The organism is Paraglaciecola psychrophila 170 (genome assembly GCF_000347635.1).
Taxonomy (GTDB): domain Bacteria; phylum Pseudomonadota; class Gammaproteobacteria; order Enterobacterales; family Alteromonadaceae; genus Paraglaciecola; species Paraglaciecola psychrophila.
Window position 1 is genome coordinate 3,633,301 of sequence record NC_020514.1, and the last position, 115,343, is coordinate 3,748,643.

Annotated in this window: 88 protein-coding genes, 7 tRNA genes, 3 rRNA genes and 10 pseudogenes (1 of these 108 running past the window's edge); 29 read left to right on the plus strand and 79 right to left on the minus strand. The window is 40.0% G+C overall.

Annotation, left to right across the window (positions count from 1 at the left end; genetic code table 11):
- Nucleotides 1–53 precede the first annotated feature (53 nt).
- The 4 genes and pseudogenes from C427_RS15900 to guaB all read right to left on the minus strand — a co-directional run bounded on the left by C427_RS15900 (nt 54) and on the right by guaB (nt 4,273).
- Nucleotides 54–607: pseudogene (locus tag C427_RS15900) on the minus strand (YaeQ family protein).
- A 42-nt stretch (nt 608–649) separates the two neighbouring features.
- Nucleotides 650–1,108: a GNAT family N-acetyltransferase gene (locus C427_RS15905; RefSeq protein WP_007637737.1), complete on the minus strand. Its 459-nt coding sequence runs from the start codon at nt 1,106–1,108 to the stop codon at nt 650–652.
- Between the two features lie 42 nt (nt 1,109–1,150).
- A pseudogene (guaA, locus tag C427_RS15910) lies at nt 1,151–2,729 on the minus strand (glutamine-hydrolyzing GMP synthase).
- Nucleotides 2,730–2,803: 74 nt separating this feature from the next.
- A complete protein-coding gene (gene guaB / locus C427_RS15915) occupies nt 2,804–4,273 on the minus strand; it encodes an IMP dehydrogenase (RefSeq protein WP_007637735.1) in 1,470 nt (489 codons plus the stop codon).
- Nucleotides 4,274–4,411: 138 nt separating this feature from the next.
- On the opposite strand from guaB, the gene xseA reads away from it, so the two are divergent.
- Complete coding sequence (xseA, locus tag C427_RS15920) at nt 4,412–5,755, plus strand: exodeoxyribonuclease VII large subunit (protein ID WP_007637734.1); 1,344 nt, start codon at nt 4,412–4,414, stop codon at nt 5,753–5,755.
- A gap of 189 nt (nt 5,756–5,944) precedes the next feature.
- Nucleotides 5,945–6,880 carry a response regulator gene (locus tag C427_RS15925; RefSeq protein WP_007637733.1) on the plus strand — a complete coding sequence of 312 codons (936 nt, stop codon included), beginning with the start codon at nt 5,945–5,947 and terminating at the stop codon, nt 6,878–6,880.
- Between the two features lie 83 nt (nt 6,881–6,963).
- Here C427_RS15925 and der read toward each other — a convergent pair whose 3' ends face one another.
- The 22 genes and pseudogenes from der to C427_RS16045 form a co-directional block, all read right to left on the minus strand.
- Nucleotides 6,964–8,415: a ribosome biogenesis GTPase Der gene (gene der / locus C427_RS15930; RefSeq protein WP_007637731.1), complete on the minus strand. Its 1,452-nt coding sequence runs from the start codon at nt 8,413–8,415 to the stop codon at nt 6,964–6,966.
- A 94-nt stretch (nt 8,416–8,509) separates the two neighbouring features.
- On the minus strand, nt 8,510–9,739 hold the full coding sequence (gene bamB / locus C427_RS15935; protein WP_007637726.1) for an outer membrane protein assembly factor BamB: 1,230 nt from the start codon (nt 9,737–9,739) through the stop codon (nt 8,510–8,512).
- Nucleotides 9,740–9,749: 10 nt separating this feature from the next.
- Nucleotides 9,750–10,379 (minus strand): annotated as a pseudogene (locus C427_RS15940) (YfgM family protein).
- A gap of 70 nt (nt 10,380–10,449) precedes the next feature.
- On the minus strand, nt 10,450–11,730 hold the full coding sequence (gene hisS, locus C427_RS15945; protein WP_081589001.1) for a histidine--tRNA ligase: 1,281 nt from the start codon (nt 11,728–11,730) through the stop codon (nt 10,450–10,452).
- 131 nt (nt 11,731–11,861) lie between these two features.
- Nucleotides 11,862–12,980, minus strand: coding sequence for a flavodoxin-dependent (E)-4-hydroxy-3-methylbut-2-enyl-diphosphate synthase (ispG, locus tag C427_RS15950; RefSeq protein WP_007637721.1), 1,119 nt, complete (start codon nt 12,978–12,980; stop codon nt 11,862–11,864).
- A 31-nt stretch (nt 12,981–13,011) separates the two neighbouring features.
- Nucleotides 13,012–13,950 (minus strand): RodZ domain-containing protein, encoded by a 939-nt coding sequence (locus C427_RS15955; protein ID WP_007637720.1) that lies wholly within the window; start codon nt 13,948–13,950, stop codon nt 13,012–13,014.
- 9 nt (nt 13,951–13,959) lie between these two features.
- Nucleotides 13,960–15,135: a type IV pilus biogenesis/stability protein PilW gene (pilW, locus tag C427_RS15960; protein ID WP_007637719.1), complete on the minus strand. Its 1,176-nt coding sequence runs from the start codon at nt 15,133–15,135 to the stop codon at nt 13,960–13,962.
- Nucleotides 15,136–15,179: 44 nt separating this feature from the next.
- Nucleotides 15,180–16,322 (minus strand): bifunctional tRNA (adenosine(37)-C2)-methyltransferase TrmG/ribosomal RNA large subunit methyltransferase RlmN, encoded by a 1,143-nt coding sequence (locus C427_RS15965; RefSeq protein ID WP_007637718.1) that lies wholly within the window; start codon nt 16,320–16,322, stop codon nt 15,180–15,182.
- A gap of 121 nt (nt 16,323–16,443) precedes the next feature.
- Nucleotides 16,444–16,875: a nucleoside-diphosphate kinase gene (gene ndk / locus C427_RS15970; RefSeq protein ID WP_007637717.1), complete on the minus strand. Its 432-nt coding sequence runs from the start codon at nt 16,873–16,875 to the stop codon at nt 16,444–16,446.
- Nucleotides 16,876–17,343: 468 nt separating this feature from the next.
- Nucleotides 17,344–19,221: a SurA N-terminal domain-containing protein gene (locus C427_RS15980; RefSeq protein WP_007637715.1), complete on the minus strand. Its 1,878-nt coding sequence runs from the start codon at nt 19,219–19,221 to the stop codon at nt 17,344–17,346.
- Nucleotides 19,222–19,465: 244 nt separating this feature from the next.
- A complete protein-coding gene (locus C427_RS15985) occupies nt 19,466–19,738 on the minus strand; it encodes an HU family DNA-binding protein (protein ID WP_034899285.1) in 273 nt (90 codons plus the stop codon).
- Between the two features lie 232 nt (nt 19,739–19,970).
- Complete coding sequence (gene lon / locus C427_RS15990; protein ID WP_007637713.1) at nt 19,971–22,343, minus strand: endopeptidase La; 2,373 nt, start codon at nt 22,341–22,343, stop codon at nt 19,971–19,973.
- 173 nt (nt 22,344–22,516) lie between these two features.
- Nucleotides 22,517–23,794, minus strand: a complete 1,278-nt coding sequence (clpX, locus tag C427_RS15995) for an ATP-dependent protease ATP-binding subunit ClpX (protein WP_007637712.1) — start codon at nt 23,792–23,794, stop codon at nt 22,517–22,519.
- 97 nt (nt 23,795–23,891) lie between these two features.
- On the minus strand, nt 23,892–24,536 hold the full coding sequence (gene clpP / locus C427_RS16000) for an ATP-dependent Clp endopeptidase proteolytic subunit ClpP (protein ID WP_007637711.1): 645 nt from the start codon (nt 24,534–24,536) through the stop codon (nt 23,892–23,894).
- A 90-nt stretch (nt 24,537–24,626) separates the two neighbouring features.
- Nucleotides 24,627–25,937 (minus strand): trigger factor, encoded by a 1,311-nt coding sequence (tig, locus tag C427_RS16005; RefSeq protein ID WP_007637710.1) that lies wholly within the window; start codon nt 25,935–25,937, stop codon nt 24,627–24,629.
- Between the two features lie 1,270 nt (nt 25,938–27,207).
- Nucleotides 27,208–27,284, minus strand: a tRNA-Pro gene (locus C427_RS16015).
- Nucleotides 27,285–27,447: 163 nt separating this feature from the next.
- A tRNA-Leu gene (locus C427_RS16020) sits at nt 27,448–27,532 on the minus strand.
- Nucleotides 27,533–27,535: 3 nt separating this feature from the next.
- A tRNA-His gene (locus C427_RS16025) sits at nt 27,536–27,611 on the minus strand.
- A gap of 85 nt (nt 27,612–27,696) precedes the next feature.
- Nucleotides 27,697–27,773: transfer RNA gene (locus C427_RS16030), tRNA-Arg, on the minus strand.
- Nucleotides 27,774–27,792: 19 nt separating this feature from the next.
- A tRNA-Pro gene (locus C427_RS16035) sits at nt 27,793–27,869 on the minus strand.
- A gap of 167 nt (nt 27,870–28,036) precedes the next feature.
- Nucleotides 28,037–28,252, minus strand: coding sequence for a DUF5062 family protein (locus tag C427_RS16040; protein ID WP_015431071.1), 216 nt, complete (start codon nt 28,250–28,252; stop codon nt 28,037–28,039).
- Nucleotides 28,253–28,314: 62 nt separating this feature from the next.
- Nucleotides 28,315–28,944: a hypothetical protein gene (locus C427_RS16045; RefSeq protein WP_007637705.1), complete on the minus strand. Its 630-nt coding sequence runs from the start codon at nt 28,942–28,944 to the stop codon at nt 28,315–28,317.
- Between the two features lie 164 nt (nt 28,945–29,108).
- Here C427_RS16045 and folD point away from each other — a divergent pair, with 164 nt between their 5' ends.
- Both folD and C427_RS16055 read left to right on the plus strand, forming a co-directional pair.
- Nucleotides 29,109–29,963, plus strand: coding sequence for a bifunctional methylenetetrahydrofolate dehydrogenase/methenyltetrahydrofolate cyclohydrolase FolD (gene folD, locus C427_RS16050; RefSeq protein ID WP_007637704.1), 855 nt, complete (start codon nt 29,109–29,111; stop codon nt 29,961–29,963).
- A gap of 2 nt (nt 29,964–29,965) precedes the next feature.
- Nucleotides 29,966–30,514: a DUF1415 domain-containing protein gene (locus C427_RS16055; protein WP_007637703.1), complete on the plus strand. Its 549-nt coding sequence runs from the start codon at nt 29,966–29,968 to the stop codon at nt 30,512–30,514.
- Nucleotides 30,515–30,543: 29 nt separating this feature from the next.
- Here C427_RS16055 and C427_RS16060 read toward each other — a convergent pair whose 3' ends face one another.
- From C427_RS16060 to C427_RS16075, 4 genes and pseudogenes are all read right to left on the minus strand, one after another.
- Complete coding sequence (locus C427_RS16060) at nt 30,544–31,569, minus strand: DUF4340 domain-containing protein (RefSeq protein WP_007637702.1); 1,026 nt, start codon at nt 31,567–31,569, stop codon at nt 30,544–30,546.
- Nucleotides 31,566–33,446, minus strand: coding sequence for a GldG family protein (locus tag C427_RS16065; protein WP_007637701.1), 1,881 nt, complete (start codon nt 33,444–33,446; stop codon nt 31,566–31,568). The genes C427_RS16060 and C427_RS16065 overlap by 4 nt, the downstream gene beginning before the upstream one ends.
- Nucleotides 33,447–33,448: 2 nt before the next feature.
- Nucleotides 33,449–34,183, minus strand: a complete 735-nt coding sequence (locus C427_RS16070; RefSeq protein WP_007637700.1) for an ABC transporter permease subunit — start codon at nt 34,181–34,183, stop codon at nt 33,449–33,451.
- Nucleotides 34,183–35,096: pseudogene (locus C427_RS16075) on the minus strand (ABC transporter ATP-binding protein). The gene C427_RS16070 and the pseudogene C427_RS16075 overlap by 1 nt, the downstream one beginning before the upstream one ends.
- Nucleotides 35,097–35,290: 194 nt before the next feature.
- Between C427_RS16075 and C427_RS16080 the strand changes: the two are divergent.
- Nucleotides 35,291–35,902 (plus strand): hypothetical protein, encoded by a 612-nt coding sequence (locus tag C427_RS16080; RefSeq protein WP_226991132.1) that lies wholly within the window; start codon nt 35,291–35,293, stop codon nt 35,900–35,902.
- Nucleotides 35,903–35,906: 4 nt separating this feature from the next.
- Here the strand turns inward: C427_RS16080 and C427_RS16085 are convergent, their stop codons facing one another.
- The 10 genes from C427_RS16085 to rpoE form a co-directional block, all read right to left on the minus strand.
- Complete coding sequence (locus tag C427_RS16085) at nt 35,907–36,674, minus strand: TatD family hydrolase (protein WP_007637695.1); 768 nt, start codon at nt 36,672–36,674, stop codon at nt 35,907–35,909.
- 17 nt (nt 36,675–36,691) lie between these two features.
- Entirely contained in the window at nt 36,692–37,333 is a 642-nt protein-coding gene (gene pdxH / locus C427_RS16090; RefSeq protein ID WP_007637694.1) for a pyridoxamine 5'-phosphate oxidase, read from the minus strand.
- A gap of 38 nt (nt 37,334–37,371) precedes the next feature.
- Nucleotides 37,372–38,301 carry a GTPase Era gene (gene era, locus C427_RS16095; RefSeq protein WP_007637693.1) on the minus strand — a complete coding sequence of 310 codons (930 nt, stop codon included), beginning with the start codon at nt 38,299–38,301 and terminating at the stop codon, nt 37,372–37,374.
- Nucleotides 38,291–38,977 (minus strand): ribonuclease III, encoded by a 687-nt coding sequence (gene rnc / locus C427_RS16100; RefSeq protein ID WP_007637691.1) that lies wholly within the window; start codon nt 38,975–38,977, stop codon nt 38,291–38,293. Before rnc ends, era begins: the two co-directional genes overlap by 11 nt.
- On the minus strand, nt 38,978–39,883 hold the full coding sequence (lepB, locus tag C427_RS16105) for a signal peptidase I (RefSeq protein ID WP_007637689.1): 906 nt from the start codon (nt 39,881–39,883) through the stop codon (nt 38,978–38,980). It abuts the gene before it with no gap.
- Nucleotides 39,884–41,680, minus strand: coding sequence for a translation elongation factor 4 (lepA, locus tag C427_RS16110; RefSeq protein WP_007637687.1), 1,797 nt, complete (start codon nt 41,678–41,680; stop codon nt 39,884–39,886).
- Between the two features lie 172 nt (nt 41,681–41,852).
- Nucleotides 41,853–42,341, minus strand: coding sequence for a SoxR reducing system RseC family protein (locus tag C427_RS16115; RefSeq protein WP_007637686.1), 489 nt, complete (start codon nt 42,339–42,341; stop codon nt 41,853–41,855).
- Entirely contained in the window at nt 42,342–43,382 is a 1,041-nt protein-coding gene (locus C427_RS16120) for a MucB/RseB C-terminal domain-containing protein (RefSeq protein ID WP_407636117.1), read from the minus strand.
- A complete protein-coding gene (locus C427_RS16125; protein ID WP_007637683.1) occupies nt 43,339–43,968 on the minus strand; it encodes a sigma-E factor negative regulatory protein in 630 nt (209 codons plus the stop codon). Before C427_RS16125 ends, C427_RS16120 begins: the two co-directional genes overlap by 44 nt.
- Before the next feature lie 43 nt (nt 43,969–44,011).
- On the minus strand, nt 44,012–44,593 hold the full coding sequence (rpoE, locus tag C427_RS16130; RefSeq protein ID WP_007637682.1) for an RNA polymerase sigma factor RpoE: 582 nt from the start codon (nt 44,591–44,593) through the stop codon (nt 44,012–44,014).
- 239 nt (nt 44,594–44,832) lie between these two features.
- Between rpoE and nadB the strand changes: the two genes are divergently transcribed.
- Nucleotides 44,833–46,431: an L-aspartate oxidase gene (gene nadB, locus C427_RS16135; RefSeq protein ID WP_007637681.1), complete on the plus strand. Its 1,599-nt coding sequence runs from the start codon at nt 44,833–44,835 to the stop codon at nt 46,429–46,431.
- A gap of 164 nt (nt 46,432–46,595) precedes the next feature.
- On the opposite strand, the gene C427_RS25065 is transcribed toward nadB, so the two are convergent.
- From C427_RS25065 to C427_RS16145, 4 genes are all read right to left on the minus strand, one after another.
- A complete protein-coding gene (locus C427_RS25065; protein WP_007637679.1) occupies nt 46,596–46,820 on the minus strand; it encodes a MaoC/PaaZ C-terminal domain-containing protein in 225 nt (74 codons plus the stop codon).
- 11 nt (nt 46,821–46,831) lie between these two features.
- The gene (locus C427_RS25980; RefSeq protein WP_148285922.1) at nt 46,832–47,023 is read right to left on the minus strand and encodes a hypothetical protein; all 192 of its coding nucleotides are present in this window, start codon (nt 47,021–47,023) and stop codon (nt 46,832–46,834) included.
- 328 nt (nt 47,024–47,351) lie between these two features.
- Nucleotides 47,352–47,795 carry a protein YgfX gene (locus C427_RS28580; protein WP_322786663.1) on the minus strand — a complete coding sequence of 148 codons (444 nt, stop codon included), beginning with the start codon at nt 47,793–47,795 and terminating at the stop codon, nt 47,352–47,354.
- Nucleotides 47,782–48,033 (minus strand): FAD assembly factor SdhE, encoded by a 252-nt coding sequence (locus C427_RS16145; protein WP_007637677.1) that lies wholly within the window; start codon nt 48,031–48,033, stop codon nt 47,782–47,784. Before C427_RS16145 ends, C427_RS28580 begins: the two co-directional genes overlap by 14 nt.
- Before the next feature lie 160 nt (nt 48,034–48,193).
- Here C427_RS16145 and ygfZ point away from each other — a divergent pair, with 160 nt between their 5' ends.
- Nucleotides 48,194–49,141 carry a tRNA-modifying protein YgfZ gene (ygfZ, locus tag C427_RS16150; protein WP_007637676.1) on the plus strand — a complete coding sequence of 316 codons (948 nt, stop codon included), beginning with the start codon at nt 48,194–48,196 and terminating at the stop codon, nt 49,139–49,141.
- Between the two features lie 26 nt (nt 49,142–49,167).
- The gene (locus C427_RS16155) at nt 49,168–49,653 is read left to right on the plus strand and encodes an FKBP-type peptidyl-prolyl cis-trans isomerase (protein WP_007637674.1); all 486 of its coding nucleotides are present in this window, start codon (nt 49,168–49,170) and stop codon (nt 49,651–49,653) included.
- Between the two features lie 418 nt (nt 49,654–50,071).
- On the opposite strand, the gene rrf is transcribed toward C427_RS16155, so the two are convergent.
- From rrf to pssA, 6 genes are all read right to left on the minus strand, one after another.
- Nucleotides 50,072–50,187: ribosomal RNA gene (gene rrf, locus C427_RS16160) — 5S ribosomal RNA — on the minus strand.
- Nucleotides 50,188–50,370: 183 nt separating this feature from the next.
- A 23S ribosomal RNA gene (locus tag C427_RS16165) occupies nt 50,371–53,247 on the minus strand.
- A gap of 394 nt (nt 53,248–53,641) precedes the next feature.
- Nucleotides 53,642–53,717: transfer RNA gene (locus C427_RS16170), tRNA-Ala, on the minus strand.
- A gap of 34 nt (nt 53,718–53,751) precedes the next feature.
- Nucleotides 53,752–53,828 (minus strand) — tRNA-Ile (locus C427_RS16175).
- 123 nt (nt 53,829–53,951) lie between these two features.
- Nucleotides 53,952–55,487 (minus strand): 16S ribosomal RNA (locus C427_RS16180).
- Together the 16S, 23S and 5S rRNA genes with 2 tRNA genes alongside form the textbook arrangement of a ribosomal RNA operon.
- 525 nt (nt 55,488–56,012) lie before the next feature.
- Complete coding sequence (pssA, locus tag C427_RS16185) at nt 56,013–56,819, minus strand: CDP-diacylglycerol--serine O-phosphatidyltransferase (protein ID WP_007641058.1); 807 nt, start codon at nt 56,817–56,819, stop codon at nt 56,013–56,015.
- A 365-nt stretch (nt 56,820–57,184) separates the two neighbouring features.
- Here pssA and xdp1 point away from each other — a divergent pair, with 365 nt between their 5' ends.
- Together xdp1 and prsT are read left to right on the plus strand one after the other, a co-directional pair.
- A complete protein-coding gene (gene xdp1 / locus C427_RS16190) occupies nt 57,185–58,081 on the plus strand; it encodes an exosortase-dependent surface protein XDP1 (protein ID WP_007641059.1) in 897 nt (298 codons plus the stop codon).
- 94 nt (nt 58,082–58,175) lie between these two features.
- Nucleotides 58,176–60,965 (plus strand): XrtA/PEP-CTERM system TPR-repeat protein PrsT, encoded by a 2,790-nt coding sequence (prsT, locus tag C427_RS16195; RefSeq protein ID WP_007641060.1) that lies wholly within the window; start codon nt 58,176–58,178, stop codon nt 60,963–60,965.
- A gap of 72 nt (nt 60,966–61,037) precedes the next feature.
- Here the strand turns inward: prsT and clpB are convergent, their stop codons facing one another.
- From clpB to rluD, 4 genes and pseudogenes are all read right to left on the minus strand, one after another.
- The gene (gene clpB / locus C427_RS16200) at nt 61,038–63,608 is read right to left on the minus strand and encodes an ATP-dependent chaperone ClpB (RefSeq protein ID WP_007641061.1); all 2,571 of its coding nucleotides are present in this window, start codon (nt 63,606–63,608) and stop codon (nt 61,038–61,040) included.
- A gap of 200 nt (nt 63,609–63,808) precedes the next feature.
- Nucleotides 63,809–63,898, minus strand: a pseudogene (locus C427_RS27665) (peptidoglycan editing factor PgeF); the annotation flags it as partial.
- Nucleotides 63,899–63,992: 94 nt separating this feature from the next.
- A pseudogene (locus tag C427_RS27670) lies at nt 63,993–64,577 on the minus strand (polyphenol oxidase family protein); the annotation flags it as partial.
- A 2-nt stretch (nt 64,578–64,579) separates the two neighbouring features.
- Complete coding sequence (gene rluD, locus C427_RS16210) at nt 64,580–65,563, minus strand: 23S rRNA pseudouridine(1911/1915/1917) synthase RluD (protein WP_007641064.1); 984 nt, start codon at nt 65,561–65,563, stop codon at nt 64,580–64,582.
- Between the two features lie 172 nt (nt 65,564–65,735).
- Here rluD and C427_RS16215 point away from each other — a divergent pair, with 172 nt between their 5' ends.
- A complete protein-coding gene (locus C427_RS16215) occupies nt 65,736–66,509 on the plus strand; it encodes an outer membrane protein assembly factor BamD (protein ID WP_015431073.1) in 774 nt (257 codons plus the stop codon).
- Between the two features lie 60 nt (nt 66,510–66,569).
- Here the strand turns inward: C427_RS16215 and C427_RS16220 are convergent, their stop codons facing one another.
- From C427_RS16220 to C427_RS16230, 3 genes are read right to left on the minus strand one after another with little or no spacing between them, the layout of a single operon-like run.
- Entirely contained in the window at nt 66,570–67,241 is a 672-nt protein-coding gene (locus tag C427_RS16220) for a ChrR family anti-sigma-E factor (protein WP_007642307.1), read from the minus strand.
- A complete protein-coding gene (locus C427_RS16225; RefSeq protein ID WP_007642305.1) occupies nt 67,234–67,848 on the minus strand; it encodes a sigma-70 family RNA polymerase sigma factor in 615 nt (204 codons plus the stop codon). Before C427_RS16225 ends, C427_RS16220 begins: the two co-directional genes overlap by 8 nt.
- 60 nt (nt 67,849–67,908) lie before the next feature.
- Nucleotides 67,909–68,487, minus strand: coding sequence for an LON peptidase substrate-binding domain-containing protein (locus tag C427_RS16230; protein ID WP_081589075.1), 579 nt, complete (start codon nt 68,485–68,487; stop codon nt 67,909–67,911).
- Nucleotides 68,488–68,693: 206 nt separating this feature from the next.
- Between C427_RS16230 and C427_RS16235 the strand changes: the two genes are divergently transcribed.
- From C427_RS16235 to C427_RS16255, 5 genes are all read left to right on the plus strand, one after another.
- On the plus strand, nt 68,694–69,959 hold the full coding sequence (locus C427_RS16235) for an NAD(P)/FAD-dependent oxidoreductase (RefSeq protein ID WP_007642302.1): 1,266 nt from the start codon (nt 68,694–68,696) through the stop codon (nt 69,957–69,959).
- A complete protein-coding gene (locus C427_RS16240; protein ID WP_007642300.1) occupies nt 69,959–70,687 on the plus strand; it encodes a DUF1365 domain-containing protein in 729 nt (242 codons plus the stop codon). The genes C427_RS16235 and C427_RS16240 overlap by 1 nt, the downstream gene beginning before the upstream one ends.
- A 2-nt stretch (nt 70,688–70,689) precedes the next feature.
- Entirely contained in the window at nt 70,690–71,943 is a 1,254-nt protein-coding gene (locus C427_RS16245) for an SAM-dependent methyltransferase (protein ID WP_007642298.1), read from the plus strand.
- Between the two features lie 92 nt (nt 71,944–72,035).
- Nucleotides 72,036–72,485, plus strand: a complete 450-nt coding sequence (locus C427_RS16250; protein WP_007642296.1) for a chalcone isomerase family protein — start codon at nt 72,036–72,038, stop codon at nt 72,483–72,485.
- On the plus strand, nt 72,482–73,033 hold the full coding sequence (locus C427_RS16255) for a DUF3833 domain-containing protein (RefSeq protein ID WP_007642294.1): 552 nt from the start codon (nt 72,482–72,484) through the stop codon (nt 73,031–73,033). The genes C427_RS16250 and C427_RS16255 overlap by 4 nt, the downstream gene beginning before the upstream one ends.
- 1,132 nt (nt 73,034–74,165) lie before the next feature.
- On the opposite strand, the gene C427_RS28870 is transcribed toward C427_RS16255, so the two are convergent.
- The 8 genes and pseudogenes from C427_RS28870 to pomA form a co-directional block, all read right to left on the minus strand.
- A complete protein-coding gene (locus C427_RS28870) occupies nt 74,166–74,285 on the minus strand; it encodes a transposase family protein (protein ID WP_409371877.1) in 120 nt (39 codons plus the stop codon).
- 1,073 nt (nt 74,286–75,358) lie between these two features.
- Nucleotides 75,359–75,550: a hypothetical protein gene (locus C427_RS16260; protein WP_007642281.1), complete on the minus strand. Its 192-nt coding sequence runs from the start codon at nt 75,548–75,550 to the stop codon at nt 75,359–75,361.
- Between the two features lie 45 nt (nt 75,551–75,595).
- Entirely contained in the window at nt 75,596–75,736 is a 141-nt protein-coding gene (locus C427_RS26465; protein WP_007642279.1) for a hypothetical protein, read from the minus strand.
- 906 nt (nt 75,737–76,642) lie between these two features.
- A pseudogene (locus C427_RS29035) lies at nt 76,643–76,828 on the minus strand (IS1595 family transposase); the annotation flags it as partial.
- Between the two features lie 512 nt (nt 76,829–77,340).
- A complete protein-coding gene (locus C427_RS16270) occupies nt 77,341–78,516 on the minus strand; it encodes a hydroxymethylglutaryl-CoA reductase (protein ID WP_007642262.1) in 1,176 nt (391 codons plus the stop codon).
- 348 nt (nt 78,517–78,864) lie between these two features.
- Nucleotides 78,865–79,167 (minus strand): hypothetical protein, encoded by a 303-nt coding sequence (locus C427_RS16275; protein ID WP_226991264.1) that lies wholly within the window; start codon nt 79,165–79,167, stop codon nt 78,865–78,867.
- A 988-nt stretch (nt 79,168–80,155) separates the two neighbouring features.
- Nucleotides 80,156–81,079 (minus strand): flagellar motor protein MotB, encoded by a 924-nt coding sequence (locus tag C427_RS16280; RefSeq protein ID WP_007642251.1) that lies wholly within the window; start codon nt 81,077–81,079, stop codon nt 80,156–80,158.
- Between the two features lie 3 nt (nt 81,080–81,082).
- Nucleotides 81,083–81,847 (minus strand): flagellar motor protein PomA, encoded by a 765-nt coding sequence (pomA, locus tag C427_RS16285; protein WP_007642250.1) that lies wholly within the window; start codon nt 81,845–81,847, stop codon nt 81,083–81,085.
- A 308-nt stretch (nt 81,848–82,155) separates the two neighbouring features.
- On the opposite strand from pomA, the gene xseB reads away from it, so the two are divergent.
- The 3 genes from xseB to dxs are packed head-to-tail and all read left to right on the plus strand — an operon-like array spanning nt 82,156 to nt 85,204.
- Nucleotides 82,156–82,398 (plus strand): exodeoxyribonuclease VII small subunit, encoded by a 243-nt coding sequence (xseB, locus tag C427_RS16290; RefSeq protein WP_007642248.1) that lies wholly within the window; start codon nt 82,156–82,158, stop codon nt 82,396–82,398.
- Complete coding sequence (gene ispA / locus C427_RS16295; protein ID WP_007642247.1) at nt 82,398–83,288, plus strand: (2E,6E)-farnesyl diphosphate synthase; 891 nt, start codon at nt 82,398–82,400, stop codon at nt 83,286–83,288. Before xseB ends, ispA begins: the two co-directional genes overlap by 1 nt.
- Nucleotides 83,289–83,341: 53 nt before the next feature.
- Complete coding sequence (dxs, locus tag C427_RS16300; RefSeq protein WP_007642245.1) at nt 83,342–85,204, plus strand: 1-deoxy-D-xylulose-5-phosphate synthase; 1,863 nt, start codon at nt 83,342–83,344, stop codon at nt 85,202–85,204.
- 722 nt (nt 85,205–85,926) lie between these two features.
- Here dxs and C427_RS16310 read toward each other — a convergent pair.
- The 12 genes and pseudogenes from C427_RS16310 to C427_RS16370 form a co-directional block, all read right to left on the minus strand.
- Nucleotides 85,927–86,469 (minus strand): hypothetical protein, encoded by a 543-nt coding sequence (locus C427_RS16310; protein ID WP_007642239.1) that lies wholly within the window; start codon nt 86,467–86,469, stop codon nt 85,927–85,929.
- A 352-nt stretch (nt 86,470–86,821) separates the two neighbouring features.
- Entirely contained in the window at nt 86,822–87,235 is a 414-nt protein-coding gene (locus C427_RS16320) for a hypothetical protein (protein WP_007642237.1), read from the minus strand.
- Between the two features lie 346 nt (nt 87,236–87,581).
- Nucleotides 87,582–88,070, minus strand: a complete 489-nt coding sequence (locus C427_RS16325) for a phosphatidylglycerophosphatase A family protein (protein WP_007642235.1) — start codon at nt 88,068–88,070, stop codon at nt 87,582–87,584.
- 27 nt (nt 88,071–88,097) lie between these two features.
- Nucleotides 88,098–89,060, minus strand: a complete 963-nt coding sequence (thiL, locus tag C427_RS16330) for a thiamine-phosphate kinase (protein ID WP_007642234.1) — start codon at nt 89,058–89,060, stop codon at nt 88,098–88,100.
- Nucleotides 89,061–89,118: 58 nt separating this feature from the next.
- Complete coding sequence (gene nusB / locus C427_RS16335) at nt 89,119–89,541, minus strand: transcription antitermination factor NusB (RefSeq protein ID WP_007642232.1); 423 nt, start codon at nt 89,539–89,541, stop codon at nt 89,119–89,121.
- Nucleotides 89,542–89,997: a 6,7-dimethyl-8-ribityllumazine synthase gene (gene ribH, locus C427_RS16340; RefSeq protein ID WP_187292423.1), complete on the minus strand. Its 456-nt coding sequence runs from the start codon at nt 89,995–89,997 to the stop codon at nt 89,542–89,544.
- A gap of 91 nt (nt 89,998–90,088) precedes the next feature.
- Nucleotides 90,089–91,189: pseudogene (ribBA, locus tag C427_RS16345) on the minus strand (bifunctional 3,4-dihydroxy-2-butanone-4-phosphate synthase/GTP cyclohydrolase II).
- A gap of 76 nt (nt 91,190–91,265) precedes the next feature.
- Nucleotides 91,266–91,934, minus strand: a pseudogene (locus C427_RS16350) (riboflavin synthase).
- Nucleotides 91,935–91,972: 38 nt separating this feature from the next.
- A complete protein-coding gene (gene ribD / locus C427_RS16355; protein ID WP_007642227.1) occupies nt 91,973–93,109 on the minus strand; it encodes a bifunctional diaminohydroxyphosphoribosylaminopyrimidine deaminase/5-amino-6-(5-phosphoribosylamino)uracil reductase RibD in 1,137 nt (378 codons plus the stop codon).
- A 66-nt stretch (nt 93,110–93,175) separates the two neighbouring features.
- Complete coding sequence (gene nrdR / locus C427_RS16360) at nt 93,176–93,625, minus strand: transcriptional regulator NrdR (protein ID WP_007642225.1); 450 nt, start codon at nt 93,623–93,625, stop codon at nt 93,176–93,178.
- A 130-nt stretch (nt 93,626–93,755) separates the two neighbouring features.
- On the minus strand, nt 93,756–95,012 hold the full coding sequence (gene glyA / locus C427_RS16365; protein WP_007642223.1) for a serine hydroxymethyltransferase: 1,257 nt from the start codon (nt 95,010–95,012) through the stop codon (nt 93,756–93,758).
- Nucleotides 95,013–95,169: 157 nt separating this feature from the next.
- Nucleotides 95,170–96,165, minus strand: a complete 996-nt coding sequence (locus C427_RS16370; RefSeq protein ID WP_007642221.1) for a Gfo/Idh/MocA family protein — start codon at nt 96,163–96,165, stop codon at nt 95,170–95,172.
- A 160-nt stretch (nt 96,166–96,325) separates the two neighbouring features.
- Between C427_RS16370 and ettA the strand changes: the two genes are divergently transcribed.
- The 4 genes and pseudogenes from ettA to C427_RS16390 all read left to right on the plus strand — a co-directional run bounded on the left by ettA (nt 96,326) and on the right by C427_RS16390 (nt 104,451).
- On the plus strand, nt 96,326–97,993 hold the full coding sequence (ettA, locus tag C427_RS16375; protein WP_007642218.1) for an energy-dependent translational throttle protein EttA: 1,668 nt from the start codon (nt 96,326–96,328) through the stop codon (nt 97,991–97,993).
- 550 nt (nt 97,994–98,543) lie between these two features.
- Nucleotides 98,544–101,441: an Ig-like domain-containing protein gene (locus C427_RS16380; RefSeq protein ID WP_007642216.1), complete on the plus strand. Its 2,898-nt coding sequence runs from the start codon at nt 98,544–98,546 to the stop codon at nt 101,439–101,441.
- Between the two features lie 442 nt (nt 101,442–101,883).
- Nucleotides 101,884–102,886, plus strand: a pseudogene (locus C427_RS16385) (IS30 family transposase).
- Between the two features lie 530 nt (nt 102,887–103,416).
- Nucleotides 103,417–104,451: a patatin-like phospholipase family protein gene (locus C427_RS16390; protein ID WP_007637961.1), complete on the plus strand. Its 1,035-nt coding sequence runs from the start codon at nt 103,417–103,419 to the stop codon at nt 104,449–104,451.
- A 15-nt stretch (nt 104,452–104,466) separates the two neighbouring features.
- On the opposite strand, the gene radA is transcribed toward C427_RS16390, so the two are convergent.
- Complete coding sequence (radA, locus tag C427_RS16395) at nt 104,467–105,831, minus strand: DNA repair protein RadA (protein ID WP_007637962.1); 1,365 nt, start codon at nt 105,829–105,831, stop codon at nt 104,467–104,469.
- A 172-nt stretch (nt 105,832–106,003) separates the two neighbouring features.
- Between radA and C427_RS16400 the strand changes: the two genes are divergently transcribed.
- Nucleotides 106,004–108,523 carry a PilZ domain-containing protein gene (locus C427_RS16400; RefSeq protein WP_007637963.1) on the plus strand — a complete coding sequence of 840 codons (2,520 nt, stop codon included), beginning with the start codon at nt 106,004–106,006 and terminating at the stop codon, nt 108,521–108,523.
- A 70-nt stretch (nt 108,524–108,593) separates the two neighbouring features.
- Here C427_RS16400 and serB read toward each other — a convergent pair whose 3' ends face one another.
- Nucleotides 108,594–109,658 (minus strand): phosphoserine phosphatase SerB, encoded by a 1,065-nt coding sequence (gene serB / locus C427_RS16405; RefSeq protein ID WP_007637964.1) that lies wholly within the window; start codon nt 109,656–109,658, stop codon nt 108,594–108,596.
- A gap of 71 nt (nt 109,659–109,729) precedes the next feature.
- Here serB and tsaA point away from each other — a divergent pair, with 71 nt between their 5' ends.
- The 5 genes from tsaA to C427_RS16430 form a co-directional block, all read left to right on the plus strand.
- Nucleotides 109,730–110,539 carry a tRNA (N6-threonylcarbamoyladenosine(37)-N6)-methyltransferase TrmO gene (tsaA, locus tag C427_RS16410; protein WP_007637965.1) on the plus strand — a complete coding sequence of 270 codons (810 nt, stop codon included), beginning with the start codon at nt 109,730–109,732 and terminating at the stop codon, nt 110,537–110,539.
- A 94-nt stretch (nt 110,540–110,633) separates the two neighbouring features.
- A complete protein-coding gene (locus C427_RS16415; RefSeq protein ID WP_007637968.1) occupies nt 110,634–112,349 on the plus strand; it encodes a proline--tRNA ligase in 1,716 nt (571 codons plus the stop codon).
- 181 nt (nt 112,350–112,530) lie between these two features.
- Nucleotides 112,531–113,370: an MBL fold metallo-hydrolase gene (locus C427_RS16420; RefSeq protein ID WP_007637969.1), complete on the plus strand. Its 840-nt coding sequence runs from the start codon at nt 112,531–112,533 to the stop codon at nt 113,368–113,370.
- A gap of 12 nt (nt 113,371–113,382) precedes the next feature.
- Nucleotides 113,383–114,513 carry a patatin-like phospholipase family protein gene (locus tag C427_RS16425; RefSeq protein ID WP_007637970.1) on the plus strand — a complete coding sequence of 377 codons (1,131 nt, stop codon included), beginning with the start codon at nt 113,383–113,385 and terminating at the stop codon, nt 114,511–114,513.
- 809 nt (nt 114,514–115,322) lie between these two features.
- On the plus strand, nt 115,323–115,343 hold the start of the coding sequence (locus C427_RS16430; protein WP_007637972.1) for a PaaI family thioesterase. 387 nt of this gene lie beyond the right edge of the window; only the first 21 of its 408 coding nucleotides appear in the window; it begins with the start codon at nt 115,323–115,325; the stop codon falls past the right edge of the window.

The window sequence follows — 115,343 nt, forward strand, 5'->3', positions numbered from 1 at the left end:
GATGGTCTGCTCAGTAAACACAGATTTTTACTATCAGGTCGACTAAAAACAATTTAATTTTCATCTAATTGTAAGGCTTTCCAGTTTACTTCCACTTGCTCATGTTGACCGGCCACAAATGCAGATTCACCGCTCAAAGTGACTGACAAGTCCATAGTCCGAGCAAGCAAACAACTCAACGCTTGAACCTCTTGCCAATCAAAACTGAGTACATTCACCGGCAAGGTACTAAATTGTGCTTGTGATTGTTTCCACCAGGCACTGGATTTTGAATTAAAACTGTACACATAAGTTTGTTTTGCCAAGCGACAACTTTTTTGATTCTTTCAAAACTAGGTTCGCCAACATCGACCCAAAGATATAGCTGATCATCTAAACCTCGCAACCAAATATCAGGCTCATCAATAGCGCTTAAACCTTTAGTAAAAGCCATCAAGTTTTCGTGGTCTTGATAAGCATGCAAACAAAACACTAATACTCGCACCATCATTCGTTCTTTGGTTTCTGATGGGTGTAAAGCAACAGTTAAGTTAAGAGAATCAAAATAGTCATGATTGAGATCAGATACAGATAGCTTGAATTTATATATGGTTGGCTTTAAAGCCATAGGAACATCCAGAATATTAAGGCATACGTGTGAGGCAGCCGATTAAGATAATTTCATTTCAATTAGCGTGGTTTTAAAACCTAGCTTTTCGTAGGCTTTCAGTGCTGAATTATTGTCAGCATAAGCTTCAAGATAAAAATCATTCATACCTTGAGATTTTCCCCAATTGATTAACGCTTGGATAATAAATTGATTGATACCTCGTCCTCTGTGAGTGGGTGCGACGAACATAAATCCAAGATAAGCATGAAACTCATGGGTTAAATGTGCTTTTGACTTTTTGATTCGAGCATAGCCGGATCCTACAATCACCCCATCCTCTTCAGCGACCATTACGCTGGAGCTTTCACCATCAATTAACGCCCCAATATCGTAATAACAAATATATTCAGACTTTAAACAATCATTAAAAGGTCGCTCTGTTGCGATAATGCTTTGCTCAAACCCCCGCAATATCGGCAAATCTGCTGACACAGCGGCTCTTATTATTAGCTTACTCATAGGGCGTTTTCGCCTTCTTGATTTAGTGGGTTAATGACTAGTTTATTCCCACTCAATGGTAGCTGGCGGTTTACCTGAAATATCATAAACCACACGGGAAATCCCATCAATTTCGTTGATAATACGATTCGATACTTTGCCTAGGAAATCATAAGGCAAGTGTGCCCAATGCGCGGTCATAAAATCGATGGTTTCTACCGCTCTTAATGACACTACCCAATCATACTTGCGAACGTCCCCCATCACACCGACAGATTTAACCGGCAAAAATACGGTAAAAGCTTGGCTGACTTTCTGATACAAGTCAGCCGTGTGTAATTCATCAATAAAAATTGCATCAGCGCGACGCAACAAATCACAATATTCTTTTTTGTACTTCACCTAAAACCCGCACACCTAAACCCGGTCCTGGGAAAGGATGGCGATATAACATATCGTAAGGTAAACCCAGCTCTAAACCAATTTTGCGCACTTCATCTTTGAAAAGTTCTCGCAATGGTTCCACTAAACCCATCTTCATATTAGCGGGTAAGCCACCAACATTGTGGTGTGATTTAATCACATGTGCTTTACCGGTTGCAGAAGCTGCAGACTCAATAACATCAGGATAAATAGTGCCTTGTGCCAGCCACTTAGCATTCACTAACTTTTTAGACTCTTCGTCAAACACTTCAACAAATATGCGTCCAATGATTTTGCGTTTAGCCTCAGGCTCAGAAGTGCCCGCTAAGGCGTCGAGAAATCTATCTTCAGCTTCAATTTTGCGGATATTCAGGCCAAAATGATCGCCAAACATATCCATAACTTGTTGCCCTTCATTAAGACGCAACAACCCGTTATCCACAAACACACAAGTCAAATTTTCACCAATAGCGCGATGTAATAGCATAGCCACAACAGAAGAATCAACACCACCGGATAAACCGAGAATAACTTGGTCATCACCGATTTGCTGTTTCATTTTCTGTATTGAATTTTCGATGATAGCCGCAGGTGTCCATAACTTTTCGCAACCACATATGTCTAATATAAAATGCGATAAAATTCTTTCACCTTGGTGAGTGTGAGTCACTTCAGGGTGAAATTGAACCCCATAAAATTGTTTGTCCTTATTCACAAAAGCCGCAAATGGGCAACTATCAGTCTTGGCTGTAGTCACAAACCCAGGAGGTGCGACGCTTACCTTGTCACCATGACTCATCCAAACATCAAGCAGGGCATTACCGTTGGCACCTACGTGGTCTTCAATGTTGTTCAACAACGCCATATCACTGATCACTTCGACTTGTGCATAGCCGAATTCACGTTTATTTGAACCTTGTACCGCACCGCCAAGCTGCTCAGCCATCACTTGCATGCCATAACAGATTCCCAATACAGGCACGCCTGCTTGATACACATATTCAGGTGCTCTTGGAGAATTTTCAGCATGCACAGACTCTGGACCACCAGATAAAATAATACCGTTGGGGTTAAACTCGCGGATCTGCTCTTCGCTGACATCCCATGCCCAAAGCTCACAATAAACGCCAATCTCTCTGACACGGCGGGCAATCAACTGGGTATATTGTGATCCAAAATCGAGGATCAAAATACGTTGGTCATGGATATCTAAGCTCATTTGGGTACTCTTTTAAAAAATAGAATATGAACGCTACTTGATTCGCAAACAACGTTCATTGGAAATAATAGAAACTAACCTAACCGGTAGTTTGGTGCTTCTTTAGTAATACTCACATCATGCACATGGGACTCTCCCATACCAGCAGATGTCACTTTCACAAACTGTGGTTTAGTTCGCAACTCTTCAATAGTAGCGCACCCCGTTAATCCCATTGCTGAGCGTAAACCACCCATTTGTTGGTGAATAATGTTTGAGATAGGTCCTTTGTAAGCAACACGGCCTTCGATGCCTTCAGGCACTAATTTCTCTGCACTCTTACTATCTTGGAAATACCTATCAGAAGAGCCATTATTTTGATCCATAGCACCTAAAGACCCCATACCACGGTAGGATTTGTAATAACGACCTTGATATAACTCAACTTCGCCAGGCGCTTCTTCTGTTCCTGCCAGCAAACTACCGACCATCACTGAACTAGCTCCTGCGGCTAAAGCTTTTGCAATATCACCAGAAAAACGAATACCACCATCAGCAATCACTGGCACATCAGTGCCTTTAAGAGCCTCAACCGCATCTGATACCGCAGTGATTTGCGGAACGCCACACCCTGTAACAATTCGGGTAGTACAAATAGAACCTGGGCCTATTCCTACTTTAACCGCATCAACACCTGCATCAGCTAGGGCTTTTGCTCCTTCACCTGTAGCAACATTACCAGCAATTAACTGCACGTCTGGATAATCTTGACGTACCTTCCTGACTCGATCTATGACACCTTGTGAATGTCCGTGGGAAGTATCGATCAGTAATACGTCAACACCTGCTTCAATTAAAGCCTTTATACGTTCATCGGTTCCAGGTCCCACACTGACGGCAGCACCTACCCGTAAACGGCCTAATTCGTCTTTACAAGCGTTAGGTTTGCTTTCTGCTTTTTGGAAATCTTTAACGGTAATCATGCCTTTCAATTTGAAAGCATCGTCTACCACTAGAATTTTTTCTATGCGGGACTCATGCATTAACTCAAGCACTTGATCAGATGGGGCGCCCTCTTTAACTGTAACCAAGTCATCTTTCTTAGTCATAACACTAGAAATAGGTTGCTCTAAGCTTTTTTCAAAACGTAAATCACGACCAGTCACTATACCGATTAGGTTGTTGTCTTTATCCACAACTGGAAAACCAGAAAAACCATGCCTTTTACTCAAGGCATTAATTTCAGCAATCGTAGCTGTGGGTAAAACGGTAACGGGATCAGACACCACGCCACTTTCGTATTTCTTTACAGTGCGAACATGTTCAGCCTGTTGTTCTGGCGTCATGTTTTTATGAATAAATCCAATACCACCTTCTTGTGCCAATGCAATAGCTAAACGCGCTTCAGAAACGGTGTCCATTGCGGCAGAAATCAGGGGTATATTTAAGTTAACACCGCGGGTTAATCTTGTTTTAAGATTAGCGGTATGGGGGAGAACAGTTGAGTGCCCGGGTACTAACAAAACATCGTCAAACGTAAGGGCTTCTTTAGCGATCCTTAACATGCAATATCACCTATAAATGCGGATTTAATTGCGGCGCAATTCTAGCGGCTTTAAGCATATCAGTCTAGATATATATCAGAATTGGCAGTAAATCAGGTAAACTTATTGATAATGTTTTATTAGAGAACCCTGCAATCAATGTTTACTGTCCAAACCTCAGCAAAAAACATCCTTACTGTTAGCAAACTCAATCGTTTAGCACGCTCGGTTTTAGAATCTGAAATTGGTCAAATTTGGCTTTCAGCTGAAATTTCAAATTTTGTTGCGGCTAGCTCTGGTCATTGGTATTTCACCCTGAAAGATGATCGTGCGCAGGTCAAAGGAGCAATGTTTAAAGGTGCAAACCGCAAAGTGCATCAAAAACCTAAAGAAGGTGACAAAGTTTTAGTTAAAGCCAACATCAGCTTGTATGAGCCCAGAGGTGATTACCAAATCATCGTTGAGCATATGGAACCAGAAGGTGAAGGGCAACTTAAACAACAATTCGAAATGTTGAAACGGCAATTGGCCTCAGAAGGCATTTTTGCACAAGATTATAAAAAACCAATACCCGAAACTGTACTAAAAGTAGGTATTGTTACCTCACCCACAGGTGCCGCTTTACATGATATTTTGACCGTTCTGCAACGCCGTAACCCTGCCATTGAGGTGATTATTTATCCGAGTCAAGTCCAAGGTGATAGCGCAGTTTCTCTTATTTGTGCGGCGATTACTCAAGCTAACCTCAGAAAAGAAGTAGATGTATTAATTGTTGGCAGAGGTGGCGGCTCTTTAGAAGATCTCTGGTGCTTTAACAGTGAACTGGTGGCCAGAAAAATATTCGCCTCTTCAATTCCCATAATCAGTGCTGTGGGTCACGAAATAGATGTGAGCATTGCTGATTTTGTAGCGGATATGCGTGCCCCAACACCTTCAGCAGCCGCCGAGCTGGTCAGTCAAGATCAGTCAACTTTGCACAATAAAACCCTTGCCCTACAAGATAAGCTAATTAAAGCTTTTAGTCGTTTGCAACAAGTACTACTTCATCAGCATCAGACTTTAAATCAACGATTACTGCAAAATCATCCACAAAAGCAACTAGAACAAAAGAGTCAGTATGTCGATCAACTACAAGCTTCGTTGCAATCTGCATTCAAACAAAAACTGACTCAGGCAAAACAACAACAACAGCATATACATAGTCGCCTTTCTTTATCTTCGCCCCAAAAACTGCTGCAACGTCATCAAATAAGGTTGCAGGACCTGCAAACTAGACTACAAAGAAGCTGTCAACAGTTAATAGAAAACAAACAGCAAAAGTTACTTAATAATATGCATCTATTAGACACAGTAAGCCCATTAGCCACATTGGCAAGGGGTTACAGCATTAGTTTTAAGCAGGGAAAAATAGTTAAAACCACTCAACAAGTTCAAATTGGGGATGTCTTAGTGACTCGTTTAGAAGACGGAGAAGTATACAGTGAAATCAATCAGATAAAGTAGTCACTAACTTGAGTATGATTATTTTGTGGGTAACTTAATAAGTTCGCACTTAACTTCAACCTATCTAAAACGTATATACCAAGTTAATTTAAGTTCATTTTTCATACAAATTTTGTTGGGAAACATGTATCGTTTACTGTAAGTTATAATTGGTTATGTATAGCATTTAACAAAGAGCTTACTGATTAAATGAACAAGGGCTACGATAACTCAATATCTGATAAACAAATGCAGCGTGCTATTGTTTTAGTCGTCGATGATGATCCAGTAACCACGGATTTTTTGGTCCAAGCTTTAACACCTTTCTATCGCACGTTTTCTGCACTATCAGGAGAAGATGCTATCGGATTTTGCGCCTCTCATGCTCCTGACCTAGTTATTCTCGACCTACATATGCCCGTTTTAGACGGATTACTAACCTGCAAAATGCTAAAAGCCATACCTAGTATGCTTAATTGTCCCATAGTATTTTCAACTGCAGATACTTCCACTGAGCAAGAAATTAAATGCTGGGATGCAGGTGCTACTGACTTTGTTAGCAAGCCCATCGTTGTCCAAACTCTTGTCAAACGGATTCGGGCGCATGTTCTAGCTAAAATACAAAATGATCTTATTGAAAACATGGTGTTCATTGATCCTCAAACTGGCTTGTACAACAGACTATTTTTTAATGACTATTACCAAAAACAAGTTGCCTTGGCAAAAAGAAATGACGCGCCATTATCGCTTGTCATGTTTGAGCTAAAAAATTGCACATTGTTTGACACACAACCAACATCACCAATAACAATAAGACATTTAGAAGTATTATCTCAGATAATATCGACAGTATTGAGTCGTCCAACCGACACATTGACAACATATAGTGATAATGAATTTGCGATTCTGTTACCCGACACCTATATATTTGGTGCCAAATATATTATTCAAAAAGTACTGACTTTAGCTGCAGATTTTAAAAGTGTGGATGAAAATTTAACATTTGAAAAGATAGATATCACCGCTGGAATGGCTTCACTCGAAGCCTTACAGAAAAATACAAATTTAATCGAACTGATAGAAAAAAACCTAGCACAAAACAAAAAATCTAATAATGCCATGGTATCGCGCTACTATATTAACTGAAGTAGCGCCCCACCAAAGATTCGTTCTATCCTACTAAACAATTTAACCAATTATTTTCAATATACTCATTATAATTAATGTTGTTATTTAGCGTTTTTGTGCAAACGCATAAGTTGTCTACGTTTACGACGTTGTGAATCGTTAAGGCTACTGTGGTCTGTTTGGAAAGGATTAGCACTCTCTCTGAATTCAATCTTAATGGGTGTACCCATAACTTTTAATGATTTACGGAAATAATTCATTAAATAACGTTTATATGAGTCGGGTAAATCTTTCAGCTGATTACCGTGAATAACGATGAGTGGAGGATTATATCCACCAGCATGAGCATATTTCATTTTGACACGACGGCCCCGAACTACAGGAGGCTGATGGTCCTCTTGGGCCATATCCATGATACGCGTCAACATAGACGTATTTACCCGTTTAGTTGCTGAAGCGTAGGCTTCTTGAACTGATTCAAATAAATGCCCAACTCCCGTGCCATGTAAAGCTGAAATAAAGTGTAAGCGAGCAAAATCTATAAAACCTAAACGTCTGTCTAACTCACGTTTAATGTCTTCTTTAACGGTTTTATCTAGACCATCCCATTTATTTACTGCAACCACTAACGAACGACCAGCATTAAGAATAAAACCTAACAAACTCAAGTCTTGATCCGTAATACCTTCCTGAGCGTCAACCACAAATAACACCACATTGGATTCTTCAATCGCTTGTAACGTTTTTACAATGGAAAATTTTTCTACTGCTTCCGAGATGTTTCGGCGTCTTCTGACCCCAGCAGTATCAATCAGAATATATTCTCTGTCGTCACGTTCCATGGGAATAAAGATACTATCCCGAGTCGTACCAGGTTCGTCATAGACTACAACACGCTCTTCGCCTAAGATACGATTGGTTAGAGTAGACTTACCCACATTGGGCTTTCCCACTATCGCTAATTTTATCGGCAGGGCTTGCAATCTAGCTAGTTGTTCATCGGCGTCTATCTCTTCAAGCGCTTCATCACTCTCTTCGGGTATGTGCATATCAGGGAATTCTGAAGCAATAGGGGCTAAAGCATTTTGCAGCAATTGGGTTACACCTCTGCCGTGAGCAGCAGCTATCTGATTCACCCCCCCCAAACCTAATGCGAAGAAGTCAGCGCTTTCACTATCACCATCAATTCCATCAACTTTATTGGCAACCACATAAACAGGTTTTTCTTGTCTGCGAAGGTGTTCAGCAATCCCTTGGTCGGCTGCGGTCATACCAGTACGAGCATCAACTAAAAACAAAACTACGTCTGCTTCTATAATAGCCAACAGAGATTGTTCCGCCATGACCACATCAATGCCTTGTTCATCGCCACTGATACCACCAGTATCGACCACAATAAACTGTAGGCCTTCATATTTGGCTTGCCCGTATTTTCTATCCCGAGTTAGGCCGGGAAAATCAGCCACCAACGCATCACGTGTGCGAGTAAGACGATTAAATAAGGTCGATTTTCCAACGTTTGGGCGCCCAACTAAGGCAACAACGGGTAACATAAATACATATCCTGTAGACAAAAACGGCTCAGAAAATTCCAAGCCGCTAAAAATTATTAGTGTGATTCTTTATAAAGAATCACACTAAACCTGCTCATGGCGTTTTAATAGCCACTAATTTACCATCTCGAGTTTGAGTGTATAGAATATCTCCCTCCACCACAGGGGAGTGATAAATGCCTTCATCTTCATCATCACCACCCACTTCTAAGCGTGCAACAATTTTACCATCAGCTTGATCAAACCAATGTAAAAAACCAAATTTATCGCCTGCCACTAAATAGTTTCCAACAGGTGTTACCCCGGTTAATAAACGTTCTTTAAGTGCACCTTGACTCCATAACTCAACACCGTTGCGACTATCTAATGCATATACATTGCTGTTGACATCAACTAAATATAGCGTGCTACCTGATAATGACAAACGACGGAACGACTTGTATTCCCGTTTCCAGATAACTCGACCTGTACGCAACTCAACTGCAGCTAGAGAACCATCGTAAGAAATAACGTAAACATTACCAGCCGCTACTAGAGGCTCGCTATCAATGTCTACAATTCTTTCTAACTCAGTAACACCGGTCGCAGCTGAAATCACCTGCTCCCAAGCAGTTTGACCCGTTTCAAGTATATTAACGATTAGTTTACCAGTAGCAGTGCCGATAATAGCACCACCGTTAACTGCCGTGGGGGAAGAGACTCCTCGCAATGATAAGGGTGGGACATCCGATTCAGAAGACCAAACTTCTTCGCCAGTATCTGCATTTAAAGCAAATATAAATCCAGACCCGGTGTTTATCAGTACAATACCCGCATCAATCGCAGGTGAAGCTAACACTTCCCCCTTAACTGTTGTACTCCACTTTTGTTTACCAGTATTGGCATCCAACGCCACAACTTCACCATTTTCAGTGCCAAAAAAGACGGTTTCGTACGCAACACTAACACCGCCAGCAATTTTAGCTGACAAACCATTTGAAAAAAGATTACTGACACTTGAAGTCAAACCTTCGTTGTCATAAATCGCAAAGTTTTTAGACCATATCTTTTTACCCGTTGCCTGTTCGTAGGCATTGACTTGACCTTGACGGTTAGCAGCAAATACTTTGTCATAAGCCACTGCCGGCATAAGCTTTGAATAGAATTTACCAATCCCAGCACCTAAATTTTCAGACCAAATTTCGGTGGGAGTAAATTGTGCTTCAATAGGCTTCAGCCTACGAATTTCTAATTCTTCTTCTTCGTAAAACAAATCGCTAATTGTTGTACAGCTTGATAAGAAAACAGAACTGATTAATAGTATGAATAAAAAAGATTGTTTCACTATTTTCACCTTAGCCATTTGCCGCAACGGCTAAATTATCTAGCTTCATTTTCAAAACTTGGTCACGTTCATTGGTTTCCAATGCCGCACTGTATGCAGCTCTTGCTTTGTCAAATAGCTGTTGAGCTAAGTATACGTCACCCTTAATCTCTTGACTTTGAGCTATAAACGCTTTGTCTGATACCTTATTTGCACTTGCTAATGCGAGTTCGAACTCACCTTGTTCTATCTGAATACGCGCTAAACGAAGTTGAGCGATTGACTGAACGGCTGATAACTTGGCATTACTGACCACAAATTCAAGCTGTTTAACTGCTTCATCTAAATCTTTACGTTCGATAGCTTGTTGGGTCATTTCAAATGCCATTAATATGGCATAACCTGTGTCACTATGACTTTCGATAAATAGTTTTGGTCTTGACCGAAGCCCGCCTCACCTTTTATTAATTCTTCAGAAGCTTTTTCTAAAAGCAAAAGAGGCTTGCTCTTTTGCTTCAATTTGTGAGTCGTTATAATAGCGCCAACCTAAAAGTCCACCTAAACCTAATAACGCACCAATAACTAATGATAGACCATTCTCTTTCCAGAACCGTTTAATAGCTTCAACTTGTTGTTCTTCTGTTTCGTACTGTTCCATCATCCATTCCTATTACTGCTTGGCCATCGAGAGTTTGATGACACATAATGTTAATTCTAAAAAATCACACGCATTAGACGTTGAATAACTTTTGCGTAAAGTGAGTTAATTCGTTAAGTGAAATTGTTTCTTGTGGTTGTTTTTCTCGCAAGTATTTAATAGCAACCTGCTGAGACGCCATCTCATCCTGACCGATAATAAAGGCAATACTGGCACCACTCTGATCCGCTCTTTTCATTTGTTTCTTGAAATTTCCACCACCACAATGATTCATCAGTTTTATTTGTGGTACTGCATCTCTTAGTGTTTCACTAACCTGCCTAGCATAGAGTTCGACTGATTCATCCATAGCAGTGACATAAATGTCGACTACAGAAACTATATTTTTATCTAAGTCCAATGTTTGTAGCATCAACACTAAACGTTCTAGTCCCATAGCAAAACCTACGCCCTGAGTTGCTTTACCACCAAGTTGTTCAACTAAACCATCATACCTGCCACCGGCACATACTGTTCCTTGGGAACCTAAACTTTCGGTGACCCATTCAAAAACGGTACGATTATAATAATCAAGGCCACGCACCAATGCAGGGTTAACTCGATATTGGATGCCGAGGTTGTCTAAACGTTCACATAATCCTTGAAAATGTTTGGCAGACTCTTCATCAAGGCAATCAATCAGTTTTGGCGCATCTTTAACTGCGTTTTGTACTTGTGGGTTTTTACTATCAAGTACCCTCAGTGGATTGGTCTTCAAACGTCTTAAACTATCTTCATCTAGCTCAGACTCACGAGTCTTCAAAAATGCCACTAGTTGTTTTTTATAAGATACTCTGGCGTCAGCAGAACCAAGAGAATTAATTTCTAAGGTGACGTTTTGGCTAATCCCAAACTTTTTCCATAACCTGGCACTAAGTAATATCACCTCAGCATCGATATCGGGTCCAGCTAAGCCAAATACTTCTACACCGAATTGATGGAACTGCCTGTAACGTCCTTTTTGTGGGCGTTCATGGCGGAACATTTGGCCCATATACCAGAGGCGCTGCTGTTGATTATACAATAAACCATGTTCATTTCCTGCACGCACAACACAGGCAGTACCTTCTGGTCGTAACGAAAGACTGTCTGAATTACGATCCTCGAAAGTGTACATTTCTTTTTCAACTATATCGGTCACTTCACCAATAGAGCGCTTGAATAAATCTGTGCTTTCAACGATAGGAGTACGAATTTCTTGATAACCATAACTGGCCACTACTTGGCGAATGGTTGATTCAACGTACTGCCAAAGCCCTGACTCAGTGGGCAAACAATCGTTCATTCCTCGAATAGCCTGAATTTGTTTCGACACTAAAAATAATCTCTGATTTAATAATTAAAAAAGCCCCGCATTATAGGGGCTTTATAGATAAACGTAAAATAATGAAGCTAAAAAAACACATAAAGCTTATGAAAAGTTAGCTGTGACTATGAGATAATTAACTAAGTTAATGTTTTTATCGCTATCTTTCGGCTTTCATCCAACTGGCTGGCTTTTGCACGGATGCGCTTTTCTAGTTGGTCGATTAAATTATCATTAGATAAACGTTCTTTTTGACGTATGCCATCTAAGTAAAAACCACTCATGTTACGTGCGCCTGTTAAACCTAAATCGGATATTTCTGCTTCTCCTGGGCCATTAACTACGCATCCAATGATAGATACATCCATTGGAGTAAGTATGTCCTCCAATCGCTGTTCTAAGGCATTTACTGTACTAATTACATCGAATTCTTGGCGAGAACAACTTGGGCAAGCAATGAGATTTATACCTCTAGACCGAATTCGTAATGACTTTAAAATGTCAAATCCAACCTTTATCTCTTCAACTGGATCAGCTGCCAGCGAAATTCGAATGGTATCGCCAATGCCTTCTGCCAGTAACATGCCTAAGCCAACGGCGCTTTTAACAGCACCCGCACGTATGCCACCCGCTTCCGTAATGCCTAAATGTAAGGGTTGGTCAATCAGCTTAGCCAGAAGTCGATATGAGCCTACAGCCAAAAACACATCTGAAGCTTTAACACTCACTTTAAACTGATCAAAGTTAAGTTTATCAAGGATGTCTACATGACGCATGGCAGATTCAACTAACGCTTCTGCAGTAGGCTCACCGTATTTTTCTTGTATGTCTTTTTCTAAAGAACCACCGTTAACACCAATACGAATCGGAATACCTTTGTCCTTGGCACAATCTACTACAGAACGAACTCGGTCCATACTGCCAATGTTACCAGGGTTAATCCGTAAGCAATCCACACCGTATTCTGCCACTTTCAAGGCAATCCGGTAATCAAAATGAATATCCGCAATCAATGGCACTGTAACTTGCTGTTTGATTAACTTAAACGCTTCTGCCGCGTCCATAGTGGGTACAGACACTCTAACTAGATCACCACCGACCGCTTGAATTCGCTTAATCTGAGCAACTGTTGCTGCCACATCAGTAGTAGGAGTATTCGTCATAGACTGCACTGCAATAGGCGCACCATCACCTATAGGCACGTTACCTACATATATACGTTTGGAAGGTCGGCGATTAATGGGTGATTCAGAAAACATAGTAATAATTTTCCTATAGTTATACGGTCATTTATTCAGATAAGGGTAAATCAAATTTAGCAATACGCCCAGAAGGTAAGAAAGTCATGTCTATACGTTCACCTGCATAGCGTATTTTCACTACTTCTGGTGCACCTAAAGTAACCACAAAAGGTGGGATACCGGTGACTGGCATGACTCTTCCTTTAACTTTAACCCCGTAAGCTATATTTTCACCTGTAGCATCAGCCAGATTCATCCAACAATCACCAGAAAATTTAAATATCAACTCAACTGGTGCAGCTGTTTCGGTCTCTACTTTTGCAATAGCAGCACTAGACAATATTTCCAAATCAGCGGTATCACTAACGCTTTCTGCGCTAACAAGTTGGTTATCGATGGTTAACTCTTCGATGACGACAGGCTCATCCAAAAAATCACTTTCATTCGTCTGTGAAGATAATAAAAATTCTGAGTCTGAGGTTAACGTTTCTTCGAGTGGCGATGCTTCTTGAGTAATCACGTCATCAATAACCGTTTTAGGGTAATTACTCTTAATTGATGCTGAAGTCTCAGTAGAACTTTGTTGAAACCACCAAATTACCACTAGGGCAATGATTGCGGACAAAATCAAATAAGTCACTAACATTAATTTGTCATCATTGGCCTGATTGGCCACTCGACGGGAAAAACTTTGCAGCTTAATAGGTTCTTTTATCTGAGTACTCAGTTTTTCAAAAGCGTTAAGGATCACTGCTTCTTCAATATGAACATGTTTTGCGTAAAGCTTTAGATAGCCTCTGACAAACGTTAACGAAATATTTATATCGAAGTTATCCTGCTCGATGTCTTCAATGAGGGCCTTTTTTAATTTCATTTTGTCGGCAATGTCTTGGGTGGATAAATTGGCACGCTCACGTGCCTGTCTTAATATCTGACCAGGCCCTTGTATATCCGACTCTGGTTGCTTTACTTCTTCTTTTTCAATCATAGTTTAGCTTTACTCTACAACGCTTGGGGCAACTAAAAATAACTCCTTACCATCAAAAATAGCCGACGCATCAGCTAAACCATTCCAGTCTATCAGACGTTGCATTTTGATGTTGTAAAGAAGCGAAATCCTGTATAAATTCTCACCACTGGATACGATATGGAACTCTGGCGTATCCATAATTTCTGACTCGACTTGAGCCGCTTGCATAGATGATTGTTCTGCAACCGCTTCACGAGCTTGGGAAATATCTTGCACTGCTATTTTGACGACTTTTTCGATTGATAACAATTCATTCTTTTTAGGCAGAACCCCTGAACTATTAGAAATATTTTCAGATGCTTTAGATGCAACTAATCCTGAGACCTTTTCAGCTTCTTGGTTCAAGAATGGAACTTTGGCTGCTTTATCTGGAACTTCAGGTTCTGGCTGCTGATCAGATAACATTTTTATGGTCACAGCATCATCTGGATACAATTTTAATAACATATTCGAATAACTTGCTGCGGCAGTGTCGTTGCCAGTGCCACGCTCTATCTTCATTGCCATCAACAGACTTTGTGGACTAATCTGGGCAATTTTTTCATAGCGTCTGAGTATAGCTCTAGCTTCTTGCCAATCTTCTACCTCAACTAACGAGCGAGCAAATAAAAACAAACTGTTAGCTCTACCAGGTTGATGATTAACCGCGTTACGTAAGTATTGAATTGCGTCTTCAGGTTGACCTTGACTTCTACTGCACAACGCTAAGTTTTCGTAAGTCTCAGCGCTGGAAATATAACTGCTGGTGTTCACTGCTTTAAGGAAATACTTTTTGGCTTTTTCATAAACACCATTTTGACATAAAAACGCACCATAACTATTCGCAATGTTAGCATTTTGGGGATCAAGATCCATAGCATATTGATATGCGTTTTCAGCTTGCTCTAACTCATTCACACTTTGATAATAATAAGCCATAGCAAAATTGGCGTCTGCTGATCTTGGTGCAAATTCTAATGCTTTATCTAAATTAAATTTTGCTTGTCTAAAGTTTCCGTTACTAAGGTACGTTAAACCCAGAGAAACGCGGGTTTTAGATGCTTTAATTTGATCAAAATTTTGGCCGTAATTTTGGTTACTTTGACTGGTGCAGGCGCTGAGCAGCATCAGCCCAATAAATACAATACTGAACATTTTTAGCATAGAGTTCATTAGGACCTGTTTGACATATTGTCGATAAAAATTTATTAAGTCATTTTGACTGAAATACTCTCGCCTTTCAGCTGTTTTTTCAACACTCTTTTGGTGCGATCCACCACTTCACCCACCAACTGCCCACAAGCAGCATCGATATCGTCTCCTCTAGTACGACGAACTACAACTATGAGCCCATATTCCATTAGGACTTTAGCAAAACGATCGATCCTCGAATTACTAGAACAGGTGTATGGCGAGCCTGGATAAGGATTAAACGGAATAAGGTTTATTTTACACGGGGTATCGGCCAATACCTTTGCAAGTGCATGAGCTTGGTCAGTGCTATCGTTAATCCCATTTAGCATCACGTACTCTACCGTTACCTTACCTTGGTTGGCGTTCGACTTAGCTAAGTATCTTCTGACACTGGCCAAAAACACCTCAATTGGATATTTTTTATTAACGGGTACTAGCACGTCACGTAATGCATTATCAGGTGCATGTAATGAAATAGCCAACGCTACGTCTATCTGGTCGCCCAACATATCAAGAGCTGGGACTACACCTGAAGTACTTAAAGTTACTCTGCGTTTGGATAAACCAAAAGCAAGATCATCCAACATCAACTCCATGGCAGGCACCACATTCTTAACATTCAGCAACGGCTCACCCATACCCATCATCACTACATTTGTGATCGGACGTTTGGCAGTATCATTATTCAGACCTATTGTGGTTGCGACTCGCCAAACTTGGCCAATAATCTCAGAGACTTTTAAATTACGATTAAATCCCTGTTGCCCCGTAGAACAAAAAGTACATTCAAGTGCACAACCTACCTGTGAAGACACACATAAAGTCGCTCGGTCGCCATCAGGGATCCAAACCGTTTCTACTTCTTGGCCACCTTCTAGCTTCAATGCAAATTTAATGGTGCCGTCGGCAGCAGTCTTTTGATATGCGATTTCTGGTGCTTTGACTTCACATTTGGCTTGAAGTTTTGCTCGCAAGGCTTTATTAAGATTACTCATCTGTTCAAAATCTGCCACGCCTTGCTGATAGATCCATTTCATGACTTGCTCTGCTCTGAAAGGTTTTTCTCCCATTTCATTAAAAAAGGTACGCAAACCTTCTCGAGTTAAATCAAGTAAGTTAATTTTTTTAGGTTGGGCAGATACCACTTCAGTTGACACAATAAACCTCAATACTTAAACGAAACTACTGCTATTTTAACCGATTACTCAGTTTTTGCAGCACATATAATAAATAACACAAAAGGGAGCCTAAGCTCCCTTTATCAAAACTGATTTAAGCTTAACGAGTGCGTGGGCAGATTTCTTCATCACTAAAGAAATAAGCAATCTCACGGGCCGCTGATTCAGGAGCATCTGAACCATGGCAAGCATTTTCATCAATTGAAGCTGCATAATCAGCACGTAACGTACCAGCTAGAGCATCAGCAGGGTTAGTTGCCCCCATTATTTCACGATTTTTCAAAACAGCATTTTCACCTTCTAACACTTGAACCATAACAGGACCAGATGTCATGAAAGAAACTAAAGCAGCAAAAAATGGACGTTCGCTATGCTCAGCATAAAACCCCTCTGCTTGCTCTTTACTCAAATGTAGCATTTTAGACGCCACTAATCTAAGGCCAGCAGACTCAAAACGGTTGTAAATACCACCGATAACATTCTTTGCAACTGCATCGGGCTTAATAATAGAAAAAGTTCGTTCTAAGGCCATTTTCTTTACTCCAGTATTAGTAATATTTCGTCTTAATATTTGGTCTTAATATTTAGTCCTAATGGACACGTAAATAGACACATAAATAGACACATAAAAATTCGCGCGGATTATATGCAATTAGACACCAAATACCTAGTATAGATTGCATATTATTCTGTTCTCCCTAAAATCAAGGTTGCCATAATTGTGAGACGAGGTGATCTTGATTAAATTTTTAGTGCTCATTCCTGTTGTGTTGTTTTTAATTTGGTTTATGTATTTGAAGAAAAAGGGCTATAGCTTAGGGGACGGAAAACAAGGGTTTATATATATATTCACTTTTTGCGCTGTGATCGCTGTTTTTTACAGCTCTTTGTTATGGATTACTGAATAGTGCTGACGAGCTAATAATACTATTTACCAAAATACAGATAATAAAAAAGAGCGATAAACGCTCTTTTTTTTATGAAGAAAATATAAATCAGTTTATTGGAAAATCTCGATATCAGCTTGTGCTTTTAAAGATTCGACCACGGCACCATATATTATTTGAGACTTACTCGATGCAAGGCGATTTTGTAATGAAGTCAATTGTTGAGCATTAGCTTCAGCAGCAGAGTTTACTTGGGTCAGTTGCACTAAAGAAATGTCTCCAGCAATTAAGTCAACAACACTAGTATCCGTAGCAGATAACTTGAACAATGCATCAACAATAGACTGTGACAATGCCGGGTCATTGCGAGTTACCGTTTGCTTCTCTTCCCAGCTTAGCTCAAGTGTAGCTAATCTAGGATTAACATCTTCATTATTTACCAATGCTTGTTTAAGTTCCAAGGCCCAATCTCTAGCAGCCTGTTGAGCCGATTGTGCAGCTAATGTCTGTTGAATTTGTTCTTTAACCTCTTCAATAGTCTTTGTCCGCTCGGGCTCATGCTCGGCAACTCTAACAACTATAATATGATTCCTGGCAAGCTCTATCACTTCACTATTTACCGCATCTTCAATTAGTTCAAAACTAAAGGCGCTTGATAAAACGTTAGGGTTAGACACAGCATCGGGCGCATTGGCTCGACTAAATAAATTAGTAGTATTTATCGTTTTACCGGCTAAATCTGCAACTTCTTCAAGATTGTCAGGTACTTCAAAAGCTACTTCTGACATTCTTTGACTAATCTCATAAAAACGCTCTTCTGCTTTGAACGTTTTGACTTTAACAATTATTTCTTCTTTGACGTTTTCAAAAGCATTAACTTGCTCAGGCTTAACATCAGTTAACATAATAATATGGTAGCCAAACTCACTTTTAATGACGCCACTCACATCATCTTTATTGGCAAGTGAAAAGGCCGCTTCTTCAAATGCAGGATCCATAATACCTTTGCCAAACCAACCTAAATCACCACCATTTTCAGCACTGAAAGTATCGCTTGAAAATCTTTTTGCAAGTTCTGCAAAATTTTCACCTGCTTGTATTTTCGCTAGTACCTCTTCAGCCTTAGTAGCAATTGCCTCATCCTCATCAGCACTTTCAAACAAAATGTGTGCCGCTTGACGCTCTTCATCAGTACGATAATCAAAAAGGTTTTGTTGATAGTATTCTGCAATCTCATCGTCCGTGACTACAATCGAAGACAATAAATCATCTAATACTAATTCAACATAAGACAAACTGACTTTCTGCTGAGTATCAAACTGACTAATGTTACTTTGATAGAAACCTAAAATTTCATCGTCACTGATGTTAACTTGGTCAACAAATTTAGACGCTGGTATATTCAGATATCTTATGTCACGACTTTGCTGCTGCATCAAATATGCTGATTTTGCTTCACCGACTAATGCGAATTCAGTTCCCATTAATGACTGTGAAAGTTGTCTACGCACCATATCAACTCGCATGTAGTCTCTAAAATTATTAGTTTGAAAGCCTGCTTGGCGTAAAAGTGCAAGATATCGGTCATTATCAAATTGTCCATCTATTTGAAATTCTTGCATGCCTACTATTGCTAGCTTGATTTGTTCATCGCTGACTCTCAAGCCAAACTCTTGCGCTGCTTGGTCTAGCAATTTTTCACTAATCAGACGGTCTAATATGCCCTGTCGAAAATTTTGCAGATATGCAGTATCACTTGCTAACGTAGCAAAAGCGTCACCAAATTGAGATTCCATACGTGAGCGCTCGTTTTGATAAGCGCGTTCTAATTCATCGAGGCCTATCTCTTCACCATTAACATTGGCTGCGGCTCCAGATGCAGATGAATTGATGTAGCTGCCTACACCTGCAAATACAAAACTTAAAATAACTAATCCCAATATCCCCATTGCCCAAGGGCCTTGTGATCCTTCTCTGATTCTTTCCAACATACTAAATTCCAAACTCCAAATGAGCTGTTATTGATAATTACTAAAGACGCCTAATTTAGGTTGTCTTAGTCGCAAAGGCGCGGGATTATATACCAACCGAGTTCATTTATTAATGATTGTTCGCAGTGAATTGAAAAAATATTTGGTGAGCGAATATTTAAGATTAAAAAATGACTGATGCAAACGGCACAAAAACAAAAGGCGATGAAAAATCATCGCCTTTTGGTATAAATAAACTAAGTGATTAGTTACAAGCGTCTTTTAGTGCTTTACCAGCTTTGAACGAAGGCACTTTAGCTGCTGAAATTTGAATAGTCTCACCAGTTTGAGGATTACGACCACTACGAGCAGCACGTTCGCGCACAGAGAATGTACCGAAACCAACTAATGCAACTTGGTCACCATCTTTAAGTGCAGTAGTAACAGCGCCAGTCAATGCATCTAGTGCGCGACCTGCTGCAGCTTTAGAAATGTCTGCACTTGCAGCGATGGTATCAATAAGATCTGACTTATTCACAATATGAACCCCTTCATTTGTTATTATATTTGCGACTTGCACTATGCAAAGCCGAACGTTTTTATCAAGCATGAAAATTAACTGCAAGCTATATATTTGCAAATCATTAACTTTCAATGAATCGTCTCAATCCCTTTCGTGACAAGGCCTAAAGAGAATCTGAAACAAAGGCTACCACAACTATTTAGTTAGGGAAGCCCTTAAGTTCAAAAAAAATTAAAAAAACAGCATTTTATGCTTGTTTTTTAACCTTCTTAACTACAACTGGCTTAAATTTATCCGGATGCTCTTGCAAAGCTAATTCTAAGACTTCGTCAATCCACTGCACTGGATGGATGCTTAAATCTCGTTTTACATTGTCAGGAATCTCTTCTAAGTCGCGTTCATTTTCTTTAGGAATAATCACTGTTTTAATTCCACCGCGGTGTGCAGCGAGTAACTTTTCTTTAAGTCCACCAATAGGTAAAACTTCTCCCCGAAGAGTAATTTCACCGGTCATGGCTACATCACACCTCACAGGGTTACCTGTTAAGCTAGAAACTAATGCAGTACACATGGCAATACCAGCGCTAGGTCCATCTTTAGGAGTTGCGCCCTCTGGTACATGCACATGGATATCGCGTTTTTCATAAAAATCGTTATTAATACGCAATTTGTCTGCTCGACTGCGCACTACTGTCATAGCAGTTTGAATAGACTCCTGCATCACTTCGCCCAATGAACCGGTAAAGGTTGTTTTGCCTTTGCCCACTACCGATGTGGTTTCTATGGTTAACAGTTCGCCACCAACCTGGGTCCATGCTAGTCCTGTTACCTGCCCTATTTGATTAGATTTATCAGCTTTACCATAATCAAAACGCTGTACACCCAAATATTCATTCAGATTATCTTGATTAACTAATACTTTTGTAATGTTTTTTCCAAGCAAAATATTCTTAACAGCTTTGCGACATATTTTAGATATTTCTCTTTCTAAGTTCCTAACACCTGCCTCACGGGTGTAATATCGAATAATCCCAATAATGGCACTCTCGTCAATGATCAACTCGCCATCTTTTAGACCATTGCGGGATATCTGTTTGTCCACTAAATGTTGAATTGCAATATTCAGTTTTTCATCTTCGGTATATCCCGATAGGCGTATAACTTCCATGCGGTCCAACAAGGGCCCAGGAATATCCATGCTATTAGAAGTGGCAACAAACATGACGTCCGATAAATCGTAATCCACTTCAAGGTAGTGATCACTAAACTTGTTGTTTTGTTCTGGATCCAGTACTTCTAATAATGCAGAAGATGGATCGCCACGCATGTCAGATGACATCTTATCAATTTCATCGAGCAAAAATAGTGGATTTTTCACCCCTACTTTAGCCAACTTTTGTACTATCTTGCCAGGCATAGAACCAATATAGGTTCGGCGGTGCCCGCGGATCTCAGCTTCGTCACGCACTCCTCCCAACGCCATGCGTACATACTTTCTTCCTGTAGCCCTAGCGATAGATTGCCCTAAAGAAGTCTTACCCACTCCCGGCGGTCCTACCAAACAAAGAATAGGTCCTTTGAGCTTTTTAACTCGTTGTTGTACCGCCAGATACTCAATAATTCGCTCTTTGACTTTATCTAAACCATAATGGTCTGCATCCAATATTTTATCAGCAAGAGCCAAGTCTTTTTTAACTACGCTTCTTTTTACCCAAGGAACATTAGTTAACCATTCTATGTAACTTCGCACAACGGTTGCTTCTGCAGACATTGGCGACATCATTTTTAATTTAGCTAATTCTCCAGTTGCCTTTTTCTGAGCTTCTTCTGGCATTTTGGCATCGGTGATTTTCTGCTTCAACGCTTCAAATTCATCAGGTGCTTCATCAAGTTCACCTAATTCTTTTTGAATGGCCTTCATTTGCTCATTCAAATAGTATTCTCGCTGACTCTTTTCCATTTGTTTTTTAACACGAGTGCGAATTTTTCTTTCAACTTGAAGCAAGTCAATTTCGCTTTCCATCAACGCCATTAGGTATTCTAGACGCTCTGTTATACCCAGCATTTCAAGCACTTTTTGTTTCTCTGACAACTTCAGAGGCATGTGCGCAGCCATCGTATCAGCTAAGCGTGCAGCATCTTCAATACCACTTAACGAGGTCAAAACTTCAGGTGGAATTTTTTTATTAAGTTTGACGTATCCTTCAAACTGAGAAATAGCTGAACGAATTAACACTTCTTGTTCTGATTCTTCTAATTCGGTATCTACTGAGCTTTCAACATCAGCAATAAAAAAATCTTCAGTACTGACAAAACTATCAATCTTGCCGCGCTGATTACCTTCAACTAATACTTTAACTGTGCCGTCAGGCAACTTCAGCAGCTGTAGTATTGTTGCTATGGTGCCAACAGTGAATATGTCATCTACTTCTGGCTCGTCAACACTGGCATCTTTTTGAGCCACTAAGAAAATCTGTTTATCTTTTTCCATCGCCGCTTCTAAACAACGAATTGATTTTTCACGCCCAACAAATAATGGGATAACCATGTGTGGATATACCACTACATCACGTAACGCCAAAACAGGCATTTCAATGCGATCTTCTCGCTTTTTAGTCATACTTGGTCTCGTATTATGTCGGTTTATATTACATCTACTGGTTGTATATGGGGTTAGGCAGTTAAAGTTCAAATAAAATTTTAAACAAAGCGGAATAAAGTGTCGTTATTAGATTGGTAAACTGTATATTTTTACCATTAAAAAAGGCTCTTTCGAGCCTTTTTGGTATTTATTTATTCTGAAGCAACTTTTTTATCTGCACCACTGTCGTAAATCAAAATGGGTTTTGATTCTCCACGAATGACAGTTTCATCAACCACGACTTTACTCACATTTGTCATAGACGGTAAATCATACATAGTGTCTAAGAGTACTGCCTCCACGATAGAGCGTAAACCACGAGCACCCGTTTTACGCTGCATGGCTTTTTTAGCTATAGCTTGTAAAGCGTCTTCACGGAACTCAAGTTCAGTATTTTCCATTCCAAACAATGCTGAATATTGTTTGGTCAAGGAGTTTTTAGGTTCACGTAGGATTTGAACCAACGCATCTTCGCTCAGCTCTTCAAGACAAGTCAGTACCGGCAAACGTCCAATGAACTCAGGGATCAACCCATACTTCACTAAGTCTTCAGGCTCAACCTTCTTAAGCCATTCACCTTCTTGAGACTTGTTGCTGGTATTTTTAATTTCTGAAGCAAAACCGATGCCCGTGCCTGTGTGAGCGCGCTGCTCTATCACTTTGTCTAAACCAGCAAAAGCACCGCCACAAATAAATAATATCTTAGAAGTGTCTACCTGTAAAAACTCTTGTTGCGGATGTTTTCTGCCCCCCTGAGGAGGAACAGAAGCAACAGTGCCTTCAATTAGTTTAAGTAGCGCTTGCTGAACACCTTCACCAGATACATCTCTAGTTATAGAGGGATTATCTGATTTACGTGATATTTTATCTATCTCATCAATGTAAACAATACCACGTTGAGCTTTTTCAACATCATAGTCGCATTTTTGTAACAGCTTCTGGATGATGTTTTCGACGTCTTCACCTACATAACCGGCTTCGGTTAAGGTTGTTGCATCGGCCATAGTAAATGGTACATCTAACAACCTAGCAAGCGTTTCTGCTAATAAGGTTTTGCCACTGCCTGTAGGTCCCATAAGCAAAATATTACTCTTGCCTAATTCTACGCCCTCGTGCACATCACCGTTTCTTAAACGCTTGTAATGATTATATACCGCGACTGAGAGCACTTTTTTAGCGTGCTCTTGACCAATCACATAATCATCTAGATGAGCATGAATTTCTTTCGGTGTAGGTAAATCGTCTTGTTTCTTTTTGGGCGCGATTTCTTTTATTTCTTCTCGAATAATGTCATTACACAAATCGACACATTCATCACAAATAAAAACCGACGGGCCAGCAATTAGTTTTCTTACTTCATGTTGGCTTTTACCACAGAACGAACAGTACAAGAGTTTATTGTCGCCATCAGTACTTTTTTTATCACTCATTTACAATCTTTTCCTATCTTAGACTGACTCTACCTAAAGGTAGCCTAAAAACAACTTGAATGTAGTCTACCCTTAGGCATATCACGGAGTCATTTTATCACTTGTCGCTTTTTGTGTCAGCTTGACTGGTATCTGGTCTACTCGACAATACTTGGTCAATTAGCCCATATTCCACAGCGTCGGTTGCGCTTAAAAAATTATCTCTGTCGGTATCTTGCGCAACTTTTTCATACTCTTGCCCAGTATGTTTTGCCATCAAACGATTCATCTTCTCTTTAATAGACAGGATTTCTTTAGCATGAATTTCAAAATCCGACGCTTGTCCTTGGAAACCGCCTAAGGGTTGATGAATCATCACGCGGGAATTAGGTAGACAATAACGTTTGCCCTTTTCGCCTGCAGATAACAAAAATGCGCCCATACTGGCAGCTTGGCCAATACACACAGTGCTAACATTAGGTTTAATAAAGTTCATTGTATCGTAAATAGCCATACCTGCCGTCACTGAACCGCCTGGAGAATTAATATATAAGAAAATATCTTTTTCTGGATTCTCGGCTTCTAAAAATAACAACTGGGCAACGATAAGATTAGCCATGTGGTCTTCAACTTGGCCGACTAAAAAAATAACATTCTCTTTTAACAAACGAGAATATATATCGTAAGAACGTTCACCTTTGGCGGTTTGCTCTACAACCATTGGAACTAATGCGTTTGTTGGATCAAAATTGGTTTTCATCATAAATTCAAATTCTTCACAAATAAAAATGCTCGGTAGTTACCGAGCATTTAAGCAGTTGCAGGCTAGATAAGTCAAATAACAATAGGCAAATTATGCCTGTTTGTTCATGATCTCATCAAAGGATTTCTTCACTTCTTTAACTTTGGCTTGTTTCAGCAATAATTCAACTGCTTGTTCTTCCATTGCAACATTGTTCATTTGTTGCATCAATTCATCATTTGTTCTGTAATACTCGATCACTTCTTTTGGATCTTCGTAAGCAGAAGCGGCTGTTTCAATTAGCGCTGCTACTTTGTCAGCATCCACTTTTAGCTCGTTAGTTTTAATAACTTCGCCTAACAGCAAACCAATACTTACACGTTTACGAGCATTTTCTTCAAACAGATCAGCTGGAAGCTCTGGCATGTTATCAATATTTCCACCTTGTTGCTGGCTGAAACGTTGCTTGGCTTGCTCGCGCAATGCGTCAATCTCTTGGTCAACTAGCGCTTTTGGCAAATCAATTTGGTTTAATTCAAGTAAACCCGCAATGACTTGCTCTTTTACCGACGCCTTTAAGGTTTGATCTAACTCGCGTTGCATATTTTTGCGAACTTCAGCATGTAGTGCTTCGATATTACCATCTTCAATACCGAAAAGTTTAGCAAACTCTTCGTCAACTTTAGGTAAGTCTAATTGCTCAACTTTTTTGATATTTATAGTAAACTTGGCGACTTTTCCCTTTAGCTTCTCAGCATGATAATCTTCTGGGAATGTCACATCTGCAATGACTTCATCACCTGTTTTGTTACCTACAATAGGCTTTTCAAAACCAGGGATCATGCGATCTTTACCCATTTCTAGGGCGAAATCTTCAGCTTTACCACCATCAAACTCTTCACCATCGATAGTACCGATAAAATCAATTGTGACTTTATCGTCTTTCTTAGCTTTGCGTTTAACTTCTTTATAATTAGCATGTTGCTTTCGCAAAGTGTCAATCATGTCGCTTAAGTCTTTGTCTGTGATCTCTACTGCTGGCTTTTCAACTTTAATTTTAGCAATGTCTTTAACTTCAACTTCTGGATACACTTCAAAAGCAGCAACATACTCTAAGTCTTTGCCATCTTCATCTGTCTTCATTTCGAAGCTAGGCATACCAGCTGGGGTAATTTTTTCTTGAGTAATAGCTTCATAGAAATTGCGCTGCATCACTTCACCAGCAATTTCCTGACGTACGGCTTGACCATAACGTTTTTTAATAACATTAACAGGCACTTTACCAGGGCGAAAACCATTAATTCTTTGGGTTTTTGCTAATTGCTGTAAGCGAGACTTGACTGCAGAATCGATTGTTTCAGCAGGAATGGTGATAGTAAGACGGCGTTCTAAACCTTTGGTCGCCTCAACGGATACTTGCATTCTAATACCTCAATTATGCGCATACTTGCGCTTATATGTTATTACTAAAGGGCTTTTATCGGCGCAAAATAATTATTGTTACAAATACACTAGTTACGTCCGAATATCCTGAAACAAGAAATGTTCTCCTTAGACAAGATAGCCTGATAAAATGACGCAATAGTATAGCTATAGCGATAGCGCAAGTCGAGGGTAAAATTCCAAGCATTAAAATAGTATTAACATTTAGCGACTTAATAGAGGTTTAAAAGGTTGTAAAAGCTCTTTAGCATCTATGCAATTAATGTTGGATATGAATCAAAATATCAATTGTCTAATAAACTAATTATAAACGGGAATAAACACGTCTCACATACCAGCTTGTGTTGGTGGGAAAAACAAAAATTTCAAAGCATGTTTTATTGGTCACATCCTTCCGCGCGGCAAACATCTGATGTATATGATTACATACTTTGTAGAGAGTTAGTCCTTAACTATTAGTGGGGTTTATCGATTTTTGGGAACAACTTTGGTTTGTAAGTAATAAGCGAACTGTCTTATCACCTATAGCTTCAACATAGCAATGTTGTCATTTTACCCATGCATCGTTTATGTGAGGGTACGTATGCTCTTTAAATCGGTTAATCATCACTTCTGCCCTTGCGGTAAAATAAAAATATTTTTAAAACTCAGTCATGAGCGTTAGTCTTTAAATTAAACAGCACCCATCTGAATAACTCTGCTGAACTAAAATTTCATTTGCAGTTGGAAAGCATTAATTGAAAATAATTAACAACAGGTTGAACTTATGTTTCAACTCTTCCTCCGAGTAAACATTTTTTTTGTGTGTTCTCATTTTTAGGCCTTATTTTCTATCAGGCTTTTTAGTTTGAAATTTTGTATCTTCAATTAAGCGAATATTTACGTTAATTCTGTTATTGATCGGCAAAGCCAAATATTTTGTAATCAGTAGGGCAATTACACATCTATATAGAAAGGCATCCAATCTCAACTTAATGATGCCTTGTGCTGCGGTATTTTATATTCCGGCATCAATTCAGGTCGCTTGTCTAACTGTTAAAATGGGCAAAGTTGTGCTCCTAAAGGTTCAAGTTCTATTAGAGAGCGACATTTTTTACTTTTAGCTAATGCAGGCAAGAAATAAAGATAGCAAGAGGAATTTCGTTTAAAGTATCTATCTGTATGTGCGACTAGTTAGAACTTTAAAAAATTACTGAGGGGTGGCTAAAATTAGCCTTAAGATTATTCGAAAAATATAATAGTAGAGAAATGGTCGGTGAGACAGGATTCGAACCTGCGACCCCTTGGACCCAAACCAAGTGCGCTACCAAGCTGCGCTACTCACCGACTTAACTCTAAATACGCATTATGAACCATCAAATAGATAAACAATTTTTACTATATTTACGTTAAAGTTAAATTTTATGAAATTTGCGTGGTGCACACATACATATAAATAATAACCAAAATCTTAGCAAAATAAATTTCTGAGAATCAAATGACTTAAATATGGTGCGGAAGGAGAGACTCGAACTCTCACGCCGTGAAGCACTGGAACCTAAATCCAGCGTGTCTACCAATTCCACCACTCCCGCGAGTGGGGTGGGCGACGGGGCTCGAACCCGCGACAACCGGAATCACAATCCGGGGCTCTACCAACTGAGCTACGCTCACCACAATAACTGTAGTAATTATTTAAACTTAAAACTTTTCCTCAATCTTTCACTCGCATGATGCGTTTAAAAGATATAGAACCAAATGGTGGTCCCAGAAGGATTCGAACCTTCGACCCACGGCTTAGAAAGCCGTTGCTCTATCCAGCTGAGCTATGGAACCTAAGGTACATTTGAGAAAATGGTCGGTGAGACAGGATTCGAACCTGCGACCCCTTGGACCCAAACCAAGTGCGCTACCAAGCTGCGCTACTCACCGACTTGCTCTAACTTCTTTCTCTTCAAAGCTAAGAGGAGGCGCATAGTACAGAGTTGATATATGCTCGTCAAACACTTTTTCGTTCAAATCTTTTGATTGGTTATTTTTAATCCTAGATGTACGTTTTTTATTAAATTAGTTCGCAAAAACTACACAGTTTACGTGTACTATTTTAACAGCGGGTGATCCTTAGGTAACTTGTTTTTCAACCACACCGCTAGTTTATGTTTCATGCTTAACAAATCTTCACTACCAGCAGGTAATGGTGTGATTAATTTATCATTCGCCAACAAACGATAAATACATTCAACCTTATCTTTTGCAGAGTCTGTCGCAGAGAAAGTATTAAAACCTCTATTTTTGGCATACGCCTCACCAACCACTAACGCTTTTTTTCAATAATTGACTTTCATTTGGAATTTTTTTCATTTACATCTCACGTTTGTTAAAGGCCGTCATAAGTCCAGCGTCCATTCATCTTAGGAGTAAAGCCTAAGGTAGTTAAATAATTTTCATGTTCATGACTATCTGCTAAGGCAACAATTTGTCCATAACCAGATGTTTTAGTTAATTGTTTTCCGTGACCGATACTAAAATGCCCTAATCTACAATCACGATATGCCGGTATAACAAAATCAAAATCTAGAATGAATAAATGCTCGCTTTCTTCATAGCCCGACAACATGCCCACCACTTCAGTGCCCTCTGTTAAAAAGAAATATTTCCTAGACGGTGCTGCAGATACTTTCATAAAACGAGGGAATAGGCGTTTTATGTCTTGCTGATGATAATCAAGGAAGAAGTCTACATAATTTGAAGGGCGAGATACTTGGATTATAAAGAAGTGATTTTCCACATTCGTTAACAATCTTGTTAAAAAGAACATATTAGTTAGCGCAATAAAACCATTTAAATAAGCCACCGGATAAGCATTAATAATGATGCCGTAGATACAAAAACAAGCTGCTCCAAACAAATTGTAGCAACGTAATTTAATAATTGAACCTCTGGTCAAAGAAAATGCAATTACTACAGAAGCACAATATCCAAATATCTCTACGCCTGATAATTCCATAATGTGTTCCTTAGTGGGCCAATCGATATGAACGTTATATCATTAACGATGGTAAATGGCTTAAGAATTATGATTGATTTCATACTTTTTAGTACATCGTAATTGCGACAAACCCTTGCGATATGTGACAATATATCAACTGAATATTTCGCTCTAGGTCATTCATGCCCGCACAGAAAATTGATGGTGTTTTAATTGCCAAACACATAAGACAACACGTCGCTTTACAAGTAGAAGCGATCACATCATCAGGACGAAGAGCGCCAGGTTTAGCTGTCGTATTGGTGGGCAGTGATGCTGCCTCACATGTTTACGTTAACAAGAAGCGTATGGCGTGTGAAGAGGTTGGGTTTGTTTCTAAATCCTACGACCTGCCCGCTACAACGTCACAACAAGCCCTGCTCGATATCATCGACCAACTAAACATCGATGATGAAATTGACGGCATATTGGTGCAACTTCCTCTTCCTGCAGGTTTGAACAAAGAGCAAGTATTGGAGCGTATCAATCCGCATAAAGATGTAGACGGATTCCATCCCTATAATATTGGCAGACTTGCCCAGCGTATTCCCGCTTTGCGTCCATGTACGCCGAAAGGCATTATGAGCCTAATTGAATCCACTAAACGCCCTATAAAAGGTTTAGATGCAGTTATAGTGGGGGCATCTAACATTGTTGGGCGTCCGATGTTTATGGAACTACTTTTAGCCGGTTGTACTGTAACCAGTTGTCATAAATTTACTCAAGATCTAAAATCTCATGTTCAGCGCGCCGATTTATTGGTGGTCGCTGTGGGTAAATCAAACTTTATTCCTGGAGAATGGATAAAACTTGGTGCAATCGTTATCGATGTGGGCATCAATCGTAATCCAGATGGCACCCTAGGTGGAGATGTTGAATACGCAGGCGCTTCACAAAGAGCAGGATGGATAACCCCGGTACCTGGTGGTGTAGGGCCGATGACAGTTGCCAGCCTTATTGAAAACACTTTAGAAGCTTATGTGAAGTACCACTCATAAATATGTGTATCTCTCCCAAAGTTCATAATGATGAGGTAGAGGCAGTAGTCAAATTATGGATAGACAAGGTCATTATAGGATTAAACTTCTGCCCTTTCGCTAAAAAGGAAATTCAACGTAATACAGTGCGTTATGCTATTTATGCCTCGACACACGTTAACGATGCACTGAGCCAGTTTATCGAAGAACTAGCAATACTAGACCAACAACAGGACATTCAAACCACTCTGCTTGTTTTTTCTAATGGATTTTCCGATTTTGAAGAATATCTAGATATGCTTGGATTAGCCAACTCACTTATGGAACAAGGAGGTTACGGTGGAATATATCAAGTTGCCAGCTTTCACCCTGATTACTGCTTCGATGGTGAGGCTCAAAATGATCCAGCCAATTACACTAACCGCTCCCCCTACCCCATTTTACATATACTCAGAGAAAGCAGTATAGAGGATGCCCTAAAACGTTATCCTGAACCTGAAAGCATTCCAAAAAATAATATTGCTAAAGCAAGAAAGTTAGGTTCAAGCTTCTTAAAAGCTTTATTGAAATAACCTGAACCCAATCTAATCAGAAAATCGAGTTAATCAGGTGAATCACCTTCGTCAATGGCTTGAGGCAGTGTATCGCTATTGGTTATTATCGGGTCTTCTTGTGCTAAAAAGTCATCTAATGTTTTTATCAATTGCTGTGCAGAAAAATTAGATACTCGGTAATACCACTTTTGCCAGTATTCTGTTTGACTTGTAGAACTAAAATTTACAAAGTGTGCGTCATTCAGTTCACTTACCACTACCTGAAATATTTTCTGATCTGTTGTGCTCAGCTCAAGTTGCGTCAATACATTTAACGATTGAGGAAAATTATGGTCAGCAGCGATTAATGCCTCAAAATCGAGACTCGTTAAGCTAGTAACGATTGAATTAAGAATACTTGGGTATTCCAACTTTTTACCTTTTGGCATGTTAATTAACTGAAAGTCGCCACCAACAGCTCTAGAAATTTTCCAACTCATGCTATCAACTCGTGATACTGTACTGACGTTTCGTGCTTCATAAGGCAGGATGGGTTGTTTTAGCCATGAAAATTTATCCATTGGTATATGAATAGTTTTATCTGTCCGCCAGCTTCGAATGTCACCAGGTTTTAGGATATATTGCCCTTCTCCTAACATGACTTTATTACCCACTAAGACTTGCCAAGCCTTTTCACTTGCTTTTAAAGTGACTAAACTGGCCATACTGTCGTCAATATTAATAGATTGTAAACCCAAACGAATATAGTTTTGTGGTTTGCTGGTTTTTGCTTCGACTAACTTTGTGCGCATTATTGTTTCAACAAACTCTGCGAGCTTATCTTGAGAAATCGGATAAACAGGTTGCTCGGGATCAATCGTCGCCAACCAACGATCACCTGATTTTCTTGCACTAAACAACACTCCTTGTGCATTTGTTATTTCGACACTATCCACTTGATTAGCAAATTCTTGTAGATCATCAAACAACAAAGCGGCTTCAAATGTATCTTTGGAAGGAGACTGACTCAACCATACTGCTAAACCTAAAGCCAATATCGCAATAACTGTCAATATAGAAACTTGTTTATTCATAAAACGGGATCCTCTTTTGACTTCGGTATAGTAGAAGCAAAACGAGGTTTAGTTTTGAAAATTATTCTTAACAGAGCAAGAAACAATATTAGGATCAATGGAGCTAAGGCAATATTAATCAGTTTTAACCAATTACCCAAACTTTCAATGTCTTTATCAAGTTGATGTCTAACATCACGAAGCGACTTACGAATAGTAACTTTCTCTTGCATAAATTCGTCAATGGCTAGCTGCTGCTCAGGGCTAATTACCAATGCGCCCCCTTCAACTTGTTGATTTTGTAATTCCAATAATTGCTGCTCTGTGTCATCTAGTTGCTGTTGTAGTATTTGTTCTTGGTCACGAAATTTTTGCTCGGCAATGACAGTTAATTCATCAACTCTAATAAAAGAGCGACTAAAGACACCTCTACTCCTGATACTAATGAGTGCATCGCTACCCCCTAAATTTTCAACAGCATTAGTAATGAAATCACCGTTATTAGCAAAAGGTGTATAGATAGTTTGCCCAAAAAAACTCGATTGTTGCACCCAAAAACGATCCGCAAGCAAGTCAGTATCACCGACTAAAATAACATTTAATTTATCTGTTGATGTGATTATTGATCTTTGCTCAGCACCTTCAGGTACTTGTTCAAAAGCACTATTGGCTTGTCCTAAAAGTCGCGCAGCTAAAACATATGACTGATTCTCACTTTGATAAGCCTTAGCCAACTCTTCAGGATCTTGCGTCATTGCATAAGTCTCCGTATTCATCAAATCTGAGTTTTGGGTTGACTGGATCAATGGTAACCAAGTTGTTTCAGCATCTGCAATTTTCTTAAAAACGCCAAATGAAGCGCCGTTTATCACTTCAAGATTGGATGTCAGTAAATCTTCACGGTCAAGCTGGTCAGAGGTAAAGCCAACAAAACCAAAGTGTCTAGTCACACCACCGTTTTGGGTGCGTATATCCAAACCTGCCATCGCATCTAGCAGTACATTGTCGCTATCGAACTCTACACCCCATGCACTTAGCAAGCGCTGTAAGTTTGAACTATTGCCAGTAGGCATAGTTCCGGCCATCATTGCTATTGGGTCCGATTCATTATGTGCATCTAGAAAGGCTAATATTTTTCCACCAGAGAGTGCGAATTGGTCAATAGCAAATAATAAAGCATCCGTATATTCTTTGGGATGAACTAACAGCAATACATCGGTGTCATCTGGCACATTGATCGCTTCACTACTAAGTTGCTCTAACTTGTATAATTGCTCTAATTGAGTGAGAAATGTCCAAGCAGGATCCACCTGACCCGTCATGGGGTTTTGTCCACCTTTTATAGCAAGGTCGGTAATTAAAGTAACATTCACTGGTTCTGGTTCGCTAAGCTGATAAATTAGTTTGCTGATTTCATATTCTAAAAAACCTTCTTTCTGAGGATCAAAAAACGCTATAACTTCTTGTTCATCTAAAGCATTAGTCGCCGCCAAACCCATGTAAATAGCTTCGCCTGCAACACCAATGTTCGCTGCGGTTAAGCCGAATTGGTCTGCCTGATCTTCTTGTTCAGAAAATGCTTGAGGATCTAACACCTGCAACTTAAGTTTACCTTTAGCAAAGGTTTCATATTCCGTTAGCAGACTTTCGACACGGTTGGCATAGTTACGCAGACTGGTCATATTTTTAGATGCTTTGTCTGAGAAGAAAAAGTATAAGTTAATTGGTTCATCTATTTCTTTCAGAACCTGCTTGCTCCCTTGGGACAAAGAGTAAACTTGGTTTTCAGTTAAATCTAACCTTAGCGGAGATAACAATTGATTATTCACAAACACGAGTGCAAAAAACACCACGACTATCAAAAACAAATTAACAGATGAGGTAAATTTATGTTGCATGACTAATCCGCCTTCTTTTGTTCAATTAATATTAAGCCGGCAAACAACCAACAGACGGTCACCAGCAGAAAATACATTAAATCGTTGAGGGCAATCACACCTTTGGCCATAGCCTCAAAATGAGTCAGAAAGCTAAAAGAAGCCACAACATCAATGAGCACACTAGGTGCCCAACTTTTAAAGGCATCAAGTACAATATTACTTCCGCTAACAACAAATACGAAGCACACCACCACTGATAATATAAAAGCGATGACCTGATTCTTAGTCAAAGCCGACATACACATGCCGATCGACAAGAATGCTCCAGCCATTAACCAACTGCCAAAATAAGCGGCGGCAATAATGCCATTATCTGGGTTTCCCAGATAATTAACTGTTATCCACAAAGGAAACGTTAGGAATAGCGACAACCCTAAGACTGCCCATGCAGCAAAATGTTTGGCTAACATCGCCTGCCAAGTACTAATTGGTAGGGTCATTAACAATTCAATAGTGCCGCTTTTACGTTCTTCAGACCAACTACGCATGGCAATAGCGGGGACAAGGAAGAGATACAACCAAGGATGAAAGTTAAAAAATGGTAGCAAATCAGCTTGTCCACGTTCGTAGAAACCACCGACAAAAAAAGTAAAAACACCCGACAAAACCAAAAATATACCAATAAACACATAGGCAACTGGCGTAGCAAAAAAACTAAAGAACTCTCGTCTAAATAAAATATTGATATTACTCATTACGCATTCTCCTCTTGAGTAATATATCTAAAAACTTCGTCTAATCGGCCTTGCTCAACGTATAGACTGTCTATTGGTAACTTACATCTTTGGGCGTGAGCAGTGACCAGGTGCAATATTTCAGCTCCGGGTTTTGGAAACAGTGTTACGCGCCCTGTTTCTAAGTCTTCTTCCATCTCTGCGACTCCTTCCAACTCGCCTAGCTCAGAAGAATCGGCGCGATAACTAAAATGTAAGGTCACAGCACCATAATATTTAGATTTTCGGGTAAGTGCATTCGGGGTGTCATCAAATAAAAGTTTACCTTTAGCTATTATCATTACTCGATTGCAGACAGCCGTAACCTCTTCTAAAATATGAGTTGATATAATGACTATTTTATCTTTAGATAAATTCTTAATCAGCTCACGGACTTGATGTTTTTGATTCGGATCAAGTCCATCTGTAGGCTCATCGAGGATCAGTATTTCTGGGTCATGGATCAAAGCTTGCGCTAAACCTACCCGCCTTTTAAAACCTTTTGAGAGGTTATCAATGGGTTTGTCTAATACCTCTTGAAGTTCGACCTGTCTGATAACATGTTCAATCCTTTTTGCCTTTTCAGCACCTTTATAACCTCTTATCTGCGCAATAAAATTCAGGAACTGCAGAGGAGTCATATCGCCATAAGCTGGTGCACCTTCAGGTAAATAACCGATTTTCTTTTTTATTACTAATGCTGAATTCTCAAGCGACAAATTACTAATAAAGATATCACCACTGGTGGGAAGTAAAAAACCTGTCAACATCTTCATGGTTGTTGACTTACCTGCTCCGTTTGGACCTAAAAAACCCACCACATCGCCGGGAATGATATCAAACGAACTGCTTGGGTACCATTAAATGACTTACATAATTTTTTGACTGAGATCATAATAATCCTGTAATGACCAATATCGAATGCGATTCAGATATGGTGCTAGTCCGGTGATTTTCAATATTATTGACAATAGTTTACTAAATAAAATGTTTAAAAAATAAGTATCTTACTCAATGTATATCGAGCTATTTTTACAACCTACAAGCTATTCACTTGGCATCACAACCAATTTGCCTTATTGTCTGTCCATGCAACAAATAAACACATCTATTTTCATTGCCCCTTTTCAGCAACCCAGTCGCTATTCTATATTTAAACGTATAGCGAATCTGGTTTTGGCCGTGGTGGGGTGTATTGCCTGTATTAACCTTTGGTTAATTAGCTCTGAGCAATCTTTAAATTGGCACTCAAAACAATCAAATCAGTTAGGCATTAGCCTCTCTACTTTGTCTGGTAAAATACTGATAAGTTCGCTACTTGAAAATAATTCAGAAAAATTGAGCCAACAACTTAGCTATATAGTCGCAGACCCTCATGTTGCAGGCGTATCTTTATTCGATAATAAAGGCAGAATATTAGCCGACAACAACTCCGCATTATCCGTAGTCGCTGCTTATAAGACTAAAGCCATAGCACCTTTAGTCTTCGTGCAAAGCATCTCTCATAACAAGCAAGTAATTGGATACTTGAGTATCATACTCAAGGAAAAGGAGGTCATGGCATACCATAGTGAATATCAAAAACAGCTCAATCAACAGATACAAATGTTAATGATACTGGCGGCCATCGCAGGCATATTAGTCACTCGTGCATTCTATAAAGTCAGATATAGGCAACTGATCCGTTCGTCGAAACAATAAATAACTAAAAATTAGCTAAACTAGCCCGTACATTAAAAAAACATGCTTGCAGTATTTCTTGCTTAGTTTCACTGCGAAGTACCAGTAAGCTTTCCAATATTTCAGGCAAATACTCAGGACTATTTCTTTGTCCTTGCTTGCCCATCAATGGCATATCGGGAGCATCGGTTTCTAACACCAAGCTATTTAGTGGCAATTGAGCGATGGTGGTGCGCGTTTTATTAGCACGTGAATAGGTGATCACACCACCCACTCCAATTTTAAATCCTAAGTCAATGTAAGTTTGTGCATCTTGTAAGCTCCCTGAAAAAGCGTGCACAATGCCGCCTTGGGTAAACTTTTTTGCTTTAAGGGTGCGTATTAGTTCGTTATGAGAATTTCTATGGTGCAAAATTACCGGTAACTTATGCTCTTCAGCAATCAACAATTGCTGTTCGAATACATGTAATTGCAGTTTCCAGTCAACATAATTGTGAGCATCAAGACCAATCTCACCAAGGGCCACTACTTTGTCTTGATAATGGTTTAGCAGATGAGATAACTGAACTAAATATATAGGTTCAAAGCTATTAAGGAAATATGGATGCAACCCTAAGGCAAATCTCAGTTGAGGATAAGTATGGCACAGGTCGATTTGCTTTTGCCACAGACTAGCCTGAGTGCCAGGAATAACAATAGTATCTATAGACAGCTTTTTACAGCGGTTCAGAACCTCAGCTCGGTCGTGATCGAAACAGCTAAAATCAAAATGGCAATGGCTATCTATTAACACAAAAACACCTAAAATAGTTAAGGCATCAAACGTTCTGTATGCCAATTACCTTCGGATGCTTTAGTATACATAAAACGATCGTGAAGCCGATGCTCCCCTCCTTGCCAAAACTCGATTTGATGAGGGACAACTCTGTACCCCCCCCAAAAAGACGGCAATGGCACTTCCCCATTCGCAAACTTAGCTGTTGCCTCGGAAAATTTTTGCATTAGTAACTGTTTACTATCAATAGGACGACTTTGTGCCGATGCCCAAGCAGCAATCTGACTAGGTTTAGGGCGTGACATGAAATATTTAGCCACACTAACTGAACTCAGTTTCTGAGCAGTACCCGTGATTTTTATCTGTCGATCGAGCATATGCCAGGGAAAGTGAAGCGATATTTTGTTGTTTTGGCTTAAATCCTGAGCTTTTTTACTACCCGTATTAGTATAAAAAACGAATCCTGTTTCATCAAAATCTTTTAATAACACTATTCGTTGCGAAGGTTGCCCTGAGTTATCAACTGTCGCGACTGTCATAGCCGTTGGGTCCGCAAGGTTTGCATCTATAGCATTTTGCAACCAGCGCTCGAAAAGCGCAAAAGGTTCAGGGGACAAGTCATCTACATCTAATCCAGCTTGAGTGTAATCCCGACGAATATCGCTGATTGAACGCATCATTACCCCTTATATATTAAAAATGAACCAAATTCAGCTTAGTTATCTAATCCATAACCTAAGCTACGCAATGCCCTTTCATCATCAGCCCATCCTGATTTTACTTTTACCCAAAGCTCTAAATACACTTTTGCATCAAACAATACTTCCATATCTTTTCGTGCTTCCATGCCAATGGTTTTAAGACGCTGTCCACCTTTACCGATGACCATACTTTTCTGGGTATCACGTTCAACCAAAATTAAACCGTTTATACGATAGATTCCATTTTCTGCTAAAAGAAATTGCTCAATTTCCACAGTAATAGAATAAGGCAATTCATCTCCGGTAAAACGCATCAGCTTTTCACGAACAATTTCAGATGCCATAAAGCGACTGGAACGATCGGTGATGTAATCTTCTGGAAAATAGAACTCACTTTCGGGTAAAGTGGCCAAAACCAATGAACGTAATTCTTCGACATTCTTACCTGTTTTCGCTGAAATAGGCATAATTTGTTGAAAGTTATGTTGCTCACCCAACCATCTAAGATGAGGAAGCATAGTTTCTTTATCTTTAACATTATCTGATTTATTCACAATCAGCCAACAAGGCGAGCCAGATTGTTGTATTTTGGTCAACACCATTTGATCGTCATCGGTCCATTTAGTACCTTCCACTAAAAACAGAACTAAACCAACATCAGCAATTGAGCTAGATGCTGCTCGATTCATAAAACGATTTATTGCGCGCTTTTCTTCAATATGCAGTCCTGGTGTATCTACATAAATCGCCTGTCGATTATCTACTGTGTCGATACCCATTATTCTGTGACGAGTGGTTTGCGGTTTGCGGGAGGTGATACTCACTTTTTGACCTAGCAGTTTATTTAGCAAGGTCGACTTACCCACATTGGGGCGTCCAACAATGGCGATCATTCCACAGTGAGTGTCGGCAATCGACGTTTCATTAGGCTTTTTATCTATCATTAATTAATTTCTCAAATGCTTGTTTTGCGGCTTTCTGTTCTGCTCTACGTCGACTATTACCTTTACCTACTACTGCCTTTTTCAAGCCTTCTACATTACACTCTACGTAAAAAGTTTGATCATGTGACTTGCCTTTAATCTCAGTCACTTCATAAAGTGGTAAGGGATGTTTATTTGACTGTAAATATTCTTGTAAGCGGGTTTTATCATCTTTGGAAACCGCTTCTGGGTCGAGTGCTTTAAGCCTTGAAGCGAACCAATCCAGAATTAAAGCTTCACACTTATTCATGCCCGCTTCTAAATAAATAGAACCGATAATAGCTTCGACTGCATCGGCTAATATTGAATCTCGGCGAAAACCTCCACTCTTAAGCTCACCAGGACCAAGCAGTAACAACTCGCCTAACTCAAATTCTCTGGCGACTTCAGCTAAGGTATCCCCTTTTACAAGACTTGAACGCATCCGAGTTAGTTTACCCTCAGGTTGTTTAGGAAAACGTTGATATAAGGCTTTCGCTATCACCATACCTAATATAGCATCACCTAAAAATTCCAGACGTTCATTGTGTTGTTTACTAGCACTTCGATGAGTTAGGGCCTCAACTATATTAGCCTCATCCACGAAAATGTAACCCAAGCGTTTATACAAAGGTAGATAAGGGTTAACAAGTGGCATTTATTTTATGCCACCCACTCGTTCAAACCTAACACCAGTTGGGATCCATCCTGGTATCCAACTACTGGGCACACGATCAAATTCGAAACTGATCCAAATAGCGACGGCTTTACCCACTAAATTTTCTTTCGGTACAAATCCCCAATATCTTCCATCTTCACTATTATCTCGATTGTCCCCCATCACAAAATATTCTCCTTCAGGCACAATCCATTCATCCGCTTGCGTTCCCGGTTGCGAATAATAACGACTAGAACTGGCTCTGCCTTGGGTTCGATATATTTGATGGCTAACTTCACCTAATTGCTCTGTATATTTTTCTAGTGGTGCAAACTGTTGATAGGCTTCCCCTCGACTCTCAAACTTTAAATCTAGTGTCTGAAATGGCTGGCAATTTTCTGGAGTATCGCAAGCAGGTTTAATTTGAAGCTGTTTGTTCCGATAAATAACAGTATCGCCAGGCAGGCCTACTACACGTTTTATATAATCTAATTGTGGCTGTGGTGGAAACTTAAAGACTACAACATCACCGCGTTTAGGCTCACCAATATTTACAAGTTGGTTCCGCATTACTGGGTCTTTTAGTCCGTAAGTAAACTTTTCAACTAGTATAAAATCCCCAACTAATAACGTCGGCATCATTGAGCCAGATGGGATTTGAAAAGGTTCATACAAGAATGAACGCAACACCATGACAAAAGCGATAACAGGAAAAATCTGTTGGGCGGTATCGACTATCCATGGTAATTGTGCATCCTGATCTAAAGCCGATGTTGTGCCAACTGGGCCGGTAGCAATCGCCATTCTCTCACGACGCTTTGAAGCAAACATTAAGCTATCGACCAACCAAATCAATCCCGAAGCAAAGGTGAGTATAACCAAAAATATTGAAAAATAATTAGCCATCTATTTGCCTACCTTAAGCAATGCTAAGAAGGCTTCTTGAGGTAGTTCTACGTTACCTACTGACTTCATACGTTTTTTTCCATCCTTTTGTTTCTGCAAGAGTTTTTTCTTACGACTAATATCACCGCCATAACACTTGGCGGTCACATTTTTACGTAATTGCTTAATGGTACTGCGAGCGATTATCTGATTTCCAATAGCCGCTTGGATAGCAATATCAAACATTTGTCTTGGGATAAGCTCTTGAAGTTTTTCTACTAACTGCCGACCACGAGTCACGGCGTGATCTTTGTGCGTGATCATCGCTAGTGCGTCTACACGCTCGCCATTAATCAAAATATCTAAGCGTGACATTTCAGCCGTTTGGAAACGTTTGAAATTGTAATCAAGAGATGCAAAACCTCGACTGGTTGACTTAAGTTTATCGAAAAAGTCCATCACCACTTCGGCCATCGGCAAATCGTAACTCACAGCTACTTGTTTACCGTGATAAGTCATACTGGTTTGCATGCCACGTTTTTCTACGCACAAAGTAATAACATTACCAAGAAATTGCTGCGGCACTAAAATATGTGCTTCAACTATCGGTTCGTGAATCTCTTCAATGTCATTCACAGCAGGTAATTTTGAAGGGTTATCTACATAGATAGTTTCCCCCTCTTTGGTGACCACTTCATACACCACGGTAGGCGCAGTGGTAATCAAATCCAGATTATATTCACGCTCCAAACGTTCTTGGATGATTTCCATATGTAACATACCGAGGAAACCAATACGAAAACCAAAACCTAGTGCAGATGAACTTTCTGGCTCAAAAAACAGAGATGCATCATTGAGACTTAATTTTGCTAATGCATCACGAAAGTCTTCATAGTCATCAGAACTAATAGGAAACAGGCCTGCGTATACTTGAGGCTTGACCTTTTTAAAGCCCGGAAGAGCTTCAGTTGCAGGGCGCTTCGCTAAAGTAATAGTGTCCCCTACTGGAGCCCCATTAATTTCTTTAATACCAGCAATGACAAATCCTACTTCACCGGCTCTTAACACCCCTGTATCTTTTGCTTTAGGTGTGAATATACCCACTTTATCAGCTTGATGAATGCCACCCGTTGTCATAATTTTGATTTTATCGTTCTTATGTAACTCACCTTGCATAATTCGCACAAGAGATACAACACCCTGATAATTATCAAACCAAGAATCAACAATTAAAGCTTTTAAAGGCGCATCTATCTCACCTTCAGGAGGCGGGATTTGACGAACAATAACCTCTAGTACATCTTCTATTCCAATACCTGTTTTGGCAGAACAGCGGACTGCATCGAGAGCGTCGATACCTACTATATCTTCTATTTCTTCAGCGACACGGTCGGGTTCAGCTTGTGGCAAATCAATCTTATTAATGATGGGCACCACTTCCATATTCAAATCAATAGCGGTATAACAATTTGCCAAGGTCTGCGCTTCAACCCCTTGACCAGCATCAACAACCAGAAGAGCACCTTCACAGGCTGCAAGTGAACGAGACACTTCATAAGAGAAGTCCACGTGTCCAGGCGTATCGATAAAATTTAATTGATAAGTCTGACCATCTTTTGCGGTGTAGTTAAGCGTGACACTTTGCGCTTTAATTGTAATGCCACGCTCTTTCTCAATATCCATTGAGTCGAGGACTTGTTCAGACATTTCTCTGCTGGTCAATCCTCCACAATGTTGGATCAAGCGATCAGAAAGAGTTGATTTACCGTGGTCTATATGAGCAATAATTGAGAAGTTACGTATGTGCTTATGTTGCATAAAGTTTTAGAAAATCACCAAGTGGTTTTGTTTCCAAGCAACTAGTAAAACAAACATCGGCTGCTAGAGTATGGGACAAAAAATTAAATAGAGAGGAATTTTACAGTTTTATCAATCACTTTGCGACACAACATGAGTATTGTTTGTTGGTTATTGTGATAGAAAGTGAAACTTATACTTGTTTAACTTGGATATTATCAATTTCTAAAGGAAAAACTTTTAGGATACGAGGGTGAAATTCCCCCTGATCAGAATTACATAAAAAACGACGCACAAATCTAAAAGTCAAATAGCTGCAAATAACCGAGAATAAAATCAACCATCTTTCTGACATCAGTCCAAGTAGGGGAAAGACGCTTTGTCCAACAAGTGCAGACAAAATAAGGGCAAATAAAGGTAGACAATAAACCATCGCGGATGCTTTAAGCAGATTTTCTTCTGGGATACCTAAACTAACTTTTTGCCCCACTTCAACTATCTCATTCAATCTAAATCGTAAAGTTTCTCGCTTTGATGCAAAAACTTTTGCTATTGCTCCTGTTCCGCAGTTGGACTGAGCTTCACAACTTCCACAAGTTGACTTAATTTGTGTTTCAACGATGACAACTTGTTGAAAGTCGTGTTGCTCTATCGCAGAAATAACCCCAATTTCTTCAATCATTTAGTTAATTCTTTTAATCGATTTAGCTATTGCATTAGCGGTGGCAGCTGGAAGCTTGCCGATAATTGTTATATTCAATTCACCATGCTCAATAGTTAACAATGTGTCAGATTGGACTGTGCCCACTAAATTTTCTTGCGGCTTATTATTTTCTCTCTCTTGCAAATACACAGAGACATCAACTAAACCATCACTCAGCATAATATATTCAACCACTTCACCTGAGCCTGATAAACGACGCAGGTCTCTTTTGAGTATTGTCATTCCCTTAGGAATATAACCAATTGTCCACGGTGAATTTAATGGAACACTGGGTCTAAAGTTTACTACTTCAGGTAACATTCCGGGCTCAATTTTTGCGAAGAAAGGGTCCGGTTCTTTGGTAACTTGTAATCCCGTCACTTGAATTTGCTCTATAAGCTGAGCTTCTTGACCAAACATATTCATTTTTAATAACAATCCAGTTTCCTGGTCAAGCCAAACATTTAAACCAAAACGGCTATTGTCTTTGCTGATGATACGAATCTGTTGCGCAGCACGACCGGCAATACGACTCCGCCCCACCAAAATAAATTCATAACCTAACATTATTTTTTCAGGAAGTTGAAAAAACTCGCTAGGAAAAGGCCCATTAATAATAGATGACTGCAAACTATAGGGTGGAACGTTAGGTTCAAAATAACTGACTTTATCACCGATACGAACGACCTCCCTACCCGGGCCGTTTAAAAGATTAAGTTGTTCCATCTCAATACCATCTTCATTCACACCATGTCGCCAAAGATAGGGTTGAGAATCAACTTCAGGCTTCAACAAAATAAAGGATATAGTGTAATTAAGAGACTTAACAGCATTTGACATTTTATCTAACCATGCCCGAGCGCTATCAGATGGATATGAACTGTTAGATGTTTCGCTCGAGATTTGTTCCTGAGCAAATGCTTGCAAAGGAACAAAAAAAGTTAGTAGAAGAGCCAGTAAGACTCTGCAATAAATTTTATTGTGGAATGTTTTCAACAATGTCTGATTGCGCCTCTTCATTATTATTGTCTTGGCTCATTATCGCAGATTTATCATTACTTAACTGAATAGTTTTAAAGCGTATTTGTTGATTATGATCTGTTAAATACGCATTAATCCGGCGTTTTTGTTGAACCACATCAGAGTTAGGTATAGAGCGAGTTTGGTCAAAACTGACTGGTGATAAACCACCTTGAATACCAGGGATAGGCGGTGCTGCATTAAAAGGTTGGTTTACCTCAGACTGATTAACCTGCTGGACTCCAATAATCATCGCAACAGCTACAGATGCAGCGATTGCCATTTGCCCACCTTGTTTAGCAAAAGGAATAATATTATTAACTAGAGGTAGGTCGCGCCAAGTTTTCTTCGGAGCCAGTATTGCAGGTTCAGCTTCTATGGCTTGGGCTATCTTGTCAGCGATATCAAAGTTAATATTTGCTGGTAGTTCTTGGCGTAAACCATCACGAATAAGATGGTAACTTTTCCATTTCAGTTGCAATTCAGCATCATTTTTAACCGCATCTAACAAAAGGCTACTCGATGAGGTGGATATATCATGTTCACCATCGACTAAGGCTGATAAATTTTCAAATTTCTGCGACATACAGTATGGTTCCCGCTAGTATAATTTCTACTTTAATAGAAAATCAATCATTCATTAATAATGGTTGAATTACTTTATCCAATGCTTCTCTAGCCCTAAATATTCTCGATCTTACGGTTCCTACCGGGCAATCCATCACATTAGCAATATCTTCATAGCTTAAGCCTTCTAGTTCGCGCAGGCTGATAGCCATACGGAGATCTTCGGGCAGCTTTTCCATGGCGTCAAACAACAGCCTTTCCATTTGCTGTGACATTAAATTTTTCTCGGGTGAATTATTTTCTTTCAATGCATCACTGCCGTCATAATAATCTGCTTCTTCGGCATCAACATCACTTGCGGGAGGCTTTCTTCCTTGATACACAAGATAATTTTTGGCACTGTTTACAGCTATTCTATATAACCAAGTATAAAATGCGCTATCACCTCTAAAATTTGGTAGTGCTCTGTAAGCTTTAATAAACGCTTCTTGCGTCACATCTGCCACATCCCCTGAATTTTTAACGTACCTGGAGACTAAATAAGATACTTTGTGTTGGTACTTCGTTACCAACAACCCGTAAGCGTTTTTGTCTCCGCGTTGTACTCTTTCAACAATCTGTTGGTCTGCTATCTGCTCGCTCATTTCGAGCCCTTACTCCTGTGGGAAAATATACTACGGCTCATGCAAGCAATACTATTGACTCTATGAAATTTGAAAAGTTCTAATTAAACCAATTTATTTTCAAAAATAACCAGCAATGTACAATTAATTAACCAGTAACCACCGACATTTATCTATATTCATTTATGAAAAGCATTGTAATTTAAAATCTGTAAATTAGTATTGCCAAACAAATAATCAATTAATACCTATTCTACCTTATGCACTCTACTATTGAACATCAATGTGACGTACTTATTATTGGAAGTGGCGCTGCAGGCTTAAGTCACGCATTAAAACTTGCCGATCATTGCCAAGTGATCGTATTAAGTAAAAGTGATATTTCTGAAGGCTCCACCAAATATGCCCAAGGCGGTATTGCAGCCGTGTTTGATGAAAATGATTCTATTGCATCGCATGTTGAAGACACACTTTTAGCCGGCGACGGATTATGTGACAAGGATGCCGTCGAATTCACAGCATCTCAAGCCAAAACATGTATGCAGTGGCTAATAGATTTTGGAATGCCATTTGACCGAGAAAACTCAGAAAACGGTGAAACCCGGTTTCACTTAACCAGAGAAGGTGGTCATAGCCACAGACGAATTTTACATTCAGCAGACGCAACAGGTGCTGCGGTTCAAGTTACCCTTATTGAAGCAGTACAGCAACACCCTAACATTCATTTATTTCAGCGGTATAATGCCGTTGATCTTATCAAAAGCCAACATGCTGAAAACCACCTACTAGGCGCTTATGTATGGAATAGGAAAAGAGAAAGGGTGGAAATCATTCGCAGTAAATTTGTCTCGCTAGCGACAGGAGGTGCAAGTAAAGTTTATCAATATACGTCTAATCCAGACGTCTCTAGTGGTGATGGGATTGCCATGGCTTGGCGCGCAGGTTGTCGTGTTGCGAATATGGAATTCAATCAATTCCATCCAACATGCTTATATCATCCAGATGCTAAAAACTTTTTAATTTCCGAAGCGTTACGAGGAGAAGGAGCAAAACTTTGTCATCCGGATGGCACACCTTTTATGCATAAATTTGATAAAAGAGGTGATTTGGCATCTCGTGATATTGTCGCTAGAGCTATTGATTTTGAGATGAAACGTTTAGGTGCTGATTGTATGTACCTAGACATCAGTCACAAACCTAGTGATTTTATCGTTAAGCACTTTCCAAATATTTATCGGAAGTGTCGCTCTTTAGGTATCGATATTACGAAACAACCCATACCTGTTGTCCCTGCAGCGCACTATAGTTGCGGCGGCGTTGTTACAGATAAATATGCAAAAACTGATATAGCCAATCTATATGCCATTGGAGAGGTCGCGTATACTGGCCTGCATGGTGCAAACCGTATGGCAAGTAACTCTCTTTTGGAATGTATTGTTTACGCACATTCTGCTGCGGCTCATATATCTACTAGACTAAATAAAGATGTACTCGAAGAGAAAGTTAATGCTTGGGATGAAAGCAAGGTAAGTGACTCTGATGAAGAAGTAATTATTCAACACAACTGGCATGAGTTACGTTTATTTATGTGGGATTATGTTGGTATTGTGCGAACCAATAAACGATTGGAGCGTGCAAGTCATCGAATAGAATTATTACAACAGGAGGTAAATGATTATTATTCTAACTTCAAAGTTAGTAATAACTTACTTGAGCTTAGAAACTTACTTACAGTGGCTGAGTTAATAGTAAAGTGCGCTAAACAACGTAAAGAAAGTCGAGGCTTGCACTTTAACCTCGACTACCCTAACAAACTTGATGATCCCAAACCCACTATAATTAAGAACAATGTTAAATAGAGATAATTTTACCAATAATATGTAGTGGTTGTTGCTGGAGGTTAATCTGCTTACCTACCACCTTAAAATGTAGTTCATCATGAGAACTTTCATACATATAAGGTTGAATTGACAAAGTTACCTCACTTGGCAAATACACAGGTTGCTTGAATGTAGTGTTAACTTCAAAGGCGTTTAGAAATAGAGAGGGGGGTCACCTTTTGCAATGCAGAGATACAATAAGACTTGGTCAACATTCCGTGAATAATGTGCTGTTGAAATCCAAATAATTTAGCCAACCACTTGTTTAAATGTATAGGGTTAAAATCACCAGATACTTTCGCATATTGACGACCTAAAGTGCTACTAAGATCCCATGTAGTATTTAAGGGTTGAGTTAAAGACGTCAACGAAGATCCAACTATAGGAGAAAAGACGAATCATGTTCAGCGCGAAATAAATTAGTACTCGTACTTTGCCATACCAATTCAAATCCACTGTGAAATTCGACCTTAATCGAAAATAACCATACTTTAGGATGCACCTCTAATTCTCTAAAACAAGTAGACACAATTAATCTTTCAGTTTTCTTAATTGGCCGAAGTTGTTTCATCTGATTACTTACATGGACTAAGCCTAATAAAGTAATCATAAATTCAGGCAGTAAAGCAACTTGACATGCAGAGGAAATGCCAAATAATATAAATAACAGGGGTGAACAAACTCAGACATAGGGTCCCAGTCGACTAATTGATGAAAAGGCTTGCTAACATCTGCATCAATTGTAAGGCCATCGAAATACAGTATTTTGCTGGGCAGAGTAACCTTTGAAAACTCCAGAGCATTGTAACTTGTTTTTTAAAGGCCGCTTTTATCAACTGTATCCTTATGTCTGGAATACTCGTAAGCTTGGTTATGTCTGTATAGGAATACTCCATAACTTAATCCTTACCTGCAGTTTGTTGTTGATATATAACGACACGGCATAATCTACGGAAATCGCGTTTACTCACTTGGTCTCTGTAGATGAGACACCATTTCGACTGGCTATAATTAAGTGGTGAAATCATATGAATAAATATAAGAAAAAAACTGACTCTAGATTTATCCGTCACTTTCCAACTTGTTTGTTCTCCTAAATTTGTTTCAACCCATTCTCCACATTGAGAAAAAACAACTGGAGAATGCTTTTGACACAAAGTATTAAATACGGTTTTAAAAATATAAATTGTGAGAGTGCAAAGAGCCAATATTTGCACTAAAGTTTGATATTGAATACTCTTATCTTGCCAACTGAAGATTGAAAATACTATAAGCACATAGCTCAGCAGCTGGAGAATAACCAGCAATCTGGACGATTTAATCTCAACTCTATACTTTGACACGACTTAAAATATGTTTAATCATTTGACTAAATTCTGTATCATCGCAAGGTTGATGTCCCATAAACCAGGCATATAAATCAGGATCATCACTAGTTAGCAATCGCTCAAAAACCTCCTGCTGATGGTCGGATAATTCATTAAAGCCTGTTTCTGCAAAAGGCATAAAAAGTACATCAAGCTCTAGCATTCCGCGGCGACATGCCCATTTCAAACGACCATATCGTTTTTTATCAAACATTTATAACCTCTTATAGTAAATAATTTAATGCATAACTTGATAATCAAATTACTAGGTCAATAATAGCAGTATTAAGTAGTTGATTTCAGTTCTTTCCTTGCTAAATCAAACTCGTACCCCATATTAATTCCTAGCGCTTATTAGCAATAGAGAACAAACAATGTCACAAACGCACAAAAACAAAATTAAAACGGCACAATATACAAATAAACTTATCAATAGCGGAGTTATTCAGCTTACTGGTGAAGAAAAAGTAACATATCTTCAAGGCCAGATAACAGCTGACGTTAATAAACTGACTCAAAAAAATTCACTGCTAGGCAGTCACTGTGACTTTAAAGGTAAAGTTTGGAGTGTCTTTTACAGTTTCCTTTGGCAAGATACGATTTTATTAATTACACATAAATCTGTATTAGAAAAATCCTTCTCCGAATTAAAAAAATATGGAGTATTCGCAAAAGTTGAAATCACTAACCAAACCGACAACTGGCAGATAACCGGCGGCAGTGGTGAACAGTTTGAAGATATGATTACCAAGATATTCGACCAATTGCCCACCGGAGATAGAAACGTTATTTCAAACGAAAATGGCATAGTTATGTCTGTTGAACAGCCAGAACAACGTTATTTAGTTATACAACCCTGTAAGGCTGAAAAACAACTGCCTCTAGGCGAAACAGATGATAATCAGCTGTGGGAGATAGCAGACATAAATGCAGGGCTTGGTGATATTCGTGAATCAACGATAAACGAATTCGTACCACAGATGCTTAATCTACAAATGATGAATGCAATTGATTTCGAAAAAGGCTGTTACATGGGCCAAGAAGTAGTTGCAAGAACTAAATATTTAGGAAGAAATAAACGTGCTGGATTTATTTTAAAAACACAGACAGCCACCAATGACCTAAGTGGAGAACAGCTAGAATACCAAATTGGCGAAAATTGGCGACCTGGTGGAAAAATACTACGCAGTGGTACTGATGCAGAACAGACTTGGATATTTGCCATCCTTGCCAACGATACACAACAAGGCAGCGCTTTTAGAGTTAAATCTTCGCCAAACACAATCTTCATTGCTCAAGCACTTCCCTATCCTTTACAATAAGAAAAAACAATTTTAACTGGAAATTAATGAATATAGCTAATAATACCATTGCCACTATCCATTTTACTGTTTGTTCATCTGATGGCACTCAAATCGATACATCTAGAAATAGTGAACCTATGGTTTTCTTACACGGTAGTCATTTTTTGATCCAAGGCCTTGAAGATGAACTAGAAGGAAAAACTATTGGTGATAAATTTATTATCGATGTAGCACCTGAACTTGCTTATGGAGAGCGTCACGAAACATTGGTTCAATCTGTACCAAAATCGATGTTCGAAGATGTAGATGTAAATGTGGGCATGACTTTCCGAGCATCAACTGATGATGGCGAGCAATCAGTAATGATTATCGATATTAACGAGGAAGAGGTTACTGTAGATGGTAATCACCCATTGTCAGGACTAACTCTCAACTTTGATGTTGAGGTATTAGAAGTGCGAGAAGCCACTGAAGAAGAAATTGCCCATGGACACCCACATACAGATGACGGTTGTGAGCATACACAATAAAAAGATGTTGGATTCTTAAGGTGTTCAATTGAACGTTTTTTTTATTCAAGAAAACTAAAGAGTACACAACGCATACCAAGTCGCAGACAACAAAAAAGGGTTACCCGTACGGAAAGTCCTTTCTTTGAATGGAGGTCTGCGGGGCTGGCCTTCCAGCAATGTGCGGGGCACCCTGACTAGGCGTCCCCGAACTACTCTCGCAGGAAGGTGAAAGTGGAGCTTCAGGAGCATGGCTCCTGCCACTGAAACGGTATGATCTCTACGAGTACCCAGATAATCCACTTTGTGAAGGTTTTTTGCTGAATAGCTTCGCGCTTAATTACTGAGTCACCTTCTGCACACTAAAATGTGATGGCCATTTTCAAATCCCTGAAACGCAAAAAGCCACCTGTAAAGGTGGCTTTTTACTTAATTGGGAGCCTGGCAATGTGCTACTCTCGCATGGGGAAACCCCAAACTACCATCGCCGCTAATGTGTTTCACTTCTGAGTTCGGAATGGGATCAGGTGGGGCCACATCGCTATTGTCGCCAGACAAAAACTGTTATCTATCAAGCTTGCGCTCAATAAATCAATATGTAAAAGCTGATACTCTCCCCCTGCGGGTCAAGCCATAATCGATGCTAAAGAATGCCTCTAGTCTTACTCCTAATCTTGTATTATCTACTTGTCACTCATATAACACTCAGCACTTCTTGCGAAGCCACTTGGGCGTTGTATGGTTAAGCCTCACGGGCAATTAGTACAGGTTAGCTCAACGCATTGCTACGCTTCCACACCCTGCCTATCAACGTCGTAGTCTTCAACAACCCTTTAGGTACGTTAAACGTACAGGGATGACTCATCTTAGGGCTCGCTTCGCGCTTAGATGCTTTCAGCGCTTATCGATTCCGAACGTAGCTACCGGGCAATGCCTTTGGCAAAACAACCCGAACACCAGCGGTTCGTCCACTCCGGTCCTCTCGTACTAGGAGCAGCTCCCTTCAATCATCCAACGCCCACACCAGATAGGGACCGAACTGTCTCACGACGTTCTAAACCCAGCTCGCGTACCACTTTAAATGGCGAACAGCCATACCCTTGGGACCGACTTCAGCCCCAGGATGTGATGAGCCGACATCGAGGTGCCAAACACCGCCGTCGATATGAACTCTTGGGCGGTATCAGCCTGTTATCCCCGGAGTACCTTTTATCCGTTGAGCGATGGCCCTTCCATTCAGAACCACCGGATCACTATGACCTACTTTCGTACCTGCTCGACGTGTCTGTCTCGCAGTTAAGCTGGCTTATGCCATTGCACTAACCTCCTGATGTCCGACCAGGATTAGCCAACCTTCGTGCTCCTCCGTTACGCTTTGGGAGGAGACCGCCCCAGTCAAACTACCCACCAGACACTGTCCACAATCCCGATAAGGGACCTATGTTAGAACATCAAACCTACAAGGGTGGTATTTCAAGGTAGACTCCACACCATCTAGCGACAGTGCTTCAAAGTCTCCCACCTATCCTACACATGTAGGGTCAATGTTCAGTGCCAAGCTATAGTAAAGGTTCACGGGGTCTTTCCGTCTAGGTGCGGGTACACAGCATCTTCACTGCAATTTCAATTTCACTGAGTCTTGGGTGGAGACAGCGTGGCCATGATTACGCCATTCGTGCAGGTCGGAACTTACCCGACAAGGAATTTCGCTACCTTAGGACCGTTATAGTTACGGCCGCCGTTTACCGGGGCTTCGATCAAGAGCTTCTCCGAAGATAACCCCATCAATTAACCTTCCGGCACCGGGCAGGCGTCACACCGTATACGTCATCTTTCGATTTAGCACAGTGCTGTGTTTTTAATAAACAGTTCCAGCCACCTTTTCACTGCGGCCCCCATTCGCTCATGAAGCAAGTTCAATCACAAACAGAGGCGTACCTTCTCCCGAAGTTACGGTACGATTTTGCCGAGTTCCTTCACCCAAGTTCTCTCAAGCGCCTTAGTATTCTCTACCTGACCACCTGTGTCGGTTTGGGGTACGGTTCGATATATCATAAGTTTAGAGGCTTTTCCTGGAAGCATGGTATTTGCAACTTCAACTCCTTAGAGTCTCGTCTCGTGTCTCGAGCATGTAGTTTCCCGGATTTGCCTAAGAAACAACTCTACGCACTTTCACCTGGACAACCAACGCCAGGCTTGCATAACCTTCTCCGTCCCCCCTTCACTGATATACCAAGTACGGAAATATTAATCCGTTTCCCATCGACTACGCATTTCTGCCTCGCCTTAGGGGCCGACTTACCCTGCCCTGATTAGCATGGGACAGGAAACCTTGGTCTTCCGGCGGGGGAGTTTTTCACTCCCCTTATCGTTACTCATGTCAGCATTCGCACTTGTGATATGTCCAGCTCGCCTCTCAGCTCACCTTCAGCCACTTACACAACGCTCCCCTACCACGCAAAGTAACTTTGCGTCCGCAGCTTCGGTATATTACTTAGCCCCGTTACATCTTCCGCGCAGGCCGACTCGACTAGTGAGCTATTACGCTTTCTTTAAAGGATGGCTGCTTCTAAGCCAACCTCCTAGCTGTCTTAGCCTTCCCACCTCGTTTCCCACTTAGTAATATTTAGGGACCTTAGCTGGCGGTCTGGGTTGTTTCCCTCTTCACGACGGACGTTAGCACCCGCCGTGTGTCTCCCGGATAGTACTCACAGGTATTCGGAGTTTGCAAAGGGTTGGTAAGTCGGGATGACCCCCTAGCCTTAACAGTGCTCTACCCCCTGTGGTATTCGTCCGAGGCGCTACCTAAATAGCTTTCGGGGAGAACCAGCTATCTCCGAGTTTGATTGGCCTTTCACCCCCAGCCACAAGTCATCCGCTAACTTTTCAACGTTAGTCGGTTCGGTCCTCCAGTTGATGTTACTCAACCTTCAACCTGCCCATGGCTAGATCACTCGGTTTCGGGTCTATACCTAGCAACTAAACGCGCAGTTAACACTCGCTTTCGCTACGGCTCCCCTATTCGGTTAACCTTGCTACTAAATATAAGTCGCTGACCCATTATACAAAAGGTACGCAGTCACAGAACAAGTCTGCTCCTACTGCTTGTACGTATACGGTTTCAGGTTCTATTTCACTCCCCTCACAGGGGTTCTTTTCGCCTTTCCCTCACGGTACTGGTTCACTATCGGTCAGTTAGGAGTATTTAGCCTTGGAGGATGGTCCCCCCATCTTCAGTCAAGATAACACGTGTCCCGACCTACTTAATATGGCAATAATGACGCTTCGTGTACGGGGCTATCACCCTGTATCGCTGTGCTTTCCAACACATTCCACTACTTCATTACTACTCGGCTGCTCCCCGTTCGCTCGCCGCTACTAGGGGAATCTCTGTTGATTTCTTTTCCTAAGGGTACTTAGATGTTTCAGTTCCCCTCGTTCGCTTCTTATAGCTATGTATTCACTATAAGATACCGCCGAAGCGGTGGGTTCCCCCATTCGGAAATCTGTGGGTCAAAGCATTTTGTCGGCTCTCCACAGCTTATCGCAGACTTACACGTCCTTCATCGCCTCTAACTGCCTAGGCATCCACCGTATACGCTTAGTCACTTAACCATACAACCCCAAATGACCTCTCTGTTACCTGAGTAACAGTGCGTTATTTGTCATCATCTCAGTAACGTCAGAAATAAATTCAAACAACTCGTCTACCCGCTCACCTTTTATTTGAGCGTTAGGTGCAACAACCGTCTAAACGGGCATTGCTGTCGTATGCGTGACAAGTTCTAATCACAAAATCAGATAGAGTAAGTTCCTAAGAACACTCTTTTAGTTTTCGATTACTTTTTATCAGCTTTCCATATTGTTAAAGAACATTGTGACCTGCGTTACACGCCGGCTACAATTAAGGTTTAAAAAACCTTAATCAATAAACACTGATTAGATATTACTAATAGTACATATTGATTAAGGCTACTTAATCTTATGAGCAAATGATGTTCCACCTAAATGGTGGAGCCAAGCAGGATCGAACTGCTGACCTCCTGCGTGCAAGGCAGGCGCTCTCCCAGCTGAGCTATGGCCCCGCTTTATGCAGGCAATCTGTGATAATCACAAATTTGGTAGGCTTGGGCAGACTTGAACTGCCGACCTCACCCTTATCAGGGGTGCGCTCTAACCAGCTGAGCTACAAGCCTATTTCATGCTCTTGCTTGCGCAAAAACAAATAGTGACTTGTTACCCAAGCACTTCTTTTGCTCTTCTTATCAAAACAAAACAATCTGTGTGAACACTCAACGAAGCAAGGTCCGCCGTAATAGTAAGGAGGTGATCCAACCCCAGGTTCCCCTAGGGTTACCTTGTTACGACTTCACCCCAGTCATGAATCACAAAGTGGTAAGCGTCCTCCCGAAGGTTAGACTACCTACTTCTTTTGCAACCCACTCCCATGGTGTGACGGGCGGTGTGTACAAGGCCCGGGAACGTATTCACCGCAACATTCTGATTTGCGATTACTAGCGATTCCGACTTCATGGAGTCGAGTTGCAGACTCCAATCCGGACTACGACGAGCTTTAAGGGATCCGCTTACCCTCGCAGGTTTGCTTCCCTCTGTACTCGCCATTGTAGCACGTGTGTAGCCCTACTCGTAAGGGCCATGATGACTTGACGTCGTCCCCACCTTCCTCCGGTTGTCACCGGCAGTCTCCTTAGAGTGCCCAACTTAAGGCTGGCAACTAAGGACAAGGGTTGCGCTCGTTGCGGGACTTAACCCAACATCTCACGACACGAGCTGACGACAGCCATGCAGCACCTGTATCTAGATTCCCGAAGGCACCAATTCATCTCTGAAAAGTTTCTAGTATGTCAAGAGTAGGTAAGGTTCTTCGCGTTGCATCGAATTAAACCACATGCTCCACCGCTTGTGCGGGCCCCCGTCAATTCATTTGAGTTTTAACCTTGCGGCCGTACTCCCCAGGCGGTCTACTTATCGCGTTAGCTTCGCTACCCACGGATTAAATCCACAAACAGCTAGTAGACAGCGTTTACGGTGTGGACTACCAGGGTATCTAATCCTGTTCGCTACCCACACTTTCGCACATGAGCGTCAGTCTTTGGCCAGGGAGTCGCCTTCGCCACTGATGTTCCTTCTGATATCTACGCATTTCACCGCTACACCAGAAATTCCACTCCCCTCTCCAAGACTCTAGTCTGCCAGTTCTAAATGCTATTCCCAGGTTGAGCCCGGGGCTTTCACATCTAGCTTAACAAACCGCCTGCGTGCGCTTTACGCCCAGTAATTCCGATTAACGCTCGGACCCTCCGTATTACCGCGGCTGCTGGCACGGAGTTAGCCGGTCCTTCTTCTGTTGCTAACGTCATACCTGCTGGGTATTAACCAACAAGCTTTCCTCACAACTGAAAGTGCTTTACAACCCGAAGGCCTTCTTCACACACGCGGCATGGCTGCATCAGAGTTTCCTCCATTGTGCAATATTCCCCACTGCTGCCTCCCGTAGGAGTCTGGGCCGTGTCTCAGTCCCAGTGTGGCTGATCTTCCTCTCAGAACAGCTAGAGATCGTCGCCTTGGTGAGCCTTTACCTCACCAACAAGCTAATCTCGCTTAGGCCACTCTTTGGGCGAGAGGAGCAAGCTCCCCCCTTTGGTCCGTAGACGTTATGCGGTATTAGCTATCGTTTCCAATAGTTATCCCCCACCCAAAGGCATGTTCCTAAGTATTACTCACCCGTCCGCCACTCGACATCATCTAGCAAGCTAGACATGTTTCCGTTCGACTTGCATGTGTTAGGCCTGCCGCCAGCGTTCAATCTGAGCCATGATCAAACTCTTCAATTAAATATTAAAAATATGAATTTTTTTTGGTGAACTCTCACTTCGTGAGTGTCCACACAGATTGTCTTGTTCTAATTGTTAAAGAGCATGCTAACTGCGTTAGCAGCTTAAGTGGTTGTCCGTAGACCCTCTTAAGCGGGAGGCGAATAATACGCGGTTCCCATTTGATGTCAACAATTTAATTGGTTTTCTTTTCAACTAAACCTGCTACACCCCGCAGCAACTATACGTTTACCGTATAAGCAACAAACTGGTTTACCCTGTTTGGTGCGAGTGACTCCGTTGTTTCCAACTCGTCTCCCTTGAAGCGAGGGCGCATTATAGACACAACAACTTTAGATGCAACACTTAATTTCAAATAGTTTTGTTTCCCAAAAGTTATTCTGATCTGAGACCATAAATAAGGCATTCGAGTGAAGTGAATGCTTTTTAAAAAGCGCTATTGGGTGTAGATTTAAGAAGGTAGTAAATCGAAACATTGAAGAATGACTGAATATAAATAATCCTTCATTAAATACCTAATTATCCCTATTTAGTTTCTGTTTTTTTGTCTTCGGTTTTTGTATCTTCTTCAGGTTGGCACTCTTCATCTTGCTCTTTAGTATCACCCACTACATCTTCGATCGTTAGCTTATCAACTGTTCTAAAAGTGTTGATTGGACCTGCTAAGGCATATAAGGCAAAGACTATAAAAAGCACTAAAGCAGGTTCAGTAGCGACCACCACAAAAATCAGCATGATAATGAGCAGTGCAACAAAAGGGACTTTGCCACTTAAATTTAATTCTTTGAACGAGTTATATTTGAAGTTACTTACCATTAATAAGCCCGAAACCCCTGTGATGATAGCCACTATAATACCATAATCTTGACCATCTATGTCGTATTCTACTCCTACCCATATCAATCCTGCGACTAGCGCTGCGGCAGCGGGACTAGCAAGTCCTTGAAAATAACGATTATCAGCTATGCCTATTTGGGTATTAAAACGAGCGAGCCTTAACGCGGCAGCTGCTACATATATAAAAGCAGCAAGCCAACCAATTTTTCCTAATCCAGTCAATCCCCAGTTATAAGCTACAATTGCGGGTGCGACACCAAAAGATACCATATCCGCCATAGAGTCATATTCAGCGCCAAATTCGCTCTGAGTATTGGTCATTCTTGCCACTCGACCATCTAGACCATCAAAAATCATCGCCACAAATATAGCTACAGCTGCTGCTTCGAAACGACCATTCATAGAAGAAACAATGGCAAAAAAACCAGAAAATAATCCAGCAGTGGTTAATAGGTTAGGTAGCAGGTATATACCTCTACGTTTCTGTTCAGGCATTTAATTAAGTACTCCGATATATGTTGCGAGTAAGATATCACAGCTACTTAATATATAAAGTGATGCTGTTAAAGAAACTGCTATCTATCGATATTTTGCACATACAGGCTTAAAAGGACTTAAAATTTATACTTTGTGACAATCTTATATATTTAACACAAATTAAAGGACAGGCAGAATGCATTAGAATAGAGTCTGTATATTTTAAAAGTGTCAGATAAATTTACATATAAATTATATTGAAACTAAAAATAAAACTTATCTGACTGAAATTTATAAGTTTTATTTTAACCGGTATGAAAATTGCATTTGCTAAGTAAGAGTATTTAAGATCGATTAACAATTTGCCTTTAGGATATATATAAATGAAGTTATACAATATTAATAGAATTCTAGCATTAACTGCGCTTTTTGTTTGCTTCACCAACAACGCGTTTGCTACTAACAATTCTAGTTGTGACCCAGGAGATTCTACTCCACCGACGTCAACAACCTGTGATACGTGGGAAGGAGCTTTAAATTATGATCTGTACACCACAGAAAGTAATGTCGAAATTGGTACAGACTTTTCGACTGGTGGAAATATTAATATTGATGGCGTATCTATAAAAGTATCAGCTTGGTCTGATACATACGGAAATAACGATGACATTGTTGTTGAAGGACAAGTTGCAGGTCCATGGCCAAGCAACGGTGAAGTTGGATATGGTATTAAGAATCAAGATGAATTAGATTATGGAGATTATAAAAACGGTGGTTATTCACATGCAATAGATAATCTGCGTGGAAGAACAACTGATTACGACATGGTCCTATTTTCTTTTTCAGAAGAAGTTTCTTTAGCTGGTGCCAGTTTCAGCTGGCTGAATCCGGATGAGGACGTAGATTCCCAACAAATCACAGTTGTAGGATTAGATAGCATACAGGGATTATCTGGCTCAACTTGGGCTAATATTGCATCTAGTAATTCTGTGGTAAACGCTGGGTCATTTCAAATTGAAAAATGTGATGATGTTTATCTTTCAGATTTCACCACCACCAAAACAGCTCAATACTGGTTAGTCGGAGCTTATAACACAGCATTTGGATATGTCAGCGATTTCAGCAAAAAAGATGATGCCTTCAAGCTTGCCAGCATTGGCTTTGATAAAAAGAAAACACCTGCCGAAAAACCACCCACATACGTAGATGCTCCAGGCTCATTTGCTCTACTAATATTAGGCGGTGGATTGATGGCTTGGCGCAGACGTAAAACTCAATAATTTGTAAACAATTCAGATTAAAAAAGGTGGCATATGCCACCTTTTTTGTTCAAACTCTTGTCATCAAATCTAGTAAAAACAGACTTAATTTCCAATGCAAATTAAAATCATTATTCTAATTTTTATCTATGGCTTCGGTCATTTTAGTGTTTATGCCAGTTCGCTCGGTGATTACGAAAAAGCACTCACCTCTTACAATGCAAAGCAATATGATGAGGCATTCATTCATTTAAAGAATAGTTTGCAGCAAGACCCAGATAATTTGGTAGCGAAAATTTTAATGGGCCAACTATTATTAATTAATGGTTATTTGTCAACCGCAGAAATTGAGTTCTATGAAGCTTTAGAACAAGGCGCAGATATTAATATTATTGCCGAACCTTTAGGCAATACTCTACTTCTACAAAATAAGTACCGTGATATTTTAGACCTCAATTACGCAGATGAACTTGCCAATCAACAAAAGATAAAATGGTTGCAGATCCGCGCAAGTGCATGCATAAGATTAAAACAGTATAGTTGTGCAGAAAAAGCCTATGAAGACAGTTTAGTAATAGACCCTAATAGTACAATGTCTTTAAATGGTTTAGCTTCATTAGCACTGTTTCGAAAGCAGTACACAATAGCAAACGCTTATATTGGTCAAGCGCTAGCTATATCTGAAGCCGACGCAACCACATGGCGACAAAAAGGCCAACTGGCAAGAGTAAATGGAGATATTGACAAGGCTATTGAATACTTTCAGCAAGCACTTCAATTAAACAATGACGACCCATTAACCCTGCGTGGTCTTGCTGATTTGTATCTAGAAAGTAATGATTTTGACGGCGCACGCACGTTTATAAATCAAATTATTGAAAAAACCCCTGACGACCCTTTAGCGATTCTGCTAAGTAGTTGGTTAGACAGTAAAGATAAATCAAAACCCGTCAATAATAAACGTTTAAACAAGCTCAATGCGATTTTATCTAGCCTAGGGCCAGAAGTAATCGCTGAACAACCCGAGCTACTTTACATCAGTGGTTTAATTGCTTTTTTTAATGGTAACACTGAACAAGCCTCAAAAGACTTTGCTAAATACCTGACTAAAAATCCCAACGACATACAGGCTGTTATACTGTTAAGTCGCACTTACATGGCAACACAACAAAATAAACAAGCATTACTATTACTAGAGAAGCATCAAAATAAATTACTTAAAAACCTTGATTCCGCCCTGCTATTAGGTGAGTTATTTATCAACGCAAACCGATCTTTTAAAGCACAAAGCCTGGTTGAAGAACTTGAACAATTTTATCCAAAAGATCCCCGCTTAGAGTTGTTTAAAATAAAACTAATGATGGTTCGCGGTAAGCAAGAAGAAGCATTAGCTATATTAGACTCAAACTTAGCTCAAAACTTAAGTAACCCGACTTTTTTATTCACATATAGTATGTTGAACCTGCAAGCTGGAAATAAAGATAAGGCACTCGAGGGTGCTAACGATTTAATCAAACTCTATCCAGATGACGCCAACTTTCTAAATTTGAAGGCCGGTATTCTAATTCGATTAAACCAATTAGATACTGCAATTGCGTTCATCGATAAAACGTTAAGTATTGAACCTAAATTGTTTCCAGCTAAGTTCAACTTAGCTTCAATTTATAGTCGTAAAGGTGACTTACAGCAGTCTAATGAACTAATAGAAAGTTTATTAAAGGTGTCGCCAACTCATCTTCAAGTATTAACGTTACAAGCTCATAATTTTGTTGCTAACAATCAATTACAAGAAGCGATAAAAATTTATAGCGACATAATGGTGTTAAATCAAAGTGACAACTATTCAAAAAGCCAATTAGCCAGCATCTACATGCGCATGGGCGATTACGATAAAGCTCTTTATCACTTGGACCGCTTGTTAACGGAAAACTTTGATAATGTTGACTACCAATTACAAAAAGCACAAGTTTTACTCGCATTAAAACGGTATTTAGAGTTAGAAGAAATTTTAAAGCGTGTCAGTTTTTATTCTGATTTATCACTAGATTCTCTGGTTCTGACAAGCCAACTTCAAAGAGCTATTAATGATTATACGGGGGCTATTACTTCTCTTTCAGCTGCTGAAAAATTAGCACCTGACAATAGCTTTATTACCCTAGACAAAGTCAAATTGTTAATTGACACATCCCAGCTTGATGACGCATCTAAAATCATTATTGCAATTGAACCTAAGAATCTTGAAAACCCCAATTTTTGGTTAGTTAAGGCACTTTATTCCAATGCGCTTAAAAGTGAAACTAAGGCGATAAATTACCTAAAAACTGCTCTTGAACTTGATCCTAATTATCATCAAGCCTTAGTCATCTTATACAATATGGAGTTACGCGGCAGTCAAGAAGCTGGATTTTCAAAGCAAGCAAAAGCTTTGCTTGCAGTAAACCCTAATAATATTTTGGCGAAAAACTTACTAGCCCAGTTCTACTTCACAAAGCAGGATTTTGCACGAGCCTCCACTTTATATGCAGAATTGTTAGAGGCAGAAATTCAAATAAACAAAGCAGAAATATACAATAAACTAGCCATAATGAGTGTAGAAAGCGATCTAGAACAAAGCGCAGAGTACATAAAAAAAGCATTTGCATTAAACGAAAACGATGAGCAGATACTCGATACTTATGGTTGGGTACTCAGTCTACAAGGAGGCTATGAAGAAGGTTTAGGGTTACTAAGAAAAGCCTTTGCTCGAGACTCTAGCAACCCAGAAATAAGGTATCACATTGGTTTTACTTTGATTAAATTGGGCCGGGTAGATGAGGCAAAAAAAGAACTGAGTATCGCGGTTAACGTTCAACGACCTTTTTATAATCGTGCTAAAGCTAAAGATTTACTAAATAATCTGAACTAAAACACCGATACGTAATTGGCAATCCCCGTTTAGTACAAATTTTATCTATATCAACCGGGGAGTTTACACAAACTAAATAATAGTCATCTTGTCCGCTTTAACGTCAATTGTTACCACACCATCGACCCCAAGTGTGCCAGCTAATATTTTTTGCGCCAAAGGGTTTTCTATTTCAGTTTGAATAGCGCGTTTTAAAGGTCTTGCACCATAAACAGGATCGAAACCTGCATCTGCAATTTTATCTAAAGCTTCAAGGCTCAATTCCAATTTATAACCTTTCTCTGCGAGTCGCTCCCTTAAGGAGCACAACTGTATCTTGGCTATTGCTTTGATCTGCTCTTTACCGAGAGGGTGGAATACTACAATGTCATCTACTCGGTTAAGAAACTCAGGCCTGAAATGTTCGCCGACTGCGTTCATGACTAAACCTTTCATCTGTTGATAATTACTTTCACCGCTAACCTCTTGAATAATATCAGAGCCAAGGTTAGAGGTCATAATGATTACCGTATTCTTAAAGTCGACGGTTCGACCTTGGCCATCAGTTAATCTGCCATCATCTAAGACCTGAAGTAAAATATTAAACACATCAGGGTGTGCCTTTTCTACTTCGTCGAGTAATATAACGGAGTAAGGTTTACGTCTTACTGCTTCTGTCAGGTAACCCCCCTCTTCATAACCCACATATCCAGGAGGTGCACCTACCATACGTGCCACAGAGTGCTTTTCCATAAATTCTGACATATCGATACGCACCATGGCATTTTCAGTATCAAATAAGAAATTAGCCAGTGTTTTACACAGTTCTGTTTTGCCTACACCGGTTGGGCCTAAAAATAAGAAAGAACCTATAGGACGGTTAGGATCTGATAATCCTGCCCGTGATCGGCGTATAGCATTAGCAACTGCCGTCACAGCTTCGCTTTGGCCAACAACACGTTTATGCAAGGCCTCTTCCATGGCCAATAACTTGACTTTTTCACCTTCAAGCATCTTTGAAACAGGTATACCTGTCCAGCGTGATAACACATCGGCAATCTCACTTTCAGTCACCTTGTTTTTTAACAAAGTGGTCTCTTGCGTTTCAGACTCTGTGGCTACTTCCAGTTTAGCTTCAAGCTCAGGAATTCTGCCATATTGTAATTCTGACATTCGGCTTAAATCTGAAGCTCTGCGGGCAATTTCTAAATCGAGTTTGGCCTGCTCTAACTCAGAGCGAATCGTTTGCGTACCTTGCATGGCTTGTTTTTCTGCAATCCAAATTGTCTCAAACGCAGAGAACTTATGTTCAGCCTGCTCGCGCTCCAATTCTATTAACTCTAAACGCTTGTGACTCGCCTCATCCTTTTCTTTAGATAAGGCTTGCTCTTCGAGTTTAAGCTGAATGATACGTCTTTCGAGCTTATCCATATCTTCTGGTTTTGAGTCCATTTGCAATCTAATACTCGATGCAGCTTCGTCAATGAGATCGATTGCTTTATCAGGTAGTTGCCGATCACTGATATATCTGTGAGACAAAGACGCCGCAGCTACAATAGCCGGATCGGTTATCTCTACTGAATGGTGTAATTCGTAGCGTTCTTTTAAACCGCGTAAAATTGCGATGGTGTCTTCTACGCTGGGTTCTTCTACTAATACTTTTTGAAAGCGACGCTCCAGAGCTGCATCCTTCTCAATATATTGACGATATTCATTTAAAGTAGTGGCACCAACACAATGTAACTCCCCTCTAGCCAGTGCAGGCTTGAGCATATTGCCGGCGTCCATTGCTCCCTCACCTTTACCTGCACCTACCATAGTGTGCAATTCATCGATGAATAGAATAACTCGACCTTCTTCTTTACTCAGTTCGTTAAGCACTGCTTTTAAGCGTTCTTCAAACTCCCCTCGAAATTTTGCTCCAGCTATTAATGAACCCATATCGAGGGACAACACACGTTTATTCTTTAATCCCTCTGGCACTTCAGAGTTTATAATACGCTGAGCTAACCCCTCAGCAATAGCTGTTTTACCCACACCAGGCTCACCAATTAATACGGGGTTATTTTTAGTTCGACGTTGTAATACTTGAATGGTACGACGGATTTCATCGTCCCTCCCGATGACAGGGTCTAATTTTCCCTGTTCGGCACGCGCGGTGAGATCAGTGGTAAATTTATCTAAAGCTTGGCGCACATCTTCAGCGTTTTGGTCAGTGACTTTTTGCCCTCCACGCATTTTCTCTATCGCTTTCTCAATCTTTTCTTGATCCGCACCTGACTGTTTAAGCAGCGCACCTAAACTGCCTTTATCTTGCAAGGCTGCCAAAACAAACACTTCTGATGTGATGTAATCATCTTTGCGTTTTTGTGCAATCTTATCGCTTAGGTTAAGTAGAACAACCGTACTTTTACCCAGCTGCACATCCCCGCCAGTACCTTCAATGCGAGGTAGCCTACCTAATGCCTCAGCTAACGCAGAACGCAAACTATTTACGTTGATATTGGCTTGATCAAATAACGGGCGCACAGAGCCACCTTGCTGATTAAGCAAAGCAGTCATTAAATGCACTGGCTCTATATATTGATGATCGCGACCTAAGGCCAAAGACTGAGCCTCTGATATGGCTGTTTGAAATTTACTGGTAAAACTATCTAAGCGCATAAAGTCTCTTCACTCCTACTTTGCATAGCTTGGTTATGGGTGCAATCTACATACTAAACAAGTCTGTTGCAGAAAGTATCCCGCCATAACATAGGTAATATTAAAATCAAATCAAACGACATACATTGACTAAGTAATAGAGCGTTAGCATATGAAAAATATACGGATTTACTAATAAAGATCGAGCTTAATACAAAATATCAATCAAGATAAATTGCACTAACCATCCTTCCTGTTGCTACGATAGGATTTGATTTGTTTGATACTTGATGCGTGGCCCGACGATGAGAAAAAAATAAATCGTGCTGTTGATAAGTACAATATTCGCCACCAAAAAATCTGAGTTATTCCCAAAGTAAACATTTTTCGCTTAGCTATTAGATAAAGATTAGCAAAATATTTCTCATCAGTATTTTGGCTATTGATCCTGAAAGCCTGAGGATAGTTGCTAAAGGTTTCTTTTATTTCTTTTCCTACTTCAAAGTGTCTTTGGCTAATAGCTGGTCCCATCCAAGCCATTAAAGTCTTTGGATGAACTGGCATTTTAGATACCGTATTTTCTATTACCCCATCGGCTAATCCACGCCAACCAGCGTGCACCGCCGCAACACAGAGACCTTGAACATCGCACAATAAAATGGGCAGACAGTCTGCGGTCATAACAGCACAAACTTGACTTTTTCTAGTGGAAAAACAGGCATCCGCTTGAAACGTTGCTTCTGCATCATTGCAGTGCATATCTAAGTCTAGACAAATGTTAGTGTGTGTTTGATTAAGCCAGATAAAATTCTGATAATTAGGCAATAATTCACGGTTTTTATTGACTGCAATCTTGTCATCGCCTACGTGCTGGGCAAGATTAAACGAGTCATAAGGTGGCAAGCTAAAACCTTCACTTCTGCTACTAGTAAAGGCTTTAACATTATTGGGCGCTGGCCAATTTGGTTGAATGTAATTCTGCTGAAGCAAAATTACACTTCTCCGCTGCCGTGCTCAGATTTGTCTTCTCTTAAAACGTCTAAAAGTGCCACAAAATCTTCAGGTAACGGAGCTTGCCAACTTAACCATTCACCTGTTACTGGATGAGTCAATTCAAGCTGAATTGCGTGTAATGCTTGTCTACGGAACATTCTTAACATGTTAACCATATTTTCGTTACAAGCTTTTGGTGGTCTAGGTCGTCCTCCATAAGCTTGGTCACCAACTAAGGGATAACGGAGGTGCGACATATGTACGCGAATTTGGTGAGTACGCCCAGATTCCAATTTTAATCGAATATAAGTATGGGCACGAAATTTTTCTTTTACACGGTAATGTGTCATAGCAGGTTTGCCTGACTCTCGCACAGCCATACTAGTGCGCTTAGTAGGATGACGTCCGATAGGTTCATCGACCGTTCCACCAGCGACCATAGTACCCACTACAACGGCCTCATATTCGCGGCTAATTTCTCTTGCCTGTAGTTGCTCGACTAAATGGGTTTGAGCAGGAATAGTTTTAGCTACTACCATTAAACCGGTCGTATCTTTATCAAGTCTGTGTACAATACCAGCACGCGGTACATTGGCGATTTCAGGTGCATGATTGAGTAAAGCATTCAGGACTGTGCCGTCACTGTTGCCAGCTCCAGGATGCACCACTAGGTTCATAGGTTTGTTAATCACCAAAATATGTTCATCTTCATACACGATGTTTAAATCAATATCTTGGCCCTTATGTTGAACTTGCATTTCAATTTGGGCATCAATCTCAATAAGCTCTTCACCTATTAATTTTTCTCTAGGTTTATTGAGTATTTGCCCGTCGACTTTAACGTAATTAGCCAAAATCCACTCTTTTATGCGTGATCTTGAATAATCAGGGAACATTTCGGCCAAAGCTTGATCTAACCGTTTACCAAATAAGTTTTCAGGCACATTAGCCTGTAATTGAATTTTTTCATGTGGGGTAGACATGTATTAAACATCCTGAAAGTGTTTCGTAACGATTTATATGTGCATAGCCCAATTTGCTGGGGTAGAATGCGCTGCAGTTATCGATTAGGTAAAACACTATTCTAACGGATTTTTACCCCTAATGAATCATACATAACCAATCGAAATAGAAATGAGAGTAAATAAGGGCCATATGATCAGTAAAATCAAATTAAAAAATATTATATTAAGCAGTGTTTTAGTCGTTCTGGCTGGATGTTCATCTGCCCCAGAAGACGAAGACGTCGATTTAGTCCTTCGAAGTAAGAGTGCCCAAAGCCTATATGAGGACGCTAAAGAAAAAATGCGCCTCGGAAACTTTAACGCGGCAACAGAAACGTTAAGCGCGTTAGACTCTCGTTTTCCGTTTGGTCCTTTGTCACATCAAGTTCAATTAGACCTCATTTATGGCTATTACAAGACAGGTAAAACTGACGAAGCATTAGCTACCATTGATCGATTCACTCGACTCAATCCTAACCACTCAGATGTTGATTACGCTATTTACATGCGTGGTCTAACGAATATGGAAGTAGACAGTAACCTTTTTCAAGAGTTAGTTGGTATCGATAGATCTGACCGAGATCCTAGTAATTCACGTCAAGCATTTAATGATTTTAGGCGTTTGATTGAGAAATATCCAAATAGTAAATACGCTGCAGATGCGCAAAAACGTATGCTGCATATCAAAAGTCGTTTAGCAAAATATGAGATATCGATTGCTCGTTATTATATGCGCCGTGATGCCTATGTTGCAGCTGCTAATCGTGGTAGATATGTAATTGAACATTACCCTGACACGACACATGTGCAAGAAGCTCTTGAAATCATGGTCGAATGTTATGACCAGCTTCAACTGGATGAATTAAAAAACAATGCAATGAAAACCTTAAAATTGAATTATCCAAATAGTAGTTTTATTAGTTGATGATTGATAAGCATAAAAAAAACGCGCTGGTAGCGCGTTTTTTTTATGCTTGACGAAACTTTATTTAAAAAACAAATGGCTAAATGGATTTAACAATCTGGCAATACCTGCAGTAAAATGTAGAGGTTGATCAACTATAGTAAAAACTAGGCAACCATCATCAGCTTGAGAATGAGGTAAATGCTTATACTTGTTATTCATGAGAGTAAAATCACCGCAGTCATACTCGGCAATACCGTCACCATATTGACCATCGACTACCAGCGTCATCTCAGTACCTTTGTGAGTATGTTCAGGTACGCGGCCGCCCTTCTCCATATACATAAAATTAGCTTTACCGATATCACCTAAATCGACAGGTGCTTGCCATAACTTACCCACTAAACGAGACCAGTTTCCAGTGTTTTTGACATGGCGCCTTAGCGCCCTTGGTAATTCAAAAAATTTTCCGTCTAATTCAATAGAAGTATTAATAATCTCAGGTGTTGCTAATTTTGTTTCAGGTAAAGCAGTAATTTTGGACATCATTGCATAAAATTGGCTGTCCAGCGGCTCAGCCGATTTCTGAGGGTTAAATAATTCGCTAGCCAATTCTGCTTGAAATTCAATACATTCTTGCTGACATTGGGGGCACATATCAACATGTGCAGAAATCATTAACGCCATGGCAGGTTCACAATTACCTGCCGAAAACGAGCGTAAATCTGTGAAACTTGGGTGAAAATTAATCATTATCTTTTAACATCTCTTTTAAACGTTGTAATGCAAGTCTAGTTCTTGATTTTACCGTACCTAGTGGAATATCGAGCTCGTTAGCAACTTCCTGCTGAGATTTACCATTTATATAAATAGCTTCAATCACCAATCTTTGCTTTTCAGGTAAGGACTCAAACAAAACTCCAATTTCGTCCATGGTTACCTGGTGCTCTAAAGATACCTCATTGGCATCTGGCGTTTGTTCACACAAAACTGGCCATAAGTCGTCAGAGCAAACATCTTCTTTACGATTTCTTTGCTTTCTGAGCATATCGAAGCGAATATTTCTAGCTATAGTGAAAATCCACGTTGAGGGAGAACCTTTATCTGAATTAAACAAATGAGATTTTTGCCAAACATTAGACATTGTGTCTTGAACCAACTCCATTGCTAGTGCTTCATTACCCATTTGCTTTAGAGCATACGAACGCAACCTAGGTGCAAAGTAACTAAACACTTTAGAAAACGAGCGCTTGCAGCGCTCACTTGCAACGATGCTTAAATACTCAGACATTTCTTGTGCACATTCTATTGGCTTTACGGAATTAATTTGTTTTGTTTCCAGAGATATTCCAACTAACATGTATTTATACCATCAATTTATTGACACTTACAAATAATACTAGTTGTTTAGGTTAAAGGATCACTCTACCAATTCTGTTAAAAATTTTAAGGCATCTAAACAGTTTTTTTGTTGCAAAAATTGTTGCTTTTGTTTCGCGTCTACTGGTATCAGTTCTAGCCATCGATATATTACCCATATCGGATCTGTAAATTTTGGGTTTTGGTATAACGATTGCAGTTCTGGATACTTTTCAAAAATCTCTCTGAGCCTTTCGTCAATAGGCGCAATTGAATGTATTTCTGACTGAGCTGTCCATTCATCTAACCACTGACAGTTAGCTGTTCTTAATCCATCACTCTCATTTGCTATAGATTTAATGCTAAAGCATTTATGCCCCTCTACAGTTACGCCCAAGAAACCATTGTCTAACAAATCAAAATCGATCACTTTAACGAAAGTACCTATCGGGTAAATGTGCTCATTTTTATCTTTATCGCCTTGAGAGTTGAGCATACAAATACCGAAACCAGTGTCGGCCTTGCATGCTTCTTTCACCATGCGGACATACCTAGGTTCGAATATTCTTAATGCCATCCTTCCACCTGGTAGCAAGTGTGCTGATAGTGGAAATAACGGGATCTCAAAAAATGAATTCATATAAAAGTATTTCGCTGTGTATTTAATTATCGTCGATACGCCAAGATCGGAGATTAAGATCGAAATTATAATAACAATATTTACTATTAAATGATCTCTGGATGACGCATCTGGGTATCTGGTAGCATTGGTAGTAGATCGACGTGGAACATCTTAGTAACTAAGATTGGACATAAACAGATATAAGACAGGACGACAGTGCCATAATGAGTAAACAGATTGCAATAATAGGGACAGGAATTTCAGGATTAACCTGTGGACATTTACTTCACCAAAAACATGACATTACTCTTTTTGAGGCAAATGGGTATGTTGGCGGCCATACAGCAACTAAAGATGTCGAAGTAAACGGTAAACATTATGCGATAGACACAGGGTTTATTGTTTTTAATGACTGGACTTATCCAAACTTTATTAAGCTAATGGACAAGATTGGTGTGCAATCCCAAGCCACAGAAATGAGTTTTAGCGTTAAAAATATCGCGCAAAATCTTGAATATAACGGTAATACACTCAATAGTTTATTTGCCCAAAGAAGGAATATACTGCGTCCTCGCTTCTGGAGAATAGTAAGAGACATTCTGAAATTTAACAAAACATGCAAAAAAGGAGCGGCAGAAAAATCTGATTATGGCCAGCAAACACTGCAAGAGTTTCTAATACGACATCAATTCAGTGATGATTTCACTTACAATTATATTTTGCCTATGTGTGCAGCAATTTGGTCAACTAGTTTAGAAGATATCAAAGCTTTTCCGTTTGCATTTTTTCTGCGGTTTTTCAATAATCATGGTTTACTCAATATTACTGACAGACCACAATGGCGCTCAATCACTGGTGGTTCAAGAGAATATATTACACCCCTTACTTCTGGTTTTGAAGATAAAATAAAGCTTAACAGTCCCGTGAAATCTGTGGCAAATAAAGGCAATCATAAATTAGTTCTTTTACAAGATGGCTCTGAGTATCTGTTTGATGATGTTATTTTTGCTTGTCATAGTGATCAAGCTCTGGCAATTATTGCTTCACCTAATGCCTACCACAAAGAAATTTTAGGGAATATGCCCTATGCCAAAAACGAAGTGGTTCTTCACACAGATCATAGTGTTTTACCTGTCAGAAAACTTGCATGGGCAAGCTGGAACTACCTTATCAAAGGCTATGATGGTGAATCTCAGGCACCTGCTGTATTGACTTACAACATGAATATTCTGCAAAATATTGAATCGGATACAACCTTTTGTGTGACTTTAAATAATTCTAAAGATATTGATCCAGACAAGGTATTAGGTACTTACTCCTATTCACATCCTCAATTTAACAATCAAACAGTTACCGCCCAATCAAGGTGGGCAGACATCTCTGGTAGCAATGGTCTACATTTTTGCGGTGCGTATTGGTATAACGGCTTTCACGAAGACGGAGTACACAGTGCTTTAGATGTATGTAAGTCGTTTGGTGAACATCTTTAATGCAAAGCGCCATATACAAGGGAAACGTATTTCATAGCCGTTTTGTGCCAAAAAAACACGCATTTACTTACCAGATATTTTTACTCTGGTTAAACCTTGATGAAATTGACTTGCTGGATGCTGAGGTCAAAGGGTTTTCAGCTAAATCATGGGCTCCATTAAGGTTTAAACGCAGCGACTATTTAGGTGATGCAGATAAACCACTGAAACAATCTGTATTAGATAAAATGTCAGAACTGGCACAACAACCACTAACAGGTAACGTTTATCTGTTAGGACAAACACGCACCTTTGGTATGTATTTTAGTCCAGTCAATTTTTATTACTTGCAGCAAGAAGATGGCACATTCAGTCATTTATTAGCCGAGGTAAGTAATACACCTTGGAATGATAGGCACTGTTACTTAGTCGATTTAGCTAAACAACAGGACTGTGACAAGGTCTTTTATGTATCACCGTTTAACCCAATGGATATGCAATATAAATGGAAAATTTCTCAACCAGAACAATCGCTAAAATTGACACTTTCTTGTCATAAAGAAGTCAAACATTTTGTCGCTAGTCTTAATTTGTCACGAATAGAACTGAACTCAAAGAGCCTTTTTCACGTATTGTTGAGTATTCCTAGCATGACGGTAAAAACTGTTTTCGGAATATATTGGCAAGCGCTCAAACTATTTATAAAAGGAGTGCCTTTTTATTCGCACTCAGCACAAGGTAAAAAATAATTATGCCAAACGGAGAACAGGTACTAGTTGAGGCTTCAAGCTCATCATGGCAGCACAAGCTGTGTCGCTCAATTATGTTGAAAGTATTTGCCAGTCTGCCGCAAGGTAAGATGGTGATTAAAGAAAAAGGCGTGTTAGTAAATACCTTTGGACAACAGGATTCCGACTTACACGCGGAAATTGATTTTCAATGTATAAGTGTTTACCAAAGCTTATTGTTCGGTGGCAGCGTAGCCTCTGGAGAAACATTTTCTGAAGGTTTGTGGACAACGCCTAATTTAACCAACGTGATCCGTATTTTTGCACGAAATTTACCTCTCCTCGATAGCTGGGAGTCAAAAATGGAGTGGTTGGCTTTCCCTATTCGCAAAATAAGCCACCTTGCTAACAAAAACTCAGCAACAGGCTCAAAGAAGAATATTGCCGCCCATTATGATTTAGGCAATAAACTCTATACTCGATTTCTTGATGACAGCATGATGTATTCTGCGGCTATTTATCCATCAGAAAATAGTACTCTGGCACAAGCTCAGATGACAAAGCTAAAAGCAATCTGTGAAAAGTTACAATTGGTCCCTGAAGACCATTTAGTAGAAATAGGAACTGGCTGGGGCGGACTAGCCGTCTTTGCAGCCAAGAATTACGGATGTAAAGTCACTACCACCACCATTTCAGAAGAACAGTATGAATACACTCAAGACTTAATCAACAAGGAATGTCTACAAGATAAAATCACCTTATTGAAGAAAGACTATAGATTGCTCGAAGGCAAATATGACAAGTTAGTCTCTATTGAAATGATTGAAGCGGTAGGTAAAGAATACTTACCGACATTCTTTAAAAAATGTTCAAGCCTATTAAAAGATGAAGGTTTGATGGTGCTGCAAGCTATTACTATCAGTGACCATCGCTTTGACAGCTATAGTAAAAGCGTCGATTTTATTCAAAAGCATATTTTTCCTGGTGGCTTCTTGCCTTCACAGTTATTAATTAATCAACACTTGAGAAAACACACTGATTTAATGATCCGTGACCTCCACGATATCGGTCTAGATTATGCCAGAACCCTGAAAGACTGGCATCACAAACTACTAGAAAACAAAGAACCATTGGCTAAAGATGGTTACGATGACCGATTTATGAACATGTGGCGTTATTATTTTAGTTATTGCGAAGGGGGGTTTTTAGAGCGTACGATCAGTACTGTACAGTTGGTCATCAGCAAACCCGCATTCTCAAACAGTATTAGCCGTTAGAATTTGAAAACAGCATGAAACATCAAGCTTCTAAATACAATTTGTTTTGCTTTGTAAGCATTTTATACACCTTGACCTTTTCAGGAGTCACTATGGCAGATCCACTTGCTGGTTTACAAAAGGTTGGAGAAGCCAAACTTCAAGTGCTGTTTTGGGATGTCTACAATTCAAGTCTGTATAGCCAAACTGGCGAATACCAAGCAGAAATATTTCCTCAAGCACTGAAAATAAACTATTTAAGAGATATCGACGCAATAGACTTAATAGACAGAACTCAGGACGAATGGGAGAAATTAGGGATTGAAAAAGAAAAATTTAGCCTATGGATCCCACTACTGACCGACATATTTCCAGATATCAAAAAAGACGACACTCTTTTATTACACGTAGATGAAAATCATCAAAGTGAATTCTTTTTTAATGGTAAAACAATAGGCAAAATTACCGACCAAACCTTTGGTAAAAGTTTTTTACGCATTTGGCTAGACGAAAATTGCAGTTACCCTAAGGTACGCAAAAAACTAATTGGATTACACAAATGAATTTACATAAATATCTACTCTTAGCATTTATTACTCCTTTTGTTTTGTCATGTAGTAGCTCTATAGATGAGTATGAAAACACTAAACCTGAATTTAATTTACCCACTTACTTTGATGGTGAGGTCACTGCATGGGGAATAGTCCAAGACTACTCCAACAAACTGACTAGACGTTTTTGCGTAGACATAATTGGCACTTGGCAAGACAATCGAGGTCAATTACATGAAACCTTCTATTATAACGACGGTGAGCAACAAATACGTATATGGGACTTGCAGATTGCAGATGATGGCGGTGTCACCGGTGGGGCAGCAGATGTAATTGGTAAAGCTAGCGGCGGCTCGCAAGGCACTGCATTTAACTGGCAGTATACTTTACGGGTCCCAATCGATGATACAGAATACGACTTATTCGTAGACGATTGGATGTATATGATGGACAACAATCGCGTTATGAATCGATCTTATATGAAAAAGTTTGGAGTCACTGTCGCTGAGATATCCATCTTCTTTGATAAAACCAAGCCGGTTAGGAAGTGTGGTGTTTAAGTGCATGTGCATATTCACATTCCCGACCAAACACCTGCATCTCGATAACTGCTGCTGATTGTTATTCTTTCCCCATGCAGTGTTGATAACCTTAAGTTCTTCACACCGAAAGATATATACATGAAAAATGTTCCCTTTTTAGCTTCATCCGTAAAATGTAAGCAAACGTTTTAGTTTTTCCTTCTTTTGCAGATGCAAACACCTAGAGCTAATCAATTATTCATTTCTAAAGATATTCCACGAGACTCGACACCACTTTAACTGCATCTGCCTTATTAAATCTTTATGCATCCATTTTGGTCACTTACCAAGATGTTCAATTGAGCCAATCAAGGCTTCTAAAGATTTTGCTCAAGCTAATGTGACTTTTATATATTTAAGTAGAACAACCTTTTTACTTGCTGATCCCTGTATATTTTAAACCTAAATAAGGTTAATTATCTGCATAGATAGGTAGCTTAAATGAATTTAGTAATGACCGAATTATTATAATAGTTTTATATATGAAATATTAATGGTGGTAATAATCTAATGAAGTAGGTCATCACTATCGCAAATTGTGTGAGTTTTTTTAACAGGTTTATGAAACCAAAAACAACACCAATTCATAAGTCTTTGTTAATAAGATACGTTAAATTTATGGTAAGAAATGCATCCGTAAATATGAAGCGAAATCTAGAACAACATCTTAAAACTTAAATTTAAATTTAAATTTAAGGTCATAAAATCAATTTGTTAAATTAATGTTACCCACATATAAATTTTATCTTTATTTAAATAACCAACAAAAAGTAATTTTCCATGAAAGTATAAGGGCAATTGAATTAAAATAATTGCAACACCTTTAACAGATAATCACTGCACCAACCTGACATCTGTCGCTTAATTTTAATACCGACTTTATGTTCAGTTTCCGACTTAAGTAGGTTTAACGATACATGGCCTAATATTGCCATATTTGATCTGAATGCCCTTTGCGCATCCGACAACTATCTTCATCAAATGCTATATCTAATGTTCAGTGTAGATTATTCTCTACGCCCCAGTGAGCGCGTACGTAGAGCGCTTAAGGCATTTGCCATAAATCGCAATGACATCCCCTGTCGCATTTTTAACTATTGCCTTGATCCAATTAGAAAAGACAGACTTGAAATGACTCAGGATCGATTAATAAGAATACTCGCCCAAAGGTAACGTATGACGGGATGCCATGTTCAAGTGATAAATACTGCTCAAACCATTTCATTTTCATCTTTGCAAGTTTTCAATGGACACCCAACTATCACAACCGCAAAAAACGGCGCATAGCGTAATAAAGAAGATGTCATCCAATTATATGTAATTGCTTTCTATGAAGGCGTGGATCGGCAATGTTTTTGAAATGTTCGACAAGTGTAGGCTTTTGTTTGGTCGTTTTACGGTGCTTAAAGGAAAGTAATTGATCAAATCAAAGGATCGGTGTCAAGCTATCTTTAATGCGATTGCCCGGGGCAAAGAAGGCATTAACATGGCCCGTTCGATTGGCTGTGACATCATTTTAAACCGAAGGTTGCAAAAGTGTACTTCCCCAATCTTCCTATACTGGTATGCCCTAACTGAAGTTTAAATGACATATTTTAGTCAAAATCCCAGCGCCAACCTACTGACATAGTCTTTTGATTAATACTGTAATAATCTAGCAGAAATTTAGGTATGCGGTAAATCTCTAAGTCCCCAGGCACTTGTGCAAGAGCTGGCAAATTAATACCGCTAGCGTCAAGATCAAACTTTTCAGATTGATCTTGACGCTAGCGAAGCAAAAAAGTTATGTGCACCTCTATGATATACGCCACTCACATAACCGCTTTCTATCTATTGAATTGACAAGCTGTCAGTGTTGATTCCTGCAATCTCTGAAATGACGGTAACTGTATCAAATCAATATTGGTCACTGATTAGAGGTGTAGGTCGCCTTTCGATTATCTACGTCAGCAGTATTTTGGAAATCTAATGCGTTAGGCAAGTTAGCAGATAAGTTAGGTATACCGCATCCAGTTGTTTTACTTCATGAATCCGTGGTTTATGGCTTGTGAATCGAACTTTAACAAAGTGTGATTTAAGGCGGCATCCCAATTCATCGATTGAAAACCTAAACTTACAATGTTATCTAAGCGAACTAAAGGCAGTCGAAGCAAACTCACTTTTGTCGTAAAACAGCTTAGCTGAAAACGTTAGATTGCCAAGATGTTCGCTGTAGGTTACGTCAGCACCATCCATATAACGATAGGGGATAACGCCATAAATTTCAGACGGTACATAGGCCCAATTATAGGCAAAACCTATATCTCAATATTCGATTAATAAAAACAAATCAAAAGCTGTCCATCCTTGTCTAAATGACCAATTAACACTAGGTGCGTATATAACAAAGGCTAAGTTTAGTAGATCATCGAGGTTTAGTTTTTTCTGGTCTCTATAAATAGCTTGAACCACAATATCGATTTCGTTATTGGCGATAATGTCAAATTGGATACCCAAGTTTGAACTTTCAGCAAAGTCAAAGTCACTTATTAATACCCCAGTTTAAGAAAAATCGGCACGATAACCAAAATCATTTGAACCGATTGTTACAATACCTAACGTACCAAATCCGGAGACACTGACATCAGGCTCCGCGAATACAATATTTGAAACTAGTAACAGTAAAAGAATGTACTTTGTCATAATTAACATGCCCTCAAGTATTTAAAAAAAATACGAATTTAAAATCTTGTAATCGGTAATATCTTGCAAGCTATGATACAAAAAAGAGCGTGTTCTTAAGTCAATCACAAATTAAGTCGGCCATATTATTGATCTATAGGGAATTAGTTTATGTTCTGAGACATTGTATGCAAAACAACCATTTATTTTTTGTTACATATTAATTTGGTATGTTGCCAGCAATTGTTGAAGTATAGGTATTGATGTGTTCTCCCAGCTGATGATTCTAACGTCAATCCAACAGTTTTATCCTGAAGCTGAATTTCCTGATAATACTGAATCTTTAACAAAATCAATCATAGCCAATATTATTGCCTAACATATTTGTGTTTTATATTTTCGTTATTAAGTCTAGAGGGCACTTGGTTATTAAAGGATTATAATTTTTGATATCAAAAATAAGAAAAACATTAAATATCCATCACATCAGGGTAGTCAACGAGTTTGCTCATCTTAAGGAGGTCAAGATTTCTGATATCGAAAGGTACTTAGCATCGTATATGTCGACACCAACAGCGAGAAAAACAATTCACCAGTTAGTTGATCTAGATATCATCACTTTTGATCAAAGTCAGGTAGACAAAAGAGTTAAATTAGTGCGTTTCCTTAAAATGAATTTGGATGAGTTTATGTGACATTATTTATCATAATGTGTCGGTTATTTAATATTTTTTGTGCTCTTGGTGTTAGCCAACATTTTAATTTTTTATGCTACTCCATTTAACTCAGGTTGATTTTAAAGAAGTATGAATAATTGCCAAGTTTAACAATCAATTAAGTATTTTTTTCCACAAAAAAGCGATAATACTAACTACAAAATTTATTTAAGTACTATTGTAAGTAGTTACCCGTAACGCCATGAAAACAGCCCGACAATCGGTAGAGGTTATCCCTCTTTCATTAACATAAACCGAGCAATCTTCCAGTTCACTTCAATAAGCTTGCTTAGCCTTAGCGCTGAAATACTGACTTTGTCTGAGCCGATAAAATACAGTGCTCAAAACATTTGAGTAATGGTAGATGACTACCATGAAATAAAGTGCCTGACGTCACCTATGCTTTTCAGTGACAATGGCTGCAGTCGTTTAATTCAAAGCAGTGAAGGTTGATACCATTGCCGTGACTACATTGAGAACATATAAACCCATTTGGCCACTTCAGATACTGGAGACAATCTTTATTCGTTCTGAACTCCTGTTGCCAAGTTAAAAAACTGGCTTTGAGTATGAAAAAATTGGAGAAGCATGTGAATTTTTCTTCAAATTCAGTAATATCACCCAAGTATATTTAACTTATCTCTGTTTATTATTTCTCGTCTTTCAATCAATAAGTCACCATTAATTTTAGACGCCTCTAATTAGTATATGGATTGTCTTAATATCGAGAGGTATTTTATAAACATCTAATGATAAATAAACTACAAAATTGAAAGTCTAAAAAATGATATAAATAGCCTAATACAAAGTTTATACATAACAAGCTGCTTTATAGCAGCTCCATGACCAAGTACTCTTTGAAAGGTCGATGCTTGTAATTAAGTTTGCTTCAGACGAATCGATAGCAGTTCAATCTCGGTTCCGCCCAAACTTGTCATGACTACTCACCCAATGCCCGCCAATCACTGCACATGCTAAAGAAATATCTCCAGCAAGAACTGTTGCAGCCACAATTTCTGCTAACTTGTTTGCTTTTCCAGTGCCATAACAATCAAGTATTTCCAAACACTCTTTTTGGGTCGGTAAACCTGTACCGCCTCCATAGGTAGCCACAATTAAAGAAGGCAATGTCACAGACAGATAAAAATCGCCATTATCTAACAATTCATGAGAGAGCAAACCAGCATGAGACTCAACCACGTTAGCTTCATCTTGCCCAGTGGCGATAAATAATGACGCAATACCATTAGCTGAGTGTGGCCCATTATATGCAGCGCCCGCCATCATAGCGCCGGTATTAGCCAATACTGTCGCCCGGGCCAACATTTTGGTATCTACCTTCATGATCTTTTGAACTATATCTTTTTTCAGCACGACTTCTGCAATAACCCGTTTTCCTCGGGAATGCAGCATGTTCAAGTGTGAGTGTTTTTTATCTGTATCCATATTTCCTGATAGCAAATACTCACATTCGCCTGGGTATTCTTTGACGATCCATTCACAAGCTACCAGCGTGGCCTTGCCCACCATATTTTGCCCAGCCGCATCTCCCGTTGTATAGTTGAATCGTAGATAACGTGTTTTCGACACTGACCACTGCATAATGTGCTCTAGTTTACCAATTCGCGTAGTCGTTTCAGCTTGTTGCTTAATCTCTAAAAAATGCTCATCTATCCATTGACCAAAATCCCGCGCTTCTCTGGCGTTGGAAAAGATAAAGGCCGGTGATCGCTGCATAAATTGTTCAACTACTGTGGTATGCACACCACCACATTCATTGAGCAAGCGCATACCACGACTATAACTTGCTACTAGTGTGCCTTCGGTTGTCGCCAATGGAACATGAAAATAACCTTGCGCATGCTCACCGTGGACCAACATTGGGCCTGCAATACCCACAGGCATTTGTACCACACCAATAAAGTTTTCAATATTGCCAGGCAAAACACTCGGATCAATTGAATAATGTCCAGTGTGTAGTAAATCAGCACCTGTTTGTTGGGTTAAATATTCACGACGTTTTTGCGCCCACTCATGGCTATGATCATTAAGCGTATTTCGTGGGATCCTATGTTTTCTGGCCATTATACTTGATCCTTCATTAAATAATGTTTGTCCTATAACAAGACTATGCAAACAGTTTGCCAATAAATTTTAACTAAGAATAATGACCAAAGCATGAATGTACTGAAAAAACCATAATTTCACTTCTGATATGCTCGAAATTAGTGCGATACATTGTTCGTTATAGTGCAGGAAGATAAAGCAGAAAATAGTGAAATAAAACGGCAGAAAACGCCGAAAAATGCATTTATAATAAAATAATGGAAATGAGAGTAATAGTGTCCTCGTGTTAGGTTCAAAGCCCGAAGGCATAAACCAAAAAAACTAATCTTCCACCATTCTCAGCAAACTTTGCATAACAAGTATCCGCTATTTGAACCTCGGAACCACAGCCTGAGCAAACAACCCGCCCCTACTGTAATAGATCACTCTGGCATACTGAAGGGCAACTAATTCTGCTAACCCCATGCTTAAAATTAGTTGAAATAAGTATTCAATACGCTGCTTATCCTCGTCTTCAATTATTTTGCTTGGCTCTTGAAAATTTAAGCCCCAAGCCCTTATTGCTTGTTCCGTGCCCAAACTTGAAGGTGACATGGTAAATGATAGTGTGAGTAATTTATCAAGACGTGGCTCAGCAGAAATATTAGAATGAACAAATATATCGATCACAAATAATATGGTTTTTGTTGCTAATTACTCAAGACCGCATCTAACAAATCTTGGTGTTTATTAAAATGCCAGAAAAAACAGCCACGAGTTACGTTCAGCATTTTAGCGAGTAGATAGACTTTCACTCGATCTACTCAAAATACCTTAATAGATTGAGTAGTCGCGTCAATCCAATCTTGTTTTTCCAGCATTACGGATTCGATTACACTACTTTTCTTTTACGCTTCCAAACACTATTTATTCACAAAAGATACACCGGTGAATTATGCAGCAAGTTCTTATTCTGATAGGCGTTTCTATCTTTGGAATTTTAGGTACTATGCATTCGATATATGCGTTTATAGTCAACAAATTTAACGCCCGAGACCCTGAAGTCACATCAGCAATGAAGTGAATACCATCCGTGATAAGCAGCCAAATTTCAATATTGAAAGCATGGAAGGGATTCAACGCCAGTCATAGTCTAGGTGCTATATTGTTGCCTGCCGTATATATTCCCATCACCATCAATCACATATATATTATTCAACAATCACTTGGGTTGACACTATTACCTATTTTAGTCGGAGTTAGTTACATGCTTCTATCATAGGGATATTAATTCAACATCCCTATGATAAGTATAACGATATCAACACTATGCTTTATAAGTGCAGCGATAATAGGAAATATATAAAGCACTAGCGAAGCGACTGCTTCCTCACCTACTAGCAAGGTAAAAAAATCATCTTCGAATGACTTTTTATGAAATACGTCAGCGTGGCGACAGTGCGTATTTAAGCCTGCTGATCATTTTTAAGGTGTTCAAATAATCTTTCAAAAAGTGGTCAAAAATATTTGAGTAATATTTTGAACTTACTTGTTTGCAGCTGGTAGCATAAAGTAATCGGCATAAAAGCATTCTATGCGCTGCACATCAGCTGGCCACCGTACAATATGAAGTGAAGTGGATCCGTTGAATATTACAAAACGTGAGGCTTAAAAATAACTATTCTAGAACTGATATCGGCTCAGATATTTTAGGCTTACCCTGATTAATAGAAATCTCTACCCGACGATTACGACTTCGATTCTGCGTATCATCAATATCAGTCATAGGATCAGTATCAGCTTTACCTACCACCGACATGCGACTCTCATCAAAGCCTTCAGCACGCCTAAGCTCTTCAGCCACAGCCACAGCTCGTTGGGATGAAAGGTCCCAGTTCGAACGATATAGCTCATTCGAAATTTGCTGACTATCACTATGTCCAGACACTTCGATATCACCTGGCATATCAGCTAACAAAACGCCTATTTTACGCAATATCGGTACAAACTGCGGTTGTAAAAATGCTGACCCCGCAGAGAACGAACCATTTTCTCTTATACGAATAGTGATTTGTTGACCCAAAGACTCAATTTCAATCGCACCATCAATAATTTGCTTTTCTAACTTTTGTGCGACTTTACGCATACGCTCAGCCACTTCTTCTTGGCTAGCTTTTTCACTGTTACTTTGAGACTGTTGATCTGAGGCAGTTTGTTGTGCTGCCCCGCCACGTTGCTCACCCCGCTGTTTTTGACGACCGCCTGCAGAGTCTTCAGTACCAGCTTGGAACTCCAGCATCTCTTGAGTCATGTCAGTAGTCTGTTGCTGGATAGTATCTATAGGCGTGGGCTCTGGGCGACCAGGACGAAACTCCATCGCAATCACACTGGTACCTTTTGGAATATCTTTTACTTCAATTTTATTTTGAACACCAAAAGCGAACTTCATTGAGCCTGCGATTTGTTTAAACTTAAGTACATCCATCTCAGAAAAAGATAACAGCAGCACAAAGAAACACATTAATAACGCCATTAAATCAGCAAAGGTTCCCATCCAAGCAGGAAGTCCTTCGGGAGGACATTTAGGGCATTCATTTTCCATCAGTTATTCTGCATCTTCTTCAGAGCCACGTTTTTTAGCCGCTAAATAATTTTTAAGGATCCCTTCAATAACCCGTGGGTTTTGTCCATCGGCAATGCCAATAATTCCGTCTAACACTAGACTTTGGTTAAGTTTTTCTTCATCAGCTCGATGACCTAGTTTGACTGAAATAGGTAAACAGACTAGGTTGGCTAACATCGCACCGTAAAGGGTCGTTAAAAGCGCTACCGCCATTGCAGGGCCAATTGACTTAGGATCATCCATGTTTGACAACATCGCTACCAAACCCACCAAAGTCCCTATCATACCCATGGCTGGCGCAACATCTCCTAAACCTTTAAAGATAGACTTCCCGAAATCATGTCGTTCTGTGGTCATATAAATATCCTTGCTTAACGTAGCTCTGACAACTTCGACATCGTGACCATCCACCAACATATCGACCCCCTTTTGCATAAAGGAATTGGCAATTTCAGCTTCTTCTAAAGCTAAAAACCCACCCTTTCGAGCTGCATCGGCCATTTCAACAATTTTTTCTATTTGCGATTCAGGGGTTTCGATTTTGAACATAAACGCTTTACCAGCGATCTTGCCGGCACCAAAAAACTGCCCCAGAGTATATTGGGATAAAACCGCAAATATACTCCCACCAAATACAATCAATATTGAAGGTACGTTGATAAACATTGCGATATCACCACCTTGGATCATCGCCATCACAACAAAACCAATAGCGCCAAGAATACCGATTATGGTTGCTAAATCCACATTGTGCTCCCAATAAAAATAAAGGTATAAATATTAAGCAACAAAAGCCAACAGCTCAGATTATTGCCAATAATTAGCTATCTACAATAAACTAAAAACGTAAACAGTTTTAAGTGTTTACCACCTCATTTTATCGACAATCATAAATAATTCTATAGTAACCATTTATGTTATTAATTTAAGGTCAGTCTTTTTTCACTTAACAGACGTATATGACACTACTTTTAGGCTGTATTTGAAAAGTATTTGACCCATTTTTTTCGCTCAGGTAAGGTGCCTGCCATTTTAGGAATCTGAAGAGGAATATTATGACAACTCGTAAAAAAGCAGAATCGCTCACCTTTGAACAATCTATGCTGGAACTAGAAGCACTAGTGACAAAAATGGAGCAAGGAGATTTGCCTCTGGAAGACGCATTACAAAATTTTGAGCGCGGTATTGTGCTAGCCAGACATAGCCAACAAAAATTAAAAGATGCAGAACAAAAAGTTCAAATTCTTACCACTAAAAATGGGCAGCAAACTTTAGACGTATTTGAACCTGATAATTAATGAATTTAAGCACCTTTCAACAAGCGAGCCGCGACAGGGTTAATTCAATCCTGAGTCAAGCCATCAATGCTTTACCTGAACATTCAGAAAAGCTTAAACAAGCTATGGAATACGCATTACTAATAGGTGGTAAACGAATGCGCCCCTTTTTAGTTTATGCCACAGGTAAAATGCTTTCCGTCCAAGAAAAAGATCTTGATGGTCCCGCAGCTGCGATAGAAGCAATCCATGCCTATTCACTTATCCATGATGACTTACCCGCTATGGATAATGATGACCTAAGACGGGGGCATCCAACCTGTCATATTCAATTTGATGAAGCCATTGCCATATTAGCTGGTGATGCCTTACAGACTTTGGCATTTGAAATATTGTGCGATTACCCGCTTTCAAATACACTGGGAATCAAACGTATTGAATTAGTCAAAATTATTAGTCAAGCAGCTGGTTACAATGGTATGTGCGGAGGCCAAGCGATGGACTTGGCTGCGACTGGCCAACATATCACCCAAAAACAGTTAGAAGACCTGCACGACAAAAAAACAGGTTCTCTGCTGAGTGCTTGTGTTGAGATGACTATCGCTTTGGCTGTAAATATCACCCCACAAAGTCGTCAACATTTAATGCGTTTTGCTAAAATTATAGGCTTGGCATTTCAAGTCCAGGACGATATTTTAGATGTGGTCAGCGACTCTACAGTGCTAGGAAAACCACAAGGTTCTGACCAAGCACAGAACAAAAGCACCTATCCTGCTATGCTAGGATTAGAACAAGCACAAGCTTACCTGGAAGATCTACATCAACAAGCGCTTCAAGCTTTGCGCGCTTTGCCTTACAATACCCAAATGTTGGTGTCTTTTACCGACTTTGTTATCCACCGTACTAACTAGATAAATATGTACAAGTGGCCAAATAAATAAACTTAATTAGTTGATACTCTTTAATGACCCTAGATATTGCTCACTACCCAATCCTCGCTCAAGCTGATACACCAGAACAGTTAAGAGAGTTATCACAAGATAAACTTAAGCAGCTAAGTACTGAATTACGTCAATACTTATTAACCAGCGTGAGCCAAAGTAGTGGACATTTTGCCTCGGGATTAGGCACGGTCGAGCTGACAGTTGCTTTGCATTATGTGTACAACACCCCTTTTGATCGCCTGTTATGGGATGTGGGCCATCAAGCCTACCCCCACAAAATTTTAACCGGTCGCCGTAAACGTATGCCGACCATCCGTAAAAAAGGTGGCTTACATCCTTTCCCATGGCCGCCAGAAAGCGAATATGACACCTTTGCTGTAGGCCATTCATCTACCTCTATTAGTGCCGCTTTAGGCATGGCAGTCGCGGCAGAAAAAGAAGCGCAAGGTAGAAAAGTGGTGGCAGTAATTGGTGATGGTGCCATGACCGCAGGCATGGCCTTTGAAGCATTGAACCATGGTGGAGATATCAGTAAAGATTTATTAGTGGTGTTAAATGACAATGAGATGTCGATATCAGAAAATGTCGGCGCCCTAAATAGTCACTTGGCCAGATTATTAACAGGTACTTTTTTTAACTCTATCCGCGATGGTGGTAAAAAATTACTGAGTAATGTTCCACCAATAAAGGAATTTGCCAGCCGTGCTGAAGAACATATCAAAGGCATGGTGGTTCCCGGTACTATTTTTGAAGAATTGGGATTTAAATATATCGGACCAATAGACGGTCATGACGTGAATGGCGTAGTGGACACGCTTCGTAATATGCGCAACATCAAAGGTCCACAAATTCTTCATGTAGTAACCAAAAAAGGCAAAGGGTACGAGTCAGCCGAACAAGATCCCATTAAGTTTCATGCAGTGCCTAAGTTCAATCCAAGTGATCAAGCTCTGCCCAAAGCAGCGCCCAGCAACCCAACTTTTTCAGCTATATTTGGTGATTGGTTATGCGATATGGCCGCACGGGATTCTAAATTAATGGCCGTCACACCCGCTATGCGTGAGGGTTCTGGCATGGTCAAATTTTCCCAGCAGTATCCATCACAATATTTTGATGTAGCAATTGCTGAACAACACGCAGTCACCTTTGCTGCGGGTCTTGCCAAAGAAGGTCTGAATGCGGTAGTAGCTATTTATTCCACCTTCTTGCAACGAGCCTACGACCAGCTTATTCATGATGTGGCAATACAAAACTTACCAGTTTTGTTTGCCATAGACCGCGCAGGACTTGTGGGCGCTGATGGCCCTACTCACCAAGGTGCGTTTGATATTGCATTTTTACGCTGTATCCCCAACATGGTGATCATGGTACCAGCCGATGAGAATGAATGCCGTCAGATGTTATTCACAGGGCACAAGCTACAAAAGCCTGCAGCTGTCAGATATCCAAGAGGATCAGCTACTGGTGTAGTGCCTGAGAAACAAATGACTGCCCTTGAGTTAGGAAAAAGTCGCACTATAAGAAACGGCGAGAAGGTCGCGATTCTTAACTTTGGTATTTTGTTGCCCTACGCCCAAGAAGCGGCAGAAAAAATCAATGCAACCATCATTGATATGCGTTTTGTTAAACCTTTAGATACCGACATTATTAACCAACTCGCAGCAACCCACGGTTTGTTTGTAAGCATTGAAGACGGCGCCATTATAGGCGGTGCAGGCAGTGCAGTAGCTGAATACTTAATGTCTTCCAAACATACCAGTAGACTATTGCAACTTGGCCTACCTGATGAATTTATTATGCAAGGTACCCAACAAGAGATGTATGTTGAACTAGGTTTAGATGCAGCGGGTATATTGGGTAGAATTGATGAGTTTTATAAATAATTATTATGCCTAGGTTTAGTATTAAATATTACTATTACGGATATTTCGTAACATAAAGCATGCGCTGACGCTTACTGGCATCCTTGCCATTTTTGACTCAGGTCCCTTCGAGCCAGTTACTCTTTTTTCTACAGCAAAAAAAGAGTAACCAGAAAAATAGCCGCTCGAGGGCAATACTCTTCATCCAACTATTACTTCAATTTAGCAGGTCGCGCTGAGCCGTTCCAGACGGCGCACCGCTCAATCGCCTGTCCCGCGCGGCGTCCGCATGGCGATTGCCCTACTAAATTGAAGTAATAGTCGGCGAGCCTTGAGTCGAGGGTAAGTCAAAAGCATCGGCTTTGCCGACTAAGAAGCCTTCTACCTATATTCTAATAGGGAGTTATGATGGCTGTCCCCCGCAAACCTAGTTATTCTAAAAAAAGTTAACTAGGAAGCGCTTTTAACTCAGCTCTGTCTTAATTAAAAGGATTCAAGCTTGTGCCATATTTTTGCTTTATCCACTTTACTTGTTTTTCAATCAATGAAGAAATTTCAGGGCTTCCGGGTAGCGGATAGTCTTCAGGGTTATACCTACCTAAGGTCGACTGCTTTAACAATAAAAACCTATGTTGCCAATAGCGATAATGGTGTTTTAAGGTTATCTGTAACCCCTGCTCATAGACAGTTTCGAACTCTTGGCTACCTATTATCTTTAGAAATCGCGCATAAAAATAAAGAGCTTACACATAATAAAATTTAATATGGCTTAAGTCTGGTAATGCTGATTGATAATGACTAAAGATTCTATCATGCAATTCGGTATTGCTATTTTCAGCAAGCAATTTATGCTCATATGAAAATGCATACATAAGCTTTTTTAAACCTCTAGTAAAAGGATTTACATTAACTAATTTGTCTATCAATTCATAACTTACATACACGTCGCGAGACTTAATATAGGTTAAAGTTACTCTTTGTATATGCTGATTTTCGTGCAGCCCTTGAATACCCTTATCTATCTGATTAATGTCTATAGCATCATGTAAATAACTTTGTGCCTCGAAGTAATCCTGATCTGCTTTAACTAAACTCAGAAATGGTTCAACATTCATTGCAATTTGAACTAACACTGAACCTACAACATGATATTTGTATGTATCAAACTCTAAATCGTGCAAAGCTCTGTTGAAAACATAGCCTTCCATTGAATATAAATGTTGTGCCTTATAGTAAACAATGAGTTCAAGCACTCGACCTCTTTTATACTTTCCATCAATAGCCATTTACCTTATTAGTCGGCAACGCCGATGCTCTTGATTTACCCTCGACTCAAAGCTCGCCAATTATAAGGTGAATTTAGTAGGGCAATTTGCAGGGACGCAAATTGAGTTTGCCATTGCCGGGAGCAAGTGCAAACGACCTGCGAAATTTGCCTAATAATTGGAAGAAGAGCATTGCCATCGAGCGGCTTTTTTTGCCTACTTTTTTTAGCTGCAGCAAAAAAGTAGGTTGGACGAAGGGATTCATTTTAAAAATGGCATGGGTGCCAGTGTACCGCAAGGCACATGCTTTAAATATCAATATTAACAGGCCTCATAATTAGCAGGACACACAGGTTAAATTAACAGGAGGTGACTAAAATTCGCAGGTCAGTTTAGGGCTATAAAATTGCGTAATCTTTTTATATTGCTCTGGGTTATGCCATTCTTTACGAACGTTACAGATATAAGGGTAGTAGGTGTTTACAAATCCTTGTGCATCGGTATCGAAAAATTGCCCCGACACTTTTTCTTCACATAAATCCAATTCACGGCACAAAATTATTTGTTCATAAAAAGTAAAAATTTGCTCCAATTCACCATTTAACTTATCTTCATTAATCTGCTTTAATATTTCTCTTTCGTATCGTGCTGATAAGTCTTCGGCTCTTAAAGCGGGATCTTGTAACGTTTCATTAAGTTGTTCAGAGCGTTTGGCCATAGATTCGGTGATTTTTAATCTAGCCTCTACATGCATTTTATTATAAAGATACCGATCTGCAAAAGCCATCGAACACACAACACCCCGCAGATTTATATTCTAAGTATTCATAAATAACAAACGAATCACCTATCAGCACTGACAACACCGCCACCGAAGTTTCAGCTACCTGCAGATGTATTTATTGACCAGTCGTTTAATACAAACAGGGAGGATAACTAGATGAGGATATTAAGTTGTAATAAAAAATAATAAGAACCTGACCATCTGCGTTTTATCCTAGTAACCATTGAGCTAATACATGGAAAATTAATAATACAGGTAACAGGTTTAATATCAGTGACATAATAATGATTCATTATTAAAAAAAGTCTAAGATTTACTGCAACTCTGTGATTTGAAGGTAGCCCTGAAGCTAAAACCACCCCATAACTAAACCAAATTGTATGCCCGCAAGAGCAAATAAACCCGCCAATACATCATCAATCATGATGCCAAAGCCGCCGTGAACATGTTTATCTAAGTAGCTAATAGGCCAAGGTTTTAATATATCAAAAAATCGGAATAGCATAAAACCAACCAGCACTGTTTGCCAGCTCAGGGGTACTGCAAGCATAGTGATTAACATGCCTGCGACTTCATCCCAAACGATAGAGGAGTCGTCATGCACACCCATGTCTTCTGCGGTTTTTCCACAGATCCAGATGCCAAACACACACACTAGTATTGTGACAATCAAATAAACGGAAAAACTAGAGAAATGAGATAACAGCACAACTAAGGGCAAAGCAGCTAACGTACCGAATGTACCTGGCATTTTTGCAGCTAAACCGCTACCAAATCCAAACGCCAAAAAGTGAACAGGATTAAGTAAGCTCACTCGGCTGCGTATTTGTTTATCCATTGCAGTGCCTCTCTTTGGTTGAGGTAACTAGAAGTGTTCGTAACCTTTGGCGCTATATTCATAAGGTTTGTCAGCTTGACGTAACTGTAACTTACCTGCAGAGCCGTTTAGTTGACCAATATAGGTCGCATGCACATTAGCATTGGCTAAGGTTGTCTCTAAATGGCCTTTTTGTTCTTCACTCACCGTGAATAATAACTCGTAATCATCCCCAGCACTTAAGGCATAACTGATCGCTTGAGAATAAGTCACAGATTCTTTTAGGGCTGGAGACAATGGCAATTTATCAACATGTATTGTGGCACCACACTGAGACGCATTTAGAATGTGTTTAATATCAGCGATCAAACCATCGGATATATCGATACAAGCACTGGCAATACGCCTAAGGCTGTTACCAACCAATAACCTTGGGGTGGGATAATTCAAGCGATTCAGCAAAAACGCTTGATTAAGCGGATTGCTCACTACACACTTTTTTTGCGCTATATGCAAACCTAATCCTGCATCACCCAATGTACCAGTGACATAAAGCGAATCACCTGGTTTAGCCTTACTTCTTGTCAGAGCTTGGTCAAAGGGCACAAATCCTTGCGCCGTGATGGTTATAGCTAGAGGTCCCTTAACAGTATCACCGCCAATCAATTGCACCGAGTAATATTTAGAGTGTTGTTGCAAACCATTTGAAAAAGCTTCAAGCCAAGTTTCATCAACCTCAGGCATACTCAAAGATAAACTAATCCAAGCGGGTTCTGCACCCATGGCGGCCAAATCGCTTAAATTTACGGCCATGGCTTTTTGCGCTATCGCGTGGGCAGGCGTGTCTGGTAAGAAATGCACGCCACTAATCAAGGTATCGGTGGTAGTGACTAAGGCTTGACCTTGAGGGATATGAGTGACAGCACCATCATCACCAATGCCAATTATCACGTCTTTACGCTGAATACTTTTTGCTTTGAAAAAGTCTTCAATCACATTAAATTCTTTCACAGTTACTACTTTTATTTAAATCAGTGAGAGAAAGTTGTCCGCAACCTATTTGCTAGGGTTAGGACAACTCATCTTTACGCAGGGTCTTTATCGCTTTGTCCAACACACCATTAATAAATTTATGGCTTTCTTCTGCACCAAAAGATTTAGCTAACTCGATGGCTTCATTGATAACAACTTTATAAGGGACATCAATTCTAGCAACAAGCTCGTAAGTAGCAATTCTAAGAATCGCTTTTTCTACGGGATCTAGCTCCTCAGGCAGGCGCCCAAGGTAAGGTTTCATTTTTTTGTCTATTTCTGCACAGTCTTTTACAACGGCTCGCAATAATTCCAAAAAATACTCAGTATCCACTTTTTTCATATCGTTACTGGTGACGATACTAAGCTCTATTTGTTCGACAGGATTTTTGCTCATTTGCCAAGAATAAACCGCTTGTACTGCAAATTCTCTGGCTAGACGGCGGGCTTTAGGTTTCAACTATTTAGCCTCTTCAATATTAGCTAATACATTAACCATTTCTAGTGCACTAATAGCAGCTTCTGCGCCTTTGTTACCAGCTTTAGTGCCAGAACGTTCGATAGCTTGTTCAATACTATCAGTAGTGATTACGCCAAAAGAAACAGGAATACCATGATCGTAAGAGACTTGCGCTAAACCTTTATTACATTCGCCAGCGACAAACTCAAAGTGAGGTGTTCCACCACGTATAACTGCACCAAGGGCAATAATGGCATCATATTTGTTTTGTTCGGCAAGTTTTTTCGCTGCGATGGGTAGTTCGTAAGCACCTGGCACACGCACTAAAGTAATATCTTGTTCGTTTACTTCACCATGTCGTTCAAGGGCATCTAGAGCACCATCGACAAGGCTTTCAACAACAAAACCGTTGAAACGTGAAACCACTAGAGCAAACTTTTTGCCTGTTGCGCGAATGTTCCCTCAAATAATATTCATTTTTAACCTTTCTGGGAAATCCGGGGCGCCTTTAGCACATCGTAAATGGGAATTTGTGGAATTTTAATTTTTAAATTTTCGATGTATCCACCACTTCTAATCCATAGCCTGACAAGGCATGGTTTTTTTGGGTTGGCTCATCAAACGCATTTTTTAAACACATAAGCTGGCTAATATTTGACTACCTACACCGACCGGTCTAGATGAGCCAGTCCATGGGGCATTAGCGGTTTTCTCGCCATTATCTTCTGCTTCAAATTGTTTGACCTGGGTCAGTAAATCTTCATCTTTACCTAGCAGCACTAAAACACCACCATTATCAGCAATATATTTAATGGCTTGTGGCAACCCCATACTTCGTGAAATAGCCCGTTGAGAACCTAATAAATCACTAAAACTATTCAGCAAATGCACTCTCACCAAAGTAGGCACATCACTATTAATCTCACCTTTGCACATAGCAAAGTGTACTTGGTTATCAATCACATCTTTATAAGTAACTAAATCAAATTCACCGTACTCTGTGGGAAGTTTACACTTAGCAACCTGCTGAATAGTGGTTTCATTCAAATTTCTATATTCGATTAAATCAGCGATAGTACCAATTTTCATGTCATGTTTGGCTGCGAAGACTTCCAACTCTGGACGCCTGGCCATACTGCCGTCTTCGTTGAGTATTTCAACTATTACAGAAGCAGGCTCACAACCTGCGAGACGAGCCAAGTCTATACCTGCTTCAGTATGTCCTGCACGGTTTAGCACCCCCCCCTCTTTACCAATTAATGGGAAAATATGTCCCGGTTGCACAATGTTGCTAGGGTTTGCATCTTTTGCTACTGCCGCCAATACAGTTTTGGCCCGGTCTGACGCTGAAATTCCTGTCGTAACACACTTCTGCCGCTTCAATAGAGACAGTGAAGTTGGTTGAAAATTGAGCGCTATTGTCATCTACCATCAAGGGTAAGTTGAGCGCTTGGCAGCGCTCAGCAGTCATGGGTAAACACACCAAACCCCGAGCATGAGTCACCATGAAATTAATAGCTTCGGGTGTAACATATTCGGCAGCCATAATAAGGTCGCCTTCGTTTTCCCTATCTTCATCATCCATTAAGATAACCATTTTACCTTGACGGATATCTTCAATTATCTCTTCACTGCTATTTAATGGCATAGTTTATTGTCTTCTTTTTAATTTTATTGAGGGCATCGTTTTTACCCTTGGGACAAGCACCTTTCGGTGACCTTATTTACTTCAAATAGCCGTTTTCTGCTAAAAACGCCATACTGATATCTTTTTTACCATCTTGACTTGAGGGCTCTGCCGCTTTGTCACCTAACATTAACCTTTCAATGTAACGGGCGATTACATCCACTTCTAAATTAACCTTAGTACCTAATTTATATAGTCCGATAATAGTTTCTTTCAAGCTATGAGGAATTAATGTCAGTAAAAATTTAGCACCATTTACTTGATTCACAGTTAGGCTCACACCATCCAACGTGCTCGAGCCTTTTCAGCCAAATATTTTGCTAGTTGAACGGGTGCTTTAATCCAAATCTCCACATAACGGCCAACAGGTGCAATAGATAATATCTCACCTACACCGTCCACATGGCCACTCACATAATGCCCACAAACAACTGTTAGCTTGCAATGCTTTCTCAAGGTTAACCTTACTACCTGCCTGATAGCTGGCAAAACCAGTACGTTTAATGGTCTTATGTGATATGTCAGCGCTAAATCCACTTTTCGACATAGCGACTACCGTTAAACAAACTCCATTATTAGCAATACTATCACCTAAAGAGACATAACTCATATCCAACTTGTCGGTTTTAATTGACAACCTTATGTCCGTGCCAGAGGGTGTCAAGGCTTCAATAGTATCCACATCCTCTATAATTCCGGTAAACATAATCTCTCAATAAATTTGTTCAACGTTACATTAATGTTTTAATTATTAATCAGCGCAGTCATTTTAATATCACTACCCACTTGCCTAATATCGGTCCAAGTAAGCTCAATTACCTCATCCATTACTTCAATCGGTATGCTGTCAAACAGATTTTGACCAGCACCTCCTATAAGTTTGGGCGCTTGATATAAAATCAATTCATCAATCAGTTTATTTTGTAACAACGCACCGGCGAGTTTGCCTCCCGCTTCAACCCAAATGTTATTTAGTTGCATCTCACCTAACTTGGTCATCACTTTATTTAAGTCTAACTTATTGCCAATAAAAGGCGCTTGCCATTGACTCACATGCTGTTCAAATAAGTGTTCGCTTGGCTGTCCATTAACAAGTAAAACATTGCCAGCAAGATTGTTTTCAAATGATCGCAAACAATTTAAAGAGGCAGGTAACTGATTGCGTCCGTCCAACAAAACCCGCAAAGGTTGTCGCAAGTCTTTTTGTGCTAACACATCATCATTTAAATTAAGCTCAGAATAACGCACATTCAACATCGGGTTATCTGCTATTACTGTACCAGAACCCGATAAAATAGCGCAGCTACGCGCTCGATGTCTTTGTACATCTTGCCTTGCCTGTGGACCGGTAATCCACTGACTTATGCCATTTTTTAAAGCCGTTTTACCATCTAAACTAGCGGCTAACTTAACGGTGACCCAGGGTAGACCTGTTCGCATACGTTTAATAAAACCACGGTTAAGTTGTTCCGCACTTGCTTGCAATAAACCATGTTCGGTTTTTATACCTGCTTCTTGTAGCTTAATTAAACCCTTTCCAGACACCACAGGATTAGGATCAACCATAGCCGCCACGACCCTAGTTACACCGGCCTCTATTAAGGCATCAGCACAAGGTGGAGTCTTACCATAATGACTACAAGGCTCTAGAGTGACGTAAGCAGTAGCACCCTTGGAAAACTCACCAGCTTGTTGCAAAGCGTGCACTTCAGCATGAGGCGCTCCTGCTTTTTTATGCCAGCCTTCGCCTAAAATGACACCTTGCCTGTCGCTGATAACACATCCCACATTAGGATTAGGAGAAGTGGTATATTCACCGCATTTAGCTAATTGAATAGCGCGGGCCATCATTTGATGATCTATTTTAGAAAATTCAGTCACAAGTTACCAATAAATAAAAGAAAAACAGTATAGAAAAACAATTAAAAACAATCACCAGTGCAGACTTTAATCGCCTAGCCGCGCAATCTCTTCACCAAATTCGCGGATATCTTCAAACGAACGATATACGGACGCAAAACGCACATAAGCAATCTTATCTAGTTCTTTCAATGCATCCATAATCAAATTGCCCAGAAATTCACTACTGACTTCGCGCTCACCAGTAGCACGTAACGAAGATTTCAGACGACTGATACACTGCTCGACTTGTTCTGTACTAACAGGGCGCTTTTCTAGGGCACGCTGCAAGCCGGCCCGCAATTTATCTTCGTTAAAAGGTTCACGAGAACCGTCGCGTTTGACTATCCGAGGCATCACTAATTCTGCCACTTCAAAAGTCGTAAAACGTTCTTTACATACCGTACACTCTCTTCTACGTCTCACTTGGCTGCCATCAGCTACCAGACGGGAATCGATGACTTTAGTTTCTTGTACAGAACAAAATGGGCAAAACATAAATGACTCCAAATTTGAGTAGTGAATTTGCTTAAATTAACAAAATTCCACTGCTAGTCATACTATAAGCAATAAAAAGCAATAAAAAAGCCGACTTTCGCCGGCTTCCGTGTGTCAATATAGATATTACTTAGGCGTAAACAGGGAATTGCTCACACAACGCAACCACTTCACCTTTGACACGTTTAATGACAGATTCATCATTAATATTATCCAATACATCACAAATCCAGTTTGCCACCTGTTTTGCTTGTTCTTCTTTAAAACCACGACGAGTAATGGCGGGTGAACCAAGACGTAATCCACTGGTGACGAAAGGTGAACGAGGATCGTTTGGCACTGAGTTTTTATTAACAGTGATGTTGGCGTTGCCAAGGGCAGCATCCGCATCTTTACCTGAGTACTCTTTACCAATTAAATCCAATAAGAATAAATGGTTTTCTGTACCACCAGAAACCACCTTGTGCCCACGCTCTTGTATCACCGCAGCCATAGCTTTGGCATTAAGTACCACTTGCTGTTGATAAACTTTAAACTCAGGCTCTAAGGCTTCTTTAAAAGCCACCGCTTTTGCAGCAATCACATGGCACAAAGGACCGCCTTGGTTGCCAGGAAATACAGAACTATTCAGTTTTTTATAAATTGCTTCGTCACCACAAGCCGATAAAATCAAACCGCCGCGAGGCCCTGCTAGAGTTTTATGGGTAGTCGTGGTCACAACATGGGCATGAGGAAGCGGACTAGGATAGACACCAGCAGCAACCAAGCCTGCAACGTGAGCCATATCTACTAACAAATACGCATCGACTTTATCCGCTATTTCGCGAAATTTCTGCCAATCAACAATGCCTGAATAGGCTGAGAAACCTGCAATTATCATTTTAGGTTTATGCTCAATGGCTAAGGCTTCAACTTGTGCCATATCGATTTCGCCGGTTTCAGGATGTAATCCGTATTGAACAGCGTTATATGTTTTACCCGAGAAATTCACATGTGAACCGTGAGTTAAATGACCACCGTGGGCTAAACTCATACCTAATACTGTATCGCCTGCATTGATTAAAGCCATAAACACAGCAGTGTTGGCTTGTGAACCAGCATGTGGTTGCACGTTGGCGTAATCACAACCAAATAATTGTTTAGCCCGTTCTATGGCTAAATCTTCAGCAATATCTACATATTCACAACCGCCGTAATAACGCTTGTGTGGGTAGCCTTCCGCGTATTTATTGGTTAACTGAGAACCTTGAGCTTCTAATACACGTGGGCTGCAATAGTTTTCAGAAGCGATCAGCTCGATGTGTTGCTCCTGACGTTGGTTTTCATTTTGAATTGCTTGAAACAATTCTGGGTCAAAATCAGCAATATTCATGTCACGTGTTAGCATCACTTTTCCTCAAGATTAGCGGTAATTAAAATTAGGATAAACACCCCCTAAATAAGCAGCGCATAGTTTAGTTATTTTAAATAATTTGTATAGTGGCATTGTGGTATGAGAAACAACCAAAAGTTGTAACGCTTTATGCACAAGGATTTCTCATTTGCTATAGTGCTTCTATCGTTCCCGGAAAGTTCACACCAATTTGCTTGCGGATATTATCCATTACATTTAGCACCCCGATGCTGTCGCGATGTGACATCACATCACTGCACTGCATATTTTGTTCGATGCACTTCATGCTTTCTTCTATTTGATATTCAAAGCCGTTAATCGGATGAGGTATATCAATACTTTGTATTAATCTGTCATCACGGTAAATAGCAGCGCTATCAGTATCCCAAAAACATGCGGGTAAATTGACGTACCCTTCGGTGCCCACTATTCTCATGGTATTGCTTGTTTGAGATAACATGGAACATGTAAATTGCGCATAACGACCCGAAGCATAATACATGTTGGCAAATACGTGACCGTCAACATTTAGATCAGTTAATTGCCCCATAGCCTGCACTTTATCTGGATGTTCCTGAAGAAGAAACTGACTGACAGTAATACTATAAATGCCTAAATCAAGCAGAGAGCCACCAGCAAGTTCCGCTTTAAGTAAGCGACTGTTTTCTTGCTTTTGAAATGCAAAACCAATCTCTGACTGAATATATTGAATATCACCGATTATACCTTCATTTAACAACTGCCTAAGTTGTGATAAACAAGGCATGAATCGGCTCCATAAAGCCTCTTGTAGCAGTAAGTTTTTGCTTTGCGCTAAGTCAGCTAATAATTGCATTTGCTTGGCGTTCACTGTGCAAGGTTTCTCTACCAGAACATGCTTACCCGCTTCTAAACACATTTTGGCTTGTTGGTAGTGAAAGTTATGTGGAGTAGCAATGTAAATAATATCGATCTCAGGGTCAGCTAACATTTGCACGTAATCTGCGTATATCTTTTCAATTTGATAAGTATTAGCAAAATTGATTGCTCGCTCTTCTGAACGACTGGCGACAGCCAAAATTTTACCTTTTTTTGACGACGCGATTGCTTTTGCAAATGTATTTGCAATATTTCCAGGACCAATAACGCCCCAATTAAAGCTTTGCATGTTTTACCTTGTTAACAACTTTATAGAATAAAATACTACGATAACTGATGATAAATCACATCCATTATTCATAAAAAGCCACACTAAAAAATCACAATACCTTTTACCCTGCCCTTGCACTGAATTACACTACCCACAAATTAACTCTATAAAGACAGTTATGGCTCAATACGTTTACAGCATGCTTCGGGTCGGTAAAGTGGTTCCACCCGGCAAACATATCTTAAAAAACATTTCTCTCAGCTTCTTCCCTGGAGCCAAAATTGGCGTATTGGGTTTAAATGGCTCAGGTAAATCAACGTTACTAAAAATTATGGCTGGTATAGATACTGATATTGAAGGTGAGGCTATTCCTCAAACCGGACTAAAAATTGGCTATCTGCCCCAAGAACCTCAATTGGACGAAACTAAAGATGTTCGCGGCAACATTGAAGAAGCAGTGGCAGATGTAGCACATGCCCTAAAACGTATCGATGAAGTCTATGCTGCGTATGCGGAAGAAAACGCTGATTTTGATGCTCTAGCCAAAGAGCAAGGTGAGCTCGAAGCCATCATCCAAAGTAAAGATGGGCATAATCTCGAAAATGCTTTAGAGCGCGCAGCCGATGCCTTACGCCTGCCTCCGTGGGATGCAGACGTTAGCAAATTATCAGGAGGTGAGCGCCGCCGTGTTGCTTTGTGTAAGTTGTTACTCGAAAAACCAGAAATGTTACTACTCGATGAACCTACCAACCACTTGGATGCGGAGTCAGTAGCATGGTTAGAACGTTTCTTACATGATTATGAAGGCACAGTAGTGGCGATCACCCACGATAGATACTTCCTTGATAATGTAGCGGGCTGGATACTCGAGCTTGACCGTGGACAAGGTATTCCTTGGGAAGGTAACTATTCATCTTGGTTAGAACAAAAAGATGCACGTTTGCAACAAGAAGAGAAAACCGAGAGCGCTAGGCAAAAATCCATCAAAACGGAACTTGAATGGGTACGTTCAAATGCCAAAGGTCGCCAATCTAAAAGCAAAGCGCGTATGGCTAGGTTTGAAGAGCTTAATACTGGTGATTACCAAAAACGCAATGAAACCAATGAGTTATTTATTCCACCCGGTGAGCGTTTGGGTGAAAAAGTCATTGAAGTCACGGGTTTAAGAAAATCCTATGGTGACAGGTTGTTAATAGACGATCTTACATTCAAAATGCCCAAAGGAGCCATTGTTGGCATAGTCGGCCCTAACGGTGCGGGTAAATCCACTTTATTCAAAATGCTCAGCGGCGACGAACAACCCGATGCCGGTAAAATTGATGTCGGTGAATCAGTACAGTTAGCCAGCGTCGATCAATTCCGCGATCAAACGAACGGGGGCAATACGGTGTATAAAGAAATCTCTGATGATTCAGAAATTATCCGCATTGGAAACTTTGAACTGAACAGCCGCGCTTACTGCGGACGATTTAATTTTAAAGGTTCAGATCAACAAAAGTTTATGAAAGACTTGTCTGGTGGTGAACGCAACAGAGTGCACTTGGCTAAATTATTAAAAGCCGGCGGCAATGTATTATTGCTAGATGAGCCCACCAATGATCTGGATGTTGAAACCTTACGAGCTCTAGAAAATGCCATTTTAGAGTTTCCAGGTTGTGCCATGGTTATTTCTCATGACAGGTGGTTTTTGGACAGAATAGCCACACACATAATGGACTATCGTGACGAAGGCAAAATTAACTTTTATGAAGGCAACTACACCGAATATGCAGCGTGGTTAAAAGCGACTTATGGAACAGATGTGGTTGAACCTCATAGGCTCAAGTATAAAAAAATTAGTAAGTAACTAGTACCACATAAATAAGGCGCATTTTGCGCCTTATTTATGTCTATAAACTATCGTTGCGAAACAAAATATGACTGAGGGGGATCACTACAAGCAGTTTTGAATTTATGTGCCCTTGAATTTGATGCCCAATCGTTAACTGCTGACGATTAACCGAACATGTATCTCAAAAAAACTCGTTTTCCAGCCTGTAGATGTGAATAAACACATCTTATTACTACGTGGCAAAGTTAATGCGCTTTAGTGAATTTTATTCTACAGAGTAAATTGACTCTTTAATCGCACATTAAACCTCTGTAGGCAGATTCAAGATACTTAATATTATTTGAAATTAGTTGAAAAGTAGAAAACTTTCAATTAATACAAAACTTTACTAGTCAGTTTATTTACGATGTGTAGCAAAAACATACAGAAATGCCATTTATAAATGTATATTCCAGATCAAGGTACAAAATTAATTAAAACCGTGCAGAAACGGTTTATAAGTAATATTATCATATTAGATAAGTCTATCTAAATTTTAAATACTGTAAATAAGGAATGCTTCAATATGACCGTATTAAAAATCACTAATTCGTTATTTACACTTTTGGCTTACCTTTTTTCTGCACTACTACTTTTTGGATGTGGTGGTGGTGGTGGTGATGGTGGTGGTGCTCCTGTTACTTCAACCATTTCTATAAGCTCCTTAGACATCACTACAGTTGGGAAGTCTCTGAAGGTATCTGAAACATTTCAGCTAACTGTTACGGGAGCATTTTCTGATGGGTCTACACAAAATTTAACGTCACAAGTGACTTGGTCTGTTGACGATTCAGCAGTATTTGAAGTATCAAATGCCGGTTTAGTAACAGCTTTATCCGCAGGTACTTCCGATGTAACGGCTGCATTTGAAGGACAATCGATTGAAACCAATATTTTGGTAAAAGCCTTGACCGATTTAAAAATTTCACCGTCCTCTGCAACCTTGGCAATTGCTACTTCTGAGAAGTTAACTGTGACTGGCCTATATTCGGATAACAGTAATGAAACATTGAATAGTTTGGTTACTTGGGAGTCTTCAGATGTGAACGTTGCTACTATTTCAAACTTCGGATTAGTTATTGCTGTGTCAACAGGTGAGACTTTAATTAGAGCTAATATTGGTGAGCTAAGCTCAAGCTTGCGTGTAACAGTTTCTCCAGCGACCCTTCAATCAATAGAGATTAGTTCCCCGATGACGCAAATAGCTTCGGGCTTAACAACTACTTTTTCGGCGAAAGGTATTTATTCAGACGGAACTGAGCAAAATCTTAGTGACCAAGTGGTCTGGAGTGTATCTGACAGTGCAATAGCTTCAATAAATGCTGAAACAGGCTTACTCACCGCATTACAACCAGGCACGTCATTAGTTAATGCAGGTAAAGAAGGGCAAACCCGTTCTTTGGAGATCACCGTCAGTCCTGCTAGCTTGTCTAGTATAGCCATTACCCCATCTGATATTTCCTTAGCCAAAGGCTCAAGTGAACCCGTCAATGTCACCGCAAGTTTTTCTGATAACACTAAGCAAGATGTAAGTAGTCAGGTTGACTGGGTTAATTCAAATGACCAAATAGCTATTATTAAGGATGATTTATTCACCGTGCAGGCCTTGCTGGAAGGTTCAACAACGCTTTCTGCTTCGCTTTTAGGTGAACAAGCAGACTTGTCGATCACGGTAACTAATGCTGAATTGGTTTCTCTTGCATTGAATCCAATTAACGCATCCATTCCACTCGGCCAGTCTCAGCAATACTATGCACAAGGAACGTTTGCTGATGGAACCGTTCAGGATTTGACTTCTGAAGTCACCTGGATATCAAGCAATGAAGATCGAGTTTTGATTAACAACACCGATTCTTTAGCAGGCTTAGCGGAATCGGTTGCATTAGGCAGCACAAAAATCACAGTTGCTTTGGGGGACATCCAACAAGACACATTGTTAACGATTGGGAATGTGATGTTAAGCAGTATACAGGTTCAACCTGTTAATCAAGTAATAGCTAAAGGATCAGATGCTGAGATTAAGGCACTGGGTTATTTTACAGATGGCTCATTAATCGATTTAACATCAAAAGTGATATGGACCGCATCAAGAACCAAATCGGTAGATGTGATATCAGTAAGTAACGGCACTGTGCTAAGTCTGAGTGAGGGGTCGGCTTTGATAAGCGCAAAACTGGACGGTGTAGTAGGTTTGGGGAACATTAAGGTAACAGATGCAACGTTACAGAGTCTTGCTATCAGTGCAACACAAACAGCGATGACTAGCGGTATAACCCAGCAACTTGTTGCAACCGGAACATACTCCGACATGTCAACCAGAAATCTTAATCATCGAGTTAACTGGCAAAGTGATGATGCTTTAAAGGCTACGGTTTCCAATGCAAATAGCAACTCAGGTTTATTAAGAGCCATTAGTCCCGGCCAAGTAACTATATCAGTGAGTTTGGGCTCGCTCAGTAACCAAATAAATATTGATGTGACAGATGCCGAGCTAACAGGTATTCAAATCAATAGTCCTAACTCTCAAATAAATGTAACGTCAACGCAATTGGTAACAGCAATCGCAACATTTTCTGATTCATCCGCTCAAGACGTATCGACTCAAGTAAATTGGTTGAGTAGTGATACTAGTATTGCATCCATCGGGAATGCCGAATTTGACAAAGGTTTTGTTACAGCACTATCTGCTGGTATGGTTAACATATCAGCGTCTTTACAAGGGATTAAATCTTCAACTACCCCGCTCGAAATCATCTTAAATCCTAATTTTCCAAGAGCACTTAATTTAAGTGTGCACCCGAATATGATACTGAATGACAGCAGTGATACATCCCAAATTAGTTTAGTCTTAGTACCGAGTAAGGAAGCGGGTGTGATTGCAGACGGTACTCCAGTAACTTTAACTATCACCGAAGGTGACATCAATCGAGATGTAAACCTCGTTACTACAAATGGTAAAGTAAATTATTCCCTACAGTCATCCTATGATGGGTTTATTTCCTTGTCTGCTACAGCGAGTGGTTATTCTGTAGATTCTGGTTTATCCAGCGCCAATGATTTAGCGAATGCTTTTTATATCAAAGGCCAAGGTACATTAGTGTATGAGAACAATACGCTCAAAGCAGGTAGTGTTTTGTATTTGCTCCTCAGGAACCTGACTAACCGGGTGTTCATTGTTGACCAAATAAATGTTGGTTACTTGGACCCCAATAATAATAATGATTTTGTTAATTTCCCTGATTCTCCTATCACATCTGGCGCAATTATAAGTGATGGCGATTTAACAGCAGGGGAATTCAATGCTATTGGTTATGAATTAGATAACGATACAGAATCTAGTATTTTTGTGTTTTCACATCTCATTACTGATGAACAGAGTAGCACCTCTTTCAGGATAACCAATTCATTTAATTTGGCCCAATAAATAGGGTTAATATGTGAATACCATTTCTAAGAATTTTAAGTATTAGTTTAGTAATGATTGATACTAACCGAGTAAGGTTCTATATAAGCCGTTATCACAAAGCAGCAGTTATCTCTTTAAACGAAGCAAACACCAAAGAATATTAGACACAGGGATATGTCCTTATTTCTCATAGAAAACAGTTTTGGTATGTCGTGTGCTTTGCTCGTTATAATGGAGGAAGGCATATTAATAACAAGTATCTTAGGAGAGTTTGAACTTTTGTACGCTGGGCGGACTGGGCTTTGTTGAGAAATTAATTTTGTGGTGTAACTTATAAGAACCGTTGATGTCATTTATTTAAATACTTGGATTCAAATAATAAGTGCATAACTTGAACAGGTAGAAAAAGCGGTCAGCTGAATATATGCTAATCGCTTTTTCTCCGGCAAGAGATGCAACATTGAAAACATGTAAACAACTGACCTATGAACAACGATGCCAGATTTATGCTTTAAGTAAAACAGGAATGAGCCAAAATAAAATATCCAACAACTAAAGGTTAGTCAATCAAACATTAGCAGGGAGTTTTCCCGTAATACAGGCAAACGAGGCTATCGTTTTAAGCAAGCTCAAACATCGACAGACACACGCCGATTAGTCGCTGTAAAGCCATTAAATTGACAACAGCACTCATTGCATTAATTGAGTCAAAACTTACTACGAAATGGAGTCCAGAGCAGGTGTCTGGGTGGCTTAGGGAGGACCAGAGCATCGACATTAGTTATGAAACTATTTATCAGCACATTTGGTCTGACAAAAAAAATGGTGGTTATTTATTCCAACATTTACGTAGGAAAGGTAAAGCTTATCAATCACGTAGTAAGGATAAACAAGCTGGCAGAGGGTTTATTAAGAACCGTATAAGTATCGATGAGCGTCCACACGTTGTTGATGATAAAAGTAGAATGGGTGATTGGGAAATTGACCTCGTTATTGGCAAAGGTCACAGTGGCGCACTGGTCACGATTGTAGAGCGCAAAACGAGTTTTACCGTTTCGAGACGTGTAGATGACAAGTCAGCAAAAACAGTCACAGCAGCCACCATCGCCTCGTTAGCGCCGTTTAAAAGCGCTGTACTCACGATTACAGCGGATAATGGTAAAGAGTTTGCGTACCATGAACAGATGACTGAAAGATTGAAATGTGATGTGTATCTTGCAGACCCTTATTGTTCGTGGCAACGAGGCTTGAATGAAAATACCAATGGTCTATTACGACAATATTGGCCGAAATCAACAGACTTTAAAAAGGTATCGCAATCAGCCGTTCAAGATGTAATAGTCAATCTCAATAACAGACCAAGAAAGAAACTAAATTATAAAACGCCAGCCAAATTGATGGCTGAACACATGGTGGCTATAGCTGCTCAGGGGTTATGCACTTCAAACTTGAATCTGCCCTAGCCACTTTCAATCATATCTTCTTGTAAACTATAAAATACTTTTTTAAGTAGTTTTTGATACCTATAAATTGAAAACAAATAAATGCATTATTTATCTAATAATGACGGTATTCATAAACTGTCTAAATTGAATAATCTCCTACAACTTTCAAAGTGAAAATATATATAATCTGCACATACATACTGTAACTATTTAGCTGTTTTTACCGCATTGCTACCAGTCATTATAATATATTTTTACCGACGCAAGACAAACTAACTGCGTTGACAGTATCCACAATAACGAATTTAAAGCTCTCCTAAATTCAGGTCTACCAGGTAATTTCTGGTAGTCGCCGGATAATTTTGACATACGGACGAGATTCAATAACGTTTCGAAGACGATTCCATAACCATCACAAGTGTTGATTGGCCCTAGCCAACAAATGGCAGGACCTTTCCTATTAGAGCAATTGATTCTATCAATTATCCAGACGGCCCCTTCCTCTTTACACTTTCTCGATTGCTACAAACCTGAAGAGAATCTGTACCATGAAGTCCTCAATATCCGTCCCGGCTATTACCCCTAAGGAAGTAACGCGCCCTAAATTAGCACTGATAGCAGAAGGTGGTGGTCAGCGAGGGATATTTACCGCTGGCGTACTTGATGCTTGGCTCGACGTGGGTTACGACCCATTTGATATGTTTATCGGCACATCAGCTGGCTCTCAAAACCTAACCAGCTTTCTGTCTCGACAAAAAGGATATGCCAAACGATTGATTCGTGGTTTGTCTCGTCACAAACGATTTTTTCAACTAAGTCGCGGCCTAGTGGGTAAAAACATAGTTGATTTGGATTGGTACTTTGACAAAACCACAGAAGCCAACCGCACAATTGATTTTGAAACCGCTAAGCAAACTCTTGGCAACCGCCAGTTATTCATCACCGCCACCAATTCACGTGATCGTAAACCTTACTTTTTGAGCCCAACGGGTGGCAGTCATCAATGGCGTGAGCTATTAAAAGCATCAAGTGCTTTACCGTTTCTATATAAACAAGGGGTTAAGTTAACACCTTGGCTAAACATTGAGGCTGCCAATCAGGCAGATACAACAAGTGAACAATATGAAGTGCAACCGCAAGCTGATTTTTATCTAGATGGTGGTCTTGCAGCCCCCTTGCCTGTTCGCGAAGCTTATAATCGCGGAGCCCGTAAAATCGTCATTATCCGTACGGCTAATGACCCCTTTCAAGCTCAATCAGCTTGGGTAAATAAGCTCAGTACGTTGGTCTGTGGATCAGGCTATTGCCCCAAAACCATTGATTATTTAATGCAGCATGAACAAGCATACAAGCAAGAACTAGCGTTTATCGCTAACCCACCAGCTGATCTCGAAATAGTGCAAATTTTTGCTGATAAAAAGCTACAAAGTAAGTTACTTGGCAGCACCGATATGGACCTGCGTCACGACCATCGTGTCGGCGTAATAGCCGGCAAAGCTTTTTTAGAGCGAGAAAATGCATCTTACCAAGACGATAATCAAGACCTACTAACGAGTGACAATATGATTATCAACCTATTTTAGGCTAAAAAAAGATAATTATATCGCTTCAAGGGCTTCTGACAGGCTCGACACACCAACAATTTCAATCCCGGCTATGCGCTGTTTAGGTACATTGGCTTTAGGTACTATCGCCCGCTTAAAACCATGCTTAGCCGCTTCACTTATTCTTTCTGAACCATTGGGTACAGGCCTGATTTCACCCGCTAAGCCGACTTCTCCAAAAGCAATTAATTTTTTATCTAGGATTTTATTTTGAAAACTAGACACGATGGATAACAACAAAGCCAAGTCAGCACTGGTTTCATTTACTTTTACCCCACCCACCACGTTCGCAAACACATCCTGGTCGTTCATTTGTACATTGCCATGTCGGTGCAACACAGCCAACAACATTGCCAAGCGGTTTTGATCAAGCCCTACAGCTACGCGTCTTGGGTTTGCCATCTGTGAATAGTCCACTAAAGCCTGGATCTCTACCAGCAGTGGCCGCGACCCCTCCCAGACCACCATAACGATACTGCCTGGAGATTGCTGTTCATCACGACTGAGAAAAATAGCTGAAGGATTAGTGACTTCTTTTAGACCTTTTTCGGTCATAGCAAACACACCAAGTTCATTAACCGCGCCAAATCGATTTTTTTGACTTCTTAAAGTCCGATAACGACTATCACTTTCACCCTCAAGCATCATCGAACAGTCAATACAATGCTCTAATACTTTAGGGCCTGCTAAACTGCCATCTTTGGTTACATGCCCGACTAAAAACATGGCAATATGATGCTGTTTGGCAAAGCGAGTCAAATAAGCTGCACTTTCGCGTACTTGCGACACACTGCCCGGAGCCGACTGCACATCAGGTACCTGCATCACTTGAATAGAGTCAATCACCATGAGTTCAGGCTTATGTTGTAAGGCGAGATCACAAATCACTTCAATATTGGTTTCAGCCAACAATTTCAACTTATCTTTGGGTAAGCCAAGTCGTTCCGCACGCATTGCAACTTGTTGCAATGATTCCTCACCCGTGACATAAAGCGCATTTTTCTTACTTGCCATTTGACACATGACCTGCAACAACATAGTGCTTTTACCCGCACCTGGTGAACCGCCTATCAAAATAGCCGAACCTGGCACGATACCACCACCCAAAACGCGATCAAGCTCTTTATAACCCGACTCGAATCTGGGTAAAGCCTGCAAATCGATGCTGGCTAAAGACTCTACTTTGGCTTGAGTTTGACCTGAATACCCACCTGTATTACGGCTAGTTGAATTGCTAATTGAAGACACCACAAACTCGGTAATAGTGTTCCAAGTGTTGCAATCATTACATTGTCCTTGCCAACGGGGATATTCAGCTCCACAATCAGAGCATACATAAGCAGTTTTGCGTTTAGCCATATTGATAATTTTCTTTTATTGTTTTGAATTTTGAATTGATATTCACTACGTGATTGTCGTATGTTGTGTCAGGTCAATATGTTCTATTAATCATAGTTTTAACAATATTGCCGATAACAGTTACATCCTTTGCTAAGCCCCATAACAATAATAATGAGTTTACCCTGAATTCATGAGCCAAGATCTAGAAGAATACCACGACATCATTGAAGAACTTAAGCCTATGATCAACGAGCCTGAGTTTAATCAGGTATTGAATCAGGTTGCTTCAGAAATTTCAAAACAAAAACGTTTTTTATTAAAAATGGAACTGATGCGCCTAGCTCGACCTTGTATCCGTTTAATTGACTTGCGTGGTTTAGTGGATGGTAAGTGCAGGCTGTATGAGCATCAAGGCAAACAACATACTTTAGATGAGCTGGCAATTGAAACATTTGAACGCCAAGTGCGAATTTTTGGTGAATACACCATTGGTGTTTATGAAGCGGTGACCAATACGGAAAATAATTTTCGGGTCATGTATAAAAAAGAACAAAATGAATCGAAAACGAGGCAAAACGAGCCAGTTGTAGACAAACCTAAAGCTGAAAACTTCCAAGCTCCGATTATTAAATTTGGTACCTTTGCCCAGAGAGGTGAAGAAAGAATGAATTTTTCAGTGAACATAGAAATGTTTTCTGATGTAAATAAAAGCATTCAAGCCACCACTATCGATGTATCGGTGAAGGGACTAAAAGTAAAAGCCAGCAAAGAACACCTGTTCAAACCTGATGAACGCCTGACGGTGCAATTTCGTGGTTTAGAGAAAGAATATCTGCTCGATAAACGTCAAGGCGTAGCCTATATTATTAGCAGCATTGAGCGCACAAAAGATGACCAAAGACTTAATCTTAAACGTCAGTTTGATATTCCTTTCCCTTCGTTTGACAAATTTTTTGAACGCTTTATTCACGGTAATAAACGTCGCTACAAGGTCAATTTAGACAATACAATCACCGCGATTCAAAACAAAACTTACGAGCAATATTACATTCCTAATTTTGTTTCTATACCCGTTTTTATCGAACAAATAGAAAATAGATTTATTCCCAAATATGCGTTAGCTAATGACTGCAACAGGGAAGAAATTCAGTATTGGGCGAATGAATTACAGGATCTAAAAATTGGTTATTTGTTAACAGAAAAACGCATACAATATGGACTATCCCTTGTCAAGGGACAGCAAGAAATGTACATTTTTGTGTTTAACCATATAAAAAATGAGAAAGTCTACTTTTACTCGGCTACTCATGCGGAGTTAGATGCTCAACCTGATTTGAAAAGTTTATTCTTGGCTTATGGATCCCGCAAAGCCAGTTGGCGAGTTTATAAATTACAGTTTATCCATGTAGATCCAAAGCAAAGTTATCGGCCATTGTCTATTGCCAACTCGATTAACGACAAAGTCAAAAGACAAAATCAAAAGCCCTCTCCACGTTTAATGTCGCGCCTGAAAAATATCAACCATGTCGCCTTACTCACCAATATAACTGACGATATCAGTACTGAACATTATCAAAAATTCAAAATAAAGCGTGAACAGTTGATCAATCTTAAAGTATTTGGCCACCCACGTAATAAACCCCCAGCATTGGTTAATGTCTATCGTTTCAAGTATTTTAATCAGCGCAGAGAGTCGCGATTTCTACTGCGAACTGCCGTGCAGGTCAGCATTGATAATGTGGTAATTGAAGGGCACACTGAAGATATTTCAACTCAAGGACTAAGAATAGAATTAGATAAATTCTTTCATCAAACCGACAAAGCTAAAATCACCCTGAGATTTCCACAATTGCAAACAGTCACTTCAAAGTTCGAGTTGTCAAACCTGCCATATATAGTTAGGCATGTATCTAAAGACCAACACGTAGTACATTTGCAAAACTTTGTCACAGAAGAAAGTAATACCGCAAGACGTTTTTTTGAAGCTTTAATTAAGTCAAATCGCTCAAAACTTAAAGCTTATCGTGATGAAGAAGAAGTGCCCGGCATAGGTGAAGCGCTGCGCAATATATATGCTCAAAACGTGATTAACGTGGCATATTTTTTACGCAAAGACAGTGTTGACTTTGTACCTGATGCAGTAGCAACCTCATCAGGTACCAACAGATTAACGCAATTGTTACACTTTCAAGCTAAACCAGGACATTTCAACTTATACCCGCTGTACCGAAATGCCAAAATACGTCACGACTTTATCAATCATACTTTGGCAAACATGAAACCTAATGAGCGCCCCGAAATGCACGAATTGTTGATTGCCTTCGATCCAAGTAAAGACGTAATCGGTGCGGCTATCAACAGCCACTTTACTGAACAATTAAGCAAACCTGAACAGCGCAAAGAGTTTATTACTGAGGCTTTACAAAATGGACAATTTATTGCTGTAAAAGTATTTCTAGCACGCACTGGTAGACCTGATTTTGAAACCATGCAATCAGAGCTCAACTACGTCAGTGTTTACGCGGTGCATAAAGCCAAGTTATTAGAAGAACAGCTTTGGAATGTATCTGCGATGGGCGATATTATCGATGTAACTGACGAAGTATTGAGACGCTTCGAATTTACTGAAAGCGCTATACTACTGAACCACAAATCGCCTCCAACCCATAAAATAAAACAAGTCGGAATTGAGCAATTGCTTAGGTCCTAAAGTCTAACAAAATTTACACACGACCACAGGCCTGACTTTAAGCTCACCCAAGCAATCATAATAAATTGAGTTAGGCCTGCCCAGCTGCCAAAACCCATAACAAAGAGTCTAGCCCCCCACGGCGAATGGCAATATCCGCTTGTTGGCGCACAATAGGTTTTGCATGTAATGCCACGCCCAAGGCGGCAGCATTCATCATAACCAAATCATTGGCGCCATCACCCATAGCAATAGTTTGACTAGGTAAAATAGACCATTGCTCGGCTAAGCTTTTAAGGGTTTGCGCTTTGACATTGGCATCAACAATAGCGCCTTTTACCTTGCCCGTAAGCTTTGCGCCCTGAATCTCTAAATCATTAGCCACAGCTGCATCAAGATTGAGCCTGACTTGTAAATAATCAGCAAAATAGCTAAAACCGCCAGAGGCAATGGCTACTTTCCATTCATAAGATTTTAGTATGTTGACCAAGTTAGCCACACCTGGCATCAGCGGTAATGCATCTCGTACTTGTTGTAAAATCGATTCATCCGCATCCTCTAAACAAGCAACTCGGGTACGTAAACTCTGTGCAAAATCTAATTTGCCTTGCATGGCCAGCACAGTCACTGCCGACACTTGTTCACCAACACCAGCTAGTTCAGCAATTTCATCAATACACTCAACAGCGATAACCGTGCTGTCCATATCCATCAATAACAAGCCCGGTTCGGCTAAAGAAGGGGTTTTATTAACCAAACATATCTCAACACTAAAACGGTTAGCCACATCTTCTATTGGTGTATTTATGTTGTTTGGGGTTTTCAAAGCAACATAAGCGCAAACAGCAAAGCCACTCACACCTTCAACTTTAATCACTCGATAAAAGGCTAACTCTAGATAATCTGCTAGCGCTTGGGTCACTTGTGTTAATTGCTGCAAGTGCAAGCCTTCCGTAAAAACAACTAATTTACTGTGGTTAAACTGCCCATGAGATACATTAGACCCAAAGGCAGATTGTGGCTCACCCGTTAATGTTTTAGGTCGACATAAAGTGCTATCAATCAAAGTGAAGTCAATTAAGCCTTGTTGCCTAACCAAGTCACTTAAATACAAATGGGAGCATAAATCTTTATCAGCAATTTTTATTTCAAACACTATTGAGTAACCGTAACAATCAGAATGAATGCATGGTATCCAATGACTTAACAGAATGCTATTAGGCCGTTATGCTTGTTTTAATTAACTTAGGGCCTCTTTATATATTGAATAAGCGCTTAGTTTCAGCAACCATACAAACCGTTCACACTTATTTAGTCGCAACCAACTATTCGTTTATGACCATCAATATCCAGCCTATTGGCAAAATTCATACACCTTATAAAGAAAAGTTTGCCATTCCACGTCAACCGGGTTTAGCAAAAAGCGCCGAAGGTAAAATTATCTTTTTTGAAGAGTTTAATGATCCTAACTATCTGCGAGGCATTGAGCAGTTTAGCCATCTATGGCTACTTTTTCATTTTCACCAAACTGCCGAAAAAGGCCATTCCCCCTTGGTACGTCCTCCTCGCCTAGGAGGCAATCAAAAACTGGGGGTATTTGCCACACGCAGTCCTTTTAGACCTAACGGCATAGGTATGTCTGTGGTCGAATTTGTGGCAGTGAGTTATCAAAATAAGCAACTAAGTCTAACCGTTAAGGGTATAGATTTATTAGATGCCACCCCTATTTTAGATATAAAACCTTATGTTCCCTACGTAGATAGTCTTCCGCTAGCGTCAGGAGGCATGGCGCAGCATAGTCCAGAATTGATGGCTGTTACTTTTACCGAGCAAGCCAATAGACAATTGAATCAACTCGAACAGCGGTATCCGGCATTAGCCTCACTTATTCGAGAAGTACTCAGCCAAGATCCCCGACCTGCTTACCACCAAGACGCTCATCCAAGTAAAACGTATGGCATGACCTTGTTCGATCTCAACATTCAATGGCAAGTGATTAAACGTCAAAATATAGTACTGACAATACACTCAAATTAATTCAGCAATTGTAACAATAATGGCTTTAGCCAAGGTAAACCTACTGTTAGAATAAGCACTGTTTTTTCTTTCAAACCCAGAGATTTTATCGTTCATGCGCACTAGCCAATATTTATTATCCACGCAAAAAGAAACCCCAGCCGACGCAGAAGTCATTAGCCATCAGTTAATGTTACGGGCAGGCATGGTTAGAAAATTAGCTGCTGGATTGTACACTTGGCTGCCGTCTGGTCTGCGTGTGCTCAATAAAGTAGCCAATATAGTGCGCGATGAAATGAACAAAGCGGGCTCGATAGAAATATTAATGCCTGTCGTTCAGCCTGCAGATTTATGGCAAGAATCAGGCCGCTGGGAAGAGTACGGACCTGAATTACTGCGCATAAAAGACCGACACTCACGTGACTTTGTATTAGGCCCAACGCATGAAGAAGTCATTACGTCATTGGTCAAAAATGAAGTCAACAGCTACAAACAACTGCCGCTTAACTTGTACCAAGTACAAACTAAATTCAGAGACGAAATCCGCCCTAGATTTGGCATTATGCGAAGCCGTGAATTCACTATGAAAGACGCTTATTCATTTCATTTGGATCAACCTTGCTTAGAAACAACTTATCAAACTATGTATCAAGCCTACTGCAATATTTTTGAGCGTATTGGCTTAGATTATCGCCCAGTAATAGCCGACAATGGCTCTATTGGGGGCAGTGCGTCCCATGAATTTCATGTGTTAGCCGAATCAGGTGAAGATGATATCGCCTTTAGTAATAGCTCTGATTATGCGGCAAACATTGAAATGGCGAGTGCTTTAGCACCCACTGGTGACTGCCCACAAGGCACTCAAACGCTAGAAAAAGTGGCTACTCCTGGGCAAAAGACTATCAATGATGTGTCAAAATTTTTAAAAGTATCTGCTGAGCAATCAGTTAAAACATTAATTGTATTGGCTGAACCGGATGAAAAAGGCAAACAAGGATTAGTCGCTTTAATCTTACGTGGTGATCATCAACTTAACGAAGTCAAAGCAGAAAAACAAGCGGGCGTGTTTGCTCCACTGACCATGGCAAGTGAACAACAAATAGAAGACACACTAAACTGCACCATTGGTTCACTTGGACCAGTTGGCATGACAATCCCAGTAATAGTGGATGCAAGTGCCGCTCATTTAGCAGACTTTATTTGTGGTGCTAACGAGACTGACTTTCATTATACCGGCGTAAACTGGTCACGAGACGCAGCTGAATTTGAAGTAGCAGACATTCGCAATGTCATTGCCGGCGATATATCCCCGGACGGCAAAGGCACCTTAGAGATAAAGCGTGGTATTGAAGTGGGTCACATATTCCAACTCGGTGATAAGTACTCACAAGCGATGAACTGCGGGGTACTCGACGAAAACGGCAAGCACAAAATCCTTAGCATGGGTTGTTATGGCATAGGTGTATCTCGCATAGTGGCTGCAGCCATTGAACAAAACCACGATAAATATGGGATTATCTGGCCCGAGGCTATCGCCCCTTTTAAAGTTGTGATTATTCCAATGAATATGCATAAGTCACAGCCCGTTAAAGAAATCGCCGAATCTTTATATTCACAACTAATTGAAGCAGGTGTTGAAGTATTACTTGACGACAGAAAAGAACGCCCAGGCGTAATGTTCAATGATATGGAGCTTGTCGGTATCCCCCACACAATAGTCATAGGTGAGCGTAACCTTGACGAAAATAAAGTGGAATATAAAAATCGCCGTAGTGGTGAAAAACAACTGATTGAAACTAAGCAACTCGCAGAGTTTGTGAGTAACTTATAAGTTACTGAAATATGTTTAAAAGCGCCTTCAAGGCGCTTTTTCATTATATAAAACAACTTCTTAGAAACTTACATATATACATCCGTACATACCTTTAACAATAAGTTTATACTTAATTCAGTTTGGCTTTAGTGTTAATGTTTAGATTCATGGATGCAACAGCTTATTAACGAGATCATAAATGCAAGTGACCTTCTTCGGTGTACGCGGCTCCTGCCCTGCTCCCGGGCCTGAGTTTATCAAATACGGCGGCAATACCGCTTGTGTGCACGTTTGTTTAGATGACGGTACCGATATTATTTTAGACGCAGGCACAGGCATAAAAAATCTTGGTCAAAAGCTGATTAAACAAACTAACGATATTCATTTGTTGCTGACCCACAATCACTGGGATCATATCCAAGGTTTTCCTTTCTTTGCGCCCATATATCAACCCCAGCGTAATATATTTATTACCCCAGGTCAGATAACTTTCGACGCAGACCACGCTATATTAGAACAAATGAGTGGCAGCTATTTTCCAGTAGATTACAAAACACTGCCATCTAACATTCAAGTTACACCACAGCCCAAAGAGATCCGTCACTGGAAAATTGGTGAGGCCAAAATCAGTCGCTTGGCCATGAACCATCCTGGTAGCGGCAGCTCATTTTGCATAGAAGCCGATGGCAAAAAAGTCGCGTATATCACCGATAACGAGTTATATCCTCCCTACAAAAAAAACACCGACTTTTTAGACTGGGTTGATTTTAGCCGTGATGCAGATTTAATTATTCACGATGCACAATACATGATTGCTGATATGCCCGCTAAGTCAGGCTGGGGGCACTCAGTAGCAGAAGAAGCAGTCAAATTAGCCATGGGTAGCCGAGCGAAACGTATGGCATTATATAGCCACGACCATATTCGAACAGATGATGAAATTGCCAAAATAGAAACTCAATGCCAGGAGATAATCGAAATTGGCGGTGCAGACTTAGAACTTTTTGCTGCGGCTGAAGGTTTGACAGTTATATTATAAGGAACGAGGCTTTTGTCTGAGCGTAATCAATATGCGTTATTGTTATCAGGAGGAGGCGCAAGGGCGGCCTACCAACTAGGCGTACTAAAAGCTATTGCCACCTATTTACCTCGTAATCAAGGTTTACCTTTCCCCATAGTTTGCGGTAACTCAGCCGGCGCAATCAACGCAACAAGTTTAGCCTGCTATGCATCTTGTTACCACCTGGGCCTGAGGAAATTAGAATGGGTATGGAAAAACTTTCATATACGCCAAGTTTATGACAGTGGTATCAGAGACGTATTTAAACATTTAGCCGGTAATTACCTGAGTAGTTTCCAATCCCATCAACATCAAAGACACCCCTCTAGTTTATTAAACAACCAGCCTTTGAGACGTTTGATCAGAAGTCGCTTGGACTTTCATCGTATCGATAGAAACATTTCCAGCGGCCACTTACGCGCGATCACCATAAATGCCTCTAGCTATACAAGCCATGATTCCATCAGCTTCTACCAAGGACAAAGCGATATAAAGCCTTGGCAACGCGAACAAAGGCGAGGCATTCCATGTACTTTAAATTCAGAACATTTAATAGCATCATCAGCAATCCCTATGCTCTTTCCACCGGTAAAAATGATGGGAGAGTTTCTTGGTGATGGCTCTATTCACCAATTATCACCACTGAGTCCAGCCATTCATTTAGGGGCAGAAAAAATACTGATTATTGGTGTTGAACAACCCGAGAAAAAGTCTCGGTTTACCGATATGACTCGCTACCCCAGTAGCATCGCTATTGCGGGGCACTTGCTCGACACTATTTTTGCCGACACGCTTAAATCAGACCTTGAACGTCTTACGCGCATCAATGAAACCATCGCCCATATGACTCACAAACAACAGCAACAAACCAAACTAAAAACTATCGACACTTTAGCAATCAACCCCACTCGTAATTTTAACGAAATGGCCGCCAAACATTTTCACCGCATGCCGTCGGGGATCAAGATTTTATTACGTTTGATGGGGCTACACGATAAAGCTGACTCTAGCTTGTTGAGTTATTTATTGTTTGAAAAAGAGTTTTGCCGCGAGTTGATTGATTTAGGGATGCAGGATGGCTTGGCCAGGCAGGAGGAGTTGCGCAGCTTTTTATCTATATAGCATAGTAATTTACCTTTTAGGGCACGCTTCGCGCCATCATCGCCCGCGGCGACCGCGTGATGGTTTTGACTTGAATCCCTTAAAGCCAGTTAGTTTTTTATAAAGTGCGTCCTGCACTTTACCTTTCAGGCCAGCTAAAGCTGTTCCATATTTATCCCGTAAATATGGTCAACAACAAAAATCAATAACCCAAAGATGCCGTTCACTACTAAAGTTTTAACAGCACAAAAAGGCTGAAACTTTACATGCGGAAAAGCAGTGGCGGAGCCACCTAAGATTGGCATTATATATGTAATTCTGCACAGTACACCTTAACCCTTACCTTGTTAATTTTCCCAATTAGTTGCATTGGGTTTCTGCATAAATAATTGGTGGTTATAGACAAAAAGTAAGTTATTCAGAAGGGATTCTGTAAGAAAAAATCAGGCGGACGCCGTGCAGGAGATGATGCGTAACATTACTTTCACCTATTCAGCAAAAATTTGCCAAATCCAGACATTCGAACTTAAAAAATATATATATTTACACAGTTATAGTTAAAAAATGCTTAACTTTTACAGAAGTGAAATGTATCTATTTGTTTTAAAAAAATTTATTTTCACCTGCTGTATTTATCCAGACCTAAAAGTTTGGATAAATACAAGGCTTGGTTTGATCTTAAAATAACAAATCTAGATTAGACTTTTCAAAAGGATAAGTTTATGAAATGCTATAAAAATCAACTGTATTGTCGAGGTAAGTATAAGAGTAGTGTTTGTATCTAACCCGACTTCCGCCTAATAAACTGTTAGCTTTTTTGGAGAACTACCTTGGCAAGTAAGGAAGAAATT

Bases quoted from the DNA above. Each gene is read 5' to 3' on its own strand.
- C427_RS15905 (WP_007637737.1), bottom strand. From the start codon at position 1,108: ATGAGTAAGCTAATAATAAGAGCCGCTGTGTCAGCAGATTTGCCGATA.
- guaB (WP_007637735.1), bottom strand. From the start codon at position 4,273: ATGTTAAGGATCGCTAAAGAAGCCCTTACGTTTGACGATGTTTTGTTA.
- xseA (WP_007637734.1), top strand. From the start codon at position 4,412: ATGTTTACTGTCCAAACCTCAGCAAAAAACATCCTTACTGTTAGCAAA.
- C427_RS15925 (WP_007637733.1), top strand. From the start codon at position 5,945: ATGAACAAGGGCTACGATAACTCAATATCTGATAAACAAATGCAGCGT.
- der (WP_007637731.1), bottom strand. From the start codon at position 8,415: ATGTTACCCGTTGTTGCCTTAGTTGGGCGCCCAAACGTTGGAAAATCG.
- ispG (WP_007637721.1), bottom strand. From the start codon at position 12,980: ATGTTTTCTGAATCACCCATTAATCGCCGACCTTCCAAACGTATATAT.
- C427_RS15955 (WP_007637720.1), bottom strand. From the start codon at position 13,950: ATGATTGAAAAAGAAGAAGTAAAGCAACCAGAGTCGGATATACAAGGG.
- pilW (WP_007637719.1), bottom strand. From the start codon at position 15,135: ATGCTAAAAATGTTCAGTATTGTATTTATTGGGCTGATGCTGCTCAGC.
- ndk (WP_007637717.1), bottom strand. From the start codon at position 16,875: ATGGCCTTAGAACGAACTTTTTCTATTATTAAGCCCGATGCAGTTGCA.
- C427_RS15980 (WP_007637715.1), bottom strand. From the start codon at position 19,221: ATGTTGGAAAGAATCAGAGAAGGATCACAAGGCCCTTGGGCAATGGGG.
- lon (WP_007637713.1), bottom strand. From the start codon at position 22,343: ATGACTAAAAAGCGAGAAGATCGCATTGAAATGCCTGTTTTGGCGTTA.
- clpX (WP_007637712.1), bottom strand. From the start codon at position 23,794: ATGAGTGATAAAAAAAGTACTGATGGCGACAATAAACTCTTGTACTGT.
- clpP (WP_007637711.1), bottom strand. From the start codon at position 24,536: ATGATGAAAACCAATTTTGATCCAACAAACGCATTAGTTCCAATGGTT.
- tig (WP_007637710.1), bottom strand. From the start codon at position 25,937: ATGCAAGTATCCGTTGAGGCGACCAAAGGTTTAGAACGCCGTCTTACT.
- C427_RS16045 (WP_007637705.1), bottom strand. From the start codon at position 28,944: ATGGAATTATCAGGCGTAGAGATATTTGGATATTGTGCTTCTGTAGTA.
- folD (WP_007637704.1), top strand. From the start codon at position 29,109: ATGCCCGCACAGAAAATTGATGGTGTTTTAATTGCCAAACACATAAGA.
- C427_RS16055 (WP_007637703.1), top strand. From the start codon at position 29,966: ATGTGTATCTCTCCCAAAGTTCATAATGATGAGGTAGAGGCAGTAGTC.
- C427_RS16060 (WP_007637702.1), bottom strand. From the start codon at position 31,569: ATGAATAAACAAGTTTCTATATTGACAGTTATTGCGATATTGGCTTTA.
- C427_RS16065 (WP_007637701.1), bottom strand. From the start codon at position 33,446: ATGCAACATAAATTTACCTCATCTGTTAATTTGTTTTTGATAGTCGTG.
- C427_RS16070 (WP_007637700.1), bottom strand. From the start codon at position 34,183: ATGAGTAATATCAATATTTTATTTAGACGAGAGTTCTTTAGTTTTTTT.
- C427_RS16080 (WP_226991132.1), top strand. From the start codon at position 35,291: ATGCAACAAATAAACACATCTATTTTCATTGCCCCTTTTCAGCAACCC.
- pdxH (WP_007637694.1), bottom strand. From the start codon at position 37,333: ATGCGTTCAATCAGCGATATTCGTCGGGATTACACTCAAGCTGGATTA.
- era (WP_007637693.1), bottom strand. From the start codon at position 38,301: ATGATAGATAAAAAGCCTAATGAAACGTCGATTGCCGACACTCACTGT.
- rnc (WP_007637691.1), bottom strand. From the start codon at position 38,977: ATGCCACTTGTTAACCCTTATCTACCTTTGTATAAACGCTTGGGTTAC.
- lepB (WP_007637689.1), bottom strand. From the start codon at position 39,883: ATGGCTAATTATTTTTCAATATTTTTGGTTATACTCACCTTTGCTTCG.
- lepA (WP_007637687.1), bottom strand. From the start codon at position 41,680: ATGCAACATAAGCACATACGTAACTTCTCAATTATTGCTCATATAGAC.
- C427_RS16115 (WP_007637686.1), bottom strand. From the start codon at position 42,341: ATGATTGAAGAAATTGGGGTTATTTCTGCGATAGAGCAACACGACTTT.
- C427_RS16120 (WP_407636117.1), bottom strand. From the start codon at position 43,382: ATGAAGAGGCGCAATCAGACATTGTTGAAAACATTCCACAATAAAATT.
- C427_RS16125 (WP_007637683.1), bottom strand. From the start codon at position 43,968: ATGTCGCAGAAATTTGAAAATTTATCAGCCTTAGTCGATGGTGAACAT.
- rpoE (WP_007637682.1), bottom strand. From the start codon at position 44,593: ATGAGCGAGCAGATAGCAGACCAACAGATTGTTGAAAGAGTACAACGC.
- nadB (WP_007637681.1), top strand. From the start codon at position 44,833: ATGCACTCTACTATTGAACATCAATGTGACGTACTTATTATTGGAAGT.
- C427_RS25980 (WP_148285922.1), bottom strand. From the start codon at position 47,023: ATGAAACAACTTCGGCCAATTAAGAAAACTGAAAGATTAATTGTGTCT.
- C427_RS16145 (WP_007637677.1), bottom strand. From the start codon at position 48,033: ATGTTTGATAAAAAACGATATGGTCGTTTGAAATGGGCATGTCGCCGC.
- ygfZ (WP_007637676.1), top strand. From the start codon at position 48,194: ATGTCACAAACGCACAAAAACAAAATTAAAACGGCACAATATACAAAT.
- C427_RS16155 (WP_007637674.1), top strand. From the start codon at position 49,168: ATGAATATAGCTAATAATACCATTGCCACTATCCATTTTACTGTTTGT.
- pssA (WP_007641058.1), bottom strand. From the start codon at position 56,819: ATGCCTGAACAGAAACGTAGAGGTATATACCTGCTACCTAACCTATTA.
- xdp1 (WP_007641059.1), top strand. From the start codon at position 57,185: ATGAAGTTATACAATATTAATAGAATTCTAGCATTAACTGCGCTTTTT.
- prsT (WP_007641060.1), top strand. From the start codon at position 58,176: ATGCAAATTAAAATCATTATTCTAATTTTTATCTATGGCTTCGGTCAT.
- clpB (WP_007641061.1), bottom strand. From the start codon at position 63,608: ATGCGCTTAGATAGTTTTACCAGTAAATTTCAAACAGCCATATCAGAG.
- rluD (WP_007641064.1), bottom strand. From the start codon at position 65,563: ATGTCTACCCCACATGAAAAAATTCAATTACAGGCTAATGTGCCTGAA.
- C427_RS16215 (WP_015431073.1), top strand. From the start codon at position 65,736: ATGATCAGTAAAATCAAATTAAAAAATATTATATTAAGCAGTGTTTTA.
- C427_RS16220 (WP_007642307.1), bottom strand. From the start codon at position 67,241: ATGATTAATTTTCACCCAAGTTTCACAGATTTACGCTCGTTTTCGGCA.
- C427_RS16225 (WP_007642305.1), bottom strand. From the start codon at position 67,848: ATGTTAGTTGGAATATCTCTGGAAACAAAACAAATTAATTCCGTAAAG.
- C427_RS16230 (WP_081589075.1), bottom strand. From the start codon at position 68,487: ATGAATTCATTTTTTGAGATCCCGTTATTTCCACTATCAGCACACTTG.
- C427_RS16235 (WP_007642302.1), top strand. From the start codon at position 68,694: ATGAGTAAACAGATTGCAATAATAGGGACAGGAATTTCAGGATTAACC.
- C427_RS16240 (WP_007642300.1), top strand. From the start codon at position 69,959: ATGCAAAGCGCCATATACAAGGGAAACGTATTTCATAGCCGTTTTGTG.
- C427_RS16245 (WP_007642298.1), top strand. From the start codon at position 70,690: ATGCCAAACGGAGAACAGGTACTAGTTGAGGCTTCAAGCTCATCATGG.
- C427_RS16250 (WP_007642296.1), top strand. From the start codon at position 72,036: ATGGCAGATCCACTTGCTGGTTTACAAAAGGTTGGAGAAGCCAAACTT.
- C427_RS16255 (WP_007642294.1), top strand. From the start codon at position 72,482: ATGAATTTACATAAATATCTACTCTTAGCATTTATTACTCCTTTTGTT.
- C427_RS28870 (WP_409371877.1), bottom strand. From the start codon at position 74,285: ATGAAAATGAAATGGTTTGAGCAGTATTTATCACTTGAACATGGCATC.
- C427_RS26465 (WP_007642279.1), bottom strand. From the start codon at position 75,736: ATGACAAAGTACATTCTTTTACTGTTACTAGTTTCAAATATTGTATTC.
- C427_RS16270 (WP_007642262.1), bottom strand. From the start codon at position 78,516: ATGGCCAGAAAACATAGGATCCCACGAAATACGCTTAATGATCATAGC.
- C427_RS16280 (WP_007642251.1), bottom strand. From the start codon at position 81,079: ATGGAAAATGAATGCCCTAAATGTCCTCCCGAAGGACTTCCTGCTTGG.
- xseB (WP_007642248.1), top strand. From the start codon at position 82,156: ATGACAACTCGTAAAAAAGCAGAATCGCTCACCTTTGAACAATCTATG.
- ispA (WP_007642247.1), top strand. From the start codon at position 82,398: ATGAATTTAAGCACCTTTCAACAAGCGAGCCGCGACAGGGTTAATTCA.
- dxs (WP_007642245.1), top strand. From the start codon at position 83,342: ATGACCCTAGATATTGCTCACTACCCAATCCTCGCTCAAGCTGATACA.
- C427_RS16310 (WP_007642239.1), bottom strand. From the start codon at position 86,469: ATGGCTATTGATGGAAAGTATAAAAGAGGTCGAGTGCTTGAACTCATT.
- C427_RS16320 (WP_007642237.1), bottom strand. From the start codon at position 87,235: ATGGCTTTTGCAGATCGGTATCTTTATAATAAAATGCATGTAGAGGCT.
- C427_RS16325 (WP_007642235.1), bottom strand. From the start codon at position 88,070: ATGGATAAACAAATACGCAGCCGAGTGAGCTTACTTAATCCTGTTCAC.
- nrdR (WP_007642225.1), bottom strand. From the start codon at position 93,625: ATGTTTTGCCCATTTTGTTCTGTACAAGAAACTAAAGTCATCGATTCC.
- glyA (WP_007642223.1), bottom strand. From the start codon at position 95,012: ATGCTAACACGTGACATGAATATTGCTGATTTTGACCCAGAATTGTTT.
- C427_RS16370 (WP_007642221.1), bottom strand. From the start codon at position 96,165: ATGCAAAGCTTTAATTGGGGCGTTATTGGTCCTGGAAATATTGCAAAT.
- ettA (WP_007642218.1), top strand. From the start codon at position 96,326: ATGGCTCAATACGTTTACAGCATGCTTCGGGTCGGTAAAGTGGTTCCA.
- C427_RS16380 (WP_007642216.1), top strand. From the start codon at position 98,544: ATGACCGTATTAAAAATCACTAATTCGTTATTTACACTTTTGGCTTAC.
- C427_RS16390 (WP_007637961.1), top strand. From the start codon at position 103,417: ATGAAGTCCTCAATATCCGTCCCGGCTATTACCCCTAAGGAAGTAACG.
- radA (WP_007637962.1), bottom strand. From the start codon at position 105,831: ATGGCTAAACGCAAAACTGCTTATGTATGCTCTGATTGTGGAGCTGAA.
- C427_RS16400 (WP_007637963.1), top strand. From the start codon at position 106,004: ATGAGCCAAGATCTAGAAGAATACCACGACATCATTGAAGAACTTAAG.
- tsaA (WP_007637965.1), top strand. From the start codon at position 109,730: ATGCTTGTTTTAATTAACTTAGGGCCTCTTTATATATTGAATAAGCGC.
- C427_RS16415 (WP_007637968.1), top strand. From the start codon at position 110,634: ATGCGCACTAGCCAATATTTATTATCCACGCAAAAAGAAACCCCAGCC.
- C427_RS16420 (WP_007637969.1), top strand. From the start codon at position 112,531: ATGCAAGTGACCTTCTTCGGTGTACGCGGCTCCTGCCCTGCTCCCGGG.